Source organism: Vibrio sp. 1641, from assembly GCF_033339995.1.
Classification (GTDB): Bacteria; Pseudomonadota; Gammaproteobacteria; order Enterobacterales; family Vibrionaceae; genus Vibrio; species Vibrio alginolyticus.
On sequence record NZ_JAWOVP010000006.1, the window covers coordinates 57,672 to 173,014 of the forward strand.

General features: G+C 45.5%; 95 protein-coding genes, 1 tRNA gene, 1 other RNA gene and 1 other annotated feature (2 of these 98 cut by a window edge). Of the genes, 61 read left to right on the top strand and 36 right to left on the bottom strand.

Annotation, left to right across the window (positions count from 1 at the left end; all coding sequences use genetic code 11):
- Positions 1 to 482, top strand: the 3' portion of a protein-coding gene (locus tag R7Z47_RS14215) for an SIMPL domain-containing protein (RefSeq protein ID WP_130544775.1). 238 nt of this gene lie to the left of the window's left edge; the window shows 482 of its 720 coding nt (coding positions 239-720); the start codon falls outside the window, past its left edge; its stop codon occupies positions 480 to 482.
- A 43-nt stretch (positions 483 to 525) separates the two neighbouring features.
- Here R7Z47_RS14215 and R7Z47_RS14220 read toward each other — a convergent pair whose 3' ends face one another.
- Positions 526 to 1,575: a DUF4382 domain-containing protein gene (locus tag R7Z47_RS14220; protein WP_262606802.1), complete on the bottom strand. Its 1,050-nt coding sequence runs from the start codon at positions 1,573 to 1,575 to the stop codon at positions 526 to 528.
- Between the two features lie 229 nt (positions 1,576 to 1,804).
- Here R7Z47_RS14220 and R7Z47_RS14225 point away from each other — a divergent pair, with 229 nt between their 5' ends.
- The gene (locus R7Z47_RS14225) at positions 1,805 to 2,080 is read left to right on the top strand and encodes a hypothetical protein (RefSeq protein ID WP_005383040.1); all 276 of its coding nucleotides are present in this window, start codon (positions 1,805 to 1,807) and stop codon (positions 2,078 to 2,080) included.
- Between the two features lie 94 nt (positions 2,081 to 2,174).
- Here R7Z47_RS14225 and R7Z47_RS14230 read toward each other — a convergent pair whose 3' ends face one another.
- The 6 genes from R7Z47_RS14230 to rpsU all read right to left on the bottom strand — a co-directional run bounded on the left by R7Z47_RS14230 (position 2,175) and on the right by rpsU (position 8,030).
- Positions 2,175 to 2,978 (bottom strand): MetQ/NlpA family ABC transporter substrate-binding protein, encoded by an 804-nt coding sequence (locus tag R7Z47_RS14230; RefSeq protein WP_017633488.1) that lies wholly within the window; start codon positions 2,976 to 2,978, stop codon positions 2,175 to 2,177.
- A 256-nt stretch (positions 2,979 to 3,234) separates the two neighbouring features.
- Positions 3,235 to 3,310 (bottom strand) — tRNA-Ile (locus R7Z47_RS14235).
- A 155-nt stretch (positions 3,311 to 3,465) separates the two neighbouring features.
- Positions 3,466 to 5,328 carry an RNA polymerase sigma factor RpoD gene (gene rpoD, locus R7Z47_RS14240; RefSeq protein ID WP_005395986.1) on the bottom strand — a complete coding sequence of 621 codons (1,863 nt, stop codon included), beginning with the start codon at positions 5,326 to 5,328 and terminating at the stop codon, positions 3,466 to 3,468.
- Between the two features lie 99 nt (positions 5,329 to 5,427).
- The gene (dnaG, locus tag R7Z47_RS14245; RefSeq protein ID WP_005379719.1) at positions 5,428 to 7,194 is read right to left on the bottom strand and encodes a DNA primase; all 1,767 of its coding nucleotides are present in this window, start codon (positions 7,192 to 7,194) and stop codon (positions 5,428 to 5,430) included.
- A gap of 149 nt (positions 7,195 to 7,343) precedes the next feature.
- On the bottom strand, positions 7,344 to 7,787 hold the full coding sequence (locus R7Z47_RS14250; RefSeq protein WP_005379720.1) for a GatB/YqeY domain-containing protein: 444 nt from the start codon (positions 7,785 to 7,787) through the stop codon (positions 7,344 to 7,346).
- A gap of 27 nt (positions 7,788 to 7,814) precedes the next feature.
- Positions 7,815 to 8,030: a 30S ribosomal protein S21 gene (gene rpsU, locus R7Z47_RS14255; protein WP_001145625.1), complete on the bottom strand. Its 216-nt coding sequence runs from the start codon at positions 8,028 to 8,030 to the stop codon at positions 7,815 to 7,817.
- A gap of 230 nt (positions 8,031 to 8,260) precedes the next feature.
- On the opposite strand from rpsU, the gene tsaD reads away from it, so the two are divergent.
- Positions 8,261 to 9,277: a tRNA (adenosine(37)-N6)-threonylcarbamoyltransferase complex transferase subunit TsaD gene (gene tsaD, locus R7Z47_RS14260; RefSeq protein WP_005379854.1), complete on the top strand. Its 1,017-nt coding sequence runs from the start codon at positions 8,261 to 8,263 to the stop codon at positions 9,275 to 9,277.
- A 176-nt stretch (positions 9,278 to 9,453) separates the two neighbouring features.
- A complete protein-coding gene (locus R7Z47_RS14265) occupies positions 9,454 to 10,269 on the top strand; it encodes an alpha/beta fold hydrolase (RefSeq protein WP_238844402.1) in 816 nt (271 codons plus the stop codon).
- Between the two features lie 34 nt (positions 10,270 to 10,303).
- On the opposite strand, the gene plsY is transcribed toward R7Z47_RS14265, so the two are convergent.
- Positions 10,304 to 10,915 carry a glycerol-3-phosphate 1-O-acyltransferase PlsY gene (plsY, locus tag R7Z47_RS14270; protein WP_005379857.1) on the bottom strand — a complete coding sequence of 204 codons (612 nt, stop codon included), beginning with the start codon at positions 10,913 to 10,915 and terminating at the stop codon, positions 10,304 to 10,306.
- A gap of 250 nt (positions 10,916 to 11,165) precedes the next feature.
- Between plsY and folB the strand changes: the two genes are divergently transcribed.
- From folB to R7Z47_RS14285, 3 genes are read left to right on the top strand one after another with little or no spacing between them, the layout of a single operon-like run.
- Complete coding sequence (folB, locus tag R7Z47_RS14275) at positions 11,166 to 11,525, top strand: bifunctional dihydroneopterin aldolase/7,8-dihydroneopterin epimerase (RefSeq protein WP_005387458.1); 360 nt, start codon at positions 11,166 to 11,168, stop codon at positions 11,523 to 11,525.
- On the top strand, positions 11,522 to 12,004 hold the full coding sequence (folK, locus tag R7Z47_RS14280) for a 2-amino-4-hydroxy-6-hydroxymethyldihydropteridine diphosphokinase (RefSeq protein ID WP_005387457.1): 483 nt from the start codon (positions 11,522 to 11,524) through the stop codon (positions 12,002 to 12,004). Before folB ends, folK begins: the two co-directional genes overlap by 4 nt.
- 14 nt (positions 12,005 to 12,018) lie before the next feature.
- A complete protein-coding gene (locus R7Z47_RS14285) occupies positions 12,019 to 12,822 on the top strand; it encodes an undecaprenyl-diphosphate phosphatase (protein ID WP_017820255.1) in 804 nt (267 codons plus the stop codon).
- 52 nt (positions 12,823 to 12,874) lie between these two features.
- Here the strand turns inward: R7Z47_RS14285 and R7Z47_RS14290 are convergent, their stop codons facing one another.
- Positions 12,875 to 14,095, bottom strand: a complete 1,221-nt coding sequence (locus R7Z47_RS14290) for a multifunctional CCA addition/repair protein (protein WP_262606803.1) — start codon at positions 14,093 to 14,095, stop codon at positions 12,875 to 12,877.
- Positions 14,096 to 14,233: 138 nt separating this feature from the next.
- Here R7Z47_RS14290 and R7Z47_RS14295 point away from each other — a divergent pair, with 138 nt between their 5' ends.
- From R7Z47_RS14295 to ggt, 3 genes are all read left to right on the top strand, one after another.
- Complete coding sequence (locus tag R7Z47_RS14295; RefSeq protein ID WP_262606804.1) at positions 14,234 to 15,850, top strand: ExeA family protein; 1,617 nt, start codon at positions 14,234 to 14,236, stop codon at positions 15,848 to 15,850.
- Complete coding sequence (locus R7Z47_RS14300; protein ID WP_005379904.1) at positions 15,850 to 16,536, top strand: general secretion pathway protein GspB; 687 nt, start codon at positions 15,850 to 15,852, stop codon at positions 16,534 to 16,536. The genes R7Z47_RS14295 and R7Z47_RS14300 overlap by 1 nt, the downstream gene beginning before the upstream one ends.
- 273 nt (positions 16,537 to 16,809) lie before the next feature.
- Positions 16,810 to 18,540: a gamma-glutamyltransferase gene (ggt, locus tag R7Z47_RS14305; RefSeq protein ID WP_025768393.1), complete on the top strand. Its 1,731-nt coding sequence runs from the start codon at positions 16,810 to 16,812 to the stop codon at positions 18,538 to 18,540.
- 88 nt (positions 18,541 to 18,628) lie between these two features.
- Here ggt and R7Z47_RS14310 read toward each other — a convergent pair whose 3' ends face one another.
- The 3 genes from R7Z47_RS14310 to R7Z47_RS14320 all read right to left on the bottom strand — a co-directional run bounded on the left by R7Z47_RS14310 (position 18,629) and on the right by R7Z47_RS14320 (position 21,490).
- Positions 18,629 to 19,240, bottom strand: coding sequence for a TIGR04211 family SH3 domain-containing protein (locus R7Z47_RS14310; protein ID WP_005379900.1), 612 nt, complete (start codon positions 19,238 to 19,240; stop codon positions 18,629 to 18,631).
- Positions 19,241 to 19,418: 178 nt separating this feature from the next.
- The gene (locus R7Z47_RS14315; RefSeq protein WP_005379898.1) at positions 19,419 to 20,678 is read right to left on the bottom strand and encodes an inorganic phosphate transporter; all 1,260 of its coding nucleotides are present in this window, start codon (positions 20,676 to 20,678) and stop codon (positions 19,419 to 19,421) included.
- Positions 20,679 to 20,809: 131 nt separating this feature from the next.
- The gene (locus R7Z47_RS14320; RefSeq protein ID WP_005379896.1) at positions 20,810 to 21,490 is read right to left on the bottom strand and encodes a TIGR00153 family protein; all 681 of its coding nucleotides are present in this window, start codon (positions 21,488 to 21,490) and stop codon (positions 20,810 to 20,812) included.
- A gap of 212 nt (positions 21,491 to 21,702) precedes the next feature.
- On the opposite strand from R7Z47_RS14320, the gene R7Z47_RS14325 reads away from it, so the two are divergent.
- On the top strand, positions 21,703 to 23,235 hold the full coding sequence (locus tag R7Z47_RS14325) for an inorganic triphosphatase (protein ID WP_005379894.1): 1,533 nt from the start codon (positions 21,703 to 21,705) through the stop codon (positions 23,233 to 23,235).
- A 41-nt stretch (positions 23,236 to 23,276) separates the two neighbouring features.
- Here the strand turns inward: R7Z47_RS14325 and R7Z47_RS14330 are convergent, their stop codons facing one another.
- Entirely contained in the window at positions 23,277 to 24,050 is a 774-nt protein-coding gene (locus tag R7Z47_RS14330; protein WP_005387432.1) for a potassium channel family protein, read from the bottom strand.
- 105 nt (positions 24,051 to 24,155) lie between these two features.
- On the opposite strand from R7Z47_RS14330, the gene R7Z47_RS14335 reads away from it, so the two are divergent.
- The 3 genes from R7Z47_RS14335 (at position 24,156) to hldE (ending at position 29,867) form a co-directional block, all read left to right on the top strand.
- Positions 24,156 to 25,412, top strand: a complete 1,257-nt coding sequence (locus R7Z47_RS14335) for a methyl-accepting chemotaxis protein (protein WP_005379890.1) — start codon at positions 24,156 to 24,158, stop codon at positions 25,410 to 25,412.
- 113 nt (positions 25,413 to 25,525) lie between these two features.
- Positions 25,526 to 28,369, top strand: a complete 2,844-nt coding sequence (gene glnE / locus R7Z47_RS14340) for a bifunctional [glutamate--ammonia ligase]-adenylyl-L-tyrosine phosphorylase/[glutamate--ammonia-ligase] adenylyltransferase (RefSeq protein ID WP_318130179.1) — start codon at positions 25,526 to 25,528, stop codon at positions 28,367 to 28,369.
- Between the two features lie 67 nt (positions 28,370 to 28,436).
- A complete protein-coding gene (gene hldE, locus R7Z47_RS14345; protein WP_017633601.1) occupies positions 28,437 to 29,867 on the top strand; it encodes a bifunctional D-glycero-beta-D-manno-heptose-7-phosphate kinase/D-glycero-beta-D-manno-heptose 1-phosphate adenylyltransferase HldE in 1,431 nt (476 codons plus the stop codon).
- Between the two features lie 177 nt (positions 29,868 to 30,044).
- Here the strand turns inward: hldE and tolC are convergent, their stop codons facing one another.
- Positions 30,045 to 31,373, bottom strand: a complete 1,329-nt coding sequence (tolC, locus tag R7Z47_RS14350; protein WP_005379884.1) for an outer membrane channel protein TolC — start codon at positions 31,371 to 31,373, stop codon at positions 30,045 to 30,047.
- A gap of 229 nt (positions 31,374 to 31,602) precedes the next feature.
- Between tolC and nudF the strand changes: the two genes are divergently transcribed.
- The 6 genes from nudF to parC all read left to right on the top strand — a co-directional run bounded on the left by nudF (position 31,603) and on the right by parC (position 38,615).
- Complete coding sequence (gene nudF / locus R7Z47_RS14355) at positions 31,603 to 32,253, top strand: ADP-ribose diphosphatase (RefSeq protein WP_017820247.1); 651 nt, start codon at positions 31,603 to 31,605, stop codon at positions 32,251 to 32,253.
- Positions 32,253 to 32,696: a DUF1249 family protein gene (locus tag R7Z47_RS14360; protein WP_017633603.1), complete on the top strand. Its 444-nt coding sequence runs from the start codon at positions 32,253 to 32,255 to the stop codon at positions 32,694 to 32,696. Before nudF ends, R7Z47_RS14360 begins: the two co-directional genes overlap by 1 nt.
- Before the next feature lie 61 nt (positions 32,697 to 32,757).
- Positions 32,758 to 33,564 carry a 3',5'-cyclic-AMP phosphodiesterase gene (cpdA, locus tag R7Z47_RS14365; protein WP_047101984.1) on the top strand — a complete coding sequence of 269 codons (807 nt, stop codon included), beginning with the start codon at positions 32,758 to 32,760 and terminating at the stop codon, positions 33,562 to 33,564.
- A 47-nt stretch (positions 33,565 to 33,611) separates the two neighbouring features.
- Positions 33,612 to 34,196 (top strand): esterase YqiA, encoded by a 585-nt coding sequence (yqiA, locus tag R7Z47_RS14370; RefSeq protein ID WP_005379875.1) that lies wholly within the window; start codon positions 33,612 to 33,614, stop codon positions 34,194 to 34,196.
- 249 nt (positions 34,197 to 34,445) lie between these two features.
- A complete protein-coding gene (gene parE / locus R7Z47_RS14375) occupies positions 34,446 to 36,326 on the top strand; it encodes a DNA topoisomerase IV subunit B (protein ID WP_005379872.1) in 1,881 nt (626 codons plus the stop codon).
- 3 nt (positions 36,327 to 36,329) lie between these two features.
- The gene (parC, locus tag R7Z47_RS14380) at positions 36,330 to 38,615 is read left to right on the top strand and encodes a DNA topoisomerase IV subunit A (protein ID WP_213874548.1); all 2,286 of its coding nucleotides are present in this window, start codon (positions 36,330 to 36,332) and stop codon (positions 38,613 to 38,615) included.
- Between the two features lie 37 nt (positions 38,616 to 38,652).
- Here parC and degS read toward each other — a convergent pair whose 3' ends face one another.
- From degS to zapG, 3 genes are all read right to left on the bottom strand, one after another.
- Entirely contained in the window at positions 38,653 to 39,717 is a 1,065-nt protein-coding gene (gene degS / locus R7Z47_RS14385) for an outer membrane-stress sensor serine endopeptidase DegS (RefSeq protein WP_017633606.1), read from the bottom strand.
- Positions 39,718 to 39,907: 190 nt separating this feature from the next.
- Entirely contained in the window at positions 39,908 to 41,275 is a 1,368-nt protein-coding gene (locus R7Z47_RS14390; RefSeq protein WP_025768400.1) for a Do family serine endopeptidase, read from the bottom strand.
- Between the two features lie 200 nt (positions 41,276 to 41,475).
- Positions 41,476 to 41,919, bottom strand: a complete 444-nt coding sequence (gene zapG, locus R7Z47_RS14395; protein WP_005379861.1) for a Z-ring associated protein ZapG — start codon at positions 41,917 to 41,919, stop codon at positions 41,476 to 41,478.
- A gap of 195 nt (positions 41,920 to 42,114) precedes the next feature.
- Between zapG and zapE the strand changes: the two genes are divergently transcribed.
- The 8 genes from zapE (at position 42,115) to sspB (ending at position 48,825) form a co-directional block, all read left to right on the top strand.
- Positions 42,115 to 43,218: a cell division protein ZapE gene (gene zapE, locus R7Z47_RS14400; protein WP_262606806.1), complete on the top strand. Its 1,104-nt coding sequence runs from the start codon at positions 42,115 to 42,117 to the stop codon at positions 43,216 to 43,218.
- A 251-nt stretch (positions 43,219 to 43,469) separates the two neighbouring features.
- Positions 43,470 to 43,898: a 50S ribosomal protein L13 gene (rplM, locus tag R7Z47_RS14405; RefSeq protein ID WP_005372872.1), complete on the top strand. Its 429-nt coding sequence runs from the start codon at positions 43,470 to 43,472 to the stop codon at positions 43,896 to 43,898.
- A gap of 15 nt (positions 43,899 to 43,913) precedes the next feature.
- Positions 43,914 to 44,306, top strand: coding sequence for a 30S ribosomal protein S9 (rpsI, locus tag R7Z47_RS14410; protein ID WP_005372876.1), 393 nt, complete (start codon positions 43,914 to 43,916; stop codon positions 44,304 to 44,306).
- Positions 44,307 to 45,000: 694 nt separating this feature from the next.
- On the top strand, positions 45,001 to 45,591 hold the full coding sequence (gene petA, locus R7Z47_RS14415) for a ubiquinol-cytochrome c reductase iron-sulfur subunit (protein ID WP_005372877.1): 591 nt from the start codon (positions 45,001 to 45,003) through the stop codon (positions 45,589 to 45,591).
- The gene (locus R7Z47_RS14420; RefSeq protein WP_005372880.1) at positions 45,591 to 46,856 is read left to right on the top strand and encodes a cytochrome b; all 1,266 of its coding nucleotides are present in this window, start codon (positions 45,591 to 45,593) and stop codon (positions 46,854 to 46,856) included. Before petA ends, R7Z47_RS14420 begins: the two co-directional genes overlap by 1 nt.
- On the top strand, positions 46,853 to 47,590 hold the full coding sequence (locus R7Z47_RS14425; protein WP_005372881.1) for a cytochrome c1: 738 nt from the start codon (positions 46,853 to 46,855) through the stop codon (positions 47,588 to 47,590). Before R7Z47_RS14420 ends, R7Z47_RS14425 begins: the two co-directional genes overlap by 4 nt.
- A 96-nt stretch (positions 47,591 to 47,686) precedes the next feature.
- Positions 47,687 to 48,322: a stringent starvation protein SspA gene (sspA, locus tag R7Z47_RS14430; RefSeq protein ID WP_005372897.1), complete on the top strand. Its 636-nt coding sequence runs from the start codon at positions 47,687 to 47,689 to the stop codon at positions 48,320 to 48,322.
- 17 nt (positions 48,323 to 48,339) lie between these two features.
- A complete protein-coding gene (gene sspB / locus R7Z47_RS14435; protein WP_005387408.1) occupies positions 48,340 to 48,825 on the top strand; it encodes a ClpXP protease specificity-enhancing factor in 486 nt (161 codons plus the stop codon).
- A 71-nt stretch (positions 48,826 to 48,896) separates the two neighbouring features.
- On the opposite strand, the gene R7Z47_RS14440 is transcribed toward sspB, so the two are convergent.
- The 4 genes from R7Z47_RS14440 to R7Z47_RS14455 are packed head-to-tail and all read right to left on the bottom strand — an operon-like array spanning position 48,897 to position 52,347.
- Entirely contained in the window at positions 48,897 to 49,565 is a 669-nt protein-coding gene (locus R7Z47_RS14440; RefSeq protein ID WP_017633609.1) for a BON domain-containing protein, read from the bottom strand.
- Positions 49,566 to 49,586: 21 nt separating this feature from the next.
- A complete protein-coding gene (locus R7Z47_RS14445) occupies positions 49,587 to 50,177 on the bottom strand; it encodes a phosphoheptose isomerase (protein WP_005372901.1) in 591 nt (196 codons plus the stop codon).
- A 3-nt stretch (positions 50,178 to 50,180) separates the two neighbouring features.
- The gene (locus R7Z47_RS14450) at positions 50,181 to 50,549 is read right to left on the bottom strand and encodes a YraN family protein (RefSeq protein ID WP_005372903.1); all 369 of its coding nucleotides are present in this window, start codon (positions 50,547 to 50,549) and stop codon (positions 50,181 to 50,183) included.
- On the bottom strand, positions 50,536 to 52,347 hold the full coding sequence (locus R7Z47_RS14455; protein ID WP_262606807.1) for a penicillin-binding protein activator: 1,812 nt from the start codon (positions 52,345 to 52,347) through the stop codon (positions 50,536 to 50,538). The genes R7Z47_RS14450 and R7Z47_RS14455 overlap by 14 nt, the downstream gene beginning before the upstream one ends.
- A gap of 68 nt (positions 52,348 to 52,415) precedes the next feature.
- Here R7Z47_RS14455 and rsmI point away from each other — a divergent pair, with 68 nt between their 5' ends.
- The 16 genes from rsmI to lpxC all read left to right on the top strand — a co-directional run bounded on the left by rsmI (position 52,416) and on the right by lpxC (position 70,724).
- A complete protein-coding gene (rsmI, locus tag R7Z47_RS14460; protein WP_005372907.1) occupies positions 52,416 to 53,279 on the top strand; it encodes a 16S rRNA (cytidine(1402)-2'-O)-methyltransferase in 864 nt (287 codons plus the stop codon).
- Positions 53,280 to 53,446: 167 nt separating this feature from the next.
- Positions 53,447 to 53,877, top strand: an RNA gene (rnpB, locus tag R7Z47_RS14465) — RNase P RNA component class A.
- Positions 53,878 to 54,052: 175 nt separating this feature from the next.
- The gene (gene rsmH / locus R7Z47_RS14470) at positions 54,053 to 55,003 is read left to right on the top strand and encodes a 16S rRNA (cytosine(1402)-N(4))-methyltransferase RsmH (protein ID WP_005372918.1); all 951 of its coding nucleotides are present in this window, start codon (positions 54,053 to 54,055) and stop codon (positions 55,001 to 55,003) included.
- Between the two features lie 5 nt (positions 55,004 to 55,008).
- Complete coding sequence (ftsL, locus tag R7Z47_RS14475; RefSeq protein WP_005387405.1) at positions 55,009 to 55,326, top strand: cell division protein FtsL; 318 nt, start codon at positions 55,009 to 55,011, stop codon at positions 55,324 to 55,326.
- Positions 55,323 to 57,116: a penicillin-binding transpeptidase domain-containing protein gene (locus R7Z47_RS14480; RefSeq protein ID WP_086046525.1), complete on the top strand. Its 1,794-nt coding sequence runs from the start codon at positions 55,323 to 55,325 to the stop codon at positions 57,114 to 57,116. Before ftsL ends, R7Z47_RS14480 begins: the two co-directional genes overlap by 4 nt.
- A 62-nt stretch (positions 57,117 to 57,178) precedes the next feature.
- Complete coding sequence (gene murE, locus R7Z47_RS14485; protein WP_262601998.1) at positions 57,179 to 58,660, top strand: UDP-N-acetylmuramoyl-L-alanyl-D-glutamate--2,6-diaminopimelate ligase; 1,482 nt, start codon at positions 57,179 to 57,181, stop codon at positions 58,658 to 58,660.
- A complete protein-coding gene (locus tag R7Z47_RS14490; protein ID WP_005372928.1) occupies positions 58,657 to 60,021 on the top strand; it encodes a UDP-N-acetylmuramoyl-tripeptide--D-alanyl-D-alanine ligase in 1,365 nt (454 codons plus the stop codon). The genes murE and R7Z47_RS14490 overlap by 4 nt, the downstream gene beginning before the upstream one ends.
- A complete protein-coding gene (gene mraY / locus R7Z47_RS14495; protein ID WP_005372931.1) occupies positions 60,021 to 61,103 on the top strand; it encodes a phospho-N-acetylmuramoyl-pentapeptide-transferase in 1,083 nt (360 codons plus the stop codon). Before R7Z47_RS14490 ends, mraY begins: the two co-directional genes overlap by 1 nt.
- Before the next feature lie 39 nt (positions 61,104 to 61,142).
- Positions 61,143 to 62,456, top strand: coding sequence for a UDP-N-acetylmuramoyl-L-alanine--D-glutamate ligase (murD, locus tag R7Z47_RS14500; protein ID WP_053306876.1), 1,314 nt, complete (start codon positions 61,143 to 61,145; stop codon positions 62,454 to 62,456).
- A gap of 18 nt (positions 62,457 to 62,474) precedes the next feature.
- Complete coding sequence (ftsW, locus tag R7Z47_RS14505; RefSeq protein WP_005372933.1) at positions 62,475 to 63,671, top strand: cell division protein FtsW; 1,197 nt, start codon at positions 62,475 to 62,477, stop codon at positions 63,669 to 63,671.
- Positions 63,658 to 64,725 carry an undecaprenyldiphospho-muramoylpentapeptide beta-N-acetylglucosaminyltransferase gene (gene murG, locus R7Z47_RS14510; protein WP_054576662.1) on the top strand — a complete coding sequence of 356 codons (1,068 nt, stop codon included), beginning with the start codon at positions 63,658 to 63,660 and terminating at the stop codon, positions 64,723 to 64,725. Before ftsW ends, murG begins: the two co-directional genes overlap by 14 nt.
- A 23-nt stretch (positions 64,726 to 64,748) precedes the next feature.
- The gene (murC, locus tag R7Z47_RS14515) at positions 64,749 to 66,206 is read left to right on the top strand and encodes a UDP-N-acetylmuramate--L-alanine ligase (RefSeq protein ID WP_005387395.1); all 1,458 of its coding nucleotides are present in this window, start codon (positions 64,749 to 64,751) and stop codon (positions 66,204 to 66,206) included.
- A 192-nt stretch (positions 66,207 to 66,398) separates the two neighbouring features.
- The gene (locus tag R7Z47_RS14520; RefSeq protein WP_005387393.1) at positions 66,399 to 67,181 is read left to right on the top strand and encodes a cell division protein FtsQ/DivIB; all 783 of its coding nucleotides are present in this window, start codon (positions 66,399 to 66,401) and stop codon (positions 67,179 to 67,181) included.
- The gene (gene ftsA, locus R7Z47_RS14525; RefSeq protein WP_005372946.1) at positions 67,174 to 68,436 is read left to right on the top strand and encodes a cell division protein FtsA; all 1,263 of its coding nucleotides are present in this window, start codon (positions 67,174 to 67,176) and stop codon (positions 68,434 to 68,436) included. The genes R7Z47_RS14520 and ftsA overlap by 8 nt, the downstream gene beginning before the upstream one ends.
- A 30-nt stretch (positions 68,437 to 68,466) precedes the next feature.
- Positions 68,467 to 69,705, top strand: coding sequence for a cell division protein FtsZ (gene ftsZ / locus R7Z47_RS14530; protein WP_017633617.1), 1,239 nt, complete (start codon positions 68,467 to 68,469; stop codon positions 69,703 to 69,705).
- A gap of 101 nt (positions 69,706 to 69,806) precedes the next feature.
- The gene (lpxC, locus tag R7Z47_RS14535) at positions 69,807 to 70,724 is read left to right on the top strand and encodes a UDP-3-O-acyl-N-acetylglucosamine deacetylase (RefSeq protein ID WP_005381871.1); all 918 of its coding nucleotides are present in this window, start codon (positions 69,807 to 69,809) and stop codon (positions 70,722 to 70,724) included.
- Between the two features lie 113 nt (positions 70,725 to 70,837).
- On the opposite strand, the gene R7Z47_RS14540 is transcribed toward lpxC, so the two are convergent.
- The gene (locus R7Z47_RS14540) at positions 70,838 to 71,296 is read right to left on the bottom strand and encodes a DUF721 domain-containing protein (protein WP_005381869.1); all 459 of its coding nucleotides are present in this window, start codon (positions 71,294 to 71,296) and stop codon (positions 70,838 to 70,840) included.
- 407 nt (positions 71,297 to 71,703) lie between these two features.
- Between R7Z47_RS14540 and secA the strand changes: the two genes are divergently transcribed.
- The 5 genes from secA to carB all read left to right on the top strand — a co-directional run bounded on the left by secA (position 71,704) and on the right by carB (position 80,778).
- Complete coding sequence (gene secA, locus R7Z47_RS14545; protein WP_005381868.1) at positions 71,704 to 74,433, top strand: preprotein translocase subunit SecA; 2,730 nt, start codon at positions 71,704 to 71,706, stop codon at positions 74,431 to 74,433.
- A gap of 155 nt (positions 74,434 to 74,588) precedes the next feature.
- Entirely contained in the window at positions 74,589 to 74,987 is a 399-nt protein-coding gene (gene mutT / locus R7Z47_RS14550) for an 8-oxo-dGTP diphosphatase MutT (RefSeq protein WP_005387387.1), read from the top strand.
- A 110-nt stretch (positions 74,988 to 75,097) separates the two neighbouring features.
- Entirely contained in the window at positions 75,098 to 75,907 is an 810-nt protein-coding gene (gene dapB / locus R7Z47_RS14555; protein ID WP_005381860.1) for a 4-hydroxy-tetrahydrodipicolinate reductase, read from the top strand.
- A 481-nt stretch (positions 75,908 to 76,388) separates the two neighbouring features.
- Positions 76,389 to 77,528, top strand: a complete 1,140-nt coding sequence (gene carA / locus R7Z47_RS14560) for a glutamine-hydrolyzing carbamoyl-phosphate synthase small subunit (RefSeq protein ID WP_017821483.1) — start codon at positions 76,389 to 76,391, stop codon at positions 77,526 to 77,528.
- Between the two features lie 16 nt (positions 77,529 to 77,544).
- Positions 77,545 to 80,778 carry a carbamoyl-phosphate synthase large subunit gene (gene carB / locus R7Z47_RS14565; protein ID WP_005381854.1) on the top strand — a complete coding sequence of 1,078 codons (3,234 nt, stop codon included), beginning with the start codon at positions 77,545 to 77,547 and terminating at the stop codon, positions 80,776 to 80,778.
- Between the two features lie 323 nt (positions 80,779 to 81,101).
- Here the strand turns inward: carB and R7Z47_RS14570 are convergent, their stop codons facing one another.
- Both R7Z47_RS14570 and R7Z47_RS14575 read right to left on the bottom strand, forming a co-directional pair.
- A complete protein-coding gene (locus R7Z47_RS14570) occupies positions 81,102 to 81,527 on the bottom strand; it encodes a hypothetical protein (protein ID WP_017633621.1) in 426 nt (141 codons plus the stop codon).
- Positions 81,524 to 82,393: a hypothetical protein gene (locus R7Z47_RS14575; protein ID WP_017633622.1), complete on the bottom strand. Its 870-nt coding sequence runs from the start codon at positions 82,391 to 82,393 to the stop codon at positions 81,524 to 81,526. The genes R7Z47_RS14570 and R7Z47_RS14575 overlap by 4 nt, the downstream gene beginning before the upstream one ends.
- Before the next feature lie 304 nt (positions 82,394 to 82,697).
- Here R7Z47_RS14575 and R7Z47_RS14580 point away from each other — a divergent pair, with 304 nt between their 5' ends.
- Positions 82,698 to 83,477, top strand: coding sequence for a TSUP family transporter (locus tag R7Z47_RS14580; protein WP_017821480.1), 780 nt, complete (start codon positions 82,698 to 82,700; stop codon positions 83,475 to 83,477).
- Here the strand turns inward: R7Z47_RS14580 and R7Z47_RS14585 are convergent.
- The 10 genes from R7Z47_RS14585 to gltB (R7Z47_RS14630) all read right to left on the bottom strand — a co-directional run bounded on the left by R7Z47_RS14585 (position 83,419) and on the right by gltB (R7Z47_RS14630) (position 100,521).
- Positions 83,419 to 84,273, bottom strand: a complete 855-nt coding sequence (locus R7Z47_RS14585; protein ID WP_262606808.1) for a LysR family transcriptional regulator — start codon at positions 84,271 to 84,273, stop codon at positions 83,419 to 83,421. The genes R7Z47_RS14580 and R7Z47_RS14585 overlap by 59 nt on opposite strands.
- 128 nt (positions 84,274 to 84,401) lie before the next feature.
- Positions 84,402 to 85,022: a TRIC cation channel family protein gene (locus tag R7Z47_RS14590; protein WP_005387377.1), complete on the bottom strand. Its 621-nt coding sequence runs from the start codon at positions 85,020 to 85,022 to the stop codon at positions 84,402 to 84,404.
- A 69-nt stretch (positions 85,023 to 85,091) separates the two neighbouring features.
- Positions 85,092 to 85,913, bottom strand: coding sequence for a vitamin B12 ABC transporter substrate-binding protein BtuF (gene btuF, locus R7Z47_RS14595; RefSeq protein WP_065274181.1), 822 nt, complete (start codon positions 85,911 to 85,913; stop codon positions 85,092 to 85,094).
- The gene (locus tag R7Z47_RS14600) at positions 85,913 to 86,866 is read right to left on the bottom strand and encodes a cobalamin biosynthesis family protein (RefSeq protein WP_262606809.1); all 954 of its coding nucleotides are present in this window, start codon (positions 86,864 to 86,866) and stop codon (positions 85,913 to 85,915) included. The genes btuF and R7Z47_RS14600 overlap by 1 nt, the downstream gene beginning before the upstream one ends.
- Positions 86,867 to 86,877: 11 nt before the next feature.
- A complete protein-coding gene (mtnN, locus tag R7Z47_RS14605; RefSeq protein WP_005381837.1) occupies positions 86,878 to 87,573 on the bottom strand; it encodes a 5'-methylthioadenosine/S-adenosylhomocysteine nucleosidase in 696 nt (231 codons plus the stop codon).
- A 63-nt stretch (positions 87,574 to 87,636) separates the two neighbouring features.
- Positions 87,637 to 88,065: a DUF1499 domain-containing protein gene (locus R7Z47_RS14610; RefSeq protein WP_005387371.1), complete on the bottom strand. Its 429-nt coding sequence runs from the start codon at positions 88,063 to 88,065 to the stop codon at positions 87,637 to 87,639.
- A 91-nt stretch (positions 88,066 to 88,156) separates the two neighbouring features.
- A complete protein-coding gene (locus R7Z47_RS14615; RefSeq protein ID WP_005381833.1) occupies positions 88,157 to 89,569 on the bottom strand; it encodes an FAD-dependent oxidoreductase in 1,413 nt (470 codons plus the stop codon).
- Between the two features lie 20 nt (positions 89,570 to 89,589).
- Positions 89,590 to 94,053, bottom strand: a complete 4,464-nt coding sequence (gene gltB / locus R7Z47_RS14620; protein ID WP_262606810.1) for a glutamate synthase large subunit — start codon at positions 94,051 to 94,053, stop codon at positions 89,590 to 89,592.
- A gap of 448 nt (positions 94,054 to 94,501) precedes the next feature.
- The gene (locus tag R7Z47_RS14625; RefSeq protein ID WP_025768420.1) at positions 94,502 to 95,971 is read right to left on the bottom strand and encodes a glutamate synthase subunit beta; all 1,470 of its coding nucleotides are present in this window, start codon (positions 95,969 to 95,971) and stop codon (positions 94,502 to 94,504) included.
- Positions 95,971 to 100,521, bottom strand: coding sequence for a glutamate synthase large subunit (gene gltB / locus R7Z47_RS14630; RefSeq protein ID WP_033906099.1), 4,551 nt, complete (start codon positions 100,519 to 100,521; stop codon positions 95,971 to 95,973). Before gltB (R7Z47_RS14630) ends, R7Z47_RS14625 begins: the two co-directional genes overlap by 1 nt.
- 551 nt (positions 100,522 to 101,072) lie before the next feature.
- On the opposite strand from gltB (R7Z47_RS14630), the gene R7Z47_RS14635 reads away from it, so the two are divergent.
- The 4 genes from R7Z47_RS14635 (at position 101,073) to R7Z47_RS14650 (ending at position 106,856) form a co-directional block, all read left to right on the top strand.
- Entirely contained in the window at positions 101,073 to 102,032 is a 960-nt protein-coding gene (locus tag R7Z47_RS14635; RefSeq protein WP_137281717.1) for a TIGR01212 family radical SAM protein, read from the top strand.
- 35 nt (positions 102,033 to 102,067) lie between these two features.
- Entirely contained in the window at positions 102,068 to 103,813 is a 1,746-nt protein-coding gene (locus R7Z47_RS14640) for a GGDEF domain-containing protein (RefSeq protein WP_053306884.1), read from the top strand.
- Positions 103,814 to 104,050: 237 nt separating this feature from the next.
- Positions 104,051 to 106,405, top strand: a complete 2,355-nt coding sequence (gene arcB / locus R7Z47_RS14645) for an aerobic respiration two-component sensor histidine kinase ArcB (RefSeq protein ID WP_053306885.1) — start codon at positions 104,051 to 104,053, stop codon at positions 106,403 to 106,405.
- Between the two features lies 1 nt (position 106,406).
- The gene (locus R7Z47_RS14650) at positions 106,407 to 106,856 is read left to right on the top strand and encodes a hypothetical protein (protein ID WP_005381825.1); all 450 of its coding nucleotides are present in this window, start codon (positions 106,407 to 106,409) and stop codon (positions 106,854 to 106,856) included.
- A gap of 85 nt (positions 106,857 to 106,941) precedes the next feature.
- Here the strand turns inward: R7Z47_RS14650 and arcA are convergent, their stop codons facing one another.
- On the bottom strand, positions 106,942 to 107,658 hold the full coding sequence (arcA, locus tag R7Z47_RS14655) for a two-component system response regulator ArcA (protein WP_005381824.1): 717 nt from the start codon (positions 107,656 to 107,658) through the stop codon (positions 106,942 to 106,944).
- 361 nt (positions 107,659 to 108,019) lie between these two features.
- On the opposite strand from arcA, the gene R7Z47_RS14660 reads away from it, so the two are divergent.
- Together R7Z47_RS14660 and R7Z47_RS14665 are read left to right on the top strand one after the other, a co-directional pair.
- Entirely contained in the window at positions 108,020 to 108,427 is a 408-nt protein-coding gene (locus R7Z47_RS14660; protein ID WP_053306886.1) for a DUF3293 domain-containing protein, read from the top strand.
- A 64-nt stretch (positions 108,428 to 108,491) separates the two neighbouring features.
- Positions 108,492 to 108,974, top strand: a complete 483-nt coding sequence (locus tag R7Z47_RS14665) for a putative 4-hydroxy-4-methyl-2-oxoglutarate aldolase (protein ID WP_005381822.1) — start codon at positions 108,492 to 108,494, stop codon at positions 108,972 to 108,974.
- Here R7Z47_RS14665 and R7Z47_RS14670 read toward each other — a convergent pair.
- Complete coding sequence (locus R7Z47_RS14670) at positions 108,971 to 109,441, bottom strand: hypothetical protein (RefSeq protein WP_047102035.1); 471 nt, start codon at positions 109,439 to 109,441, stop codon at positions 108,971 to 108,973. The genes R7Z47_RS14665 and R7Z47_RS14670 overlap by 4 nt on opposite strands.
- A gap of 423 nt (positions 109,442 to 109,864) precedes the next feature.
- Here R7Z47_RS14670 and thrL point away from each other — a divergent pair, with 423 nt between their 5' ends.
- The 5 genes from thrL to R7Z47_RS14695 form a co-directional block, all read left to right on the top strand.
- Positions 109,865 to 109,942: a thr operon leader peptide gene (thrL, locus tag R7Z47_RS14675; RefSeq protein ID WP_074192076.1), complete on the top strand. Its 78-nt coding sequence runs from the start codon at positions 109,865 to 109,867 to the stop codon at positions 109,940 to 109,942.
- Positions 109,878 to 109,997 (top strand) — a sequence feature (Thr leader region). Its footprint overlaps the gene before it by 65 nt.
- Before the next feature lie 53 nt (positions 109,998 to 110,050).
- On the top strand, positions 110,051 to 112,510 hold the full coding sequence (gene thrA, locus R7Z47_RS14680) for a bifunctional aspartate kinase/homoserine dehydrogenase I (protein WP_053304351.1): 2,460 nt from the start codon (positions 110,051 to 110,053) through the stop codon (positions 112,508 to 112,510).
- A gap of 20 nt (positions 112,511 to 112,530) precedes the next feature.
- A complete protein-coding gene (thrB, locus tag R7Z47_RS14685) occupies positions 112,531 to 113,487 on the top strand; it encodes a homoserine kinase (protein ID WP_041852994.1) in 957 nt (318 codons plus the stop codon).
- A complete protein-coding gene (gene thrC / locus R7Z47_RS14690; RefSeq protein ID WP_061007749.1) occupies positions 113,484 to 114,764 on the top strand; it encodes a threonine synthase in 1,281 nt (426 codons plus the stop codon). The genes thrB and thrC overlap by 4 nt, the downstream gene beginning before the upstream one ends.
- A gap of 140 nt (positions 114,765 to 114,904) precedes the next feature.
- On the top strand, positions 114,905 to 115,343 hold the 5' portion of the coding sequence (locus R7Z47_RS14695) for an NADPH-dependent FMN reductase (RefSeq protein WP_054822993.1). The gene runs 221 nt beyond the window's last position; only the first 439 of its 660 coding nucleotides appear in the window; the start codon lies at positions 114,905 to 114,907; its stop codon lies off the right edge, out of view.

A 115,343-nucleotide genomic window follows, 5' to 3' on the forward strand; every position in this document is an offset into this window, starting at 1 on the left:
CCCGTTTGATTTTGGACTTTCTAAGTGCCAAAGGGCTTCCTGAAACCAGCGTTTCCCTCTCTTCCCCAGCGGTCATTGACAGAAAAGCACAGCAATATGGGAGCGAGCAAGACATTGAATATCGTTATTTGGCCTCGCGAACCGTTACGGTTTACAGCCAGAGTGTTGATGTTGTTCGAGCGGCAATCAATGAAATAGGTGAGTTAGGAAAACAAGGCGTTTTGCTTAACCAAGATCCTTATGCAAATCGTGTTGAGTACAGCTTTACTAAGCTGAATGATGTGAAGCCAGACATGATCGAAGAAGCGACTAAGAATGCGCGTGAAGTGGCGCAAAAGTTTGCGAAAGACTCACAGAGTTCACTGGGTAAGATCAAACGTGCCACGCAAGGGCAGTTCTCGATTTATGACCGAGATAGCAACACGCCTTACATTAAGAAAGTACGAGTGGTATCGACGGTTCAATATTACCTTTCTGACTAAGTAAAAAGCCGCTCAGTACGAGCGGCTTTTTTAATATGGTGACTTAAAGAATTGGATTAATGTCCTGAGTTGTCAGTTCTGCCTCGACAACATCAACTGGCGTGTAGTGCTGGTAAATCAAGAAACCGTCTTCTGAAGTTTCATGAGCGTCTGGCGTATCAATATACGCAGTACATGTGTAGCCAATGCTGTAAGTACCCGGGCCGATGTAACCAAACTCGTAGCTGTAGGTTGTATTACCTTCTTCGTCTTGCGATTCATTCACGTTAGCTACCGCAACTGGCGCGTTGAGTGGATCTGCCGCACCCATATCGCCCATGGTTGAGCGATCCATTGAACCTGCATATAGGTAAACAGAGTGAACGGCAGGAACGTCATTTATTGCATTTGATGCGGCACTGTCTGCTTCACACGCTTGATACTGAATTTCACTGACTTCACCACCGATATGACCTGATTCTGATGCGTTTACTAAGCTTACCGCATTAGAGTTCATGTTCATGTAATCTTTGCCTGTTGGATCCGCCAGACCTTTGCGTAAGTCAAACTCGACAACATAGCTATTATGACCAGTATGAACTTTTACATACTGACCTTTTTGCGAAAACTTTAAGCGACCTTGATCGCTCGTATCTGGTTTAAAACCAAAACAGCTGCCTCGGCTAGGTACAACTAAGCCTTTGATGTTGCCGTCTGTCTTCTCTACGTATGACAGTGTTGTATCGTTTAATTGTTTGCCGTCTTTAGCGTACACACACATAGCATAATCACCAGGAGCGATGTCCTGTTCGTGAATGATCGTTTTAGCGTTGCTTCCCTGATATTCCATTAGATCAACTTGGTGTAGTGCTCCATTGTCACTAGCATCTAACAGAATGTGTTCTCCAGTTTGCTCGCCAGTTTCAGGGTCAAATGGTACAAGGACAACATCTTGAAACGCTAAAACGACTTTGTTGGCATCGTCGACAGGAGCATCGGAAACGCTGAGAGAAAAAGTGGCTGCTTCTGTATCGGATGAAGAGTCGTCGCTACCGCAGCCCGTCAATAAAAGACCACCTGAGATAACAAGTAAAGGATAGGTATATTTTTTCATTATGACCTCTTGTTTACACTGCTGATAAATGTAAAAGGCTAGTCTCAAAGTCGAGAAATGATGTCATTGTATTGTGATAGAGAGGTCAATCTTCAATGGTGCTATATACAAGTCCTTTTTTATAAAACTAAGTTCTTAACTGTGATGAGGGGAGTTTGATGATAGTCAAGCTGGCCTCTTTCTTATGAGCGTAAGTTAGTATGACTTATTGCTAGAAGGAATTAGTATCATGGCATACAAGCACTTTATTAGAGAACTACTGGGTTTAGCGATCGTTGTCTCTGTCGTCTTTGGCGTATTAGGCGTGATGTTAGAGCTCTTCGCACTGACAGCACTTTGGGAGCATCAGCAAACGATAGCCGATGTTTTCTTCCATGAATCTCTCTACTTCATCGTATTTTTAATCCCACCATACTTCCTCTGGAAGTTGATTAACCGTCCTGAATTGGTTTCTGCTGACCAAGCTTATTTGGCAATGAAGTTAGAGGCTGAAAGTCGACAATGAGTCGATTTAGTGAGTAATGAAAAGAAGAGGCTATGAGAAAACATTAGCCTCTTTCCTATCTGATTAGTGAGCAAAGTATTCGTTGCTTTATTGATTAAAAAGCTGCTTCTATTGTGCCTTTGAACGTACGATCGAGGTAATCACGAATTGCTTGAGATTGGTAAATAGAAACGAACTTTTTATACGCTTCATTATTTTTGTCTGCGTCACGAGTGGCGATGACCATGACTGCTAATGGGGCGTCTTTTGCTTCAAGATAGATACTTTGTTTCTTCGGATCTAAACCAGAAGACATTACGTAGTTCATTGTAATCGCAGCCGCGTCCACATCATCTAATGTTCTTGGTAGCTGAGCGGCATCTACCTCGACAAATTCAAATGATTTTGCGTTTTTTGTGATATCAGTTAGGGCGGCTTTATGGCCAACACCCTGTTTCAGCTCAATTAAACCTGCATCGGCGAGTAGCAACAGACCACGACCACCGTTGGTAGGGTCATTTGGAAGCGCTATACGTGCATTGTTTGGAAGCTCTTGCAGTGAGCGATACTTATTGGAATAAAGCCCCATACGCATAAGAATGGACTGACCAATTGATACTAATTGGGCGTTATGGCTACTGTTGAAGTTGTCTAAAAATGGCTGGTGCTGATAGCTATTAATATCGATGCTACCATCGCTAAGAGCGGCATTAGGTGTCACGTAGTCAGAAAACTCAATGACTTCGACATTCAAACCTTGCTTTGCTGCCTCCTTCGCTACCGCCTCGACTACTTGTGCATGTGGTCCAACTGTCGCGCCCACTTTAATGACAGAGTCATCTTTTTCTCCACAAGCGCTTAAGCCGACTACTGCCGTGAGAATCAAAGCTAGTTTCTTTAAGTGACCAATACTTTTCATTGTAGCTCCATTTTTTGTTTTAGACGTCCATACGTTTGTATGTCCATCCTATCAGAAGTTGTCTGAGGGTCAATGGTTTAAATCACGAGCAGACATTTTGTTTCTATTGCTCGTATAGAGAGCCAGATAATAGTTAAAGAAGAGGGGAAGAGGAAAAGCTATTACGAGGTTAGTGACGAGTTACCGCAACTGTACCCAAAGATATAAGATACAAAAAAAGCGTAGTAGGTATTAACCTGCTACGCCTTTCGGAATATGGTGGCCCCTCGCAGACTTGAACTGCGGACCAATCGATTATGAGTCGACTGCTCTAACCACTGAGCTAAGGGGCCTTAATAGGACAACGATTATAGGGGAAGCGTTGCAAGGTGTCTAGATACCAACTAGGGCAATTGCGCTTAGTTTTTATCCACTTAGAACAGTAGATAATAAAAAAGGTGACCTAAAGTCACCTTTTTTGATTTCTAAAAGCTTGTATGCGCTGCGATTATTCGTCTAGGAAGCTGCGCAGAGTCTCTGAGCGGCTTGGGTGGCGAAGTTTACGTAGTGCTTTTGCTTCGATCTGACGGATACGCTCACGAGTAACGTCGAACTGCTTACCAACTTCTTCTAGAGTATGGTCAGTGTTCATGTCAATACCAAAACGCATACGAAGTACTTTCGCTTCACGTGGTGTTAGACCTGCAAGCACGTCTTTTGTTGCCACTTTAAGGCTAGTTGCTGTTGCAGAATCTAGCGGAAGTTCTAGCGTTGTATCTTCGATAAAATCACCTAGATGCGAATCTTCGTCGTCACCGATTGGTGTCTCCATTGAGATAGGCTCTTTAGCGATTTTTAGAACTTTACGAATCTTGTCTTCTGGCATTTGCATGCGCTCTGCCAGTTCTTCCGGTAGTGGCTCGCGACCCATCTCTTGCAACATTTGACGAGAGATACGGTTTAGCTTGTTGATCGTTTCGATCATGTGTACCGGGATACGAATCGTACGTGCTTGGTCCGCGATTGAACGAGTGATTGCCTGACGGATCCACCACGTTGCGTAAGTCGAGAACTTGTAACCACGACGATATTCGAATTTATCTACCGCTTTCATCAGACCGATGTTACCTTCCTGGATGAGATCCAAGAACTGTAGACCACGGTTGGTGTATTTCTTCGCGATAGAAATTACAAGACGCAAGTTCGCTTCAACCATCTCTTTCTTCGCACGGCGAGCTTTTGCTTCACCGATAGACATACGACGGCTGATGTCTTTAATGTTCTGTACGTTTAGAGAAGTCTCTTCTTCAATCATTTTTAGCTTAGCGATTGAACGACGGATTTCTTCTTCGTTACGTTTGATCTTTTCAGCGTATGGCTTGTCTGAAGCAAGAACTTCATCCAACCAAGCTTCACTTGATTCATTACCAGTGAACAGCGCGATGAATGATTTCTTCGGCATTTTGCCGTATTCAACGACAGACTTCATGATCAGGCGCTCTTGAGTACGAACGCGATCCATAGCAGTACGCAGTTCATTCACTAGGTGATCAAACTGTTTAGGCGTTAGACGAAACTCGCGGAATACGTCTAGCATCATTTCATTAGCAACGGTTGCTTTCGGGCTGTTATAGCCGTACTCGTTGATTGCTAATTGAAGATTTTGATAGGTGCTGCGTAGTTGGTTGAATTTCTCTAGCGCTAATTCTGGATCGATACCTACATCTTCTTCAGAATCATCTGAATCGTCATCGCTATCTTCGTCGTCATCAACGTCTTCATCGTCTTCTTCTTCTAACTGAGATTCAGTCAGTTCAGAACCGATGTGTGTTGCCGTTGGTGCAGCGGTGTCGTCAGCATCTGGATCTACAAAACCTGAAATTAGGTCTGTAAGGCGTAGTTCTTCAGCTTGAACTTTGTCAAATTGCTCAAGAATGTACGGAATTGTGCCTGGGTATTCAGCAACAGACGATTGAACTTGGTTAATACCTTCTTCAATACGTTTTGCGATGTCGATTTCGCCTTCGCGAGTTAGAAGTTCGACAGTACCCATCTCACGCATGTACATACGTACTGGGTCTGTTGTACGACCAATCTCACTCTCTACGCTAGAAAGTGCAGCGGCTGCAGCTTCGGCTGCATCTTCATCGGTAATATTTGTGTCATCGTTCAGTGCTAAATCATCAGCATCAGGAGCAGTTTCTACTACCTTAATGCCCATGTCGTTGATCATCTGAATGATGTCTTCTACCTGTTCTGAATCTACGATTTCAGCAGGTAGGTGGTCATTTACTTCGGCGTAGGTCAGATAGCCTTGTTCCTTGCCTTTAATAACAAGTGACTTTAGCTGTGACTGCGGATTGTGATCCATAGACGGTATCCAACTTCGTAATCTGGTGAAGGAATCAGTATGCGAAATGCAAACCACTTACTATAACAAATTAAATCGTTGCTGACTAATTAAACAGGGTTACGCTTTTAAATCTAGCATAAGTGCTAGCAGCTCCCTTTTCTCTTCGGCTGATAAACCGACACTTCTTGCTTTGGCCTGCAGGTTTTCAATTTGTTTTTCTACGCACTGGGCAATAATTTTATCCAGTGAGTCTAAAAAGATTTCTTCTTGGTTGTCCTCATCGAGTGGAATGTCCCAACTCGCGAGACGAGACAGAAGGGTCTCATTTTGGCTGTTTCGCCAATGCTCTAATAATTGGCCTGTGTTGATATGGGGATGCGCTTGGCATTTATCAAGTACATCAACAAATAAACTTAGACCAGGAATGGGCAAATCTCTAACGCTAGTTAGATCTGGCACCATACTTACGTATTGTGGGTTTTGAATCAGTAACGCGATCACTTCTCGCATCGGCGTTCGCTTGATTTCTTTATGAGGTTGAGGCCTTTTATCCTCTTTACCTTGTTTTGAAATTAGCTGCTGTAGTTGGCGTTCATCAACCAAACCCAAACGGCGGCCAAGCAATTCTCTCAAGTATAGTCTTAAAGTGCCGCCAGGGACTTTATCAATGAGAGGAACCGCAAGAGTACTCAGTTTTGCCATGCCTTCTTTCGTGCTCATATCGACCTGCTGAGTCAATGAGCTGAACATGAATTCAGACAAGGGCATCGCATTAGACACTTGCTGCTCAAATGCTTGTTTTCCGTTTTGTCGGATATAAGAGTCGGGATCTTCTCCATCCGGCAAAAACATGAATTTTAACTGGCGACCATCCGTTAGGTAAGGCAATGCATTTTCCATGGCACGCCACGCGGCTTCACGGCCTGCGCGGTCACCGTCATAACAACACACGACGGTGCTTGTTTGCCTGAATAACACCTGCAAGTGATCGCCCGTTGTCGAGGTTCCTAATGAGGCAACGGAATAATCTACGCCATATTGAGCAAGCGCGACAACATCCATATAGCCTTCAACCACTAAAATTTGTGGTGGCTCACGATACGCTTGTAGTACTTCATAAAGGCCATACAACTCTTTACCTTTATGAAATATCGGGGTTTCGGGTGAGTTGAGATATTTTGGTGTCCCATCACCTAATACTCGACCACCAAAGCCTATTACTCGGCCGCGTCTATCTCGAATAGGAAACATCACTCGACCACGGAATCGGTCGTAGCGGTTGCCTTTATCGTTTTCAATCAACATGCCGCCTGTGACGAGCATGTCTTGGTTTTCTTTATTCTGGCCAAAGTTCTTACGAACTAAATCCCATTCATCAGCCACATAGCCGATGCCAAACTTCTGGACGATTTCACCAGACAGGCCGCGATCTTTTAGATACTCAATCGCCACCTTACTTGCTGGCTGTTTGAGTTGGTTACGATAAAATTGAGCAATGCTGCCCATTAAGTCGTATAGGTTACGTTTTTCACTGCTGCTTGCTTGTGGGCCTGATTGAAACGAACCATTACCGCCGCTACGTTGTTCGCGAGGAACATCTAAACCCAAGTATGAAGCGAGTTCTTCAATGGCTTCGACGAATTCTAGTCGGTCGAATTCCATCAAAAAATCGATGGCATTTCCATGCGCGCCACAACCAAAACAATGGTAGAACTGCTTTTCTTGACTGACACTGAATGAGGGTGTCTTTTCGTTGTGGAAAGGGCAGCATGCGCCGTAGTTTTTGCCTTTTTTCTTAAGTTTCACACGTGCGTCGATGATATCGACAATATCAAGTCGAGCTAGAAGGTCATCGATAAAACTGCGAGGGATGTGTCCAGCCATAAAACCTAACAAAAAAAGAAGATGATGAGTGGAGTGAATGCCTTAAAAGAATGAGCGTATTGCCCATTGATTTCATTCCATCCATCCAGATACAAACAAGCCGTGCGCTCCAAAGGATAGCACGGCTTGCTGCAATTGGGTGGGGTACCTTAAGCCAATTTAGCGCGAACTAAACCGCTTACTTTACCCATATCTGCACGCCCTTGAATTTGCGGTTTCAGAACGCCCATTACTTTGCCCATGTCTTGCATGCCAGCTGCGCCAGATTCAGCAATCGCGTTCTCGATGAGAGCCGCTACTTCTTCGTCTGTCAGTGGTTGAGGCATAAAGTCCTCAAGAACGGTAATTTCTGCTTGTTCCGCATCAGCAAGATCTTGACGACCCGCTGCTTCAAACTGCGCTACAGAATCGCGACGTTGTTTAACCATCTTGGTCAATACTGCAAGAATGTCGTCATCGTTCAGAGTAATCTGTTCGTCAACTTCACGTTGCTTGATTGCTGATAGGGCTAAACGAATAGTACCAAGGCGCAATTTGTCCTTGGCTTTCATCGCTAATTTTTGCTCTTCTTTGAGTTGATCAATCAGAGCCATAACTAAATTCCTTTTGGAGCTCAGTTATTAGTACAGGCGAACGCGACGAGCGTTTTCGCGAGCTAGCTTCTTAGCGTGACGCTTTTGAGCTGCTGCTTTAGCGCGTTTGCGAACTGTAGTTGGTTTTTCGTAGTGCTCACGACGACGCACTTCAGAAAGGATACCTGCTTTTTCGCAAGAGCGCTTAAAACGACGTAGAGCAACGTCGAACGGTTCGTTTTCACGTACTTTAACTACTGGCATATGCCTTTCACCTCAGGGGTTATTCGTTAACGCTGGTATTCAACAGACCAAATCACAATTGTTAGGTCTCTTACCAGCTTGATCAAAAATGGTGCGGAATTTTAATCCGATCACAACTACTTTGTAAAGCCTTTTGTCGATTATTGCCTGTACAAAATTTGTTTGCAGCACCAAGGCGAGGTAATATGACGCCCAAATTTCCTCTATACAGAAAGCATACTGAGAAAACCATGCGCATTATTGGTATTGAAACCTCTTGTGACGAGACTGGCATCGCAATTTATGACGATGAAAACGGTCTCTTGTCACACAAGCTATACAGCCAAGTAAAACTGCACGCAGATTACGGCGGTGTGGTGCCTGAGTTGGCTTCACGTGACCACGTAAAGAAAACCATTCCTCTTATTAAAGAGGCACTAAAAGAAGCGAACTTAACTTCAAAAGACATCGATGGTGTCGCGTATACCGCGGGGCCTGGTCTTGTTGGGGCGCTATTAGTGGGTGCGACTATCGGTCGCAGTATTGCTTATGCTTGGGGAGTGCCAGCGGTACCTGTTCATCATATGGAAGGTCACCTATTGGCCCCAATGTTGGAAGATAACCCTCCACCGTTCCCGTTTGTGGCGGTATTAGTATCGGGCGGTCACTCTATGATGGTGGAGGTGAGAGGCATCGGTGAGTACAAAATTCTAGGTGAGTCGATTGATGATGCGGCGGGCGAAGCGTTTGATAAAACAGCGAAGCTAATGGGTTTGGATTACCCAGGCGGTCCACTATTATCTAAACTGGCGGAAAAAGGTACACCGGGCCGCTTTAAGTTCCCGCGCCCAATGACGAATGTGCCAGGTTTGGACATGAGTTTCTCTGGTCTAAAAACCTTTACGGCTAACACGATTGCTGCAAACGGTGATGACGAGCAAACTCGCGCGGACATCGCATTGGCATTTGAAGAGGCTGTGTGTGCTACGTTGGCTATTAAATGTAAGCGCGCGCTTGAGCAAACAGGCATGAAACGCATTGTTATTGCTGGTGGTGTGAGTGCTAACCGTCGTTTGCGAGCCGAGTTAGAGAAGTTAGCGAAGAAAGTTGGCGGCGAAGTTTACTACCCACGTACTGAGTTCTGTACAGATAACGGTGCGATGATCGCTTACGCAGGCATGCAGCGCTTGAAGAATGGCGAAGTGGCTGACATGTCAGTAGAGGCTCGTCCACGTTGGCCAATTGATCAACTAACACCTGTCGCTTAGTCAAATTTATGCGGTAGGTTTGAAACCGGTTCTGTGTAATAAAGGTCTCTGCTCCTCAGAGGCCTTTATTTTTAATTATTCAATGAACCGCCTCGTTTTACATTCTGACTGATGCGAGCAGTTCGCTATTGTTTCAGTGCTAGGATGACGTGGAAGAATAAGAAATGGATATAACAATGAATAAGTTTGAAATTGAAGGTCAGCAACTTGCTTATCTAGATAAAGGTGAGGGCCCTGTGCTTCTATTTGGTCATAGTTACCTTTGGGATAGCCAAATGTGGGCGCCGCAAGTTGAGGTTTTAAGCCAGTCATTCCGTTGTATTGTGCCAGATCTTTGGGCACATGGTGAATCGGATGCTGCACCTGCATCGACACAGTCATTGGCCGACTATGCACAACATATGTTGGCATTGATGGATCATTTAGATATCGAAGAGTTCTCGATAGTGGGCTTATCTGTTGGCGGCATGTGGGGAGCAGAGCTAACGGCTCAAGCGCCGCAACGTGTTAAGTCACTGGTATTGATGGATACCTTCATTGGCTGGGAGCCAGAAGTTACGTATAAGAAGTATTTTGCAATGCTTGATACCATCAGCCAAGTCCAAGCAGTGCCTGCGTCAATTATTGAAGTCGTTGTGCCGCTGTTCTTTGCCAACAACGTCAATCAGGATAATCCTAAACTTGTCGCTTCATTCAAACGCAGTTTAGAAAACCTGAATGGTGAGCGTGCGGTGGAAGTCGCTCGCATAGGGCGCATGGTGTTTGGTCGCCGTGATGTGATTGAGGATTCGGAAAAATTTGCTCTGCCGACGTTAATTGCAGTGGGCTGTGAAGATAAACCACGTCCAGTTTTTGAATCTTATTTAATGAAAGACTGTATCACAGGCAGTGAGTTGGTGGAGATTCCCCAAGCTGGACACATCAGTTGTTTAGAGCAACCTGAGTTCGTCAACCAGATGTTGTTGAACTTCCTGAATCGAGTTCATGCATAACCAATACATCCTTCTTTAAACGAAAAACTCGGCATTAAGCCGAGTTTTTTTGTGTCAGTTTTTTCTCGCCGATTTTTGGCTCGTCGCCAGACAAAAGCCGACGAATATTTTGATGATGCTTAAATACGATTAAGCAGCACAGCATAGCAACAGGTAACGTGTATTGCGGTTTAAACATCCAAGTATAAAACGGAGTGACCAAAACCGTGACGAGAGCCGCTAAGGATGAATAGCGGAATAGCGCGGCTACTGACAGCCAAGTTAACATTACCAATCCTGTTAAGTCCAAACCAATCGGAGCGATAGCGCCAAGCGCGGTTGCGACACCTTTTCCGCCTTTAAAGTGGAAAAAGATAGGGTACATGTGGCCAAGACAGGCAGCAATGGCGATGACGCCAAGAATGATAGGGTCGATACCAAGAAAGTATCCGCCCCACACGGGGATAGTGCCTTTGAGCATATCGCACAACAAGACTGAAACAGCGGCTCCTCGTCCGCCAATACGCAATACGTTCGTTGCTCCAGGATTGTTAGATCCCACACTGCGTGGGTCTGGCAGTTTTAAGAGTCGACAGATCAAAACCGCACTGGAAACCGAACCTAATAAATAGGCGGCCATTGTCATTATCAGTGCCAGTGCGTCCATAGAAGTCCTTGATGGATTGGAATTTAATGCTCGGTTCCCGCGTAGTTGCTATCATACCCCGAATTTACATAATGCAGAAATCCTCACTGTGATAGAGCTTGCATTATGTGATTTCTTGTATATAAAGATGCTTTCGCAGTTTATACCTAAGTAACATTGTGATGACCAAAGTAAATGTTACTTAGGTATAGAATACTACGATCAAATTACCCCTCACGGGTATCCGACCTCTGTAATAGAAGGACATAAGATGGCTCTGGATAAAGTTTTTATTGAACAGTTAGAAGTAATCACCACCATTGGCGTGTACGACTGGGAACAACAAATCAAACAAAAGTTGGTTCTAGATATTGAAATGGCACACGATAATAAACCTGCGGGCAAAAGTGATGATGTGCAAGATGCACTGGATTATTCGCAGGTGAGTGAGGCGGTACTTAACCACATTGAAAATGGTCGTTTCTTACTGGTCGAGCGCGTGGCTGAAGAAGTAGCAGAGCTTATCATGCAGCGTTTCTCTGTGCCTTGGGTGAAAATCCGCCTAGCGAAGCCTGGCGCCGTGCCACAAGCACGTGCTGTTGGTGTGGTGATTGAGCGAGGCCGAGCATGATCACCACCTATATCGGTGTTGGGACGAACGTAGAAAGAGAGCAACATGTGCTTGCTGCGTATCAGGAGCTGCAACGGCTTGGAGAAAATCTCCTCGTATCACCGATATATGAATGCGAACCTATTGGTTTTAGCAGCAAGAATTTCTACAACTTTGTCGTTGCAATGCGTACCGAGTTGTCATTAGAAGAGTTGAGCCATCAACTACGCGAGATTGAATTTAAGTGGGGACGCGAAGAAAACGCGCAAAAGTATCAGGATCGAACACTGGATCTCGATATAGTGTTGTTCGGTGAGCGCGTCTCCAAGAAAAAACCTGAGCTACCTCGCAGTGATATCTACAAATATCCTTTTGTCACAAAGCCGCTGTATGATCTCGAACCGCAATTAGTGATCCCAGGCGATGGACGCACAGTCGCAGACATTTGGCATGCTATGCAGCCAGTCGATTCGCTCAAACCCGTTTCCTTTCATTTTTAATTTGAGTTGTTTACATGAGTTATTTTGAAGCCTTTATTTTGGCTCTGATTCAGGGGCTGACAGAGTTTTTGCCTATCTCAAGCTCTGCCCATTTGATCCTGCCTTCCGCTATTTTAGGATGGGAAGACCAAGGTCTAGCCTTTGATGTTGCTGTTCACGTCGGTACATTAATGGCTGTCGTGATCTATTTTCGTCATGAAGTAATCACTTTGTTTCAAGCGTTATTTGCTTCGATCTTTAAAGGAGATCGCAGTAAAGAAGCTAAATTGGCTTGGATGATCGTGATTGCGACGATTCCAGCTTGTGTGTTCGGCTTATTGATGAAAGACATCATTGAAGTGTATCTACGTAGCGCTTACGTTATCGCGACTACTACGATCGTATTTGGCCTGTTGCTATGGTGGGTAGACAAAAACGCTAAACTCGTTGCCGATGAATACCAAACGGGTTGGAAGAAAGCTGTATTTATCGGTATTGCTCAAGCCTTAGCGATGATTCCTGGAACTTCACGTTCAGGGGCGACCATCACAGCTGCGCTTTACCTTGGCTTTACTCGAGAAGCGGCTGCGCGCTTTTCATTTTTAATGTCGATCCCAATCATTACATTAGCTGGTAGCTACTTAGGCATGAAGTTAGTGACCAGTGGTGAACCTGTCCATGTTGGTTTCTTAATGACTGGCATTATCACATCGTTTATCAGTGCGTACATCTGTATCCACTTCTTCTTGAAGATGATTTCACGCATGGGCATGACACCGTTTGTGATTTACCGTCTCATTTTGGGCGTCGGTTTGTTCGCTTTTCTATTAAGTGCATAATTGATGTTAACGAAAAACGCCCGCGAAATCCGCGGGCGTTTTTGTTTGTTCGTTACTTCTTAAGTGCTGCTTTCACTGCTTCAATACGTCGTTTTTCTTGCTCGTCACGAATCGCAGGGCCTTTAAAGCCCTCTTTGATAATGGCTTGAACGTCAACTGCCGCTGCTGCTTGGTAGGCTTGCCTAAAAATATCCGCCTGTGGATATGGTTGCGTTTCCAGTCCTTTACGACCAGCGTGATCCGCTTGGCAGCAAAGCAAGATATCCTGTAGACGTTCGGACTTACGCCACACATCAAGTTTATTGAGTACTTTAATTATGGTTTGTGGTTTAAGTTCAGCCGCGCGATGAATATTGGAGTGCTGTTCGCACACCATCAAGGCTAAATCACGAAACTCATTTGGTACCCGGACACGTTCGCACAGCTTTTTGATCAGTTTTAATCCTGTATGGCAATGCATTTTGTGGCTTGGCCATTCGCTCTCTGGCGTCACGCCTTTACCCAAGTCATGCACTTGGGCGGCAAACCTGACGGGGAGTGAGTTACTCAATTTTGCGGCTTGCTCTGCCACCATCAAAGTATGGATGCCAGTATCGATTTCTGGATGCCACTTCTCAGGTTGAGGTACGCCAAATAGTGCATCAATTTCAGGTAACACCACGGTTAATGCACCACAGTCTCGTAGAACCGATAAGAAAATATCAGGGCGAGGAGTAGAGAGAGATTTATGCCATTCTTGCCAAACACGCTCGGGAGTCAGTGTACTTAGCTCTCCAGATTCTGCCATGTGACGCATTAACCGCATAGTTTCGTCGGCAACCGTAAAGTTTAGATCAGCAAGCTTTGCAGCGAAGCGAGCGACACGTAAAACGCGTAGAGGGTCTTCAATAAAGGCGTCTGATACATGGCGTAGCAGTTTATCGTTGAGATCTTGCTGGCCACCATATGGGTCATGGATCGTGCCATCACTCTCCATTGCCATCGCGTTAATGGTTAAATCACGACGTATCAAATCTTCTTCTAAGGTGACGTTTTGATCGAAGAAACATTCAAAACCAGTGTAACCAGAACCTGACTTTCTCTCTGTTCGTGCAAGGGCATGTTCTTCTTTACTTTTGGGATGCAGAAATACAGGAAAGTCTTTACCAACGGCGGTGTACCCTTGGGACAACATCATCTCAGGCGTCGCGCCTACGACCACCCAATCATTGTCATAATTATCAATTCCGAGCAATTTATCTCGAACTGCGCCACCTACTAAATAAACTTGCACGAATTACCTCTTAATTTATGGATATGCCGTTGGACATTGTAGCAAGCAATGGTACTTTTCTTTACTCCCGAGAGTAGATGCGGCTATGTTTATATTATATCTGACTATTCTCAGGTGGTTTTTTAGCTGGAGAGCCTAATGTATAAGGACTTTTTTGGGTTTGTCGAACAACCATTTTCGATTGTTCCAAACTCACGTTATTTGTATTTAAGCCAACGTCACAAAGAGGCAATCACACATCTCCAAGCTGGGCTAGGCGATGGCGGTGGCTTTGCTATGCTTACTGGCGAAGTAGGTACAGGCAAAACGACCGTCGCAAAAGCGATGCTGGCGAATTTGGGTGATAACACCAAAGCGGGTCTTATTCTCAATCCCACGTTTTCGAGTAGAGACTTGCTCGAAGCCATTTGTGATGAGTTCAAAATCACCTATCCGCCAGACGCAAACCTCAAACAGCTAAACCAGGTTATCCATCAATATTTGCTGCGTAATTATCGTTCAGGCTGGCAGACATTGCTGGTCATTGATGAGGCTCAACACCTTGCTGCCGACGTTTTAGAGCAGTTGCGCTTGTTGACTAACTTGGAAACCGATACCAGAAAACTGCTCAAAGTGTTGTTGGTCGGGCAGCCTGAATTGCAGCGGTTATTACAAACAACACAACTACGCCAACTTGCCCAGCGTATTACCGGGCGTTATCACCTGTTGCCGTTGGATGAAAAAGAGACAGAAGATTACATCGCATTTCGACTACATACAGCTGGTGGCGACCAGCAACTGTTTAATCGTGCTTCTTGTAAACTTATAGCCAAATACAGTCACGGTATACCGCGGCTCATCAACCTTATCTGTGACAAATCCCTCAACATCAGTTATCACCAGGGTAATGTGGTTGTGGATAAGCAAACCGTTCAGCAGGCCTGTGAAGAGGTGATGCAGTTTCAGGCAGATATTTATCAGCAAGATAAAAAAGAGCGCCGGACTTTCCGTTGGCCTGCTTGGGGCTCTGTCACGGTAGGCCTTATTGCTGCATTAAGTACGGGGTGGGCGATCGTGAATTATATGCCAGCTCAAGCGACGTCAGTGTTGACACAAGTGACGGAGCCAAGAGTAGAGCCAACACCAACCGTTGTCAGCCAACAGTTAACGGATGAGCAGCGTGATTTATTGTTAACACAAAAACAGTCGAACCTCGCTGTAAATGATTTGTATCGTTTGTGGGGATATCAAGCATCGGTTCGCGATAATCTTTGTTTGTCAGAACCGCAGTCGACTATGCGTTGTGAGCGTAAAATGGCGACTTGGCCGCTGTTGATGCAACAAAATCGCCCTGTGATCTTGGAGTTGAATTATCAAGGTGATGTTGGGTATGTCATTCTATATGCCGTCGGTAATGACCAAGCTGAAGTGCTCAATGGTAAGCAGCGTCTCCGTCTGCCAATTTCATGGCTAAAACCGTTGTGGCAGGGCAATATTATCGAACTGTGGCATGCTCCGCTGAATGAAACATTACGTTTAGACATGGAAGGCCCTGCGATTGAAGTATTAGACCGATTATTAGCAGAAGCGGTGAGTGAGCCACTGCTTGAAACGTCTATTTTTGATGGTGCGATGAAAGAGCGAGTCGAGTTATTTCAACGTTGGCAAGGAATTGGTGTCGATGGTATTGCAGGTAAGCGAACGCTAGACCGACTTCAGCAAAATGTTCAGCCAGATGCGCCTCAACTGGCGAGAATAGAGAAGGAGGACGTATAATGTCAGCTGTGAAACATATAGGTCTGTTCTTGCTGCCAATCACTGCTTCTGCTATCGGAGTCGCTTGGTACTTAGATCTCTTTGCACCGAGTGTTGAAGTAGATACAACGTCCCCGATAGAAAAGGTCGAAGTGGTATCACCTTTCAAAGTATTAGACTATCCAGAGAACACCCAGTTGGCCCAATTGCCAAGAGAGTGGCCAAGTGCAGAGCTATCGCGTGATTTTGGTACATTTACCACCCCCGATGAATACACGAGCCATACACCAAGCAGAGATGAAACACGCGACTCAGCATCAACCCAAACGACTTCTGCTGCTGAAGAGGACCTCGGGTTGTCTTTGGATGATCTGGATTTATCCTCATTATCTCCTGATTTAGCTAGGAAGGTCGAAAATGCCTTATCCCGAGATGATGACAATTCGTCATCACAAACGGCACGCGTGAACGATTTAGAGCGCAACGCTCACCAGTGGCAAGGGCGTCTACCTGCGCTTAATTTGCAAACCCATATGTACGCTAGTGATGAAAATCGCCGTTGGGTGAAAATTAACAATGTTGAGTATCATCAGGGGGATGTCGTTGATGATCAGGTCACTCTAAGAGAAATACAACCGCAAGCTGTGATTGTTGAGTTCCAAGGTGAGCAAATTCGTATACCAGCGTTGTATGAGTGGAAAGGGTAACTCTTGTAGAAACACATCAAGCCAGCGAAATCATATCGCTGGCTTTTTATTTTTCAGAGCATCTTTTGCATCTATTCTGGTGATGATTTCTAGATACTCAAACAAGCAAAATATAGCTTTCCTCAGTCGTTTAAATAGCACCAATATCATTCATCTATTGATAGCGCGATTCCAGTCAGCGTTGTGTAAAAAGACACCATCTTCACGAACTTCGGAGTAATGACTTGGTCCACGTTAGACCCCATCACATAATAGGAGTCTAAACAGAGACACATGCGTATTCTGATTTTTTCTTTAAGCATTGTTGCATCGACAAGCTATGCAGCAAAGCCAGACCCATTCCCAGTTACACCAGATAGTCGCGGGCAAGATTTCATGGTCAGTGCGACGAATCCTTACGTGAGCAGTACCGGTTACTCAATATTGAAAGAAGGCGGTAACGCTGTTGATGCTATGGTCGCGATGCAGATGGTGATGTCTGTCGTTGAGCCAGATATGACCGGAATTGGCGGCGGGACTTTCGCGCTGTTTTATCAACATGACGAGAAAAAATTTCTGGCCCTTGATGGTCGAGATGAAGCGCCCTCTAGCGCGAACCCTGAAATGTTTGTTGAGAATGGGGAAGTACTCAGTCGCAACGAAATATTAGGCCCTCGTTCTGTTGCGGTTCCGGGCACATTGCGGTTGCTTTACACCACTCATGAACAATACGGCAAGTTGCCATGGGCAGAGCTGATTAAGCCGGCGATTACATTGGCGAGCAATGGGTACGCGATGAACAGCTACACCTACGACATCGTAGTAAGAGAGCAAAGCCGACTTGAGCAAGATCCGGAAGTGAAAGCCTTGTATTGGCAAGGGGACGATATTAAGCCGACGGGAACCTTGATGAAGAACCCTAAGATGGCTGAGACGCTGAGGAAGATCGCGCAACAAGGCGATCGTTACCTTTATGGTGGTGAGCTTGGTCAGCACATCGTAGAGACGGTTAATAGTCGTATTGATGACCAACACGAGAAGTTGTCTTTAGAAGATTTTAAACATTACCAAGTGAAGCAGCGTGACATCATTGAGAGCGACTACCGTGGGAATAAAATCGTCTCTTTTGGTTACCCAGCTTCGGGCGGTGTGATGGTCGCTCAGAGTCTTGAACTGCTCGCACCCTATGACATTGCCCATATGGCGAAAACGGATGTGGAACCTTGGCGTCTCATGACTGAAGCGATGCGAATTGCAAAAGCCGATCGTATTGCGTATGCCGGAGATCCGGATTATGTGGAAACGCCAGTTGAACAGTTGTTGTCTAAAGCCTATCTAGATCAGAGACGTGATTTAATCCCTGATAATGGCACTTTAAAAGAGGATCCAAAAGCAGGACAGATAACGCAAACTCAGTATGCGCAATATCAAGGCTTCGAGAGCAAAGATACAGGGCATATTTCTATCGTCGATAGAGATGGAAATGCAATTGCGATGACCAGCACGGTAGGAACGGGTATGGGCTCGGGTGTGATGGTCGATGGCGTTATCTTGAATGCGCAGATGGCTAACTTCTCACCTCAGCCAACGGTTAACGGCAAGCCTACGCAAAACTCAATTGAAGCGGGCAAGCGTCCACGTTCGGCTATTACGCCATTAATGGTGATGGACAGTGATGATAACTTGCGTTTGGTGGTTGGGTCACCAGGTAGTTCACAAATCCCGGGGTATGTACTCAAAACCGTGGTTGGGGTGCTGGATTGGAATTTATCAGCGCAAGAGGCTATTGACTTACCAAACATCCAGTATGGCACTAAGATAGACCGCACCAAGTCTTATGACCCGACTGGTTTGCTGGTGGAAAAGAAAACGTTCGCAGAAATGTTGGTGCCTGAGTTTATGGAGCTTGGCTACCCAGTGCACGTTATTCCAGTGGTAAGCGGTTTGAATGCAATTGAGCTAAAAGATGGCAAGCTTTATGGCGCAACGGATCGTCGTCGAGCCTCTAGTTCAATGGGGGAGTAGTACTCACTTCTATCAAACGAAGCAAACTAAAAAGCCAGTCAATATCGACTGGCTTTTGCGTTCTTTTTAAAGATAAAAGCGTAAGGGTTTATGCCCAACCCGCAGGAGAGCGCTTTCTACGAGGCATGACATGCGGAAGAATCAAACCAAATAGTAAACCTAAACCTGCAACACCGCCGCCATAAGTGAAGTACTTAAGCAGCATGTCATCTTTTTGTGTATCCAGCTTTGCGCGTAGCTCGCGGTTTTCTGTTTCAACAGAAGTAAGCTGATCACTGATCTCAGAGTATTTATTTTCTAGATCTGAAATTTGTTGGTTACGTGTTTCGAGAGAGGTAACAAGACCTGCTTTCTCTGCATCAGAAGTTTGACGAGCATTAGCAAGCTGCTCTTTTACTTCGGCTAGCTCTTTCTCAATGCGAGGAAGGCGAATTGCCATGCTCTCTTGGTTTGTCACAAACTTGCTTTGTACCCAACCAGTGCGACCACGGTCATCACGAACTTGCGTGTAGCCAGTATCTCGGTTGGTTTTAATCAGTTGTACTTTAGAACCGGCGTTAACACTACCAATAATACGGTAGGTGTTATTTGGACCTGAGTGCATAAAAGTGAAGAGGTCATCAGAAATATAACGGTCTGCTGCTAGGGCCGCTGGCGCTGCTAGCAAAGTAAACAAAACCGTGATGATTAGTTTTTTCACAGTAAATCCCTTAACGATTTTTCTTGGAGACAGCGTTGGCACCGAATGATTGGAGCCGGAAATAGACGAATAGTATGCAGTTTCAAACTTCGGTGCAACAAAGAAGGGAGGCAAAGCCTCCCTTTCTGTGCGTTTGAGTCAATAATGACAAAGCGCTTACATTCTATTGACGAGTGTCTTAAGCGAACATCGCTTGAAGTCCGTAGAAGAATACTACGGCCAATAACGCACCCGCTGGTAGTGTAACGATCCATGATGCCACGATGTTACGAACTACGCCTAGGTTCAGTGCTGCGATACCACGAGCAAAGCCAACACCGAGAACCGCACCAACCAATGTTTGAGTGGTTGAAATTGGCAGGCCTGTACCAGACGCTAGAACTACCGTACATGCTGTTGCTAGCTGTGCTGCAAAACCGCGGCTAGGCGTTAGCTCAGTGATGCCTGTACCAACGGTTGCCATTACTTTGTGACCTAGTGTTGCAAGACCGACCACGATACCAATACCACCAAGAGGTAGAATCCACCAAGCGATGGTGCTTTTCGTGCTGATTTCGCCCATGTGTTCAACAGTCGATACGACAGCAGACAGTGGACCAATGGCGTTTGCAACGTCGTTTGAACCGTGTGCAAATGCCATCGCACAAGCGGTGATAACCATCAGAACGCTGAAGATACCTTCCACGCCAGAAAAGCTGCGGTCTTCTTCGCGATTAGCGAATTTTTTCTGGATGTATACGTAGCCGCCAATCATCACAAGTGCTGAAACTGCTGCTGCCCACATCCAGGCTTCACCATTGGTCAGGTGAAGACCAACGTGTTTTAGACCTTTTTTGATGGTTACAAGTGCAATCACCATTGTTGTGATGAACATGTAAACAGGTACAAAACGTTTTGCGTTAAACAGAGGGTTCTCAGTATCAAAAATCAGGCGCTGTGCGCTGACAAAGATAACGTAAGCAAAGAAACCTGAAATCACTGGCGTAATAATCCAGCTACCAACAATGCCTTGAACGCTGCCCCAGTCAACCGCTTCAGTACCTACTGATACGCATGCAAAACCAATGATTGCACCGATGATTGAGTGAGTCGTTGATACTGGCCAGCCCATGTAAGAAGCAAGAAGCAGCCATGTACCTGCTGCTAAAAGCGCAGACATCATGCCGTAGACAAGAACATCTGGTTGACTAGCAAATAAAGAAGTTTCGATTACACCTTTACGGATAGTGTCGGTTACTTCACCGCCTGCAAGGTAAGCACCTGCAAATTCGAAGATCATCGCAATGATGATAGCTTGTTTTACAGTTAGCGCTTTTGAACCTACAGATGTACCCATCGCATTAGCAACGTCGTTCGCGCCAATACCAATCGCCATCATGAAACCAAAAATCGCTGCAACAATAATCAGGACAGTGCCGTAGTTCGCAAGGATATCCATCGTAATACCTAGTTGTTTTATAACAAGCGGAACAAAATTTTACGCGCGCCAAACCATAAGACGATGAAAATAGTCATCGTCCCTATGACACGTGTTAATTATGCTCTTCGTTATGTCGTTAACTTTATGTTTTAAGATCGAGATAGCATGACTTCCAAACGAGCACCTACGCGCTGCGCTTGGTCGGCAATACCACCTACCCATTCAAGAATCTTGTATAGGAACATGACATCGATAGGGTTCATGTCAGCTTCAATCACCATCAACTGTTGGCGAAGTTCAATCTGCATGGCATCGGTATCATCTTCGATAACGTCTAATTGATGAATCATTTCAGCGACGAGCGTCACTTCACGGCCTTTGAAGCCGGTTTCTAGCAATTCATCAAGTTCATTGATTACCTTTTGCGCCTGATCGGCAGCATCAAGACAACGTTGAACGTAAGCGAGGAAGTTTGGTTGGAGAGCCTCAGGGATGACAAGTTGACGACCATATACACGGCCAGCAATGTCTTTTGCCAGGTTTGCAAGTTTGTCCTGTTGAGTCAAAAGCTCAAGCATGTCAGTACGGTCGACTGGCATGAACAAACCGCGAGGCAGTTTTAGACGGATTTCACGTTTCAGCACATCCGCTTCTTTCTCTAGGTGAGAAATTTGTGCACGGATTTCTGCTGCTTTTTCCCAATCACCCTTTGAAGATACTTCAAAGAATTTCACCAAGTGTGAACAACATTCGTTGACACACACAACGTGGCGTTGCAAAGGCTTAATTGGGGACTTTGCAAATAACCCCATAATTGTATTTACTGGCATGGTCATTCAACCTAATAACTATAACCTTAAAAAAACATACACCATTTCTGAGTGCTTGGCGAAATGTTGAACGATGGCTATAAAGGCGCGCATGGTAACGCATTAAATCGCTCATTAAAACTGTTTTAGATCATCAATCCGGCGATATTTCTCTCTTGCCGTGTGAGAAATTACGCAATATCCTGTTTCTATCTGCTTTGAAAGGTATAGCTATGGAAACCGAAATAGAACTGAAGTTTTTTGTTTCTCCTGAATTTTCAGAAACTTTAAAAGAAAAAATTTCTGAGACAAAAGTACTTCAGCATAGTTGTCGTGACTTGGGTAACACCTATTTTGATACTGCCGATAAATGGCTTCGAAAGCACGACATTGGTTTAAGAATTCGCCGTTTTGATGATGTATTCGTCCAAACCGTAAAGACAGCAGGACGCGTCGTCGCAGGCTTACATCAAAGACCAGAATACAATGCTGAGCACACTAGCGACGAGCCTAATCTGTCGCTTCATCCTCTAGATATTTGGCCTCCAGGTAAAGATGCAGAAACGCTGCAATCCGAGCTTATGCCATTATTCTCGACCAACTTCACACGTGAACAATGGCTGATTGGCATGCCCGATGGCAGTCAGATTGAAGTTGCTTTTGACCAAGGCTTAGTTGTAGCCAAAGGTGAAGACGAAGAAGAGAAGCAAGAGCCAATTTGCGAAGTTGAACTGGAACTTAAGTCTGGCCAAACCGAAGCTTTATTCACACTGGCACGCAGCTTTTGCGAGCAAGGTGGTATGCGCTTGGGTAACTTGAGCAAAGCGGCGAAAGGTTATCGACTTGCAAGCGGTTATGCGGGTGATGAAGTAAAATCATTGGCACTTGTGGACAGTAGTCCGACGGATACCGTTGAATTTTGCTTGATCAACTCTTTAGAGCACGCTTTGTCTCATTGGCATTATCACGAGCAAATTTATGCTGAGCGTGACAGCGTGGAAGCACTGCGTGAAATCAGTAATGCCATTCGTTTCATTCGTCAAACATTGACCATTTTTGGCGGGATTGTCCCTCGTCGCGCGAGCGCGATTCTGCGCCAAGAGCTTAAATGGTTGGAAGAAGAACTGAGTTGGTTAGATGAGCATGCACACCTTGAAGAGCTCTTAGATGACAAAGGCAATGTGCTGCGTAAGTTGGATGCGCGTAAGTTCTTAGTATCTGAGCTGACTCAGCAGTTACAAGAGTTGCCAAGCCGTGAAGAAGTGCTAGGGTTGCTCAATTCCGCGCGTTACACAGGGTTACTGCTGGATCTAAGCCGCTGGATCTTAGCACGCGGTTGGCAGCCATTTCTTGATGAAAAAGCACGTGAAAAAATGGCAAGTAACATCATGCCGTTTTCAGTTACTCAGCTCGATCGCACTTGGGCTGAGCTAATGGAAGCTTTCCCAGCAGAGCGCGATTTGACGGCGCAAGAGTACGTTGATCAGCGTTATCGCTTATTGCGTAACCTCTATACTGGTATTGGTTTCGCGAGTTTGTATAACTCGGATGAGCGTAACAGCTTCCGTTTACCATGGGCGGATCTAGTGCATGGTATCGATGATCTGCTAATGCTGAACCACTTACTCCCGTTGGTTGATATGCTGGAAGACGCAGAAAAAGAGCAGTTAGAACGCTGGTTGCACCGTCAAGAGCGCTCAATTTTGCATGCAATGGATCAAACCCGAGCGATCAGTGTGGAAGTTCAGCCTTATTGGCGTGAATGATCGTTCTGGTGATAAGAACAAAAAAATAGGACCGCATGGTCCTATTTTTTTGTCTCTGTTTTACGTTGTTGTAGCTCTTTTTCCATGAAATCGAGTCGTTCTAGTATTTGCGCTTGTTGGCTTAGGAGCTGCTCGAGCATACGTTCTTTATTGATTGAACTGTGCGTCTGTTGTTTCGTTGGGGCAGTAAGGATAGAGGTGATAAGACCCGAGATCATACCAAAGATACCCACCCCGCAAACAATGATGATGACAGCCAAAAACTTTCCTATGGAGGTCACTGGATAATGATCGCCGTAACCAACCGTTGAGATTGTTACAAATACCCACCACAAAGCATCGGCGCCAGTACGAATATTCGCTTCTGGGTTTTTCGCTTCGATAAACAGCATTGCACTAGAACCGAGTGTTATGAGGATAACCATCAATAGCAGTATAGAGGCGACCGTGGTTTCGCGGCGGTTTTCTTTGAGCTGATGCAAAATGAACTTTGACGAACGCAGTACTAATACCACTCGCATAATATGAAAAATACGAGCAAAGCGCAGGGGCTCTATCAATGGGATGCTCGCCACGAAATCTATCCAATGACGTTTAAGGAATAACCAGCGATCTGTGGACCGGATCAAATCAATGGTGAGCTGTAGTAGAAAAATACTACAGATTATGAAATCCAGACCGATAAGAACTTGACGGGTTTCGTGATCGATCGGGAAAAACAACAAGCCAGAGATCACAAATAGTGCCATAAAAGACAATATTAGTGACAACAGGCCCATCGGTCGTGTGCTGTCTTTGATATCATTGTTTTTCATACGAAGCTCAAAATAAATCGCGTAACCACGCAAAGCGCGAACATAATTATAAGTAATATAAAGATTATAGATAAAGACTATATAAGACTCGGTGGAGAACTGACAATGGAAAAGCTGGCATTTAAGCCATGGGAAAGGGTCATATCCGACATTCGACTGGTGCCTAAAATGGTCATGTTGATGGTCTTCAGTACTGTCCTGATCGTGGCAAAACAACTGTGGGACGCAAACACTTTTTACGACTCACTTTTAGCGGCGACACAAAACGCGCAAGTTGCCCAACAGCATTATGAAGCATACTTAACGCAAGTTGCTTGGCAAACCGCCTTATTGATAGTGGTTTTTGTCGTGCTCTTATTAGCGGCGGCTAGAGTGATGTTGCGTCAAACACAGTATCTGAGCGACGCGATCAAACTGATGGCGAGCAAGAACCTCTCTGTTCCATTTGGTATGGATTGTAAAGATGAATACGGAGACGTGGCACGTGAATTAGAAAAGACACGTCGACAATTGCACGATGTGATTCAAATGCAAATTAATGCGTCTGATGAATTATCAACGCTCACCGAAGTCATGACTCTGAGCATGTCGGAAACGAAGGAATCGGCGCAAGAAGAGTTTAACGAAATTGATCAACTTGCTACGGCGATGAGTGAGATGTCGTCGACGGTCCAAACGGTTGCGGAACATGCCCAGACGGCATCTTCTCTAACAGAGCAAGCTTCCGCACAAGCAATTTCTGGTCAGCAGTTCTTGCAAAGTACAATGGCGAAAATGAGTGAACTTTCGTCGGATATCGCTTCATCGGCACAAGCGGTTAACCAAGTTGAAGAACGTGTTGAAGCCATTGGTAGCGTTGTGGGGACGATTCAAGGCATTTCTGAACAAACCAACCTGCTTGCACTGAATGCGGCGATTGAAGCGGCGCGAGCTGGCGAGGCTGGGCGGGGTTTTGCTGTGGTTGCAGATGAAGTTCGTAACCTTGCCCAACGCACACAACAAGCGACGGTAGAAATTCAAGAGATGATCGCACAGCTGCAAACCAGTGCTGAATCTGCGGTAGAACTCATGGAAAAAAGCGTTGTAGAAGCGGCAGATGGAAACGAGCTGGTTTCTAATGCTGGATCTGAGCTCGATGGTATTGTTGGGCAAGTGACGCAAATCAATGACATGAACTTCCAGATCGCGACGGCGTCTGGTCAACAAAGCAGTGTTGCAGAAGAGATGAGCCAAAACCTCACCAATGTACGTGAGTTGGTGGAAGCCTCAGTTGTTGTTGTTACCGAGCTGCTAGAAACCTCTGAAATGATGCAAAATAATGCAGGTGAGCTAGACAAGAAGATTAAATCTTTCCAAGTTTAATATTCGATCCCGAACTTTTGATAAAACGCCCACAAACCTTTTGTGGGCGTTTTTATTTGCTTTCAGTCTGGTATAAAGAATGAGTTACCGTGCTTTTCAAACAAGGAAGAAAAATGCAGCTGCCTTCGCCACTGATTTCTATCGCTGAATCTGCCGTACAAAACGCCCAAGACGCAGGTTATTTTCCCCTTTGGCCCGATGAGGTTGCGCAGCAATTTCGTTATGTGGCGGGCTTAAGCCAATTTATAACCGAAGCCATTCATCGCGATGAAGTCCTAGCCCGTGAGTTGCCAAGTATGTTAGCGCAGCCAAGTCGTCAGGAGTCTTACCGCTCACGCCTTGCTGAACTGTTGGAACAATGTCCTGATGAGATGTCTGGCCATCGCGTGTTGCGTCAGTTTCGCAACCGAGAAATGGTGTACATTGCGTGGAAGGATTTCACGCATGCATGGTCGCTAGAGACGTCTTTAAGCCACTTATCTGAGTTGGCAGAAGCGATGATTTTTGAAACCTATCAATGGCAATATCAAGTGTGTTGTCAGGAGTGGGGCACGCCAACAAGTGAGGACGGTGAAGTGCAGCCGATGTTAATTATCGGTATGGGGAAACTGGGTGGTGGCGAGCTAAACTTTTCTTCCGATATTGATTTAATTTTCACGTACCCAGAGAATGGCGAAACCCAAGGCGCACGCCGAAGCATTGCTAATGCCCAGTTCTTTACTCGTCTTGGTCAACGCATCATCAAAGCGCTCGACCAACAAACCTTCGATGGTTTTTGCTACCGCGTCGACATGCGACTTCGCCCATTTGGAGAAAGTGGCCCCTTGGTAATGAGCTATGCCGCACTTGAAGATTATTACCAAGAGCAGGGGCGAGATTGGGAACGTTACGCGATGATCAAAGCTCGGGTGATGGGATGTGAGATGTACCCGCAGTATCAAGAGCTACGCCAAATGCTGCGCCCTTTTGTTTTTCGTCGTTATATTGATTTCAGTGCGATTCAATCTTTGCGACGAATGAAGTCGATGATCAGTAGCGAGGTTCGCCGCCGAGGGTTGAATAACAACATTAAGCTAGGTGCGGGTGGCATCCGAGAAATTGAATTTATCGCTCAAGTTTTTCAATTGATTCGAGGTGGTCGAGAGCCTTCTTTGCGTAATCGAGGGCTGTTGGAAACGCTGCAAGGCATTGAAGAACTGGCATTGCTTACTCCAAAAGAAGTCAGCGATCTAGAAGCTGCATACAAGTACTTGCGTCAATTAGAAAACTTGTTGCAAGCAATGGCGGATAAGCAAACCCAGACGCTGCCTGATTGCGAAACCGAACGCTTAAAGCTCGCCACTGCGATGAAAATGAGCTGTTGGGAGCAATTAATTGAGCAAACCCAGCAGCATATGGCAAATGTTCACCAAGTTTTTGAATCACTAATTGGTGATGATGAAGAAGACGAGGGGACTACTGTTGCTCGTCATTTTCATGAGCTATGGGATATGGCCGACAAACAAGACGTTCTTGAGCATATCTTGCAGCAGGATATTCAGATTGAAGACTTTGCTTCATGCGCGAAAACCATCATCAACTTTAAAACCGATCTGGCCAAAAAAACGTTAGGCCCACGTGGACGCGAAGTGCTCAATCGTTTGATGCCGAAAGTGTTTGATGCGGTCTTTGCCCATCCTGATGCACAGTTTGGTTTATCTCGTGTACTTCACTTGCTACACAACATCTGCACTCGCACAACTTACTTGGAATTATTGGATGAGCATCCAGCGGCTCTGGTGCAGCTCGTACGTTTGTGTACCGCAAGCCCAATGATTTCAGAGCAGCTGTCTCGTTATCCTATCTTGCTTGATGAGTTAATCGACCCTGCGCAGCTGTACAATCCCATTCCATTAGACAGTTACCGTACAGAGCTACGTGATTATTTGGCACGTATTCCTGAAGATGATATGGAACAGCAAATGGAAGCGTTGCGTCAGTTTAAGCAAATTTGTATTTTGCGTATTGCAGCGGCAGATATTGCTGGCGCATTGCCAGTGATGAAAGTGAGTGACCATTTAACTTATTTAGCGGAAGCTATCGTGGATGCGGTGATCAGTCAGGCTTGGTTTCAAGTGTCTGAAAAGTATGGCGAGCCAACGCATGTGAAAGATCGTGAAGGCAAAGGCTTTGCTGTAATTGGTTATGGTAAAGTCGGAGGGTGGGAGCTCGGCTATAACTCCGACTTGGATATTGTCTTCATGCATGACTGCCCAGTCAATGTCTACACTGACGGCAAAAAAGAGATTGATGGTCGTCAGTTCTACCTTCGTTTAGCACAGCGTATCATTCATATTTTCTCCACTCGCACCGCTTCCGGTATTTTATACGAGGTCGATACCCGATTGCGTCCGTCCGGTGCATCGGGTTTGTTGGTTAGCCCAACGGACGCGTTCGACGACTATCAACATCAAGACGCGTGGACATGGGAGCATCAAGCACTTGTCCGCGCGCGCATGATTTATGGTGATGAATCACTGGCGATCGCATTTCACAATACGCGGCATGATGTGTTGTGCAAAGCACGCGATCAAGCTGAACTGAAAAAAGACGTTGTCGAAATGAGAGAAAAAATGCGCGGTCATCTTGGGGGGAAAAAGCCAGGCCGCTTTATGCTCAAGCAAGATGTAGGTGGGATTACCGATATCGAATTTCTCGCTCAGTACCTAGTGCTCAACTATAGTCACGATAAGCCGAAATTGACGCGTTGGTGTGATAATGTGCGCATCTTTGAAACGCTCATTGCGCAAAATGTCATGGACGAAGACCAAGCAATGCAGTTGATACGTGCTTACACGACAATGCGCAACGAAATACACCGCCGAAATCTACTCAATTTAGACGCTGATGTGGTGGAAGATAAGTTTGTTGCCGAAAGGGAGTGGGTAAAACAGGCTTGGAATCAGTGGTTCAGTTAAGACCATATATTTAGCCTCGATAAGGGCTGTGATAAACTCACTTCGATTTAATTTTTGGAGACCAACAATGAAACCAATTCTACCTGATTACAACAGCGCTGGTGTGCTCATCATCGGTGATGTCATGCTAGATCGTTACTGGTATGGCCCAACCGGGCGCATTTCTCCTGAAGCGCCGGTTCCTGTTGTAAAAGTAGAAAACAATGAAGAGCGTCCTGGTGGTGCTGCGAACGTTGCGATGAACATCGCATCACTAGGTGGCCATGCTCACATTGTTGGTCTAACTGGGGAAGATGAGCCTGCAAAAGTGCTGACGGAGACGCTGAGCTCACTCAATGTGAAGTGCGATTTCGTTGCACTGCCTGATTACCCAACGATTACGAAGCTTCGTGTAATGAGCCGTGGACAACAGCTTATTCGTCTCGACTTCGAAGACAAGTTTGAAAACACAGATTCTGCGCCAGTGTTATCTCGAATGGATGCCGCACTGCCAAACGTTAAAGCCGTGATTATGTCTGACTATGCAAAAGGCTCGTTAGAGCATGTTCAGGCATACATTCAAAAAGCGCGCGCAGCAAATATTCCGGTTTTCATTGACCCGAAAGGTGCGGATTTTGAACGCTACCGTGGCGCAACACTTCTTACGCCAAACATGAAAGAGTTCGAAGACGTTGTAGGTAAAGTGAAATCTGACCAAGAGCTAGTAGAGAAAGCACTGGCTTTGGTTGAAGAGTTTGAATTTGAAGCGCTTTTAGTGACACGCAGCGAAAACGGAATGACCTTGATTCGTCGTGGTCAGGAACCGTTCCACCTTCCAACTCAAGCGAAAGAAGTGTACGACGTGACAGGTGCGGGCGACACGGTTATCTCTGTATTGGCAGCGTCTGTTGCCGCAGGCAAATCATTTGAAGAAGCGTGTGCACTAGCAAACGCAGCGGCAGGTGTTGTAGTTGGTAAACTAGGCACGTCAACGCTTTCTGAGATTGAATTAGCAGAAGCGGTACATGGCAGCCAAGACACGGATTACGGTGTGATTTCAGAAAAAGCACTGATCGAAGCGGTGAAAAAAGCACGAGCTCGTGGCGAGAAAGTCGTTATGACAAATGGCTGCTTTGATATTCTACACGCAGGGCATGTGTCTTACTTAAACCATGCTGCTGAACTGGGCGATCGCCTAATCGTTGCGGTAAATACCGATGAGTCAGTAAAACGCCTTAAAGGCCCTGGTCGTCCGGTAAACCCAACCGATCGCCGCATGGCGGTGTTGGCAGGTTTGGGCGCTGTGGATTGGGTTGTACCATTTAGTGAAGATACGCCGCAGCGTTTGATCTCAGAAGTTCTACCAAGCCTGCTAGTAAAAGGCGGTGACTACAAACCAGAAGAGATTGCTGGTGGTAAAGAAGTCATTGCGGCGGGTGGTGAAGTTCGTGTATTGAACTTTGAAGATGGCTGCTCGACCAGTGAAATCATTAATGCAATCAAAGGCGGTAAGGGCTAAGCCTGCTGTTTGTTAGCATTGAAATGCTATTTGCTCATAAAGGTCGCTAAGTGCGGCCTTTTTGATACTTTTAGTTCAGAGGCACTTTTAGGCTCTGAACTACAAGTAATAAAAAACGCCAGCTGATAACTCAACTGGCGTTTTTATTTATTAAGACCTGAAGTATTCAATTCGCGGTTATTTTGCCGCTTTCAAACCTGCATCAACGTCTAAGATGTCTTGTTCGCTTAGCGTACCAACTGCTTGGCGTAGCTGAAGAACACTTAAAATGTAGTCGTAACGAGCGTTCGATAGGTTTTTGTTCGCATCGTATAGACGACGAGTCGCGTCCAGTACATCAACGATAGTACGAGTACCTACATCAAAGCCAGCTTCTGTTGCTTCTAGTGCAGAGCGTGCAGAAATAACCGCTTGCTCATACGCACGTAATGCGCCGATAGAGGCGTTAATGTTGTTGTTTTGTGCGCGAACATCTTTTACTACGCTACGGTACTGTGCTTCAAGATCTTCGCTTGCTGCCACGTACGCGTATTCAGCTTGTTTGGTTTGAGAGGTTACGTTACCACCTGTGTATAGCGGTACTGCAAGGTTCACACCAATATTGAAGTTGTCTGTCGTGTTATCACGAGAGCTATGAGAAGTATCACCGTAGTTGTAACCACCGTCTAGAGAGAGCGTTGGTAGGTGGCCAGAGCTTGCTAGTGAAATATTGTCACGCGCAATGTCTTGAAGAATACGTGAAGATAGCAAGGTCAGGTTTTTGGTTTTTGCTTCATCAATGAGCGATTCAGCTGGTACGGTCGATGGGCTAGCAGTGAAGCGGCCAGTGTCCAAAATGTTGAGATCTTTGTGCTCTTGGCCTGTAATTTCACGCAGTGACTCGTAGCTATTAGTTAGCGCGTTTTCTGCCAACACTTCGTCCGCTAGCACTTGGTCGTACTGAGCTTGTGCGTCATGCACGTCAGTGATTGCAGACAAACCTACTTCAAAACGTTGTTTAGTTTGCTCAAGTTGACGGCCAACCGCGGCTTTTTCTGCACGTACGAAAACAAGATTATCTTGTGCGCGTAGAACTTCAAAATACGCTTGTGACACGCGAAGAATCAGTGCCTGTTGCGTCGCTGCGTAAGTTGCGTCTGCTTGGCGAGCACTTTTCTCAGCAGTATCTAGAGAGATCCAAGATGCGCGGTTGTAAAGTGCTTGTGAAAAGCTAACGCCAGCGGTTAGTGCGTTGCCATCGTTTGATACGTCGCTAATTAGATTTGAATCGTATTCAGTATCACCACGAGTTAAATTGTAACCCGCAGTAAGGTTAATTTGTGGTAATAGAGCACTACGGCTTGAGGTGATTGCTTCGAAAGCTTGGTCACGTTGTGCTGCTACACTGAGCAATTGTGGATCATTTTGTTTTGCCAAGTCGTAGATTTCAGCCAAAGAGTCTGCGAACGCAGACGTACTCATGCTACCTAGCGCTGCACTGATAAATAGTGGAAGCAATTTTTTCATTTTCTATTCCCGCGGTCCATAGATTGGTTAATTCTCAGTAGTTTAACTCAATTTGCACGATATTTACTCTAAAGTTTGCACTTTTTTACACGTAATTATCCACTTGTGCAATAAATTTTTAGCAAAGACTTAAATTAATTTGTAACTATTATACAAAAAGTTGAGCCAAGTCCTTTGAGCAAGCGAATAACAATGAGTAAACTACAGGATTCACTCAGAGAGGTGTTGAATGCAACAGCGTGACAAACAACAACAAGATTTTACTTCGCGAGATGTAAAAGTCATCTCGAAAGAAACCTTATTTGAAGGTTTTTTCAAAATGGTGAAATACCGCTTTCAGCATAGGCTATTTGCTGGTGGTTGGAGTGGAGTTGTCGAACGAGAAATGTTCGAGCGTGGTCACGCAGCAGCGATGCTTCCTTATGATCCAAAGACGGACCAGGTCGTAATCATTGAACAGATTCGTATTGGCGCGTTGGAACATGAACACCCTTGGCAGCTAGAAATTGTCGCCGGTATGATTGACCGCGATGAATCTGCTGAAGCCGTAATTCGTCGAGAGGCTGTCGAAGAAGCGGGGATTCAGGTGGGGCGCGTTGTACCTGTTACGTCCTATTATCCTTCGGCTGGTGGTTGCTCGGAAAAGCTAGACGTCTTTGTTGGTGAAGTGGATGCGTCTAAAGCGCACGGCATTCATGGTTTAGACTATGAGAATGAAGATATCCGGGTTCATGTCATGAGTCGTGAAACGGCGTATCAATGGGTGAAGGACGGAAAATTTGAAAATGGTGCGTCGATTATTGCGTTGCAATGGCTGCAATTACACCATCAAGAGTTAAAGTCAGAATGGGGACAATCCCAAACGGTGGAGAGTGAGTAATGGCACAATTGGCTGAAAAACAACAATATCATGTTGATTTAGCTGGTCTTATGAGAACGTATGAGACCAACTACGCTAAGTTGAACGCCTTATTGCCTGCTTCTGCCGAAGTTGGGGATGTACGTTGCTACCAAGCGGCGAACATGGTTTACCAATTGACCGTGAATGAAATCACAAAATACACCACAGTTGTTGAGATATGTCAGAGTGATGAAACGCCAGTGTTTCCTTTACCGACGATGTCTGTCAGGCTTTATCATGATGCGAGAGTAGCCGAAGTATGCTCAAGCGGAGAGTTCTCTCGCATAAAAGCTAAGTATGATTATCCCAATGACCAACTGATGCAGAAAGATGAAAAGCATCAATTAAACACATTCCTCGGTGAATGGCTGACGTTTTGTTTACGAAGTGGTATCAGTAGAACACCACTTGCCTTCAATTGATCGTCACGTCACTAAAGGAAAATAACAAATATCGATATAGTGGACGAATCAGGTTTTCATTTTGCAATCATCTAGTGACAGCATCAAACTTTTACAAATTACGGATACTCATCTGTTTGCTGCCGATGAGGGAAGTTTGCTAAGCGTAAAAACAGTCGATAGCTTTAATGCTGTTGTTGCTGATGTTTTACGCCGCAACGTGGCGTTTGATTACATTTTGGCGACGGGCGATATTTCCCAAGACCATAGTGCAGAATCTTATCAGCGCTTTGCCAACGGCATTGAACCGCTAGAGAAAGACTGTTTTTGGCTACCTGGTAATCATGATTACAAGCCTAATATGGGCAGTGTTTTGCCTTCGCCACAAATCAAAGCCGCAGAGCATGTATTGCTTGGCGAGTATTGGCAGTTAATTCTTTTAGACTCGCAAGTGGTTGGCGTTCCTCATGGGCGCTTGAGTGATCAGCAATTAACGCTACTCGAAGAAAAGCTAGCCGAACACCCAGAAAGACACACACTTGTTTTGTTGCATCATCACCCGTTACTGGTGGGAAGCGCGTGGCTTGATCAACATACTTTAAAAGATGCCGAAGCGTTTTGGCAGGTTGTCGAGCGTTTTGATAACGTGAAAGGCATTCTCTGTGGCCATGTTCATCAAGATATGAATGTGCTTCACAAGGGTATTCGAGTGATGGCAACACCCTCAACTTGTGTTCAGTTTAAGCCTAACTCGGATGATTTTGCCCTTGATACCACTTCGCCTGGTTGGCGGGAGCTGCAACTACACGCTTGTGGCGATATTACGACCCAAGTAGGTCGGCTTCCTGATGGCCAGTTCCAACCAGACTTCTCTTCTAACGGCTACTAACGCGCCCGAGCTCTCTGTTCGGGCTCGCTTTTTTGTGCGAGATATCTATGAGTAAACCTTCACTTCTTCTCTATATCCATGGCTTTAATAGCTCTCCACTCTCCATGAAAGCGAATGTGATGAGAGCCTACTGCGAGCAACATAGGTCTGATATCAAGGTGATTGTTCCCCAGTTACCTTGTTATCCTCAGCAAGCGGCGAAAATGTTGTTGGATATTATCGAGCAATATAAAGACGACTATAAAATTGGTCTAGTGGGCAGTTCATTAGGCGGTTTTATGTCAACGTGGCTAAATGACAAGTTTGGGTTTAAAGCGGTAGTGGTCAACCCCGCAGTCAAGCCTTATGAGTTGCTAGTAGATTATTTGGGTAAGCAAACTAACCCATATACGCATGAAACCTATACACTTGAAGCTTGTCATATTGACGAGTTAAAAGCTCTTGATGTACAAAGCATCGCGTCGCCACATTCTTTTTGGTTATTGCAACAAACAGAAGATGAGGTTTTAGACTATCGACAAGCGGTAGATAAGTTTGCAGACGCTAAGCAAACAGTAGAACAAGGCGGTGATCACAGTTTTGTAGGCTTTGAGCGTTATCCTGCACAGATTATCGAATTTCTAGAACTGTAATTCGAAAGCGATTGGAAAAGGCTCATAGTTTTTATTGATATATCCAACCGTTTCTTGACATGGGCGGTATGCTTTCCGACTATGTTTTGCCAAAAGATCTTAAGGGTCGAGGACCCTGGCTACTTTGTTATGCATCATGTTTACAAACTCTTAGTGATGTGAACAGGGTGGCTTTTTCGTTTCCTGAGTATGGGTACGCCCATTGGTGATACTCAGGCAACAAGTAAACTTTGAGAATAATTCCGTATTATGACTGAACAATATAATGCTGGTGCCATTGAAGTACTGAATGGCTTAGAGCCAGTACGTCGCCGACCAGGGATGTATACGGATACAGCGCGCCCAAACCATTTGGGCCAAGAAGTTATCGACAACAGTGTCGATGAAGCGCTAGCCGGACATGCCTCAAAAGTACAAGTCATCCTACATGCTGACCAATCACTCGAAGTGATCGATGATGGTCGAGGCATGCCTGTTGATATCCACCCAGAAGAGAAAGTATCAGGCGTAGAGCTAATTCTATGTAAGCTACATGCGGGTGGTAAGTTCTCTAACAAAAACTACCAATTCTCTGGTGGTTTGCACGGGGTAGGTATATCTGTAGTAAACGCGTTGTCAAAACGCGTTGAAGTAACAGTTCGTCGTGATGGTCAAGTGTATGAAATTGCATTTGAACACGGCGAGAAAGTGTCTGATCTGACCGTAACTGGCACATGTGGTCGTCGCAATCGCGGTACCAGCGTACATTTCTGGCCTGATGCGAAGTACTTCGATTCGGCTAACTTCTCTGTGACGCGCTTAGTCAACAACCTGCGTGCAAAAGCGGTTTTGTGTCCGGGCTTAGAAATCACATTAACCGACAAAGTTAATGACAAAGACTATAAGTGGTACTACGAAGATGGTTTGAAAGACTATCTTGCGGAAGGTGTAAAAGGCTATCCAGTTATTCCTGAAGAACCATTTACTGGTGAGTTCTTGGCGGATACCGAAGCGGCAAACTGGGCGGTAATTTGGCAGCCAGAAGGCGGTGAGATGATCACCGAAAGCTACGTTAACCTAATCCCAACCGCTCAAGGTGGTACGCACGTTAATGGTTTACGCCAAGGCTTGTTGGAAGCGATGCGCGAATTCTGTGAGTTCCGTAATCTATTACCTCGTGGTGTGAAGCTAACGGGTGATGACGTTTTCGACCGCTGTTCTTACGTGCTGTCGGTTAAGATTCAAGACCCGCAATTTGCAGGCCAGACCAAAGAACGTCTGTCTTCTCGTCAAACCGCGGCATTTGTCTCTGGCGTTGTAAAAGATGCGTTCAGTCTTTGGTTGAACGAAAAGCCTCAGCTCGCAGAGCAATTGGCAGAAGTCTGTATCGCTAACGCACACCGTCGTATGCGTGCAGCGAAAAAAGTCGTACGTAAGAAAGTGGCGTCCGGCCCAGCACTGCCAGGTAAGTTGACCGACTGTTCAGCACAGGACTTAAGTCGCACTGAAATCTTCTTTGTGGAGGGTGACTCTGCGGGTGGCTCGGCAAAACAGGCACGTGACCGTGAATTCCAAGCCGTGATGCCACTGCGTGGTAAGATCTTGAACACGTGGGAAGTCTCTGCCGATCAAGTTCTTGCGTCTCAAGAAGTACACGATATTTCTGTTGCTTTGGGTATTGACCCAGATAGCGACAACCTCGAGAGTCTTCGTTACGGTAAGATCTGTATCCTTGCCGATGCGGACTCGGATGGTCTTCACATCGCAACGCTGCTTTGTGCTCTATTTACTCGTCACTTCCGCGCACTAGTGGAAGCGGGTCATATCTATGTGGCGATGCCGCCTCTGTATCGAATCGACTGCGGGAAAGAAGTGTTCTACGCCCTCGATGATGATGAAAAAGATGGCATTTTAGAGCGCTTGTCGAAGAAGAAAGCCAAAATCAACGTGCAACGATTCAAAGGTCTGGGTGAGATGAACCCACTTCAGTTGCGTGAAACCACCATGGATCCGAACACGCGTCGCTTAGTGCAGTTAACCATTGACGACTCTACGGCGACCATGGAAATGATGGACATGCTGCTAGGTAAAAAGCGTGCAGATGACCGTCGTTCTTGGCTACAAAACAACGGCGACTTGGCAGAGGTGTAACGGATGTCTACAGAAATTACCTACGATGGCGTCGAACAATTGCCAATGCGCAAGTTCACTGAAGACGCTTATCTGAACTACTCGATGTACGTAATCATGGACCGTGCCTTGCCATACATTGGTGATGGCTTAAAGCCGGTTCAACGACGCATCATTTATGCGATGTCAGAGCTTGGCCTCTCTGCATCAGCAAAATACAAAAAATCTGCACGTACCGTTGGTGACGTGCTAGGTAAATACCATCCGCACGGTGATTCAGCGTGTTACGAAGCGATGGTATTGATGGCTCAGCCATTCTCTTACCGCTATCCATTAGTGGATGGTCAAGGTAACTGGGGTGCGCCAGATGATCCGAAATCATTTGCGGCAATGCGTTATACCGAAGCAAAACTGTCTAAGTTTGCTGAAGTATTGCTTGGCGAACTTGGTCAGGGCACGGTTGAATGGCAACCTAACTTTGATGGCACAATGAAAGAGCCACAAATGTTGCCAGCACGTCTGCCTCATATCCTGCTTAACGGTGTAACCGGCATTGCCGTTGGTATGGCAACAGACATCCCACCGCACAACGTTCGTGAAATCGCAGATGCGACTATTCATTTGATCGACAACCCGAAAGCAGAACTGCCGGACGTGATGCAGTATGTCAAAGGTCCGGATTACCCAACAGAAGCAGAAATTATCTCGCCGCAAGCGGATATCGAGAAGATTTACCGCAACGGTCGTGGCAGCATCAAAATGCGCGCGGTTTGGCATAAAGAAGGTTCTGATATTGTTATCACTTCTTTGCCTCACCAAGTATCGGGTGCCAAACTGCTTGAGCAAATCGCTAACCAGATGCGTGCGAAGAAGCTGCCAATGGTTGACGATCTTCGTGACGAATCGGATCACGAGAACCCAACGCGTATCGTTGTGGTGCCTAAGTCAAACCGCGTCGATTGTGATTTGTTGATGAACCACTTGTTCGCATCAACGGATCTTGAGCGCAGTTACCGCGTTAACTTGAACATGATTGGTTTGGATAACCGTCCTCAAGTTAAAGGTCTGGTGCAAATTCTGTCTGAGTGGATCGAGTTCCGTCGTACGACTGTGCGTCGTCGTCTACAACATCGCCTAGACAAAGTAATGGCTCGTCTACACATCTTGGAAGGTTTGTTGGTTGCTTACCTCAACCTAGATGAAGTGATTGAGATCATCCGTACTGAAGACGATCCAAAAGCGGTGCTGATGGAACGCTTTGGTATTACCGATATCCAAGCGGATGCAATTTTAGATACCAAACTTCGTCATCTAGCAAAACTAGAAGAGATGAAGATCCGTGGTGAGCAAGACGAGCTAGAGAAAGAGCGTGAGAAGCTAGAACAGCTACTCGGTTCTGAGCGTCGTCTGAACACACTACTGAAAAAAGAAATCAAAGCAGACGCAGAGAAATACGGTGATGATCGTCGCTCTCCAATGGTTGAGCGTGCAGAAGCAAAAGCGCTGACTGAACGTGACCTCGTACCAAGTGAGCCAATCACGGTTGTGCTTTCTGAGAAAGGTTGGATTCGTCACGCGAAAGGCCATGACGTGGATGCCGAAGGCTTAAACTATAAGTCGGGTGATAAGTATTTAGCGCATGCTCGAGGTAAGAGTAATCAGCCTGCGGTATTCCTAGGTAGTGACGGTCGAAGTTACTCTCTGGAATCGCACTCACTGCCTTCTGCTCGTAGTCAAGGTGAGCCGATTACCGGTCGCTTGAATATTACGGCTGGTAGCAGTATTCGCCAAGTCATCATGAGTGAAGAAGAGCAGCTGTGGCTGGTGGGCTCAGATGCAGGTTACGGCTTTGTATGTAAAGGCGCGGACTTACTGTCTAAAAACCGCAGTGGTAAAGCGCTCGTCACTTTACCGGCTAACTCTGAGATCATGACGCCAAAAGAGATTGAAGATTTAGACTCTGATGAAATCTTAGCAATCACTAACCAAGGTCGCATGCTGCTGTTCCCAATCAAAGACTTGCCACAACTGGCGAAAGGTAAGGGGAATAAGATCATCAACATTCCTGCTGCTAAAGCAAAAGAGCGAGAAGAAGTACTATCTCACTTAATGTCTTTACCAAAAGGTGCATCGTTAACGCTGTACGCGGGTAAGCGAAAGTTGGGTCTTAAACCGTCTGACCTTGATAACTTCCGTAGCGAACGTGGTCGCCGAGGCGGGCTACTACCGAGAGGTTTGCAGCGAGTCACTCGCATTGAAGTTGAGCTAGATGATTCCGATACGACGGAAACACCGAGCGATAGCGAGTAACGCACAAATAAAAATCCCAGCCAATGGCTGGGATTTTTTATGCTTCTTGCTTGTCTTCGGCAATGGTGACTTTCAAGGTCATCTCTTTTCCTTTGCGAATGATACCGACGTCCACGGTGGTGCCAGGACGTAAATCGGTGACGATATCCATAACACTCTGACGCCCTTGCACTTTATTGCCATCAATACTGATAATGATGTCCTGCTTTTGGAAGCCTGCCGCATTGGCTGGACCATTTGGATCAATACCAAGTACGACAATACCACCTATGTGTTCATTTCCAAGTAGGCGAGCAGTGACCGCATTAATGTCTTGGCCGTCGATTCCAATATAACCACGAATCACGCGGCCATCAGCGATGATTTTCTGCATGATCTTACTCGCTAGCGGCGCAGGGATCGCAAAAGAAATACCGTAAGTTTCTAAGTCTGTCGCTTGCTGAAAAGAGGCGGTGTTAATGCCGACGAGCTCGCCTTGTGTGTTCACTAGGGCTCCACCAGAATTACCTTCATTGATGGCGGCATCGGTTTGAATGAATGCTTGACGACCATCGCTAATAGATGAACGACCTGTGGCAGAAATAATGCCGAACGTTGTGGTTTGTCCAAGGTTGTATGGGTTACCGATGGCTAGTACTACATCGCCCACTTGTGGTTTGTAATTAGAGTTTAGAGGGATTACGGGCAAATTCGAACCTTCGACACGCAGCACGGCTATATCAGTACGTTTATCTGTCCCTACGAGCTGAGCCGCTGCGGCTCTGCCGTCTTGTAATGCCACAACAATTTGATCAGCTTGAGCAACCACATGATAGTTAGTAATGATGTAGCCTTTCTCACTAACAATGACACCTGACCCCAGACCTTGAGTCGAGAGTTTACTGCGATCATTCTCAACATACTTACGGCTGTAGATGTTTACCACTGCAGGCGCTGCTCTTCGGACCGCTTGATTAAACGTCAACTCGACTGATGCGATATTAACAGGTTGAGGATCAAGCGCGGCAGGAATTACGTTGTTGCGCAAAGATGGAACCGCCAGTAATACCACTGCGGCAGTAGCCAAGCCTAAAAAGACAGAACGTAATAAAAAGCTGAGCATATCCTCTCCATGCGTGAGCGCCAAAATGGCATCGAAGATGAAGAATAGCATTACATTGAAAAATAACAAAAGGGCAGCACGTCATCGCGCTGCCCTTTTCATTAGTTATTGAGCGATAAGGAAAAGTGATCGAGCCTTATCACTCAGTACTATGCATCGAAAACCTTATTTTCTATCACTTTGAAAGTGGTTAACGAATGACAAGGTAAATAGTACGTTCACCACGTTGAATATTAAGAGCCAGTACACCTTTGTGTTTCTCTACGATTGTACGAAGCTCGGCAAGGTTTTTCACTCGTTGACGGTTCACACCGATAATAATGTCACCTTGTTGTAATTGATATTGAGCAGCCGGAGAGTTATCTGCAACGCTCGATACTTTAACACCTTGGATTACATCACTTGGTGTTGTATTGCTTAATTCCGCACCTTTGAGTCCCTCATGTAATGTCTCCGCTTTAGCTTTCATATTCGTAGATTCGCCAAGCGTTACATCAAAGGTTTTATTCTTACCATCTCGAACCACACCTAATGTGATTTCTTTACCTGCGCCCAGTGTTGCCACTTTTGCGCGGAGCTCTGAGAAAGTATTAATCGCTTTGCCGTTCACCGATACAATTACGTCACCGGCTTTTAACCCTGCTTTATCGGCTGCGCTGTCCGGTACGACTTGACCAATAAAGGCCCCTTTACTTGACTCGTAACCCAATGCATCAGCTAGCTCAGAGGTTACTTCGCCACCTTGCACACCCAACATGCCGCGTTTGACTTCACCAAACTCTAGAATTTGATCAGTGAGGTTTTTCATCATGTTTGATGGAATCGCAAAACCAATACCCACGTTACCGCCGTTAGGGCCTAAAATTGCAGTATTAATACCGATCAGCTCACCATTAAGGTTGACCAATGCACCACCAGAGTTACCGCTGTTAATTGCGGCATCGGTTTGGATGAAGTTTTCGAAGTTTTCAACGTTTAAGCCACTACGACCAAGGGCTGAAACAATACCCGAAGTTACGGTTTGACCGAGCCCAAATGGGTTACCAATCGCAACCGTAAAGTCACCGACACGCAGTTTGTCGGAATCCGCGACTTTAATCTGCGTTAAGTTTTTCGCTTTCTCTAATTTAAGTAACGCAACATCGGCCATTTCATCACCGCCAACGAGCGTAGCGTCATACTCGCGCCCGTCAAAGAGGCGAACTCGAATCTCATCTGCGCCCTTGATCACATGGTAGTTAGTGACAATATGGCCTTTCTTCGCATCAATAATGACACCAGACCCTAAACCTCTGAACGGGCGCTCTCGCCTTTGTTCCATAGGAAAGTCTGGGCCAAAGAAAAATTGAAATTGCTCGGGAATGCGGCTGGTTTGTACTTGTTTACCTTCTACAGCAATACTCACAACAGCTGGGGTCACCTTCTCAAGCATTGGTGCCAAGCTAGGTAACTGTTGGCCATCCACATTCAAAGGTAATGCGGCAGTGGCTTGAACTGGGGCAATAATCGAACCCAAACTCAGAGATAGAACGGTGAGCGCAAGCAGTGGTTTTTTCATCCAATAACTCCTCTTGAAACATGTCTGCCAAAAAGAAATATCCGAACGGTTAGTTCACTTTGTTAATAACTAATATAGGGTCTAGTTCGGACAATCAAAAGGGGAGGCAGTGCACACCCAAGTTAGAGCGAAGGTGAGGTGAAAAAGTTCAAAAAAGGGCCGATACAAATGTATCGGCCCTAGATAGAAGTAAGAGAGGATTATGATGCTTTTGCGGTTACCGCTTCGGGAGCATTAATGATTTCTTTCTCTTGATCCTTCAAAAGACCGGTGGCGCCATTAGCGTAGTCTTTTGGTTGTTCGTTAAACTCTGGTTGATCTTCTGCAATGGTTTCAGACGACATTGCCGTTTTCTTATCAAACGGGTTGTCTTGTTCTGGTAAGTTTGGCAAAAGCTCAGAAGAGGTCTTGGCCATATGTTGGTATAGCTTGGTGTAATCTTTACCTAGGGTGTCCAACATTTCTGCGGTTTGTGCAAAATGATCGACGAGCTCTTGACGTTGTTGCTCTAATTCAAACTTGGCCGCTTCAAGTTCTTTCTGCACAGACTTTTGTTTCTTGTATTCAGGGGTGGTTAGTCTACTAATGACTACGCCTACGATTGTACCGACCAGCAAACCCACAATGGCATAAATCCAAGGCATAACTGCTCCTTATAGTTGTTTTAACAAGTCTTTTACTACTTAGTTACACGCGGTGCTCGTCCATGTTACTATGGCTTGAACAGCCGATAAAGAAAAATAGCAGTATGTCTTCGGGGACTGATAACTACTTCTCTCTATTCTCAAAGTTGACCCCGAGGTAACCCTTTTCTCTATACCTCTATACGACTTAATACGATGACACCACTACAACAATATCAAAAAGACATAGCAGAACACGGGTTTCAGCGTGATGAAGCTCAGTATCAAGCGGTCGTTGCATTAGACAAGCTTTACCATGCTATCGTTGAATTTCAGTCAGCGCCTGTGCCTCAGCTTTCCAAATGGCAAAAGCTAATGGGGAAAAAAATCGACAAGCCTGAACCACCAAAAGGCCTTTACTTTTGGGGTGGGGTAGGTCGCGGTAAAACCTACCTTATGGACGCATTTTTTGATGCTTTACCGACCCAAAGAAAAATGCGCGTCCACTTCCATCGATTTATGTATCGAGTACATGATGAGTTGAAGCTGTTAGGTGATGTCGAAAATCCTCTATCAAAAGTGGCGGATAAATTTAAAGAAGAAGCAGATGTGGTTTGCTTTGATGAATTTTTTGTTTCCGACATTACTGATGCGATGATCCTTGCAACGTTACTTCAAGAAATGTTCAAGCGGCAGATGATCCTAGTCGCGACTTCAAACATCGAGCCGCAGAACTTATATCGTAACGGTTTGCAAAGAGCGCGCTTTTTGCCCGCGATCGATATGATTTTGGCACGTTGTGAAGTGTTGAATGTCGATAGTGGCGTTGATTATCGCTTAAGAACGTTAGAACAGGCTGAAATATACCATTACCCGCTTGATGAGCAGGCTAGCATAAACCTTAACAAATATTATCAGCAGCTGACTGGAGAGCGTCAGTTTGTTGCTCATCAAATCGAAGTTAACCACCGTCAACTAGCGGTGATTGAAGCAAGCGACGGGGTGCTGCATGCGTCGTTTCCTCAGTTGTGTCAAACTGCTCGCAGTCAAAATGACTACATTGAATTGTCTCGTATTTACCACACGGTATTACTGGCAGATGTTCAACAAATGAACCGAAAAATCGATGATGCGGCGAGACGCTTTATCGCGCTGGTCGATGAGTTTTACGAGCGCAATGTTAAGTTGATTATTTCTGCTGAAGTGCCAATGGCCGACTTATATACTGATGGGCAGTTAGAGTTCGAATTTAAGCGCTGTTTGTCTCGGCTTACTGAGATGCAAAGTCATGAGTATCTCGCGCGTGAACATTTGGCCTAGATCCAATGGGTTCTTAAAAAAGTGAAGAAAAAATTAGTGATTTGGCGCAAAAAAAGGTGATTTTTTCTTCGCTCTTCTCTATAATCCTGCGACCCACCGTTACTGCAGACCTGATTATCGAAGTTATTTCGAAATTGAAGGTCGAGAGTACCAACGACTCGAAGGGGTGATGACTGGGCTCTTAGACAGTGTGGGAGCACTATTGGGTGTTCCTTTAAAGTTTAAAATTTAATTAACGGGTTATTGTTAGCATGAAAACTTTCGTTGCTAAACCAGAAACTGTAAAACGCGACTGGTACGTTGTAGACGCTGAAGGTAAAACTCTTGGCCGTCTAGCAAGTGAAATTGCATCTCGCCTACGTGGCAAACATAAAGCTGAATACACTCCTCACGTTGACACTGGTGATTACATCATCGTTATCAACGCTGAGAAAGTTGCTGTAACTGGTAACAAAGCTAAGAACAAAGTGTACTACCGTCACTCTGAATTCCCAGGTGGTCTAAAATCTATCACTTTTGAAAAGTTGATCGATCGTAAACCTGAGATGGCTCTTGAGCTTGCAGTTAAAGGCATGCTTCCACGTGGTCCTCTAGGCCGTGCTATGTACCGTAAGCTAAAAGTTTACGCGGGCGCTGAGCACAACCATGTTGCTCAACAACCACAAGTACTAGACATCTAATTGGGGATTTCGAAAATGGCAGAGAATCAATACTACGGCACTGGCCGTCGCAAAAGCTCAGCTGCACGTGTTTTCATTAAACCAGGCAGCGGTAACATTGTAGTAAACAAGCGTAACCTTGACGAATACTTCGGTCGTCCAACAGCACGTATGGTTGTACAACAACCTCTAGAGCTAGTTGAACTAACTGAAAAGCTAGACCTTTACGTAACAGTTAAAGGCGGCGGTATTTCTGGTCAAGCTGGTGCTATCCGTCACGGTATCACTCGCGCGCTTATGGAATACGATGAGTCTCTACGTCCTGCTCTACGCGCAGCTGGCTACGTTACTCGTGACGCTCGTTGCGTTGAACGTAAGAAAGTTGGTCTACGTAAAGCACGTCGTCGTCCACAGTTCTCTAAGCGTTAATTTCCTCTTATCGGGAATTATGCTTTTCAGAGTTACTCTGGAAACTGTGTACCAAAAGCTCGGCTCTATGCCGGGCTTTTTTGTATTTAAAGACATCATACTTGTCTTCAAGCAACGAACAGTCTTCATTTATCATCACATTCCGAGTAGGCCTTCTTATTCGTCCTCTTCGTCGAAAGGTTGCCAGTGCCGTTTTATATGTGTGCCTTATTTAATCGCGACTCACCACGCTTTCTCTTGCGATGCAGCATAGATGTATTCATCAGCAAGAATGTCTTTGTATCTTATTCTCCCTGTAACATGTTTTAAAATGACTTACGCTCCTTTTTGAGCATTCTGCGTGCTACAAAATTGAAAATATAAACACAGCAAGCTGAACGCGTAATACGAAATATTTCTCTGTGTAATTAACTGAAAACTACCAAGATAAAAGGTTTTATCCGCTTTCAGCGGGGCTTCTATGTGGTGCTTTCTTGTTACAAATCACATCAATTTTTTATAATTCTGCCGCTTTTGTGACGACGCGAGCGATTTGCCTCACAAATGTTACAAAAAGGTAGCTTTATCTTGTCAAAAAGTAGGGTTTTCTTTATCATTTCCCTCCAATAAATAGAACTAAATTCATTATTTGTTAGCCATGCTCTTATAAGCGGAATAATAACGATCCAAAGGGAGCAAATGGGAGAATGTTTGGATGAGCAACGCGCCTTTAAATAACGGTCGCAGGCGTTTTCTAACCGCTACAACGGCAGTTGTTGGTGGGTTAGGGGCAGTCGCCGTCGCCGTGCCTTTTATCAAATCATGGAATCCGAGTGCTAAAGCCAAAGCGGCGGGCGCACCGGTGGAAGTGGATATAAGTAAAATTGAACCAGGTCAGCTGGTTCGTGTTGAGTGGCAGGGAAAACCTGTATGGATTGTTCGCCGCACTCAAAGCGTTCTGGATAACTTAAAATCGATCGGTGATAAGCTTCGCGATCCACAATCTGAAATGGAGCAGCAGCCTGAGTACGCTCAGAATGAGTTTCGTTCGATTAAGGAAGAGTTTTTCGTCGCAGTTGGTTTCTGTACCCACTTAGGTTGTTCACCAACCTATCTACCTGACTCTTTCTCAGAGCAGGTGCAGGGCGTAAGATCTGGCTTCTTCTGTCCTTGTCATGGTTCTAAGTTCGACATGGCTGGTCGAGTGTTCCAAGGAGTACCTGCTCCGTTGAACCTTGTCGTTCCTAAGCACATGTATTTGAGCGATACCAAGCTCATTGTGGGTGTTGATGAGGGAGATGCATAATGCAAGCAATGTTAGATTGGGTTGAAAAGCGTATTCCTGCAATGAATGCTTATAAAAAGCATTTGTCTGAATACCCAATGCCTAAGAACTTCAACTTTTGGTACCTTTTCGGTTCTCTGGCGATGCTGGTTCTTGTTAACCAAATCCTAACGGGTATTTGGCTAACGATGAACTATGTTCCTTCAGGCGACGGTGCATTTGCGTCCATCGAATACATTATGCGTGATGTAGAGTACGGTTGGCTTCTGCGTTACATGCATTCCACTGGCGCGTCAGCGTTTTTCGTTGTTGTGTATCTTCACATGTTCCGTGGTTTGATCTACGGTTCATACCAAAAACCTCGTGAACTGTTGTGGATCTTCGGTATGTTGATCTTCTTAGTTCTCATGGCTGAAGCGTTCATGGGTTACCTACTTCCATGGGGTCAGATGTCATACTGGGGTGCGCAGGTAATCATTTCCCTGTTTGGTGCTATTCCTGTTATTGGTGATGACCTAACGCTTTGGATTCGTGGTGACTACATCATCTCTGGTGCAACGCTAAACCGTTTCTTTGCACTACACGTTATTGCACTGCCTATCGTTTTGCTTCTTCTTGTTGTTCTGCACGTATTGGCGCTGCACGAAGTAGGCTCAAACAACCCGGATGGTATCGAAACTAAGCTGCCAAAGGGCTCAATGGGCGACGATTACAAAACGCAATTCAAGTTCCACGATTACTACACGAAGAAATATGACATCATTGATTCGATTCCTTTCCATCCGTACGGCACGGTTAAGGACTTGGTCGGTGTTGCTGGTTTCTTGTTCTTCTTCTGTTACGTGCTGTTCTTTAACCCAGAAATGGGTGGGTACTTCCTTGAGCCGCCTAACTTTGAAGCTGCAAACCCACTGAAGACACCAGAGCATATTGCTCCGGTATGGTACTTCACGCCGTTCTACGCAATCTTACGTGCGGTTCCAGACAAACTATTAGGTGTTATCCTAATGGGCGCGTCAATTGCAGTGCTGTTTGTTCTACCTTGGTTGGATCGTTGTAAAGTTCGTTCATACCGTTACCGTAGCAAACTTCATCTATTGAATATTGTACAGTTCACCATCGCCTTTATCGCTCTGGGTATTTTAGGTGCGTTACCTGCGACACCAACGTACACACTACTATCTCAGATCTTTAGCTTGTGTTACTTCATGTTCTTTGTGTTGCTGTTCTTCTACAGCAAAAATGAAGCAACCAAACCATTACCAGAGAGGGTGACATTCAAATGAAGAAGTGGATTGTAATTCTATTTGCTATGTTGCCATCACTAGCGATGGCAGCTGGGGCCAATGTTCCGCTGGATAAAGCGAATGTTGACCTTACGGATAAAGCTTCGCTACAAAACGGCGCGAAGTTATTCATGAACTACTGTTTTGCTTGTCACTCTACGCAATACCAGCGTTACGAGCGTGTAGCAACAGACTTGGAAATTCCAACAGACTTAATGAAAGAAAACCTGATTTTCAATCCTGAAGCGAAAATCGGTGATCTAATGGTCAATGCTATGCCACCGAAGCAAGCGGCAAACTGGTTTGGTGCTCCACCACCAGATCTTACGTTGGTTGCACGAGTTCGTGGTGCTGATTGGTTATACACTTACTTACGCTCTTTCTATGTTGATCCATCTCGTCCATTCGGCGTGAACAACATCGTCTTCCCGAGTGTTGGTATGCCGCATGTGCTTGAAGAGCTACAGGGCATCCCAACGCCTATTTACGATACGAAAATCGTAGATGGCGAAGAAGTACAAGTTGTTGTTGGTACTGAAACCGATGGCACGGGTGAGCTGAGTGAAGGCGAATATGACAAAGCGGTTGGCGATCTCGTTAACTTCTTAGTTTATTCAGGTGACCCAGTGCAGCTTGAGCGTCACGCTCTAGGCTGGTGGGTAATGGGCTTCTTAGTGCTTCTAACCATCGTTGTCGTGATGCTCAAGAAAGAGTATTGGCGCGATGTGCATTAATTGTGCTAAAATACCGTGCTAATTCCCAATTTTAATTGATGTACAATGGAGGCTTAGCCTCCATTGTTTTTATTTGTAAGTGTACTGGAGGGCTCCATGGCTGTAGCTGCCAATAAACGTTCTGTGATGACTCTTTTCTCAAGTGCATCAGATTTGTATAGCCATCAGGTTCGCATTGTACTAGCTGAAAAAGGTGTAAGTGTTGAAGTTGAGCTTGTTGACGAAGCAAACCTTCCTGCTGAGCTTGTTGAGCTAAACCCATATAAATCAGTGCCAACTCTTGTTGACCGTGAGCTAGCTCTTTACGATTCAAAAATCATCATGGAGTACTTGGACGAGCGTTTCCCTCATCCACCTCTAATGCCGGTTTACCCTGTTGCTCGTGGCAACAGCCGCTTGATGATGTACCGTATCGAACGCAACTGGTATTCACTCGCTGAAAAAGTGATGAAAGGTAATGCGGAAGAATCAGAAAAAGCACGCACAAAGCTGCGTAATGATCTTCTGACGTTAGCGCCAATTTTTGCTGAATATGAGTACTTCATGAGCGAAGAATTCAGCTTGATCGATTGTTACCTAGCTCCACTATTGTGGCGTTTGCCTCAACTTGGTATCGATCTTGTTGGCCCTGGTTCAAAAGAAATCAAGGTATACATGAATCGCGTATTTGAACGTGATTCGTTCCTTGCTTCTTTGACTGAAGCTGAACGTGAAATGCGCCTAGTTCGCTAAGCGATTTAAAACACGTTATGGATATTGCAAAAATGACTGCTCGCCGCCCGTATATGCTTCGCGCATTTTACGACTGGTTAGTAGACAATGACTTGACTCCTCACTTGGTTGTGGATGCAACAATGCCAGGGGTGCGTGTCCCGGTTGAATTTATTCAAGATGGTCAAATTATTTTGAATATTGCGCCACGTGCAGTGGGTAATCTTGAGTTAGGTAATGATGCGATTACCTTCCATGCTCGCTTTAGCGGTCGTCCGCACTCAGTGATCGTGCCTGTGTATGCTGTTCAAGCTATTTATGCACGTGAGAATGGTGCTGGTACTATGTTTGAACCAGAAGAAGCGTACACTCACATCGAAGAAGAAGCGATGACCGAGGAAGAATCATCCCCATCGTTCACAACGGTTAGCGATGAGCCTTCTGAGTTAGTTTCTGATTCAGATGCCGAAGAGGACGATGCTCCTCGACCAAAAGGCAAACCAAGCTTAAGAGTGATTAAATAATAAAAAAGCAGCGTAACGCTGCTTTTTTCTTTTTAACTTGTTGAAGATGATTTCAAGCCAGACTTTGGAAATTACTCACTAATCGTAAAGACTTCGACGTTCTCTTCACTTTCTGTACTTGCCTCACTTTCTATTGTTTGTACACCGTCACTCGGTAAGTCTACTTCAACAGGCTCCATTTCGCCGTATTGGAACCCTTTAATGACTTGTTTTACGCCTGAGATATTACGCGCGATTTCTGTCGCTCGATCGCCTTGCTCTGGCGTGACATAACCAAACAGAAAAACGTCGCCATCTTCGGTGATCACTTTAACCTTAACACCATTAAGCTCAGAATCAGTAAGCAAAGCTGACTTTACTTTGGTTGTGATCCAGCTGTCATTGCTAATCTGGGTAACAGTGAGTGGCTCTTTTTGTTTGATTTGATTGTGTATGACTTTTACACCACTAACTTCTCGAGCCCTTCGCTCTAAAGCAAGGATAAGGTCTTGTGTCGGAGCTTGTCCCATAAGGACTACAGTCCCATTATATGAACTGGCAACGACACGAACTTCACCTTTAAACGGTGCTTTATTGCCGATCGCCGCAACTTCGAATTCGATGTTATTGTCCTGCCAGATTTGTTTTGTCGTGCGTGTGTCCGTGACAATATTCGCTGTGGTTGCTGCACCTGCGATAAACAAACCTGCGCAACCACTTAAACTCAATGCTGTTAATAAGATAACGAGGCTACGTATCATAATTCTGACTCTCAGTCTTGGTTACTCTTCGTGAGCAGGGAAAAGCACCTGGTCAATAAGATCACAAAGACAATGGAGTGTTACCATATGTACTTCGTGAATACGTGCAGTGCGGTGTGATGGAATACGAATTTCGACGTCGTTCTCACCGAGCAGTCCTGCCATCTCTCCGCCATCTTTTCCTGTGAGCGCGATAATCGTCATATCTCGAGTTACGGCTGCTTCCATCGCTTTGATAATATTTTTACTGTTACCGCTAGTCGACATGGCAAGCAAAATGTCGCCTGGTTGACCAAACGCTCGTACCTGTTTTGAGAAGATTTCCTGGTAGTGGTAATCGTTGGCCACTGCGGTTAGGGTAGTATTATCGGCGGTTAAGGCCATTGCTGGTAGGCTAGGGCGCTCAGTTTCAAAACGGTTTAAAAGACAAGAAACAAATTGTTGAGCGTTTGAAGCACTGCCGCCATTACCACAACATAAAATTTTATTGCCATTAAGCAGGCTCGACACCATCGCTTGAGCTGCATGAGTAATGGCATCAGGCAGCGCCTCTGCTGCTGCGATTTGAATTTGAATACTTTCTGTAAAGCTGTCTTTAATGCTGTCTAGCATCGCTTATCCTTCAGAGATTGCGTTTTCTATCCAGTTGATATCTCGCCCATTATCATGAATGGCGATGACATCAAATCGATAATCGATATTGTGTTTTAAGCGCTTTTGTTGGCTAAGCCAAACTTGTGCTGTTTTGACTAGCTTGCGCATTTTAGCGTGCGTCACCATTTCTGCTGCCGAGCCAAAGTGATTGTTCTTACGGTATTTGACTTCAACAAACACAATAGTTTCACCTTGTTGGAAGATTAAATCAATCTCACCGACCTTAGTCAGAAAATTTTGTTCAATAAAGTTTAAGCCCTGGCGTTGTAAATATTGCTTCGCCAGAGCTTCATATTGATTTCCGATTTGGCGCTTGCTAAAGAGCCCCACGCTCAGCCCAGCTTAGCTCACGCTGTACAACACAATTATTGTCGATACTTAAAATACCGGTTTGGCCGCCAACTGAGTAGCCCGGAACGACCTTCATTTGTGGCAGCTCCCCAATCAATTTATACGCATCCATACCCAGTGCTTTCAAACGTTTTTCCATGTTAGATTGCTCTGACCACAGCTCGTTCATTTCAGCGGTCACGCTAGGGTCTGGGTCAATCAGTAATGGAATATCGCTGTAGATGATGCCTGTTAGATCTTCGTAAGTCGCGCCGCCACTGTTGCTACGCGAGCTAGAGAAAATTTGTGGGGCTTTGGCGTCTGGGTTAATCGCTACCTCAATAAACGGCTTGATCAAAGTCAGTTCCGTGCTTCTAGCAACAATATAAACCGCATCGACATCACGACGGCTACGTGGCTGTGTTTCAAGCTTGATACGCATTAGTGATTGCATCTGAGCAATACGTTGTTTGCTTTCTTGCAGACCAAATACTTCATTGATGTCTTTTTGAAGTTGGCGCTTGTCGCCAAAATAACTTGCTGCGACTTTATTAGAGCTGTACTTGCGCCACTCTTTGTTGAACGCTTCAGTTACACGTTCACCAAAGCTGCCCTTTGGTGCCAGAATCAGAGGGAAGTTATAGCCTTCGCTGAACAAGTGTTTCGCTGCTTGTGCGGCTTCTTGTTCCGGTGATAATGCCAAGTAGCAAATATTGCTATCTGGTTGGACATCTTCGGGAATATTTAGCGCAAGGGCTGGAATCGTAGGACCATTTTCTGAGCCATCCATGGTTGTGTGCAATAGCTCAACGTTCTCTTTTTCTAGGGGACCAACAACAAAGTCGATGTTTTCATTGATCAAACGTTGTTTAATTTGGTCGGCGTTATACGCATTAGTGTCGATTACCGTGAGGGTAGCGCTTGGATCACGGTTACGATCATTCATCATCGCAAACACAAAACCATCACGAATTAATTGCGCTTGTGGCGAGAACTTACCAGTAAGCGGCAGTAACAAAGCGGTGTTGTTTGGTTTAACAATGTCTAGAGAGAGAATGTTTTGAATCTCTTCTGGTGTGTAGATAGCGGCTGGGTGCGATGGGTTCTCGTTTAACCAGCGTTCTAGGGTATTTTTTAGTTGGGATAAGTTGCCCGACAGCGTTTTCGCATAAATAGCGAGTTGTAGCCAACCATCCAAAACATCTTCATTTGGCTCTGTTTCTAATGAGGTCAGTTCGTACTCGGAGTAGCTGCCAAAGTTCATCCAAATACGGCTAGAAATCTCTCTCTGCTCCGCGGACGATGCATATTGGCCAAATGCAACCAGTTGGCGGTTTGCCTCAAACGATTGGTTAAGACCTTGATAAGCGTCGGCACGCATCAAGTAATAGTCTTTCCATTGCTCATTTGGCAACTTCCACCAAGGTTTAAAATTCAACAATTGCAGCAACTGAGAGTAATTACCCTGTTTTTGCTGTATGGTCGCACGCGCTAGTTGCCACTCTGCTTGCTGAACTTCGGTTAACTGTTGACGAGCCAGGCGCTTGATCAACATTTCTGCTTGATCAAACTGGTTTGCTTGAATCGCGGCTTTGGTTGCCATGATCAACCAGTCATTTTGTAAACTGCCTTCCGTGCTATCAGCTTGGATCATATAGTTCTGAACAGACTGAGTAGGCTCAAGTGTTACATCAACGCCATCAGGCTGTCTTGGACCTGAAGAACAGGCGGCGAGCGTAATTGCTAGTGCAACAGGAGTAAGTATGCGTGGTACACTGAGTCTCTTATGGTTAATCATTGCCGTGAGTTCTCTATAATTTTGTACAAAATTGTCTCTATATTAATCGTTGAAGTGATGGTAAACAAATGACAGATAAAAATAAGTTGCCGAATGAGGGGCCAACTCTCTATATCGTACCGACTCCAATCGGAAATTTAGCGGATATCACCCAACGTGCTATCGAAATTCTGTCGACTGTGGACATCATTGCCGCTGAGGATACTCGACATACGGGCAAATTACTGTCTCACTTCAATATTCAAACCAAAACTTTTGCTCTACATGACCACAATGAGCAGCAAAAAGCACAAGTTTTGGTAGAAAAGCTGCTTTCCGGTCAGTCTATCGCATTAGTTTCTGACGCTGGTACGCCACTTATCAGCGACCCAGGATACCATTTGGTGACAAAATGTCGTCAAGCGGGCGTTAGAGTTGTGCCTCTTCCAGGTGCTTGTGCGGTCATTACGGCGTTAAGTGCCTCTGGCTTGCCATCGGATCGCTTTAGCTTCGAAGGTTTTTTACCACCGAAAAGCAAAGGTCGTAAGGATAAATTCCTAGAGATTGCTTCGGTAGAGCGTACGTGTATTTTTTACGAGTCACCGCACCGTATTTTAGACTCTCTACAAGACATGTTAGACGTTCTTGGCCCAGATAGAGAAGTTGTGTTGGCAAGAGAGCTAACAAAAACCTTTGAAACCATTCAAGGCATGCCGTTAGGTGAGCTGATTGAATGGGTGAAAAGTGACGATAACCAACAGCGTGGTGAAATGGTATTGTTGGTACATGGCCATCGTGAAACAACAGACGACTCACTACCTGAAGATGCTTTACGCACGTTAGGCATTTTGACCAAAGAGCTGCCTTTGAAAAAAGCAGCTGCTTTGGTGGCAGAAATACATAACTTGAAGAAGAATGCGTTATATAAATGGGGCTTAGAAAACTTAGACTAAGTGCCGCTAGCGAGATAAATGGTCAATGAGGGCTGATGTTTAGGCATCGGCCTTTTTACTATCTATTTTTGGCACGTTGACTAAAAAGTCATCACTTAGTGCATTCATTTCATCATATCTGTGATCTAACTAGACTCTGAAGTGAGAACTCTATACAATCCGCCCTCGGAGCTGACTGGGTAGTCGCTGCTTTGTTGATGTCCTTCGGGAGACTGACGTCGAAGTCCCTTTGGGAGACTGACGTTGACGTCCTTCGGGAGACTGACAAAGGGGAGGAAAGTCCGGGCTTCATAGAGCAAGGTGCCAGGTAACGCCTGGGGGGCGCAAGCCTACGACAAGTGCAGCAGAGAGAAGACCGCCGATGGCCCGTAAGGGTACAGGTAAGGGTGAAAGGGTGCGGTAAGAGCGCACCGGACGACTAGCAATAGTTCGTAGCAGGGTAAACTCCACCTGAAGCAAGACCAAATAGGCCTCCACATTGCGTTGCTCGCGTAAGGAGGCGGGTAGGTTGCTCGAGCCAGTGAGTGATTGCTGGCCTAGACGAATGGCTACCGCCGCGCAAGCGGAACAGAACCCGGCTTATGTGTCGGCTCCACCTATTCGAGACCCATCTCTACTTCGGTAGTGATGGGTTTTTTGCATTTAATTGACGCAAACTATGTCATTACCAATAAACTTGGCGTAAATCACGTCTAACTTTAGACTTGTGGTGGCGATGATGTAGGAAATCAGTACACTAAAGAATCGCTTCAAGATCATTCAACGAGAAAGCTATGACCGAAACCTTCCAACATATTTCCGTGTTATTAAATGAATCCATTGATGGCTTAGCTATCAAACCAGACGGCGTCTATATTGATGGAACATTTGGCCGTGGCGGTCACAGCCGGACAATTCTATCTAAACTCGGTGAAAATGGCCGACTGTACAGTATCGACCGTGACCCTCAAGCGATCGCTGAGGCAGGCAAAATCAATGACCCTCGCTTCACCATTATTCATGGTCCATTTTCTGGTATTGCTGAGTATGCTGAAGAGTATGGGCTAGTTGGAAAAGTGGATGGTGTTCTGCTGGATTTAGGCGTTTCTTCTCCTCAGTTAGACGACGCAGAGCGTGGCTTTAGCTTTATGAAAGACGGTCCGCTAGATATGCGTATGGACCCGACATCAGGTGTTCCAGTATCTCAATGGTTGATGGAAGCAGACCTCGATGATATCACTTGGGTCATTCGCGAGTTTGGGGAAGATAAACATGCGCGCCGTATTGCAAAAGCGATTGTTGCCTACCGTGAAGACGAAGAAAATGAGCCAATGGTTCGCACTGGTCAGCTGGCAAAATTGATTTCAGATGCCGCACCGAAAAGTTTTAAAGAGAAAAAACACCCTGCGACTCGTGCTTTCCAGGCTTTTCGTATTTACATCAACAGTGAGTTAGAAGAAATTGATACGGCACTTAAAGGCGCGGCGAGCATTCTGGCTCCTGAAGGCCGTTTATCTGTGATTAGCTTTCACTCTCTGGAAGACCGTATGGTCAAACGTTTTATCCGTAAAGAGAGCAAAGGGCCTGAAGTGCCACACGGTATTCCAATGACGGAAGAGCAAATTCGTGCTCTTGGTAGTGCGAATATGAAAGCGGTGAGCAAAGCGATTAAGCCAAGCAAACAAGAAATTGAAATGAACCCTCGCTCGCGCAGCTCTGTGTTAAGAATTGCGGAAAAGCTTTAATTATTATGACGAAACCCACTCCTAATCTTGCTAAGTTGATTGCAACAGATCTCCTCACTGTTGGTCGCTGGCCATTACTGTTGTTGCTATTGATCGTGGCATCGGCAATGGGAGTGGTATTTGCTACCCACCATGCGCGTCAAGCGATCACCGAGAAAGACCATACGTTGGTTGAACGAGAACGATTAGATAGCGAATGGCGTAACTTAATGTTGGAAGAAACTGCCCTCGCGGAACACAGTCGTGTTCAAGACCTTGCCAAAAAAGAACTTGAAATGAAACGACCTGATGGCGATAAAGAAGTGGTTGTCACGCTCAAATGATTAGAAAAAAATCCAACACGAAACAAGCCAATAAGCGTAAACCTGTAGCAAAAGAGAAAGCGGCTACGGGGGATAAGAAAACCGATAACAAAGCAGTGAAAGTGGCGGTCGAAGAATCTTTCTTGATTCGTTGGCGCTTCCATCTATTACTGTTTTTTGTTTTTTGTGCATTTGCCCTTTTGGTGGCACGCGTAGCCTACATCCAAATCATTGAGCCAGATAACCTGATTAAACAAGGTGACCTACGTTCGGTTCGTGTTAAATCCATTCCTTCTGCTCGCGGTATTATTTCGGATCGAAATGGTGAGCCGCTTGCTGTCAGTGTACCGGTTGAGGCGGTTTGGGCAGATCCTGCCACGATATTTAAAGAAAACGCGTTAAGCCAGACCAAAAGTTGGCATGCATTAGCGGATGTTCTTGGTATTGACCGACAAGGGTTAATAGACAAAATCAAGCGCAATGAAAAACGCCGCTTTATCTACTTGCAGCGCCAGGTCAGTCCGGCCATGGCGAACTATATTCGTGAGCTAAAGCTGCCAGGTGTTGGCCTTAAGTCGGAATCTCGTCGTTATTATCCTGCAGGTGAGGTTAGTGCTCACTTAGTCGGTGTAACAGGCATTGACGGGCATGGCCTAGAAGGTGTGGAGCGTAGCTACGATGAGTGGCTCACTGGCGCGGCGGGTAAGAAAACTATTCGTAAAGACCGTTATGGTCGTGTTGTGGAAAACATTGCTTGGCAAGACAAGCAAGAAGGTAAATCACTTCAGTTAACCATCGATCAGCGCCTACAGGCGATTGCGTATCGTGCGATTAAGCAAGCCGTTGCGGACCACCGCGCCACTTCAGGTTCCGTTGTCATGTTGGATGTAAAAACGGGCGCCGTATTGGCCATGGTTAATGCTCCTTCTTACAACCCTAACAATCGTAGCGATTGGCAAAGCTATCAAATGCGTAACCGAGTGATCACGGACTCAATGGAGCCCGGTTCGACCATTAAGCCTTTCGTTATTTTAGCCGCCTTAGAAAATGGGATAGCCGATAAAGATACCATCGTAGATACCGGTAATGGTGTCCTACGTTTAGGTGGTAGTCGAGTCAGAGATGTCTCTCGCGTAGGTAAAGCGAGCTTGACCACGATCCTTAAAAAGTCGAGTAATATCGGTGTGACGAAGCTAGCAATGCAAATGCCGGTAGAGGCTCTTCTTGGGCTGTACAGTTCAGTGGGTTTTGGTGAGCTTTCTGGCCTAAACCTAGTTGGGGAAGTGACGGGTATTTTTCCTACACGAACTCGTTGGTCGCCAATTGAGCGCGCCACGATTGCGTTTGGTTATGGTCTATCAATTACACCAATCCAGCTAGCCCATGCTTATGCGACGCTTGGAAACCTTGGCAAATACGAGCCTATTCATATTATCGAAAGCAATGATCATGACATGTCACGTCAAGTGGTGAGTGCGAAGTATGCGCGTCAAGTATTAGACATGTTGGAAACCGTAACTCAAAAAGGGGGCTCGGCTCGCAGAGCGGCAGTTCCTGGTTATCGAGTGGGAGCGAAAACGGGTACATCACGTAAAGCTTCTGCCGGTGGGTACAGCGACGAGTACATCACCTACACGGCTGGGCTTGCTCCGGTTAGCGATCCGCGAATTGCTTTAGTAGTGATCGTAAACGAGCCTCAAGGTGATGACTACTATGGTGGTTCGGTAGCGTCTCCTGTTTTCTCTGAAATCATGAAAGGCGCGCTACAAATACTCAATGTTGCACCTGACGAAAACAAATTCCAACAGTAAGCCCTGTGGTTTACTGAGCAAACAAAATTAAGAAAACCTGAGCCAAAGCTCGGAGAACAAATATGACTAAAGCCATCAGTATGGACGTGCTGCTTTCCCCTTGGGTGGATTGCCCTAGCTTATCGTCCGTTCTTGTTTCTGAATTGGAGCTCGACAGCCGAAGAGTTCAACCTGGAACCACGTTTGTAGCAGTGATTGGCCATGTTGTGGATGGGCGTAAATTCATTGCCTCTGCAATTGAGCAAGGTGCAAATGCAGCCCTGGCGCAAGCCTGCGATGTCAAAACACATGGTACGGTGGAAATCATTGATGATGTTCCCGTCATTTACATCGATAGGTTGGACCAACGTTTATCCGCAATTGCTGGAAAGCTCTATGCTTACCCTAATATGGATTTGATTGGTGTCACCGGCACCAACGGCAAAACCACCATTACCCAGTTAATAGCGCAATGGCTAGAACTGCTTGACCATAAAGCGGCGGTAATGGGAACAACAGGAAATGGCTTCCTCAATAACTTGCAACAAGCTGCGAATACAACGGGGAATGCCGTTGAAATTCAGAAAACGCTCTCCTCTCTCGCAAATCAACAAGCCACATACACCGCGCTAGAAGTATCTTCCCATGGCCTGACGCAAGGTCGTGTCAAAGCACTATCATTTGCGGCGGGCGTGTTTACTAACTTAAGTCGTGACCACTTAGATTATCATGGCACGATGGAAGAGTATGCCAATGCAAAGCTTGGGTTGTTCACGCAACACCAATGTGAACGTGCCATTATCAATGTTGATGATGAAGTAGGTCATCAATGGGCGTCGCAGTTAAGTAATGCGATCGCTGTTTCGCTCAAGCCGAACACTGAATTTGAAAGCGCAATTTGGGCGACGGAAGTCAGTTACGCGGAGTCAGGGATTACTATTAAGTTCGATGGTAAATTTGGCTCAGGTGAATTGCACGCGCCATTGATTGGTGAGTTTAATGCAACCAACTTAATGCTCGCTTTTGCGACCTTATTAAGCTTAGGTAAAGAGAAACAAGCGTTACTCGAAACTGCAGGTCAACTGCAACCCGTACTCGGCCGAATGGAGTTATTCCAAACTGAGGATCGTGCCAAAGTCGTGGTCGATTATGCCCATACTCCTGATGCTTTAGAAAAAGCGCTGCAAGCTTTACGAGTTCATTGTGAAGGCCAGCTGTGGGCTATTTTTGGCTGCGGTGGTGATCGCGATGCAGGTAAGCGCCCGATGATGGCGGAAATTGCAGAGCGACTAGGTGATAGAGTGGTGTTGACTGACGACAATCCACGCAGCGAAGATCCGGTTCAGATTGTGAAAGATATGTTAGCTGGGCTGTCAAAACCTGCTGAAGCGATTGTTCAGCATGACCGCTTCAAAGCGCTGTCTTATGCCATTGAGAATGCTTCGCCAAACGACATTATCTTGTTAGCTGGAAAGGGCCATGAAGATTATCAGATTCGTGATGGCGAAACGATTCATTACTCCGACCGCGAGTCCGCAATGCAACTTTTAGGATTGACCTCATGATCAAAGTAACGTTATCTCAAATTGCAGACATCACTCGTGGTGAGCGATTCGGCGACGAGCTACTTATCGACGCGGTTTCTACTGATACACGAACGATTGAGCGTGGGGCTTTATTCGTCGCGTTAGTTGGGGAGCGCTTTGATGCGCACAACTTTTGCCAACAAGCGGTAGATGCAGGTGCCGGTGCTTTACTCGTAGAAAAACGCTTAGATGTGAATGTGCCGCAAATTGTGGTGTCGGATACCAAACTTGCATTGGGTGAGTTTGCTTCTTGGGTGCATCAAGCATGCAAAACACCTACCGTTGCCATCACCGGAAGTTGCGGTAAAACGACCGTAAAAGAAATGGTTGCGAGTATCCTGCAATTGAAAGGCAAAGTGTTATTCACGGCGGGTAACTTCAATAATGATATTGGTGTTCCGTTGACATTATTGCGCTCACAGCAGGATGATGATTATGCCGTGATTGAGCTTGGTGCTAATCATATAGGTGAAATTGCTTACACTACTCAGTTAGTAAAACCAGATATCGCGTTAGTGAACAATGTAGCAGCCGCTCACCTTGAAGGCTTTGGTTCTATCGATGGCGTGAAACAAGCCAAAGGTGAAATTTACCAAGGCCTTTCAGCTGGTGGTATTGCGATTGTTAACCTAGACAGCAATGGTGAAGCCAAGTGGGATGAAGTGTTAGCAGATAAGAAAGTCATTACTTTTTCACAAAGTAATACTGATGCAGACTTCTTCGCTTCTAACATCGTATTGAACGCCGCAGGTGAAGCAAGCTTTGACTTACATATCGCAGCAAGCTCACAAGAAATTGAACTGTCTCTGGGTATTATAGGTCAACACAACGTTGCGAATGCCATCGCTGCTTCTATTATTGCGTTACAAATGGGCGCCACATTAGAAGAGGTTCGCGCTGGCCTTAAACATTTGAACAAAGTGAAAGGTCGCGTCGAGGTTGAAGCGCTGAGCGAAAAGATAAAATTGATTGACGACAGCTACAACGCGAGCGTGCCAGCCATGAAAGCGGCAGTTGATTTATTGGCCGCTTTCCCAGGTCAACGCTGGCTGATTTTAGGTAATATGGCGGAATTGGGCGAGGAAAGTCTTGCACTTCATCGTCAAGTCGGGGAACATGCTGCCCCACAAAAATTTGAACATGTTCTCACATATGGTGCAGACGCCAAGGTGATCAGTGATCTTTGCCAAGGCATTCATTTTGAGACGCACCAAGAGATGATTGAATACATCAAGCAGCATCTAGACCAAGCCGTTCCTGAAAACCATACGATATTGGTGAAAGGAGCGAACGGTGCACGTATGTTTGAAGTCGCTGCTGCTTTGAAGGAGTATTATTAATGATTATTTGGCTTGCCGAGCTGCTACAGCCATACCTGTCTTTTTTCCGATTGTTTGAATACTTGTCTTTTCGAGCAATCCTAAGCGTATTAACCGCTCTAGGTCTGTCATTATGGATGGGACCAATCATGATCAAGCGTTTGCAAATGCTGCAAATTGGTCAGGTAGTGCGTAACGAAGGTCCTGAATCTCACTTTAGTAAGCGTGGTACCCCAACAATGGGCGGTATCATGATCTTAGCGGCCATCTCAATCACGATTTTGCTATGGACAGACTTATCCAACCCTTACGTATGGGCGGTACTGACAGTCTTACTTGGCTACGGTGCGGTCGGATTTGTTGATGATTATCGTAAAGTGGTGCGAAAAAATACCGATGGCTTGATCGCGCGTTGGAAGTACTTCTGGCAGTCGTTGATCGCGTTTGTCGTCGCTTTCGCATTGTATGCTTACGGTAAAGACACAGCAGCAACTCAGCTAGTGGTGCCATTCTTTAAAGACATCATGCCGCAGCTTGGTTTGATGTATATCATTCTGACTTACTTTGTCATTGTAGGTACAAGTAACGCGGTCAACCTGACTGATGGTCTAGACGGTTTGGCAATCATGCCAACGGTTCTTGTTGCAGCAGGCTTCGCGGTTATTGCATGGGCGACCGGTAACGTTAACTTCTCTGAATACCTTCATATACCATACTTACCGCATGCTTCTGAGTTAGTTGTCGTATGTACAGCAATCGTAGGTGCAGGCCTTGGTTTCTTGTGGTTTAACACTTACCCAGCACAAGTGTTCATGGGCGATGTAGGTTCACTAGCGCTTGGCGGTGCATTGGGCACCATTGCTGTTCTAGTTCGTCAAGAGTTGGTGTTAGTGATCATGGGTGGCGTATTTGTAATGGAAACGCTATCAGTCATCCTGCAGGTAGGTTCTTACAAATTACGTGGTCAGCGCATTTTCCGTATGGCACCAATTCACCACCACTACGAATTGAAAGGTTGGCCAGAACCTCGCGTAATCGTGCGCTTCTGGATTATTTCTATGGTTCTTGTTCTGATTGGTCTTGCGACATTGAAAGTGCGTTAATCGCACTTTCCAAGAATAAGATTTACAGTGTGATCAAATATGGAACGTTGGCAAAACATACATAGTGTTGTCGTCGTAGGGCTCGGTATTACCGGGCTCTCTGTCGTTAAACACCTAAGAAAAAATCAGCCACAACTTGTGGTCAAAGTCATTGATACTCGTGTAAACCCTCCAGGTGCAGAGCGCTTGCCGGAAAGTGTTCAACTGCATAGTGGTGGTTGGAATACAGACTGGCTTTCTGACGCGGATCTTATCGTGACCAACCCTGGTATTGCGCTAGCGACACCAGAGATCCAAGCCGTATTAGCAAAAGGTACGGCAGTAGTAGGTGATATCGAGTTATTCGCTTGGGCGGTGCAGAAACCGGTGATTGCGATTACGGGCTCAAACGGTAAGAGCACAGTAACCGACCTCACAGGTGTGATGGCTGAGGCTGCAGGTTTGGATGTTGGCGTTGGTGGTAACATCGGTGTGCCTGCACTGGATTTGTTAGAACAAGACGCAGACCTATATGTACTCGAACTCTCGAGCTTCCAGTTAGAAACGACGTCAAGCTTAAAGCTCAAAGCCGCTGCGTTTCTGAATCTTTCTGAAGATCATATGGATCGTTATCAAGGCATGTCTGACTATCGACAAGCTAAGTTGCGTATTTTTAACCATGCTGCTCTTGCAGTCGTGAACCGTGATGATCAAGAAACCTTCCCAGACGCAGAGATGCCATTGGTGACATTTGGCAGCGACAATCAGGACTTTGGTCTCGAGGTGGATGGCAACCGTACTTGGCTGCTCGATCACGGTCAACGAGTTGTCGCAAGTGATGAGCTTAAGTTGGTTGGTAAGCACAACTTATCTAACGCTCTGGTTGCTTTAGCGCTATTAAAAGCTGCGGACGTAAACTATCACAAAGCATTGAATGCACTTAAAAATTACACGGGACTGACACACCGATGCCAGGTGGTTGCGGATAATCAAGGCGTCAAATGGGTGAATGACTCTAAAGCAACTAATATTGCCAGCACTATGGCTGCGCTATCTGGTTTGGAATCGACAGGCAAGCTCTACTTACTCGTTGGTGGTGTTGGCAAAGGTGCTGACTTCTCGCCATTAAAACCGATCTTCGCGACGCTTAACTTGCAACTGTGTTGCTTTGGCGCTGATGGCGATGAATTTATGCCACTGCATGAATCTGCAATACGTTTCGACACTATGGAAGATGTGATTCAACAAGTATCTTCGCAGTTAAAACCAGGTGATATGGTGATGCTGTCTCCTGCATGTGCTAGCTTTGATCAATTCGACAACTTTATGGCAAGAGGTGATGCTTTCGCTGCTCTTGCTCAGAAATATGCATAATTAAAGGTTACACACTTCGTGGGTTTAGGTAACGTTAAACGCAGTATTGGCAATTGGCTCAAGCATCCAGCTCCAGAGGCGATGTTTGATCGTCAGTTAGTGTGGATTGCACTGGGTTTGATGTTGACTGGTTTGGTCATGGTAACCTCTGCATCATTTCCAATCAGCTCTCGATTAACGGAACAGCCGTTCCACTTTATGTTTCGTCATGCGACGTTTCTCGTGCTGGCGTTAGGGACCTCCGCTGTTATTTTGCAAGTGCCTTTGCAAGAGTGGTTTAAGAAGAGCCATTACTTACTTTGGGCTTCTTTCGCACTGTTGATCATCGTGCTCTTGGCGGGTAAGTCGGTTAATGGTGCGTCTCGTTGGATTCCCCTTGGGCTGTTTAACCTTCAGCCAGCGGAAGTCGCGAAGCTATCGCTGTTTATCTTCATGTCTGGTTACTTAGTTCGAAAGCAAGACGAAGTACGACAAACGTTCTTTGGTGGCTTTATGAAGCCAATCATGGTGTTTGCCTTCTTCGCAGTATTACTACTTGGTCAGCCAGACTTGGGGACGGTGGTCGTGATGCTGGTCACGCTGTTTGGCATGCTTTTTATCGCAGGTGCAAAACTAACCCAGTTTCTCGCCTTAATGGTGGCAGGTATCGGCGCTGTGGTAGGTTTGATTCTCGTCGAGCCATACCGTATGCGACGTGTAACCTCCTTCCTTGACCCGTGGGAAGATCCATTTGGCAGTGGCTATCAGTTGACTCAGTCTTTGATGGCGTTTGGTCGTGGTGAATGGTTCGGTCAAGGTCTCGGTAACTCAATTCAAAAACTGGAATATCTACCGGAAGCGCATACCGACTTTGTGTTTGCCGTACTTGCTGAAGAGCTTGGTTTCGTAGGCGTAGTGCTGGTCTTAATGCTGATTTTTAGCTTGGTGCTAAAAGCGGTTTACATCGGCAAGCGTGCATTTGAAGAAGGCGAAATGTTCGGAGGTTATCTGGCTTTCGGAATTGGTATTTGGTTTGCGTTTCAAACCTTGGTTAATGTTGGAGCCGCCGCCGGTATTGTTCCAACTAAAGGTTTAACACTTCCACTCATCAGTTATGGTGGTTCTAGTCTAATAATTATGTCCGTCGCAGTGTCCATATTACTGCGTATCGATTACGAATGCCGCTTGAAACGCGAGCAACAACAATCAGAACAACAAGCTAATGAAACAAAATAAACGTTTGATGGTGATGGCTGGTGGTACTGGCGGTCACGTATTCCCAGGTTTGGCGGTAGCAAAACAGCTTCAAGAGCAAGGTTGGGAGATCCGTTGGTTAGGTACGGCGGATCGAATGGAAGCGGATTTGGTGCCAAAACATGGCATTGAAATCGACTTTATCAAAGTGAAAGGGTTACGAGGTCAAGGCGTTAAACGTCTTCTTGCAGCACCATTTCAAATTATCAATGCCATTATGCAGGCTCGTGGTCACATGAAACGCTGGCAGCCAGACGCAGTGCTTGGTATGGGCGGTTATGTTAGCGGCCCGGGTGGTATTGCCGCTTGGATGAGTGGTATTCCTGTTGTTCTGCATGAACAAAATGCAGTAGCAGGTTTAACGAACCAATGGTTATCGAAAATCGCTAAGAAGGTTTTTCAGGCTTTCCCAGGCGCTTTTCCAAATGCCGAAGTGGTTGGGAACCCAGTTCGTGAAGACGTGACTCAATTAGCAGCGCCAACTGAGCGCATGCAAGAGCGCCAAGGTCCAATTCGCATTTTGGTGATGGGTGGCAGCCAAGGCGCACGTATTCTTAACCAAACTCTGCCAGAAGTGATGTCGAAATTGGGCGAAGATTACTGTATTCGTCATCAAGCGGGTAAAGGTTCTGCCGAAGAAGTGAACGCAGCATACCTAGCTAATGGTGTGGTAAAGGCAGAAGTAATGGAATTCATTGATGACGTTGCAGAAGCTTACGCATGGACTGACCTTTTAGTTTGTCGCTCTGGAGCGTTAACTGTTTCTGAAGTCTCGGCGGCAGGTGTAGGCGCTATTTTTGTTCCATTCATGCACAAAGACCGCCAGCAAGCACTTAATGCAGACCACTTGGTGGATTGCGGCGCGGCGAAAATGATTGAACAACCAGATTTAACCGTTGAGTCTCTGACTCAGCAGATCCAACAATTGGATCGCCAAGCTTTACTTACAATGGCTGAGCAAGCGCGTGGCGCTGCAAAATTGAATGCTGACCGAGTTGTCGCACAAGCCATTGTCGCTTTGACCGAAAAGCGTTAACCGAATTATTGAGAATAGAATTGATGACAATCCAACATACACAAGACTTAGCTCAGATTCGCGCAATGGTGCCAGAGATGCGCCGCGTGAAATCCATCCACTTCATCGGTATTGGTGGTGCGGGCATGAGCGGCATTGCAGAAGTGCTGTTGAACGAAGGCTACCAAATCACAGGTTCTGATCTATCAGAGAACGCTGTGACAGAGCGTTTGGTATCAAAAGGTGCGACGGTATTTATCGGTCATCAAGCCAGTAATGTAGAAAAAGCCAGTGTGGTTGTTGTGTCAACGGCGATCAACGAAGAAAACCCAGAAGTGATGGCGGCACGTGAATTACGCATCCCTATTGTACGCCGCGCAGAGATGTTGGCTGAATTGATGCGATTCCGTCACGGTATTGCCGTTGCGGGTACACACGGTAAAACCACGACGACCGCTCTTGTTACTCAAATCTATTCTGAAGCCGGTCTTGATCCAACGTTTGTGAATGGCGGTTTGGTGAAAAGCGCAGGTACAAATGCGCGTCTAGGCTCGAGTCGTATTCTAATTGCAGAGGCAGATGAAAGTGACGCGTCATTCCTGCACTTGCAACCAATGGTGAGCATTGTTACCAATATCGAAGCCGATCATATGGATACCTATGGTGGTGACTTTGAAACCTTAAAGCAAACCTTCATCGACTTCCTTCATAATCTACCGTTTTACGGCCAAGCAATTGTTTGCATTGACGATCCTGTGGTTCGAGAGTTAATCCCACGTATTAGTCGTCAAGTGATAACTTACGGTTTTTCTGAAGATGCCGACGTACGTATTGAAGATTATCGTCAAGAGGGGCAGCAAGGCAAATTTACGGTAGTACGTAAAGGGCGAGCTAACTTAGATATCACGCTGAATATTCCAGGTCGTCACAATGCATTGAATGCGTCTGCTGCGATTGCGGTTGCTACTGAAGATGACATTGAAGACGATGCGATCCTAAAGGCAATGGCTGGTACGCAAGGTACGGGAAGACGTTTTGATCACCTTGGCGAGTTTGATACTGGCAACGGCCATGCAATGCTTGTTGATGATTACGGCCATCATCCCACAGAAGTGGATGTAACCATTAATGCAGCACGCAGTGGTTGGCAAGACAAGCGTTTGGTGATGATTTTCCAACCGCACCGTTATAGCCGTACTCGTGATTTATACGATGATTTCGCGAATGTGCTTGAACAGGTAGATGTATTGATCATGCTGGATGTTTACGCAGCGGGTGAAAAGCCGATTGCAGGGGCTGATGGGCGCGCTTTATGTCGCACAATTCGCAGCCGAGGCAAGGTAGATCCGATTTTTGTTCCAGAAATCGAGCAATTACCTTCAGTTTTAGCTAACGTTATACAAGACGGCGACCTAATCTTAACGCAAGGTGCGGGTGATATTGGTAAAGTGGCGAAACAGCTGGCAGGTCTTAAATTGAATATAAACAAGATGCTTGGCTGACACATATTGTTGACGCGAAGGACAGATAAAGACTCAGATCTCGATTTTGCGTCAATATCATTGTGATTTATTGCTATCAGTGTTTGATAGTTTACAAGAGCTCAGTATAATCCCAAGGTTAAAGTCAAGACTTTTACCTCTGCGTAATTATATGGGTAAAAAGTACACGACAAAAGTCAGGAAACGAAGACGTTGTTGAATATTGCACTGAATGACGAGCGACCAAACACGGGTAACAACCGTGGTCGCCAAGAAAAAATCTTGGGTGCGTTATTTTTCGTTGTGGTTGTGACTTTAATTAGTTCTGTTTTGTACGCGGCGATCAGTTGGATGTGGGATGACCAAAGGTTACCTCTCTCCAAAATAGTACTTCAGGGGAAACTGGAGTATGTCCAAGCTGACGATGTGCAGGCTGCATTTAGTCGAATTGATCACATCGGTACATTTATGTCTCAGGATATTGATGTATTACAGCAAAGTGTCGAAGCTCTGCCATGGGTAGCGCATGCCGCAATCCGAAAGCAGTGGCCGGATACAGTAAAAGTTTTTTTGACGGAGCATCAACCAGAAGCCATTTGGAATGGCAACGAACTGTTAGATAAAAACGGGTTCGTTTTTGATGGAGATGTTGCTCTGTTGCAAGAAGAAAAAGTGAAGCTGTACGGACCCAAAGATAGCGGGCCGGAAGTCTTACAGACTTACCGTGATTTGAGTCCTAAGTTTCAGCAATTGGGTTTAGCGATATCGTCTCTGGTATTAAACGAGCGACGAGCTTGGCAAATCATCCTTGATAACGGTATTCGATTAGAGCTCGGTAAAGAGTCTCTTCTTGAGCGTATAGAGCGCTTTTTTAAGCTCTATAACAAGCTTGGCAGTGACACGCAAAGAATCAGTTATATCGATCTTAGGTACGATACAGGAGCCGCAGTTGGTTGGTTCCCTGAACAAGAGTTAGAAGAGAGTACAGATGACTAAGGCCGCTGATGACAACATTATTGTTGGTCTTGATATAGGCACTGCAACCGTATCGGCTCTAGTGGGTGAGGTTTTACCAGACGGTCAAATTAATATTATTGGCGCAGGTAGTAGCCCCTCACGCGGCATGGATAAAGGTGGCGTGAATGATTTGGAGTCGGTTGTAAAATCAGTACAACGTGCAATTGATCAAGCTGAATTAATGGCAGAGTGCCAGATCAGCCGAGTCTTCATTTCGTTGTCTGGTAAGCATATCGCAAGCCGAATTGAAAAAGGTATGGGCACGATTTCTGATGAAGAGGTGTCTCAAGAAGACATGGATCGCGCTATCCATACCGCAAAATCGATTAAAATCGGTGATGAACAGCGAATTCTTCATGTGATCCCGCAAGAGTTCACCATTGATTACCAAGAAGGAATCAAAAATCCGCTTGGTTTATCTGGGGTAAGAATGGAAGTGAGTGTCCACCTTATCTCATGCCATAATGACATGGCACGCAACATTATTAAGGCGGTAGAACGCTGCGGCCTTAAAGTAGAACAACTCGTATTTTCTGGGCTTGCTGCTAGTAATGCAGTAATCACCGAGGATGAAAGAGAGCTTGGAGTTTGTGTGGTTGATATTGGCGCCGGCACGATGGATGTGGCCATCTGGACTGGCGGTGCGTTACGTCACACAGAAGTATTTTCGTACGCAGGAAATGCTGTAACCAGTGATATTGCTTTTGCTTTTGGCACGCCAGTGAGCGATGCTGAAGAAATAAAAGTCAAATATGGCTGTGCTTTGAGTGAACTGGTCAGTAAGGATGACACGGTTAATGTACCAAGCGTAGGTGGACGACCATCACGTAGCCTGCAACGTCAAACGTTGTCAGAAGTGATTGAGCCACGCTACTCTGAGCTTATGGGACTGGTTAACCAAACTATCGACTCTGTACAAGCAAAATTGCGCGAAGAGGGTATCAAGCACCATCTGGCTGCGGGAGTTGTACTCACCGGCGGTGCTGCGCAAATGGACGGAGTGGTAGAATGTGCGGAACGCGTATTCCGCAATCAAGTAAGGGTCGGCAAACCGCTCGAAGTCAGCGGATTAACTGACTATGTAAAAGAGCCGTACCATTCTACGGCAGTTGGATTACTTCATTACGCAAGAGACATGCAGTCTAGCGACGATAGCGATTATAATGAACCTAAACGCTCATCTGTAACTGGCTTTTTCGATAAATTGCGTAACTGGATACAAAAAGAGTTTTAACCTGAGTTGCAGGATAAACGGAGACAACACATGTTTGAACCGATGATGGAAATGTCTGACGATGCAGTAATCAAGGTCGTTGGGGTTGGTGGCGGCGGTGGTAACGCCGTTGAACACATGGTGCGTGAATCCATCGAAGGTGTGGAATTCATCAGCGTCAACACTGATGCGCAAGCACTTCGTAAGACAAGCGTTGGCAATGTTATTCAGATCGGTGGTGATATCACTAAAGGTCTGGGTGCAGGTGCTAATCCACAGGTTGGCCGTGACGCAGCTCTCGAAGACAGAGATCGAATTAAAGATTCCCTGACTGGCGCCGATATGGTGTTTATCGCAGCTGGTATGGGTGGCGGTACCGGTACTGGTGCAGCGCCTGTTATTGCTGAAGTGGCTAAAGAGCTTGGCATTCTAACAGTAGCGGTAGTAACTAAACCGTTTAGTTTTGAAGGTAAAAAGCGTTTGGCATTTGCTGAGCAAGGTATCGATGAGCTGTCTAAGCATGTTGACTCTTTGATCACGATTCCAAACGAAAAGCTACTTAAAGTACTTGGTCGTGGTGTAACACTACTAGAAGCTTTTGCAAGCGCTAACGATGTTCTTAAGAATGCCGTTCAAGGTATTGCTGAGCTAATTACTCGCCCTGGCATGATCAACGTCGACTTTGCGGACGTAAGAACTGTAATGTCTGAAATGGGTCACGCAATGATGGGTAGCGGCATCGCCAAAGGTGAAGACCGTGCTGAAGAAGCGGCTGAAATGGCAATTTCTAGCCCACTTCTGGAAGACATCGATCTAGCGGGCGCTCGTGGTGTTCTTGTCAATATTACTGCTGGTCTGGATATGCGTCTTGACGAGTTTGAGACGGTTGGTAATACAGTGAAGGCATTCGCTTCTGACAATGCGACTGTTGTTATCGGTACTTCTCTAGACCCTGATATGACTGACGAAATCCGCGTAACAGTTGTAGCGACAGGTATTGGTAATGAGAAAAAGCCAGATATCACGCTAGTTGCGGGTGGTAAAGCTAAAGTGGCACCGACGCCGCAAGCTCAACCACAGCAACAAGCAGCGGCAACGCAAGCTGAAGAAAAACCGGCACAGACCTTGCAAAATAATCAAGTGCAAGAGAAGCCACAGGTAACTCCTCAGCCGACAAACACTGCTCCTTCTTCTCCAGCTTCGTCGAGCCAAAGTTCTGCGGCTCCAAAGCAAGAAAAGGAAAGTGGTTATTTAGATATACCGGCATTTTTGCGTCGTCAGGCTGATTAATCTTTAACCCATAAATTTGACATGGCTCAAAATTATGGTAGCATTCATGGTCGACGTTACAGACGGCCGTGTTTTGTAGCAAATTTTTGAGAGGCAAGCAGATGATCAGACAACGTACTCTGAAAGAAATAGTGAAAACAACTGGTGTGGGTCTCCACTCTGGTCGTAAAGTCACACTTACTCTGCGCCCGGCTGCTGCAAATACAGGTATCATTTACCGTCGTACAGATGTAAATCCACCTGTAGATTTTCCAGCTGATCCAGCTTCGGTTCGTGACACCATGCTTTGTACTGCATTGGTAAACGATGAAGGTGTGCGTATTTCAACTGTTGAGCACTTGAATGCGGCACTTGCTGGTATGGGCATCGATAACATTGTTGTCGAAGTAGACGCACCTGAAATTCCGATCATGGATGGTAGTGCAAGCCCATTTGTATACTTGCTACAACAAGCAGGTATCGAAACGCAAAATGCGCCAAAACGCTTCATCCGCATCAAAAAGCCAGTTCGTTTTGAAGATGGTGATAAATGGGCAGAATTTGTACCATTTAACGGCTTCCGTATGGACTTCGAAATTGAGTTTAATCACCCAGCGATTGAATCAGACGAGCAACGTTTGCTGTTTGATTTCTCGTCAAAAGGTTTTGTTCGTGAGATTTCTCGAGCACGTACTTTTGGCTTTATGCGTGATATCGAATATCTACAATCTCAAAACCTAGTTTTGGGTGGTAGTTTTGATAATGCTATCGTTTTGGATGATTACCGTATTCTTAATGAGGAAGGTCTACGCTTTGAAAATGAGTTTGTGACTCACAAAGTGTTGGATGCGATTGGTGACCTTTACATGTGTGGCCATCCAATCATTGGTGAATTCCGTGCCTTTAAATCTGGCCACGGTTTAAATAACCAACTGTTACGTGCTGTTCTTGCAGATCAGGAAGCGTGGGAGTGGACTACATTCGAAGAAGAAGTCGGCTCACCAGTAGCATTCGCAGAACCAAATATGGTGCTTGCGTAAATACTTGGCATTAGAATTAATAAAAAACCAGGTTTATGCCTGGTTTTTTGCTATTTGGCTTTAATCTTCGACTTATCAATAACATTCAAGCTTTCAGCATATTGAAATAACGTTCACTTACGATCTTCCTTTTCTGCCATATCGGCTAATCGTTTTAAACGCTCTTGAATTTTAGGTGGCGCCATGTCGGCAATCGTCATTAATGACTTTGCTGCAGATTCTGTTAGTGGTGGACGCTTAGGTCTGTCGTCTTGTTGAAAGCGGTTTCTATATAGTGAAGGATTGATCCTCACTTCAACGCTCATCAGCTTGGCAAAGCCTTGAGTACGAAGTTTATTTAGGATCATGAGGCGATCGTAATCGATCTTCATTTTGATCGCGGCACTGGAGACATCGATCAATAGATGGCCGTTACGAACATTCGCTACTCGGCAATGATCGGCCGTCCCCATGGGTAAGACCTCTTGCAAAGCTTGGTTAAGCTGTAAGATTTCTCCAGCATGTTCTTGAATCTGCTTGAACTGTGACTCAGCAATAACATCTTCAGTCGAGGTTGGACGGTGATCACGCATAGGTAAAATCTAATTTTGTTGAGATATAGCTATTCTAGAGCAGCTTTCTATCAAGGTATAGTTTACATTAACGTCTTTAGCTTCAGTTTTACAATGTAGCAAGGTAAAAAGCAAAGTTTGCTCTGGATGGATTACACATATTGCGGTATGCAATATCGGCTAATCAGTCACCACTTTAAGTAAAAACTTCAGAGTGCTTCAAACAAATACGTCTATTTATGGTTGTATCGATTAAAAATCCTTACACTAAGCCACATTGTTTCAAAACTTAGCCTTGAAATATGGATGTTTGAACTCAATATCTTTGATAAATGATTTATCTCAGTATTCTTAGTTCCAAACTGGCAGAGACTGAAGGCATTATGAGTAGATCGGGAACGGTCTGAATAAAGAGAGATTCACGAAAAATGATAACTAAGCTACTGACAAAAGTGATTGGCAGTCGCAACGACCGAACACTGCGCCGCCTTAGAAAAATTGTAAAAGAAATTAATAACTTTGAGCCAACATTCGAAGCTCTAAGTGACGAAGAGTTAAAAGCAAAGACGGTTGAATTCCGTGAGCGTCTAGAGAAGGGTGAAACTCTTGATAAACTACTTCCAGAAGCTTTTGCTACGGTTCGTGAAGCATCTAAGCGTGTCTACGGTATGCGCCACTTCGACGTCCAGCTTATCGGTGGTATGGTTCTAAATGCGGGTCAAATCGCTGAAATGCGTACGGGTGAAGGTAAAACGCTGACGGCAACGCTCCCTGCTTACCTAAATGCCCTAGCTGGTAAAGGCGTTCATATTGTAACAGTGAACGATTATCTAGCTAAACGTGATGCAGAGACAAACCGCCCTCTATTTGAATTTTTAGGTATGACTGTTGGCGTAAACGTGCCAAACATGCCTCCTCAAGAGAAAAAAGAAGCGTACCAAGCTGACATCTTGTACGGAACGAACAATGAATTTGGTTTTGACTACCTTCGTGACAATATGGCTTTCCGTAGCGAAGATCGCGTACAACGTGAACGCTTCTTTGCAGTTGTCGATGAGGTGGACTCAATCCTAATTGATGAAGCTCGTACCCCTTTAATCATTTCTGGTCCTGCTGAAGATAGCTCTGAGCTATACACCCGAATCAACCTTTTGATCCCGCATCTTAAAAAGCAAGACAAAGAAGACTCTGAAGAATATCGTGGTGATGGTCACTACACTGTTGATGAGAAATCAAAGCAAGTATACCTCACAGAAACGGGCCAAGAGTACGTTGAAGAACTGTTGGTGAAAAATGGTCTTATGGAAGAGGGTGACACACTTTACTCTCCGACTAACATCAGCATGTTACATCACGTGAATGCCGCTTTGCGTGCTCATGTGTTGTTTGAGCGCAACGTTGATTACATCGTTACTGACGAAGGTGAAGTAGTAATTGTTGATGAACATACTGGTCGTACAATGCCAGGTCGTCGTTGGTCTGAAGGTCTTCACCAAGCAGTAGAAGCGAAAGAAGGCGTTAAGATTCAAAACGAAAACCAAACTTTGGCTTCGATTACCTTCCAGAACTACTTCCGCTTATACGAAAAACTGTCTGGTATGACAGGTACTGCGGATACTGAAGCGTTTGAGTTCCAATCTATTTATGGCTTGGAAACGGTGGTTATCCCAACCAACAAACCAATGATTCGTAACGATATGCCGGATGTGGTGTACCGTACCGAAGCTGAGAAGTTTGCTGCAATCATTGAAGATATCAAAGAGCGCGTTGCGAAAGGTCAGCCAACATTGGTTGGTACCGTATCGATTGAAAAATCAGAACTTCTTTCTAACGCATTGAAGAAAGCGAAGATCAAACACAACGTATTGAATGCGAAATTCCATGAGAAGGAAGCGGAAATTGTTGCTGAAGCGGGTATGCCTGGTGCGGTAACTATCGCGACCAACATGGCCGGTCGTGGTACGGATATTGTGCTTGGCGGTAGTTGGCAATCAAAAGTGGAAGCTTTGGAGAACCCAACTCAAGAACAAATCGATGCGATTAAAGCAGAGTGGAAAGTGGTACATGATCAAGTACTAGATGCTGGTGGTCTACACATCATTGGTACTGAGCGCCACGAATCTCGCCGTATTGATAACCAGCTACGTGGTCGTTCTGGTCGTCAAGGTGATGCGGGTTCATCGCGCTTCTACCTATCTATGGAAGACTCTTTGTTACGTATTTTCACTTCTGATCGTATGGCGAGCCTTATTCAAAGTGGTATGGAAGAAGGTGAAGCTATTGAATCGAAAATGCTTTCTCGCTCAATTGAAAAAGCACAGCGCAAAGTGGAAGGTCGTAACTTTGATATCCGTAAGCAGCTACTAGAATACGATGATGTGGCGAACGATCAGCGTAAGGTTGTCTACGAGCTGCGCGACGAATTGATGAACGTTGAAGACATCAGCGGTATGATCGAGCAAAACCGTGAAGATGTGCTAACCGCGGTTATTGATGAGTACATCCCGCCACAATCACTAGAAGATATGTGGGACGTTGAAGGTCTGCAAGAGCGCTTGAAAGCAGACTTCGATCTTGATGCGCCAGTGAAGCAATGGCTTGAAGAAGACGATAAGCTTTACGAAGAGGCGCTACGCGAGAAGATCATCAATCTAGCCGTTGAAGTGTACAAAGAGAAAGAGGAAGTGGTGGGTGCCCAAGTGCTTCGTAACTTCGAGAAATCGGTTATGCTTCAAACTCTGGATACGCTTTGGAAAGAGCACTTGGCAGCAATGGATCACTTGCGTCAGGGTATTCACTTACGCGGCTATGCGCAGAAGAACCCGAAACAGGAATACAAGCGTGAATCGTTTGAACTGTTTGAAGGTCTACTAGAAGCGCTGAAAACTGATGTGATTACTGTTCTATCTCGCGTTCGAGTTCAGCAACAAGAAGAAGTTGAACGTATGGAAGAGCAACGTCGTGCGCAAGCTGAAGAGGCCGCTCGTCGTGCTCAAGCGCAACACGCAGCAGCACAAAACCCTCTTTCTGAAGGTGAAGAATCTGAAGAAGGTTCAAGTCAGCCAATGGTACGTGATGAACGTAAAGTAGGTCGCAATGAGCCTTGCCCTTGTGGTAGTGGTAAGAAGTATAAACAGTGCCACGGCAAAATCGACTAACGTATTAGTCAGATAATTTTTTAAAGAGTCGCCTAGGCGGCTCTTTTTTTAAGCAAATTCTGTGGCTGTCGAATTTCATAAGTTTTGATAGCATCGGATAGTTTTAGAGATGCAAAGACCGTTGAAGTGTAACGGCTTGAGAGTTAGGAACCCCTATGAAAAGAATTCACATAGTCGCGGCTATTATTTTTAACCAAGACAAATCAAAAATTTTTATTACAAAGCGTCCAGACGACAAGCATAAAGGCGGGTTTTGGGAGTTTCCCGGTGGGAAAGTCGAGTCAGGAGAAAGTATTGAACATGCTCTAGCAAGAGAACTTGAAGAAGAAGTAGGAATTGAAGTTACTGAGCAAGCCCTTTTCGAGCATTTGGAATATGACTATCCAGACAAATCACTTAAGTTTGATTTTATTACGGTATCTAAGTTCAGTAATGAGCCTTACGGCCGAGAAGGTCAAGAAGGTCGCTGGGTTGAGATAAGAGAATTGGGTAACTATGCCTTTCCTGAAGCGAACGTGCCTATCTTGGAGCGTGTCGTAAAAGAGTTCGCTTAAGCCTGATGAACTTGCTTGTGGTAACCACGGTATGTTGTTAGTTTAAACAGATTAAGCGAAACGAGAGAACGAGAGCAAACCTCGTTATCCAGAGAAGGAGAGAAAGCGCAATGGTTCGTATTGCAATCGCAGGAGCAGCAGGCCGAATGGGCCGTAATTTGGTTAAAGCTTCACACCTTAACCCAGAGGCGACAGTGAGCGCGGGATCAGAACGACCTGAGTCCTCACTTGTCGGTGTCGATATCGGTGAACTTTGTGGTGAAGGCAAATTCGATGTGTTCTTAACGGATGATCTTGCTAAAGACGTCGATAATTTTGATGTAATCATCGATTTTACTGCCCCAGTAAGTACGTTGGCGAATCTTGAACTGTGTAAGAAGCATGGAAAGAGTATTGTGATTGGGACGACTGGTTTCAGTGATGCAGAGCGTGAACTGATTGACGAAGCCGCTAAGCAAGTGCCTGTTGTCATGGCTCCTAACTACTCTGTTGGTGTGAACCTAGTATTTAAACTTCTTGAGAAAGCAGCCAAAGTGATGGGCGACTACTGTGATGTTGAGATTGTCGAAGCACATCATCGTCATAAAGTTGATGCTCCTTCTGGTACCGCTATCGGGATGGGCGAAGCCATTGCTGGTGCGATGGGCAACAAGCTGAATGATGTAGCTGTCTATGCGCGAGAAGGTATCACAGGTGAACGTACTAAAGATGAGATCGGCTTTGCTACAATTCGCGCTGGCGATATCGTCGGTGAGCACACAGCCATGTTTGCTGATATCGGGGAACGAGTGGAGATAACGCACAAAGCGACCGATCGTATGACGTTTGCTAATGGCGCCGTCAAGGCCGCTGTTTGGTTGAGTGCCAAACCAGCGGGCTTTTATACCATGACAGATGTTTTGGGATTGAATGAACTCTAAATACATAATTATTCGCCGGCGGTAGCCGGCTTTTTTATATCTATAGAATTATTTGTAAATGAAATGATTCTAACAGAAAGTATTTTGGTGCTTACTTTTGTTGTTGTTTTGGTTGTTTTGTGGGTATTTTTGGTTTTGATGTCTAAAAAATAATGTCTTTTTTGTCGAGTGAACGTTTGCGTGAAAAACTCATACTTTTTTGTGATCTCTAAAAAGTTCAAATTTGTAAAATTCATTAAACCTCTATGCCTCTCTATGTAATAGCATGTAAAAGTTATCTTTTTGGGCCTTACTGATTCAAAATGACCTTACTCGCTAGAAATTAATCATTTATTTTTGATTGTAGGTTGACAGGTTTCGAGTCCAACTTTAGAATACCGCCAATTTGTCTGAAATACCTATTTATGTAGATTTTATAGGTAAAGGAAGGCATGTTTGCAGTTTGATTTATTTTTTTTGCATTTTTATTCTGGAGGTTGTCTTGGGTAAATTAGCACTGTTGGTCCTAGAAGATGGGACAGTGTTCCGCGGAGTGTCCATAGGGGCAGATGGTCTTTCCGTTGGTGAAGTCGTTTTTAATACCTCGATGACGGGGTATCAAGAAATCCTCACTGATCCTTCCTATTCTCAGCAAATCGTCACTCTCACTTATCCTCACATTGGCAATACCGGAACCACTTCCGAAGATGAAGAATCCTCTTCCATTCATGCACAAGGCCTTGTGATTCGCGATCTTCCTCTAATCGCTTCTAACTTCCGTAACGAACAATCCCTCTCTGATTATCTTAAGTCGCAAAATATCGTTGGCATCGCTGATATCGATACTCGTAAGCTCACTCGTATCCTGCGTGAAAAAGGTGCTCAAAACGGCTGTATTGTTGCGGGCAACAACCTAGACGAAGCTTTGGCACTAGCGAAAGCAAAAGAATTCCCAGGCTTAAAAGGAATGGACCTTGCGAAAGAAGTTACAACAAAAGAAGCGTATCAATGGAAGCAAGGTTCGTGGACGCTTGAAGGTGGACTTCCAGAGGCGAAAGATGATAGCGAGCTGCCATACCACGTTGTCGCTTACGACTTCGGCGCAAAACGCAACATCTTACGAATGTTGGTTGACCGCGGCTGCCGCTTAACGGTTGTACCTGCAGAAACGTCAGCGGAAGAAGTTCTGGCACTAAATCCAGATGGCGTATTCTTATCGAACGGCCCTGGTGACCCAGAACCATGTACTTACGCGATTGAAGCAACCAAAGTGTTCCTAGAAAAAGGCCTGCCAATTTTTGGTATTTGTCTAGGTCACCAAATTCTGGCGCTAGCATCAGGTGCGCAAACGGTGAAAATGAAGTTTGGTCACCACGGTGCAAACCACCCAGTAAAAGATTTAGAGCGTAACGTTGTGATGATCACTTCGCAAAACCACGGCTTTGCGGCAGATGAAGCAACATTACCGGAAAACTTACGTGCTACTCACGTATCGCTATTTGATGGCTCTTTGCAAGGTATCCACCGCACAGACAAGCCAGCATTTAGCTTCCAAGGTCACCCAGAAGCGAGCCCTGGTCCACATGACGCGGCACCGCTATTTGACCACTTTATCGAACTAATCAAAAAACACAGCGCTTAATTCGGAGTAGTAGATAATGCCAAAACGTACTGACATTCAAAGTATTCTAATTCTTGGTGCTGGTCCGATTGTTATCGGTCAGGCATGTGAGTTTGACTACTCTGGCGCACAAGCGTGTAAAGCTCTTCGCGAAGAAGGCTACCGAGTTATCCTGGTTAACTCTAACCCAGCAACCATCATGACTGACCCAGAGATGGCAGATGCGACTTACATCGAGCCGATTCAGTGGGAAGTTGTACGCAAGATCATCGAGAAAGAACGTCCTGATGCAGTTCTGCCAACTATGGGTGGTCAGACAGCACTTAACTGTGCGTTAGATTTAGAGAAGCACGGCGTTCTCGCAGAGTTTGGCGTAGAGATGATTGGTGCAACGGCTGATGCAATCGACAAAGCGGAAGACCGTTCTCGTTTTGATAAAGCGATGAAGTCTATCGGCCTTGAGTGTCCTCGCGCAGATACAGCGAAGAGCATGGAAGAAGCTTACAAAGTTTTAGATATGGTTGGCTTCCCTTGTATCATTCGTCCATCGTTCACCATGGGTGGCACTGGTGGTGGTATCGCGTACAACAAAGAAGAGTTCGAAGAAATCTGTCGTCGCGGTCTGGACTTATCTCCGACCAACGAACTTCTTATCGATGAGTCACTAATCGGTTGGAAAGAGTACGAAATGGAAGTCGTTCGTGACAAAGCGGACAACTGTATCATCGTATGTTCAATCGAGAACTTTGACCCAATGGGCATCCATACGGGCGACTCAATCACGGTTGCTCCAGCACAAACACTGACTGACAAAGAATACCAGCTTATGCGTAATGCATCGCTAGCTGTTCTGCGTGAAATCGGTGTTGAAACAGGTGGTTCAAACGTACAGTTTGGTATCAACCCGAAAGATGGTCGTATGGTCATCATCGAGATGAACCCGCGTGTATCTCGCTCTTCTGCGCTAGCATCAAAAGCAACAGGCTTCCCAATTGCGAAAATTGCCGCGAAACTGGCTGTTGGCTTTACGCTAGACGAACTACAAAACGACATCACAGGTGGTGCAACACCCGCGTCATTTGAACCAACTATCGACTACGTCGTAACTAAGATCCCTCGCTTTAACTTCGAGAAATTTGCTGGTGCAAACGATCGTCTGACAACTCAGATGAAATCGGTTGGTGAGGTAATGGCGATTGGTCGTAACCAACAAGAATCTCTTCATAAAGCACTGCGTGGCCTAGAAGTTGGCGCAACTGGTTTTGATGAGATGGTCGATCTGGAAGCGCCAGATGCACTGACTAAGATTCGTCACGAACTTAAAGAAGCAGGTGCAGAGCGTATCTGGTACATCGCCGATGCATTCCGAGCGGGTATGTCAGTCGACGGTGTGTTCAACTTGACTCAAATCGACCGCTGGTTCCTGGTTCAAATCGAAGAAATTGTAAAACTCGAAGAACAAGTCAAGGCGGGCGGCTACGCAGGTTTGACCAAAGAAGTGCTTCGTCAGATGAAACGCAAAGGCTTCTCTGATGCTCGCTTGTCTAAATTGCTTGGTGTCGCTGAAAGTGAAATTCGCCGTGCTCGTGAGCAGTTTGATATTCATCCGGTTTACAAACGTGTGGATACATGTGCAGCAGAGTTTTCTTCTGACACGGCTTACATGTACTCATCTTACGATGAAGAATGTGAAGCAAACCCAACAGACAAAGATAAGATCATGGTTCTTGGTGGCGGTCCAAACCGTATCGGCCAAGGTATCGAATTCGATTACTGTTGTGTCCATGCATCACTTGCGCTGCGTGAAGACGGTTACGAAACCATTATGGTTAACTGTAACCCAGAAACGGTATCTACTGACTACGATACGTCTGATCGTCTGTACTTCGAGCCAGTAACTCTGGAAGATGTACTGTCTATCGCTCGCGTTGAAAAACCAAAAGGTGTGATTGTTCAGTACGGTGGTCAAACGCCACTTAAACTGGCTCGTGCTCTAGAAGCGGCTGGTGTGCCAATCATTGGTACTAGCCCAGATGCTATCGACCGTGCGGAAGACCGTGAACGCTTCCAAGCCGCTGTTGACCGTTTAGGTCTACTTCAGCCAGAAAACGCGACAGTAACAACGATGGAGCAAGCGGTTGAGAAATCGAAAGAAATTGGCTTCCCATTAGTTGTTCGTCCATCTTATGTACTCGGTGGTCGTGCGATGGAAATCGTGTACGACGAGCAAGACCTGCGTCGCTACTTCAACGAAGCAGTAAGCGTATCGAACGAGTCTCCAGTTCTGCTAGACCGTTTCTTGGATGATGCAACCGAAGTTGATATTGATGCTATCTGTGACGGTGAACGCGTCGTTATCGGCGGTATCATGGAGCACATCGAACAAGCGGGTGTTCACTCTGGTGACTCTGCATGTTCACTGCCTGCATACACGCTAAGTCAGGAAATTCAAGACAAGATGCGTGAGCAAGTTGAGAAGTTAGCATTCGAACTCGGTGTGCGCGGTTTGATGAACACGCAGTTTGCTGTGAAAGATAACGACGTTTATCTAATTGAAGTGAACCCTCGTGCTGCTCGTACGGTACCATTCGTATCGAAAGCGACAGGCGCTCCTCTAGCGAAAATCGCTGCACGTGTAATGGCGGGTCAATCTCTAGAGTCACAAGGCTTTACTAAAGAGATTATCCCTCCTTACTACTCAGTGAAAGAAGTGGTTCTGCCGTTCAACAAATTCCCTGGTGTTGACCCTCTATTGGGCCCTGAAATGCGCTCAACAGGTGAAGTAATGGGTGTGGGTGCAACGTTCGCAGAAGCTTACGCGAAAGCAGAGCTAGGTTGTGGTGCGGTTTATCCTGAAGGTGGTCGTGCGCTACTGTCTGTACGTGAAGGTGATAAAGAGCGTGTTGTTGACCTAGCTTCTAAGTTAGTGAAACTGGGTTACCAGTTGGATGCGACACACGGTACAGCTGTAATTCTGGGCGAAGCGGGTATTAACCCACGTTTGGTAAACAAAGTACACGAAGGTCGTCCACACATTCTTGACCGCATCAAGAACAACGAATACACCTACATCGTAAACACGGCTGCTGGTCGTCAAGCGATTGAAGATTCGAAAGTTCTACGCCGTGGTGCACTGGCAGAAAAAGTGAACTACACAACGACACTGAATGCAGCGTTCGCTACATGTATGTCTCATACTGCAGACGCAAAAGCGTCAGTAACTTCGGTTCAAGAGTTACACGCTAAAGTGAAAGCGAGTCTAGACGCGTAACAGATAAAAATCAGTAAGCTCGTTAATCAGGGCTTACATGACAACCTCATTGCCCGCTCATTTGAGCGGGCTTTTTTATATCGAGGTTTTTCTAAAATAAAGAGCATTAAAGTGTGCTAGGAACGATTGGTATGCTTCGCTTTTGAAGATCATTAAGCTAATGATGGCAAGCAATGTGTCCAAAGATGAAGCAATAGAACTACCACTTGCTGCAACAAAATTAATGCTGTAGGACTGAGGTATTAAGCCGACCATAACTCTTTAAGCAGATAGGTAATTAGAAAAAGTTAAAATAAGCAGTGTCGAGCTTAAAGACATACTAACTATGGAGTGCTTCGATATGTTCTTTTTTCTAAGACTAAGTTATAAGTTGATTCTTCAGTATCAAGAGAGTATCCGTTACTTTTTGCAAAAACATCTGCTGCTAGTAGCGAGGGATAAAGAAGAAAAAAACTAGTTACCGATATAGTTAGGAATATCTTACTAGAGCTTTTAAACTCACTTTTAGTTAGGAAATTATTTGATTTTAATGTTTTTACGGACATTCTAGAGCATTCAAATAAGATCAAACTAGAGCCTATAATCAAAATATCAGCCTGATCAAAAGATGAATAACTTTCATTATTATAGATGTTAAGATAAAAGTCTGACAATCCATCAAAACCATATATTAACAGTGATATTGCTGATGCTAATAAAATTATTAAATAAAAAAACACTTGCGTTCGGTCGTAACTCCCTTTTTTCATCGTAACAAACCTCGCTGTATTTCTTGCGAGAAAATCATGCTTTGAGTTTTACGTTGAATCTCATTATATTCTTCTTTTGCTCTTCTCTTTGCTTCTATATCTCTTTGCTTTAAGTAAATATCTATAGAGGCTATTAACTTCTGTGTTAAACCTCGTTTATCATTTTCTCTATTCAATAAAAGACCTACAGCCGAGCTTATCAAAATAGCCCCTAATAATGGGCCAGCACTTAAAGTTACAACACTGCCACCCACTGCTGCGGCAAAGTTTACAAATATAGCTGCTGCAGCTGACGATAACCCGATAGTGATTATATCACTAGCTAAAGTACCAAATAGTTTGGCTAAGGTTTGACGGTCATTGAGGAAAAAGTCAATCACTCTGTATGTGGATATTAAGATAATTGTTATTATGCCCCCACTTCTAATGGATTGTAATGCCCCTTCTGGTCCAACAGCGAACTTTGCCACAGTTGGAGTGGGAAGAAATTTTCCTAATCCAGAAAGCTTTGAGTGCATAGCAGGGGAGCCTGTGAGTATGATATGTGGAGCTCCAGAATAATTTTTAACGATAACAGAGCTATTATTTCCGTACAAATAGTTTGATAAGTTGGTTATAAAAACTAAGTCCTGTCCTGTAGCATAATAGTTTGCTGTATTTTCAAACATTCCCTTTATCTTTTCCCAACGTTCTAATTTCGCTTTATCTTTTACATTGTTCTTGACAACGATATCGAAGCTCTCGATAGATAAGATAATGGTTTCTTGATTTCGATGTTGATGATTTGATTTATAAAGTGGGTAGGTGCTTATACTACCACTATTTTTTGAGGATTGATGTCGTGATAAAGGGTAGTTGCTAGTCATGTATTTTCCTCAGATATCGGGCCTTGAGCGCTGACAATGTAAACTCTACATGCTGAACAGATCTTTCATATTCGTCTAGTTTTATATTTAAAGGTAAGCGTTTGATCTCATTATCAGGAATAGATTTGTGACAGTGATTCAATTCTTTCTGACAACTAAATTTTATATAAAAGTTTGGAGTCAAGTTTAAGCATTAATTCTATGAAAATTAGGAATAGATTGGTGTCTTGACTTTCCATTGGTAGTTTTGTGAATAAATGCTACCGTTTCTTCCTCTTTGATACCTCTTCAAAAAGGAAGTGTAGTGGAAATCACGGTTGAAATTTTGTTGGCCTTATTTTTGGTTGCGACTGCCGCAGGCTTTATTGATGCGATGGCTGGTGGGGGAGGGCTCATTACGCTCCCTGCGCTTTTGGCTGCGGGGTTGAGTCCGACTCAAGCTCTAGCAACCAATAAGTTACAAAGTTCGTTTGGCAGTTTCTCTGCTAGCTGGTATTTCGTGCGTAACGGTATTGTCAGCTTAAAGGAAATGCGTTTTGCGATACTCTGCACTTTTATAGGTGCTGCAATCGGTGCCGAGGCTGTGCAGTTTATTGATGCTAGCGTACTCACCAGTTTGATCCCTGTTCTTTTGATAGCCATTTCCCTCTATTTTTTACTCGCGCCAAGTACGCGAAAAATCGATGGAGAACCAAAGTTATCTGAAGCGATGTTTGCGCTATGCATTGGTGGCGGGATCGGCTTCTATGATGGCTTTTTTGGCCCTGGGACTGGATCTATTTTTACTGTTTGTTTTGTTGCACTAGGTCACTTTTCTTTGGTCGAAGCCACAGCTAGAACCAAAATCCTCAATTTCACGTCAAACATAGCGGCACTACTCTTTTTTATCTTAGCTGGGTTGCCAGTGTGGAAGCTTGGCTTAACTATGGCTGTTGGCGGTTTTCTTGGTGCTCAGTTAGGGGCGAAGGTCGTGGTAAGTAAAGGGCAAAAATGGATTCGTCCTCTAGTTATAGTGATGTCGATGCTTATGGCAACGAAACTTCTTTGGCAACAACATCAGCAATGGATTCTGTCAGTGCTTTAACTCGCTCGCTACGATATGTGCTGTGACGTAAGCAGATATGTATTGGCCGAACTAACTGATCTAGCTCTTCAAAGTCATAGCAGAACTTAGGTGTGATATTAAGTGTCTTTAGGATAGATTTAGGGATTAAAGCTGGAGCCATTCCGCCCAAAGCCAGTTGTGCTGCCGCAGTATACGAATCCATTTCCATCAAAGGTTCGATTCCGTGCTTTGATAAAATAGCTTGTTGATAAGTGTTGGCAGGGTTAGTTAGGTCATTGGTCAAAATAGCTTTAGGTAGTTTGGAAAGTGAATGTCGACTGACAATTGAGAAAGGTTCATCGGCGAGGTGAAGGCTCATTAATCCATGATGAGGTGGTAGATAGCCAGCGCAAAATCCCAATGTTGCTTTGCCTGATTTCACATTCTCAATAATGCGTGGCGTATGATTGGTCGATATTCGTATGTATTGATCATGGGCAAAGTGTTCTGCCATGATCATGCTGAGGTATCCAGCGACTAAGGTTTCAGAGCAGTCTATCTTGATCAAAGAAGTATCTTCTATTTGTTGTTGATCATAGATCTGACCTCTTAACTCATTGAACGTTGGCTCGATCGTGTTGATGAGCGCAAGGCCATCGGAGGTCAGCTTTATGTGCCGACCATTTGGCTCTATTAATTTTTTTCCTAACTTCTTCTCTAGATTTGAAATACGTTTACTCACGGCAGATTGACTAATATAGAGTTGACTGCCCGTGCGGCTCATGGTTTTTTCTTTACTGAGGACAAGTAACGTTTCAATACCTTCAAGCAACATAATGATTAATGAAAGTTAGGAATGGTTGAGATAATTTAGCGAATTGCCCAAGAATTGGCGAATCAAATGAGCATAAATGAGAGGAGCCGACACTTGGTCGACTCCATGATGAGTGATGTTGTTGGTGTTTAACGGTTAATGGCGAAAGTTGGCAGGGATAGATGCCAACGAATCGCACCGAGACGTATAATGAGCGTTGAGATTACACCAGCGAGTAAAGCCGTTGAGTGGTCATAACCCATGTTTACCGCCATCGTATGGAAGATGCCGCCAATAATACATGCCGTAGCATAGACTTCGCTTCTTAATACCATAGGAACTTCGCGAGCCAGCACGTCTCGTATAATGCCACCGCCACAGCCAGTAATAACCCCCATTATCACCGCGACCATCCCAGATGCATTGTAGGCGAGTGCCTTTTCTACTCCTATTCCCACAAACACAGCGAGACCGATGGCATCACAAACGGGTAATACCCACCATGAGAGTCGCTTGGGTCTTCGAATAACAAGCATGGTTAGTAGACACGTAACAAATATCACCCATAAGTAAGTCGTATCTGTTATCCAAAATACGGGAGTGGCACCAAGCGCCATGTCTCGGATTGTTCCGCCACCTATAGCAGTCACACTGCCGAGCACGATAACGCCGAATGGATCCATTTTTAAACGGCCCGCCAGTAATACGCCAGAGATAGCGAAAACAGCGGTACCGAACAAATCGATCATATAAAGCAGCATGGAGTCCATGTTACTTAGTACCTTTAAATAGTGTGAGAAAAAATGGGCGGAAATTGTACGGTATTTGCCACGAAATCGTTAGCGTTTTTGACGAACGCTTTTAAAGTGCTCACACACTTCCTTGATCGCGTTCAATGTGCGTGGTGTCGGACGGTTAATCCAATCAGAGTTTAGGGACCAGATGTGTTTGTTTTTAAGAGCAAGAAGCTCATTACTCCACTCAGCCCACATACTATCGTTACTCATTGCGTGACGAGAAGTAAAAATAACCTCTGGCTGGCGAGTAATGACTTGCTCGATGCTAACTTGAGGATAAGGCGCGCTGGATGCGGCGAAAATGTTCTCACCACCGCAAAAAGTAAAGACTTCACTTGGCCAGTTCTTTCCAGCGACAGTGATGATAGGCTTTTCACTCAACTGATAAAAGTAACTAACTTTCTCGTTCGTGTTGTACTGTTCTTTTAGTGTACTCAGCTGCGTTCTAAAATCTTCAGCGGCCTTTTTTCCTACTTGTGGAGTTTCGCTGTATTGGCTGAGTTGCTCAATATTATTGGCGATATCTTCTAATGAACCTGTAGTGGAGTAATAGATAGGAATACCGAACTGTTTAATTTTCTCCAACTCTTTAGCGGGGTTTCCGGCTGGCCAAGCAATCACTAAGTCCGGCTGAAGAGCAATAATGCGCTCTAATTTAATTCCTTGATAATTTGAGACTCTTTCTAGCTGCTTTGCCTGTTCTGGATAATCGCTCATTTCGCTGACAGCAACAAGCTGCTCTCCTAGCCCTGCTGCAAAGGCAATTTCGGTGGCATGTGGAGCTAAACTTATAATGCGTTGAGCGGGTTGAGCGAAGGTCGCTGTCGAAACAAACAGCGTTAATGCGAAGCATAATTTATTCATCATAATCCTTGATAAATTATTCCTAAAAGCAAACTTTGGATTGCGATCCAAGCCAGGACGCGCCAAACGAGCAGCGTATGTATTTGTGAAAGGTGAATAGCCGATGGCGCAATGCGCCCACCGATTTTTGCGCGCTCTGCACGCACACCTTGATAGATAGCAGGGCCGCATAAAGACAGTTGTAGTTTGTGTCCGATAGTACATAACACCCAGCTAGGTCCTGGTAAGGGCAAAGACTTCGCTTGCTGTTGTATTCCAGAGAGCACATTACTTGTATTCTTTCCGGCAGCTAAAAGTATGGCAAAGAGACGAAGTGGAATAATATCCAGAGTAGCAACCAGTTGAATCACAGGTTTACCAAAGGGCAAATATTGGCGTCGGCTAGGGGACCACACTCGCGCTAATTCTGTTGTGAGTCGATACATTAACGCACCAATACCACCTGTTAGTGCGTACCAAAATAGCACGCCGATCACGTTGCGGCTGTATCCCATAATCAGGGTTTCTGAGCCAGCTTTACCTATGCCAACGATCGAGAGGCTACCAGTATCGCGATTAAGGTATGGTCTCAGTAATGCTCGACACTGAGCTTTGTCTTCCGAAGACATACTAGTTACGAGCTGTTTCGTTAACGTTTCGCTGTTGCGCCAGTCTAGCGCAAGGATCAATAGAACCAGTTCATATAAAGGGATTTGCCAAACAAATGGCTTTACTGCAATCAGTAATATCAAACAAGGAAACAGCATCAAGCCTAGTGCAAGACTGCCTGAGATTACACTCTGTGAGTAATTGTGATTATTGTTCACTTTGTTGGCTAGCTGTTCTGCTAGCTTTCGCCATAAAGTGATGGGGTGCGCTGAATGGGGGATTGGCACTAGAAGGTGCAAGAGCAGTGCGCCCCACATTATAAGGAGCGCACCGTTGGCATAAAATGACTGAAAAACTTCTTCCATGAATGAGTCGTTTACTTAATGAGTTCCAGCATTTTGAATACCATTTCGGAAGAGCTTTTTGCTGCTAGAGGTAGAAACTCATCAAAGCTCATTGGTGATTCTTTATCAGCGACATCAGAGATTGCACGCACAACAACAAACGGTGTGTTGAATTGGTGACAAGTTTGAGCGATAGCAGATGCTTCCATTTCTACAGCGATAACAGACGGAAAGTGTTTACGAATAAACTCTTGACGCTCAGCAGTACAAACAAACGCATCGCCAGTACAAATTAGGCCGCGAACCGCATGAGTGTTTTCCATTTGTGCTAGGGCTTTTTCGGCTAAGTCCATTAGCTTGTCATCCGCTTTGAATGCAGCTGGTTGACCGGCCATTTGGCCAATCTCATAACCAAAAGCGGTTACGTCTGCATCGTGATGACGAACTTCTGTAGAGATAACTACATCGCCAAGGTTTAAGCTTGAATCGAAACCGCCAGCAGAGCCTGTGTTAATCACAACGTCTGGTTGGTATTCATCAAGAAGGATTGTCGTGCCCACTGCCGCTGCAACTTTACCGATGCCCGATTGTAGTACGACGACTTCAACATCGTTAATTTGACCAGAGAAAAACGTACAACCTGCTTTATTTACAGTTTTGCAGTTTGTAATTGCTTGCTTCAGGATGGTCACTTCTTGTTCCATCGCACCGATGATACCAACTTTCATAACACTCTCTTTAAGTAAATATTTTAGTTGGCCGAGAGTATAGCACTCCCCGTTGGCAGTTTTCTATTTGATGAGCTTCGCTTGAGTGAGCTTTTCTCGTAATTGATCGGCGCGCTTTCTGTTTACGCCAAAGTCAGAGTAGCCCACACGAGATTCCGAGCGCACAATCAGTTGGTCTCCTGCTATTTTTAGTTCGAGGTCATCCACGAAGCGCATGATTTTAGATGTGCACTCGATACGAAGGTAGTTGCTTTCTTTCACCGCTGTTTTCGCGCCTGGCAGTTCAAGCGCAACTTGCTCAATCGCGTCGATGTTCGCTGGATCAACTAAGATAAATGGCGTTAGGTTGTATTTTTCTCGCGTGTCTTGGGTGGAGACGCAGTTTGGTTTGTCACCACAAGGTGATTGAGAACGATCCGTCATGGTTGTGACTCCTTGGCTACAAGCGGTTAAGCCGAGCAAAGTAATGGAAAGGAGAGCGGCTTTTTTCATTGTATTTACTCTTATAATTTTGTTTCTAATTATATGGATACAAAAGAAAAAGGATCCAATAATAGGACCCTTTTTGTGAGGTTAGCTGAGATTAAACTTCGAGGTAATCGAGAATGCCTTCTGCCGCTTTTCGTCCTTCATCAATTGCGGTTACGACAAGATCAGAACCTCGTACCGCATCGCCACCCGCGAAGATCTTTTCGTTGCTGGTCTGGAACTGGAACTCTTGCTTCGCTGGGGCTTTGATACGACCCCATTGATCCAAATCGACATCAAACGGTGCTAACCAGTCCATTTTGTGCGGCTGGAAACCAAACGCCATGATAACAACGTCTGCTGGTAGAACGTGCTCGCTGCCTTCAACGGGCTCTGGACGTCGGCGACCCGCTTCATCAGGTTCACCAAGTGCGGTTTTCACCACTTTGACCCCCGAGACTTTGCCTGACGCATCCACTTCCACTCCCAAAGGCTGAAGGTTGAACATGAACTTCACGCCTTCTTCCTTTGCGTTTTTTACCTCGCGACGAGATCCCGGCATGTTGGCCTCATCACGACGATAAGCACAAACTACGTTGGAGGCACCTTGGCGAATTGAGGTACGAACGCAGTCCATTGCTGTATCACCACCACCCAGTACGACGACTTTCTTTCCTGCCATATCGATAAAGGGTTGGTTACTCTCAAGATCCATGACTTTGTAGGTGTTCGAAACTAAAAATGGCAGCGCGTCATACACACCCGGCGCATCTTCATTATCTAGACCTGCACGCATGTATTTATAGGTGCCAACGCCCAAGAAAACAGCATCGTATTCATCAAGTAGCTCTTGCATTTGGACATCTTTGCCTACTTCCATGTTCATGCGGAACTCGACGCCCATTTCAGTGAACACACGGCGGCGGTTTTCCATCACGCCTTTTTCAAGCTTGAAGGAAGGAATACCGAAGGTCAGAAGGCCTCCAATTTCAGGGTAGCGGTCAAACACGACTGGCTTAACGCCATTGCGCACTAGGATATCCGCGGCAGCCAAGCCAGCTGGGCCTGCTCCAATGATTGCGACCTTTTTATCGGTCCACTCCACCTTGGACATATCTGGCTTCCAGCCCATTTCAAACGCTTTGTCGGTAATGTACTTTTCTATGTTACCGATGGTGACGGCACCAAAGTCATCATTAAGCGTGCATGAACCTTCACATAGGCGGTCTTGAGGACAAACGCGCCCACATACTTCCGGTAGGCTGTTGGTTTGATGCGATAGTTCAACCGCTTCAAGAATACGACCTTCATTGGCAAGTTTTAACCATTGAGGGATGTAGTTGTGGACTGGGCATTTCCATTCACAATATGGGTTGCCACAATCTAAGCAGCGATCCGCTTGTGCAGTCGCCTGTTGTTTAGTGAACGGTTCATAGATTTCAACGAACTCGATCTTACGAACTTTGATAGGCTTTTTCGCAGGATCTACACGCTGCACATCGATAAATTGATAAACGTTCTGGCTCATGATTCAAACATCCTCCATGATTACTGTGCTTGAACACGCAGCTCTGCGGCACTGCGGCTCTGGTGACCAAGTAGCGTGCGAAGATCTGCCGCTTGTGGTTTCACCAAATAGAACTTTGGAATCCATTCATCAAAGTTCGCCAAAATATTTTCAGCATGACTCGACCCTGTTTCTTCAAGGTGTTCCGCAATTAGGCCACGCAAATGTTCTTGGTGGATGTAAAGATCGGACAATGAGATGGCTTCGACAGACTCAGTATTAACTCGACCTTCAAAGCTTTGGTTCTCATCCAGAACATAGGCAAAGCCTCCAGTCATACCCGCGCCAAAGTTCACACCTGTCGCACCAAGAATGGCAACAATACCGCCAGTCATGTACTCACAAGCGTTATCGCCAGCACCTTCAATGACGGCTATCGTACCTGAGTTTCGTACGCCGAAACGCTCACCTGCTTTACCGGCTGCAAATAGTTTACCGCCGGTCGCGCCGTACAGACAGGTGTTACCAATGATGGTTGCTTCATTACACTTAAATGCAGTGCCAAGGTGAGGTTTGATAACCACTTTACCACCCGCCATGCCTTTTCCCACGTAGTCGTTCGCATCGCCCGTGAGGTAAAGCTCTACACCACCTGCGTTCCAAACACCAAAGGACTGGCCTGCGGTGCCGTCAAGATAGATTTTGATAGGGGAAGCCGCCAACCCTTGGTTGCCATAGCGTTTTGCTATTTCGCCAGATAAGCGTGCACCAACAGAACGATCAGTGTTGATGACATTGTAGAAGAAACTTGCCGATTGACTGTTTTCGACCGCATGCATGGCATCATCAACGATCTTTTGGTTGAGCTCAGCTTTATCAAACGGTTTGTTTGGCTCTGTCCAAAATAGCGGATGGCCCTCAGGTGATACTGGAGCTTCTAGAATATTGGATAGATCCAGCTTGGTCTGTTTCGCTGTAAATCCCTCTACTGCCTCAAGTAAATCGGTACGACCAATCAAGTCAGTCATTTTTTCAACGCCAAGTTCAGCAAGTAATCCACGTACTTCGTCTGCCAGGCCGATGAAGTAATTCATCACCATTTCTGGTAGACCTTTGAAGTATTCTTTACGCAGTGTCTCGTCTTGAGTCGCAACCCCAGTTGCACAGTTGTTGAGGTGACAAATTCGTAGGAACTTACAACCCATAGCGACCATTGGCGCAGTACCAAAACCGAAGCTTTCTGCACCTAAAATTGCGGCTTTAACTACGTCTAAACCAGTCTTTAGACCACCGTCTACCTGTAGGCGGATCTTATGACGCAGACCATTAGCAACCAGAGCTTGTTGTGTCTCTGCCAACCCCAACTCCCAAGGGCTACCAGCGTATTTTACCGAAGTTAATGGGCTTGCTGCGGTACCACCGTCGTAACCCGAAATGGTAATAAGATCAGCGTAAGCCTTGGCTACACCCGTTGCGATGGTGCCGACACCTGGCTCGGAGACGAGTTTTACCGAAACCAGCGCATTCGGGTTGACTTGTTTAAGGTCGAAGATCAGCTGGGCCAAATCTTCAATCGAATAGATATCGTGATGCGGAGGAGGGGAGATCAGAGTCACGCCTTGTACCGAATAACGCAGTTTTGCGATTTCTGCGGTGACTTTGTGTCCTGGTAGCTGTCCACCTTCACCCGGTTTCGCACCTTGTGCCACCTTGATTTGCAGTACATCCGCATTAGTCAGGTAATGCGGCGTTACACCAAATCGGCCAGAAGCAATCTGTTTGATACGTGAGTTACGCTCAGTACCGAAACGGCGAGGATCTTCACCGCCTTCACCCGAGTTAGAGTAACCACCAAGACGGTTCATCGCCGTTGCAAGTGCTTCATGCGCTTCTGGGCTAAGTGCGCCAATGGACATTGCCGCTGAGTCAAAGCGTTTGAACAGTTCAGTGCGTGGTTCTATTTGCTCAAGTGGCAGCGGTGAGTCTGATTTTTTCAGCGACATTAAGTCACGCAGCATGGCAACAGGGCGTTGGTTTACCTGCTTAGCAAAGCTCTGATAGTCGTTACTTTCGCCAGATTTAACGGCCTGTTGCAGCGTGCCGACGACATCCGGGTTGTAAGCATGATATTCACCTCCATGGACGTACTTTAACAAGCCGCCATGATCAATCGATTTGCGTTTCGCCCATGCTTTACGAGATAAGTTTGTAAGATCTTGCTGGAAGTCGTCAAAATTCGCGCCTTCAATTCGAGTTGTGACGCCTTTAAAACACAGATCGACCACATCTTGGCTCAAGCCAACTGCTTCAAACAGTTGTGAGCAGCGGTAAGAGGCGATGGTTGAGATCCCCATTTTCGACATGATCTTGTACAGGCCTTTGTTGATGCCGTATTGGTAGTTTTGCATCACATCGCGGTAGTCTTTCTCTAGTGCTTTATCATCAATCAGTTTACCTAAAGCTTCATAAGCAAGGTATGGGTAAACCGCAGTAGCACCAAAGCCAAGCAAGACAGCAAATTGGTGTGGGTCACGAGCTGTTGCGGTCTCAACAACAATGTTGGCATCGCAACGTAAGTTCGCGTCAATCAGACGAGTTTGAACGGCGCCGACTGCCATTGCTGCCGGAATTGGTAACTTACCTTTGACCAAGGCTCTGTCCGAAAGAACCACTAAAACCGTGCCTTCACGAACGACTTGCTCTGCTTGCTCACACAGATCATTAATGGCTTGTTTAAGATCTTTTTGTTGTGGGTCGTAGTTGATATCGAGAATGGTATTACGGTAATGATCGTCACTCAGCTCTAGTAGTTGCTGCATGTCTGAATAGAGCAGTACTGGAGAATCAAAGGTTACACGATGCGCGTGGCCATCGGTTTCACAGAAGACGTTCATCTCCTGGCCGATGCTGGTCGCTAGCGACATGACGTGTTTCTCACGCAGCGGATCGATTGGTGGGTTGGTGACCTGCGCGAACTTCTGACGGAAGTAATCAGTCACCAAGCGCTCTTTCGAAGAAAGAACCGCCATCGGGGTGTCATCACCCATCGAACCGACGGCTTCTTGCCCCATATCACCGAGGACACGCAATACTTGATCGACTTCTTCATTGCTCATGGCAAACTGCTTTTGATAAGTCTTAAGCAAGTCTTCATCAAAGCTGCGCTCACCTACTTGATCTTCAGGCAGCTGAGAGAACGGTGTTAGTTTGCGAACGTTGTTCTCCATCCATTCGCGATAAGGGTGACGAGATTTCAGGTCATTATCGATCTCGCTAGACTGCCAAAGCTTACCTTTACGAGTGTCGATGACGAGCAATTCCCCCGGACCTACACGACCTTTTTTGGCAACTTCATCTGGGGCGTAATTCCAAATCCCTACCTCAGATGCCAGAGTGATCAGCTTGTCTTTGGTAATTACATAACGCGCAGGACGTAGACCGTTTCGGTCTAGGTTACAAGCAGCATAACGACCATCGGACAGTACGATACCTGCTGGGCCATCCCATGGTTCCATGTGTTTGGAGTTGAAATCGTAAAACGCACGCAAATCCGGATCCATATCCGGGTGGTTTTGCCATGCTGGCGGTACGAGCATACGCATGGCACGGAAGATATCCATGCCGCCAGCTAAAAAGAGATCTAGCATATTATCTAAGCTAGACGAGTCTGAGCCTGTCTCGTTCACAAACGGTGCTGCAGTTTGTAGGTCAGGCAGCAGTGGTGACGAGAACTTATAAGCACGAGCGCGTGCCCATTGTCGGTTACCTTCAATGGTATTGATCTCACCATTATGAGCAAGGTAGCGGAACGGTTGAGCTAATGGCCAACGCGGTTGAGTGTTGGTAGAAAAACGCTGGTGGAACAGACAGATAGCAGATTCCATACGTAGATCGGCAAGATCAAGATAAAAGCGCGGTAAGTCCGCAGGCATGCATAGGCCTTTGTACACCAAAACTTGAGTCGACAAGCTACAGATGTAGAAATCCGGATCTTCGGTGATTTGTTTCTCGATGCGACGGCGTGCGATGTAGAGGCGACGTTCAATGTCACGCTCGCGCCAACCTGCCGGTGCAGAGATAAAGACTTGCTGAATATTTGGAAGCGAGTTGGCCGCAATTGGACCGAGTACTTCTGAATTAGTTGGTACTTCACGCCAACCAGCCACAGTTAGCGTCTCTTGCGCCAGTTCTTTGTTGACGATGTCTTTAGCGAGTTGAGCTTTGACTGGATCTTGGTTGAAGAAAATCATCCCTACGGCGTATTGCTTGCCAAGGTTGAAACCATTTTCTTCGGCAATAAGACGTAAATAGGAATCGGGCTTTTGTAATAGAAGACCACAACCATCACCAGTTTTACCATCGGCGGCGATACCACCACGGTGAGTCATGCGGTCAAGTGCAGAAATTGCTGTACGTACCAGCTTGTGGCTTTGTTCGCCTTCCATATGCGCGATCAAGCCAAATCCACAGTTGTCTTTCTCAAGACTTGGATCATAAAGAGCCATTGCAATTCTCCCTTTGCTTATCCGTCATCCCGACAGATATATCAACACTGCTTACGTTGATATCGATGACTAACTATGCGTCATCTTTATAGCTTTATGTATAATTATTCAGTAAAAGTTGTGAAATATTTAACATTTTTTGAGTGTTTTATTTTCATCAACTTCACAAGCTATAGCTTATTGTAAAAAAGGTCAAGTTATTAGTGGATCATCACGTGAATATACGATTTACCATTTAATAAGCTAAAATAGTTTAATAATTTCAAATAGATAGAAAATTGATTGTTACAAAAAAGTAACATTTGATTCTGTGGGAGATAAAAAAGACCAGCATAAAATGCTGGTCAAAATAGAAAGATTGGAAGGAATTGTTTTCTTTCTTCACCGATAGCCATCGATATTGCTGATGGCTATTAGGCAATTGAAAGAGAGAAGCGTGACTGCTTCGTTAAGCAGAAAGCATCAGTGAATCTGCTTTTGCTTCTAGGTTTGTGCCACCCATTAGATAATCATCGATAGCACGGGCACATTCGCGGCCTTCATTGATACAACGAACCACCAAAGATTGGCCTGTTCGCATATCACCAGCAGCAAATACGCCTTCTTGGTTAGTAGCAAAATCTTGAGTTGCTACGTTACCGCGATCGTCTAGTGCGATATCCAGTTGAGCAAGTACGCCTGTTGGTTCAGGGTGTAGGAAGCCCATCGCTAGAAATGCCATATCACATGGAATCACACGCTCGCTGCCTTCTACTTCTTTGAAGCTTGGGCGCTCGCCTGGTTTTGCATCTTGCCAAACGATATCAGCAAGACGAAGGCCTGTGACTTCACCTTTGTCATTTCCGATGAACTCTTTGGTCAGGATGTTCCAGTGACGATCGACACCTTCTTCATGAGAGGTCGAAGTACGTAGGATCATTGGGTATTGAGGCCAAGGCATATTGGCTGGGCGCTTCTCTGGTGGAATCGGCATGATTTCCACTTGAGTTACACTTGCTGCGCCGTGACGGTTTGATGTTCCCACACAGTCTGAACCCGTATCACCACCACCGATAACCACAACATGTTTACCCGCAGCGTGAATTTCTTCCGTTTTCAGGTCCATGTTATTGGCGCGACGGTTGTTTTGACCTAGGAATTCCATCGCGAAGTGAACGCCTTTTAGTTCACGACCCGGAACGGGCAAATCACGTGGAACCGTTGAGCCACCGGTTAGTAGAACCACATCGAACTCTTGACGCAATTGTTGAGCATTTACATCAACACCGACGTGTTGGTTTACTTTAAACTCAATGCCAGCTTCTGCCATTAGATTGATCTTGCGATCAATGACTTCCATGCTCAGTTTAAAGTCTGGGATACCAAAACGTAGCAGACCGCCCACTTTCTCGTCTCGCTCGAATACCGTCACAGTATGACCAGCGCTGTTTAACTGCTCAGCAGCCGCAAGGCCAGCAGGGCCCGAACCGATGATCGCAACGGTTTTGCCAGTTCGAGAGCGTGGTGTTTTTGGTTTGGCGTACCCTTCACGATACGCCGTTTCCACGATGGTTTTCTCGATATTACAGATAGTGATTGGATCTTGGTTGATACCAAGTACACAAGCACTTTCACATGGAGCAGGGCAAACACGACCAGTGAACTCTGGGAAGTTATTGGTTGAGCTTAGAATGTTCCATGCTTCTTCCCAGCTATCACGATAAACTGCATCGTTAAACTCTGGGATGATGTTACCGATAGGGCAGCCGTTATGACAAAACGGCACACCACAATCCATACAACGAGAAGCTTGAGTATTGATTTTGTCACCAAACTCCTCGTTCAGGACGAACTCTTTGTTGTTCTTGATGCGTTCAGCTGGGTCGATCTTCTGTGGTAGTTCACGACCATGCTCTAAAAATCCAGTAGGCTTACCCATTATACGGCCTCCACTTGAGTTTCGTTTCCTTGAGACTGTGCTTCAGCTTTACGCTTTTGAAGAACCGCTTTGTAGTCACGCGGCATTACCTTAACCATAGAGGCTAGGCTTGCTTTAAAGTTGTCTAGGAAAGACTGAGCGACTTCACTTCCTGTGAATTGAACATGCTTAGTTAGCATGTCGAGTAATAGATCTCTGTCTTCTTGCTCGATTGGATCTAGGTCTACTAGCTCTGGGTTCAGTTTTGACTCAAAGTCACCTGATTTATCCCATACGTAAGCCACGCCTCCACTCATACCAGCGGCAAAGTTACGACCTGTTGAACCAAGGATGATGGCTGCACCGCCAGTCATGTATTCACAACCGTGGTCACCGACGCCTTCTACTACTACTTTCGCGCCTGAGTTACGAACACAGAAACGTTCACCAGCCATACCGCGAATGAAAGACTCACCCGAAGTTGCACCGTAGAAACACACGTTACCAACCACGATGTTGTCTTCCGCGACAATACTTGATTTTGCATCTGGGTAAAGTACTAAGGTACCGCCAGATAAGCCTTTACCCCAGTAGTCGTTCGCGTCGCCTTCTACTTCGAACTTCACGCCCTTAGCTAGGAATGCGCCGAATGACTGACCCGCAGAACCTTTGAACTTCACGTTCATTGGCTGAGGTAGACCGGCATCTTTGTACACTTTCGAGATTTCGTTCGACAACATGGTACCTGCAGAGCGGTCCGTGTTAACGATAGGGAACTCGGCATTCACCGCTTCGCCTTTCTCGAGTGCAGGAATCGCTGCTTGAATCAGCTTACGGTCTAGCACTTCTTCTAAGTTGTGGTTCTGCTGAGCTTGGTTGAATACACCATCAGCTTCACGTGGTTGCTCAACGTGAAGAACAGGAGACAGATCTAGGTTCTTGTATTTCCAGTGAGAAACGTCTTGGCGAATCTTCAGCTTCTGACCTTGACCGACCATCTCATCGATAGTGCGGAAGCCAAGTTCAGCCATGATTTCACGTAGACCTTGTGCCATGTATTGGAAGAAGGTTACGACGTCTTCTACGCGGCCATCAAAGCGCTCGCGAAGTGTCTTATTTTGAGTCGCGATACCAACAGGACAGGTATTCTTATGACACTTACGCATCATGATACAACCTTCAACCACCAATGCTGCGGTTGCCACGCCCCATTCTTCTGCACCGAGTAGTGTTGCCACTGCAAGGTCGCGAGGTGTCTTCATCTGACCATCCGCTTGAACCACGATACGGTTACGTAGACCGTTCTTCAGTAGCGTTTGGTGCGTTTCTGCCAAGCCAAGTTCCCAAGGAAGACCTGTATGGCGGATTGAAGACATTGGTGATGCACCTGTACCGCCGTCGAAACCTGCGATTAGTACAACGTCCGCTTTCGCTTTCGCTACACCAGAAGCGATCGTACCTACGCCTGCTTCTGATACCAGCTTCACGTTTACACGGCCTGCGCGGTTCGCGTTCTTCAAGTCGTAGATAAGCTGAGCCAAATCTTCGATTGAGTAGATATCGTGGTGTGGCGGTGGCGAGATAAGACCAACGCCCGGAGTAGAGTGACGTGTTGCACCGATCCAATCGTCTACTTTATCGCCTGGTAGCTGACCACCTTCACCTGGCTTCGCACCTTGAGCCATCTTGATTTGTAGCTCATCAGCGTTGGTTAGGTAGTAGGAGGTTACGCCGAAACGACCTGAAGCCACCTGTTTGATTGCTGAGCGTTCCCAATCGCCGTTCTCTTTGCGCTCGAAACGCATTGGGTCTTCACCACCTTCACCAGAGTTCGATTTCGCGCCAAGACGGTTCATCGCAACTGCCAGTGTGGAGTGTGCTTCGTAAGAAATAGAACCGAATGACATTGCACCTGTCGCGAAGCGTTTCACGATGCTTTCAATTGGCTCGACTTCATCGATAGAGATAGAGCCTGCTGGGTTTTTAATGAACTCAAGTTGGCTACGCAGAGTTACCGCGTTGTCACCTTGCTTATCTACTGCAGTCGCGTATTGCTTGAACTGATCGTAGTTCTTGTTGCGCGTAGACTCTTGCAGTAGAGAAATGGTTTCTGGGTTGAATAGGTGCTTCTCACCACGCTGTTTCCATTGGTAAACACCACCAACATCCAGCATTTGAATTGGGATTTCGCGTTGTGGGTAACCGATGCGGTGACGGATCAGCACTTCTTTGGCGATATCATCAAGGGTTAGACCTTGGATACGAGAAACCGTACCTGTGAAGTATTTGTCGACCACTGATTTGTGGATACCCAACGCTTCGAAGATTTGTGCGCCGTGGTAAGACTGTAGCGTCGAGATACCCATCTTCGAGAAGATCTTCAGAAGACCGCCATTAATCGCTTTACGGTAGTTGTTGAACAGATCACGAGGGTTCGCTTCTGGATCCAACTTCTTCGTACGTTGAAGTTCAATGATGGTTTCAATCACTAGGTAAGGGTTAACCGCATTCGCACCGTAACCAAGTAGTGTTGCAAAGTGGTGCGTTTCACGCGCGTCACCAGTTTCAACCACGATGTCACACTTCGCACGTAGACCTTTACGGATCAAGTGGTGGTGCACTGCGCCAACTGCCAGCATTGCTGGGATCGCAGCGTGGTTTGAATTCACTGCGCGGTCAGTGAGTAGGATGATTGAGTAACCATCGATAACCGCGTCTTCTGCGTATTGGCAGATACGTTTTAATGCACGCTCAAGTTTGCCTTGATCTTCACTAGCTTGGAATACGATATCCAACGTTTTCGCTTGTAGGTGCTCGTTATCGATCGCACGCAGTTTTTCAAGCTCTGAGTTCGCCAGAACCGGCGATTCTAATTCGACTTTCTGACAGTGAAGTGGTGTTTCAGTCAGAAGGTTTTGGTCTTTACCCAAGTAAGTGTTCAGCGACATAACCATACGCTCACGGATCGGGTCAATCGGTGGGTTAGTTACCTGTGCGAACAGCTGCTTGAAGTAGTTTGAAAGATGTTGAGACTGATGAGAGAGAACCGCAAGAGGCCAGTCGGCACCCATTGCTGATAATGGCTCTTTCGCGTCATTCGCCATTGGAACGATGATTTCGTTCACTTCTTCAGTGCTTACGCCAAACGCTTGTTGGCGGTGTAGAAGGTGTTCTGGCTTAGGTTGGCTGAACTGGTTGCTCGCATCTGGCAGCTTCTTCAAGCTCAGTAGGTTTTCTTCTACCCACTTCTCGTAAGGCTGTGCCGTTGCGATGGTGTCTTTCACTTCTTCATCGGAGATGATTCGACCTTGTTCTAGGTCTGCAACGAAGATACGACCTGGCTGTAGGCGACCACGGAACTCAACGTTTTCTGGTTCTATATCCACAACACCAGATTCAGATGCCATCACTAGGAAGTTATCTTTGGTCACTGTGTAGCGAGAAGGGCGCAAACCGTTACGGTCTAGTGTCGCACCAACTTGAACACCATCAGTAAAACATACGGAAGCCGGGCCATCCCATGGTTCCATGATGTTCGCATGGTACTGATAGAACGCGCGACGTTTAGGATCCATGTTTTTGTTTTCTTGCCATGCTTCAGGAATCATCATCATCAATGCGTGTGGCAGGCTGCGACCAGACAGAACTAGGAGCTCAAGTGCCATGTCAAAGTTAGATGAATCCGAGCTGCCTTCCTGACAGATTGGAAGAAGCATGTCGATTTCAGCCTGAGTGAACAGGTCTGATTCTAGGATTGCTTCACGGGCTTTCATCCAGTTCAAGTTACCGCGAACTGTATTGATTTCGCCGTTGTGGGCAATGTAACGGAAAGGCTGTGCAAGACGCCATTTCGGGAAGGTGTTGGTAGAGAAACGAGAGTGTACCAGTGCCAGTGCAGTCACCATGGTCGGGTTTTGCAGATCGAGGAAGTACTGAGGTACTTGCTCAGTCGTTAACTGACCTTTGTACACTAATGTCTTGTAAGACATGGAGTTAATGTAGAAGTCGTCACCAATGTTCGAAACGCTTTCTAGGCAAACGCGTACGGTGTAATTACGAAGTACGTAAAGTTTGCGTTCTAGCTCTTCAGGCGTGATGCCCGGGCCACCAGAGATAAACACGTGCTCAAATTGAGGCTCTGTGCTTAGTGGGTCTGCACCGATCATTGAGTTATCGGTTGGCAATACGCGGTAGCCGATAACTTCAAGGTCTAGACGTTGTGCGTTACGTTCTAGAATGTCACGGCATTGCTCGCGTTTGTATTCGTCTTTCGGGAAAAGAACGACACCAACACCATACTTTTCAAACGAAGGCAGTTTAATGCCTAGCTTAACGGCTTCTTCTAATAGGAATTCATGAGGTTTTTGTAGCAAGATACCCGCACCGTCACCGCTGCATGGGTCACAACCTTGACCACCACGGTGTTCCATGCGAGCCAGCATATCCAATGCTTGAGTCACTACTTCATGAGATTTACGGTTTTTAAGGTGAGCAACAAAACCGATACCACAAGCGTCATGCTCCAGTTCCGGAGTGTACAGACCCTGTGGATTTTGCTCTCTATCTACCATAGATACATCCTTCCAGTTCAATGTCGACGCAAAAGTACCGGGCAGCAAATACTACCTAGACTATTGATTACGTCTTGTCCTTTATATTTATTATCGCCACCGATCTAGGTTGACCGGTCTTGATTCCTTTCCGTATCTCGCAGGAAAAGTTTTGCGAGAAAAACAATCCTTGGTGGTATCCCTTTATTTATTATCACTATCTAGTGATTTATATAGGTAGGAGTGGGATAACACCGACAAATCCCGCAGTGTGCTTTGTAATAAAAGTCACAAAAATAACGGGGTTGTGTAAGTATCCTACAATTTTGTCACTTCAGAATGCAATGAAAAAGTCGGCGTTGTGACCCAATTTTTTCGTTTAATTATGCATTTTTAGTTTAACATTTACGCAACATGAACGATTTTTGCCTTTAATTATGCAAGTTTATTGATTTTGACCCGCATGATGGGTGTTTGAATTGATTAATATTGTGTGTTTTTTCTTGCAGGGATGTAATTTATTTACACAGATCGTAGTGAGATTGATTACGATTTATTGTTGGTGAGAATTTATGCAGTTACATGAGTTGGTCAATACAATCGGCCAAGATCTTCAGCGTCGATACGGTGAAAAGGTTCATAAGTTAACATTGCACGGTGGATTTAGTTGCCCTAACCGCGATGGCACGATTGGGCGGGGAGGATGTACATTTTGCAATGTGGCTTCGTTTGCAGATGAAGAAGTCCAGATAAAAAGCATTCACGAACAGTTAAAAGATCGCGCAGGTGAAATTCACAGAGCGAAGAAGTATCTCGCTTATTTTCAGGCCTACACCAGTACCTATGCCGAAGTACAAGTTCTCAAAAACATGTATGAGGAAGCACTAAAGGCTGCAGACATAGTTGGTCTTTGTGTGGGGACGCGTCCTGATTGCGTCCCTGATGCGGTATTGGATTTACTGTCGGGCTATGTACAGCAAGGTTATGAAATTTGGCTAGAACTAGGTCTTCAAACCGCCAACAATGACACCCTAAAACGTATCAATCGTGGTCATGACTTTGAGTGTTATGCCGAAATCACTAAGCGTGCGCGAACACTCGGAATCAAGGTTTGTACTCACTTAATTGTGGGTTTACCCAAAGAAACCCGCGCCGAAAATATTGAAACGCTGCAAAAAGTGTTGGCCGTGGGAACGGATGGCATCAAGTTACATGGCTTGCATATTGTCGAAGGTAGCACCATGGCGAAAGCTTGGCGTGCTGGAAAGCTAGAAGCCCCTGAATTAGAAGAATATGTTGCGATCGCCAGTGAAATGATTCGTATGACACCACCAGATGTGATTTATCATCGCGTTTCATCAGCAGCCAGGAGGCCCACGTTATTATCGCCTCTGTGGTGTGAAAACCGTTGGCTAGCGATGACGGAAATTGGTCGAGATCTCAGTGCTCATGGTGCTCAAGGGAGTCTTACGGGGAATACCTTTATCTATACTAAACCGGAATTAATAGCAGATCGCTCAATAAATAACTGATATATTTTAACCAGTGTTCTTTGAAGGTTTAAACGATGGATCAGTTACTCAATTGGCTTTGGGGTGGTCAAGGCGGTTATGGCTATGTCGTCTTGTTATTAATCGCAGGCGTGTGTGCGTTAGCACTGATCTATTTGCACTTTCAGACGTCACTTAAGAAACTAGTAACGGATTCTCCCTATCCAGTCATAGTGGTGGACACTAGCCATGCTCAGCTCTTGCTATCTAACCAGGCTGCGATGCAGTTATTAGGCATTCGCTCTTTGGGAACGAGGTATTTGTATCCTGCTTTATTCGATATTCATGAGCTTGAGCAGTTTCTCGCTCGCTTCTCTAGTCGTCATTTTCGTCAGCAGGCTTTTGACTGGCGACTATCTGATAGTGAATCTATTAAAGTGGAGCTGTCAGGCAGAAAGAGTTTATTGCGCAATCATCGAGTTTGGATTCTTTATGCTCAGCCATATCAAGCCACTCACCAAGAGCAGCAACAAGAACTTGCGCAATTAATCATCGCACGTTCGGCATTAGACTCACTTTCAGAGCTGATTTGTACCCAAGACCGCCAAGGCAATCTGTTAACGACCAATCGAGCATTTGATCAATTCTGGCAAGGGCGAAGGGAAGAAGCTTGCGCACCCAAGACCTTGGGTGAGATGACCAGAAAAAGCGAACGTAAATGGACAACGGATCCACAAGGTCGAAGTTGCTTATTGGAAGTCAATCAAAACTCTCTTGTTTCGCCGAGTGGTGAGCTTATCGGAACGCTGTCTATTAGTCATGACGTGACTGAATGGCACAAGATGCAACAGAATCTGCGAGATGAAATGGAGCGTCGCAAAGATACAGAGGTGGCGCTAGCGCAAAGAGATACTATCTTACAAACGATTCTGGATGCCAGTCCGGACTCTATTGGTATTTTCAATGAGAACATGGTCTATCAAGCGTGTAATCAGCCTTTTGTTAAGGCGTTAGGCATTTCAAAAATTTCTGATTTGATAGGTAAGCGCCTCCAAGACGTGATTCCTAAAGAGATGTACGCGCGCTTAGCAGACAGTGACTTAGAAGCATTACGCCAGTTAGAGCCAGTTCGATACATAGATAAAGTCGTGAGTAGTGATGGTAAAAGTACGTGGTTTGATGTGGTGAAATCGCCTTTTAAAGATAAAGCATCAGGAACGAATGGTGTGCTGATCATGGCGCGTGATATTTCTGAGCGTTATCTTGCAGAACAAAAGTTGGAAAAAGCCAACCTAGAGTTAGAAAAATTGAGCTTTATGGATAGCTTAACTCAAGTATCGAACCGACGCCGTTTCGATGAACAACTGCAGGTATTGTGGTACCACCATGCTAGAGAAAAGCTGCCGCTCACCATCATGTTATGTGACATCGACTTTTTCAAAGATTACAACGACTGTTACGGTCACCAACAAGGTGATGAAGCGTTAGTCAGTGTTGCTACCGTGTTTACACAAGTCATCAATCGTTCTTCGGATTGTGTTGCGCGTTATGGTGGCGAGGAGTTTGGTTTTATATTGCCGAATACCACCACGGAAGGTGCGCGCAACGTAGCGCAGCGTATTCATGAGAAAATTCTACAGCTTGATATGGAACACGACAGTTCAGAAGCATCTGAACGCCTTACCGTCAGTATCGGTCTGGTCTCTTACATTCCTCAGCATGGTGATGAACCCGAAATGGGCATCGCTATGGCTGACAGTGCGTTATATCAAGCTAAAGCTGATGGACGTAATCGCACCTGTATTCACCCCAGTTCTTGCTAACGCTTTGTGACCGCTTGCTCTAAGTTGATAGCTGATTGTTTAAATCACCGTATTAAACACGTTAAAATTACAGAAGCCTGTGTGCTCGTTGGTTTATCTTTCTATCTCGTGTCACAAGCGCAGATCGCACCGTGTGTTTTTCACTAATCAAACAGACCTAAATTGCGTTAGGTCGAGTGCATTTACCTGTTTTTCATCATCGAATGGCGCTATCTAGCCACCACCATGGAGTAGTTAATGAAACCCATGAAAAATCTCGCCCAGTATTATGTCGACTTGCTAGTCAAACTGGGGATTGTTCGCTTCTCTATTTTGCTAGCCCTTGCGCTGGTGGCATTAGCTGTTGTGGTGCAGGTAGGGATTACTTTAGCTCTCAAAGGGCGAGTAGATGATATCGACATTGTCCGTTCGGTGTTTTTTGGTCTATTGATCACCCCTTGGGCGGTTTACTTCCTCTCTGTGGTTGTCGATCAACTAGAAGAGTCTCGCCAGCGTTTAACTAAGCTGGTGTCCAAACTGAAGGACATGCGTTCGCGAGATCAAGAGCTGAATTACCAACTTCAACAAAACATTGAAAAGCTTAACCAAGAAATTGAAGAGCGTATTAAAGCGGAAGAAGCACGTGAAGAGGCGATGCAAGACCTCGAAAACGAGGTGTTCCAACGCGAACGTACTCAATTAGAGCTGGCAGAACGTACCGCATTACTACGTTCATTTATTGATGCCTCACCAGACTTAATTTACTACCGCAATGCGGATGGTGTTTTCTCTGGCTGTAACCGCGCGATGGAAGAGCTAACGGGCAAGAAAGAGCACCAGTTAGTCGGATTAAGCCCTTGGGATGTGTATAGCAAAGAAATCGCCGAGCATATCGTTGATACTGACCAAAAGGTTTTTGCCGATAATCAAGCGATTACTTACGAGCAATGGCTCGAATACCCAGATGGTCGCAAGCATTACTTTGAGCTGCGTAAAGTGCCATTTTACAGCAAAGATGGCCGCCACCTTGGTCTCGTTGGGTTCGGTCGTGATATCACTGAACGTAAGCGCCATGAAGAGTCGTTAGAGAAAGCAAGCCGCGACAAAACTACCTTCATCTCAACCATCAGTCATGAGCTGCGAACGCCGCTGAATGGCATTGTAGGCTTAAGTCGTATGCTTCTAGATAGTCCGTTGACAGAAGAGCAGCGTAAACACATGCAGACCATCAATGTGAGTGCGATTACGCTAGGTAACATCTTCAACGATATTATCGATATGGATAAATTTGATCGCCGTAAGTTAGAACTATTACCTGCGCCACTTAACTTCGAAGACTTCGTCGCAGAGATTGAGAGTATCTCAGCTCTGATGGCGGAACAAAAAGGGTTACGCTTTGACTTAGAACGTTTAAGCGACTTGCCAAAAGCAATTGAAGTGGATGCAACCCGTCTACGTCAGGTGATTTGGAACTTGGTCAGCAACGCAATGAAGTTCACCAAAGAAGGTGGCGTTGTGATGACAGTGAGCGCGGATGTCGAAGACGATTTTGCGACCATTATTATGGAAGTGGAAGACACAGGTATTGGTATTCCAGACGAAGAGCTAGATAAGATCTTTGCGATGTACTACCAAGTGAAATCAGGCAAGGACAACCTGCATGCGGTCGGTACAGGTATTGGTTTGGCGGTATCTAAGCAACTGATCAATATGATGGATGGTGACATTACGGTTACCAGTGAGGAAGGCTTTGGTAGCACTTTTACTGTATCGATCCACGTTCCGATTGTTGAACTAGCTGAGCCAGTCATTGATGCGAAACGCGACAATGTGCGCCTCAACATATTTATGGTCGAAGACATCGAGCTTAACGTAACTGTGGCTAAATCGTTACTTGAGAGCCTAGGGCACTCTGTCACCGTGGCAATGACGGGCCAAGAAGCGTTAGTGAACTTTGTGCCAGAAAAATACGACTTAGCGTTGTTGGATATCCAACTGCCTGATATGACGGGCTTTGATGTCGCCAATTATTACCGCGAGCATTATAACAATCTTCCTCCATTGGTCGCCTTAACTGCTAATGTAATGAAAGATCGTCGTGAATACTTAGATAACGGCATGGATGATGCGATCAGTAAGCCGCTGGCAGTGAATGCCATTCAGTCAGTGATTGATAAATTCTTCGCTCACCAGTTAGAACAACCTAAGGAAGTAGTGAGCGGTCCCGAAACAGTGGAAGAGCCAGTGCCTTCTCCTGTGATTGAGACACATTTGCTCGATATGGATATGTTAGAGTCTTACGTCGACATTGTTGGTGCAACACCTGTCTACGACAGCATAAAAATGTTTGAAGATATGATGCCAGACTATATCGATGTCTTAGATTCGAACATGACAGCGAAAGATCAAGATGGGATTGTTTCTGAAGCGCATAAAATCAAAGGTGCTGCAGGTTCAATTGGCCTGAAACGTATCCAAAGTGTGGCGCAAAAAGCGCAATCGCCTGATATGCCAGCATGGTGGGAAAACATTTCAGACTGGGTTGAAGAGATCAAAAATGAATACCAAAACGATATTCAAGTCCTCAAAAGTTGGTTGGAACAAAGGAAATAACATGAAAAGAATCGCACCATTGGCATTAGCCATGGCATTGATGGCAGGCTGTAGTTCCGTTCCAAATGTGAATTGGCAACAAAACAGTCAGATTACGATTAATGAGGTTAATGTTGAGCTCAAAAGTAATTTATGGGTTAACCTCATGCCGAATATTGGGGACGTGGAAGAGCAAAGTATTCAAGGTGCACTTTACCTCGAAGGAGATCAGTTACTTCCTGCAAATCTAACGGCAGAAGCTCTTATTATTAAACAGGGGCAAAAAGAGTGGTTGGTGGACAGTGCGTCTTTAGATACTCGAACGCACAGTGAAAGCCGATGGGAGGTGGCGTTCTCGTCTCACATTGATGTGAACACAGAAAAATCGGTTGATATCGCAGTGCTTCTAGACGATGCGGGTAAACAGCGTTGGTTAGTCGAAAAGTACGTGAAGATTAACAAGGTTTATTAACCGCAATGATGTTGCATTAGTCGTTAGACCTAAAACAAAAAGGGCTTGCTCAATGAGCAAGCCCTTCGGATATTAGCGGTTAAATCTAGTCTTCTAGATCGCCACAGAAGCGGTAACCTTCGCCGTGGATAGTGGCGATGATTTCTGGCGTACCTGAAACAGACTCAAAGTGCTTACGGATACGACGAATCGTTACGTCTACAGTACGGTCGTGTGGCTTAAGTTCACGACCAGTCATCTTCTTAAGAAGATCGGCACGAGTTTGAATCTTACCCGGGTTCTCACAGAAGTGCAGTAGTGCGCGGAACTCAGAGCGAGGTAGCTTGTAGCTATCACCAGCAGGGCTTACTAGAGAGCGGCTGTTGATGTCTAGTACCCAACCGTTGAATTCATACTTTTCTACCGAGCGCTTCTCTTCTTGCACCGCGTTAGAGCTCATTGAGCGACTAAGTAGGTTACGTGCACGAATAGTTAGCTCACGTGGATTGAATGGTTTAGTGATGTAGTCATCTGCACCAATCTCAAGACCTAGGATCTTGTCTACTTCATTGTCACGGCCTGTCAGGAACATTAAAGCAATGTTCGCTTGCTCGCGTAGTTCACGCGCTAGTAGAAGGCCATTCTTGCCTGGAAGATTAATGTCCATAATAACCAAGTTGACTGAGTTATCAGACAACACTTGGTGCATCTCTTCACCGTCACTGGCTTCAAAAACAGCGTATCCCTCTGCTTCAAAAATACTCTTAAGAGTGTTACGAGTTACTTGCTCATCTTCAACGATAAGAATCTGCGGGGTTTGCATTGGCGGTACCTAAATTTGTGACAAAATTGTGCTAATAGAATAAATTCTAGGCAAAAATATAACATACAGGTAATGTGATTTTGATAATAAATCAAGTTGATCAAAAAAACACTTCTTTCAGTTATCCGCCCTCCATGGAATTTTGCCAACTCACCAGTATCCAATGGCGACGTTTATTCTAAAGGGCTTGTTTACCTTTCATTTCCTGCTTTCAGTGGGGCCTGAAACGTAAACACCCTAAGATATTGAGCGGATTTTATATTGTTAACAGCATGCTAACAATGCTCAAATGTTAATTCCATTCAGTTTGTTGATTTATATCAATTGATGAAATGTAACTGTTATTAATCGTTTAAGACTTATGATAGAAAAAAGTAATACGAACATAGACGCATCGTTATGGAATGCTTATTCAGAATCTTTTTTCAGATTCGAAGCCGAGTGGCGTGTTTCAAACTATGCTGTGATAACCGCTTGGAACCCATACAGTAACTTGAGGTCCAAAGAAGAGAACAGCATAAACAATCACGCGTTAGAAAAACAGCTACAGCACGTTAATTACGCGCCTGTCACGGTAGGTGATAGCGCTTTTACATGGTATGAGGAAAGCTTTGCCGTCGAGTTGTCGCCAGAGGTAGCTGTTGAATTGGCGAATGACTTTCAACAAAACGCGATTTATTACGTCATTAATGACCAACTTTATCTTATTGCGTGCTCGCAGCCGAAAGTTTTTCATACGTTAGGCTCCATTAAACCTCGGCTCGTATAGAAGGTATAGAAAAGGATACTGCTCACTGAAGCATCGCTTGGGTGAGAAAATTCACGGAGGAAATATGAGAGACATTACACCCGATATTTGTGACCAATTTGAAGACCAAGTGAGCTTGCTTACTTTACCATTGCAGAACTTTGGTCAACGTAGCGCTTTTTACGGTGAAATCGTTACGGTGCGCTGCTATCACGATAACTCGAAAGTGCGTGAAGTACTGGGCGAAGATGGAACGGGTAAAGTATTGATTGTTGACGGGCATGGATCGTGTCAGAGAGCATTACTCGGCGATCAATTAGCGATACTCGGAATAGAAAATGGGTGGGAAGGCATCATTGTCTATGGTGCAATACGCGACGTAGCACAAATATCTCAAATGGACATTGGCGTTCAAGCTCTTGGAACTAACCCGTTTAAAACAGAGAAACGCGGGATAGGAGAGGTAAACGTAACCTTAACGATGCAAAACCAAATCGTTCAACCTAAGCACTACGTTTACGCGGACTGGAACGGTGTATTGATTTCTAAGCAAAAGCTGGACTTCTAAAAACGAAAGCCTAAACCAACCTCAAAGCCTTGTTGCCAATCTTGGTAATCAAGAGTCGCGTGAAGATCCAGTTTATCGGTAATTTTTACGCGACTTGATACTTCAGCCGCGAGGCTGCTGTCGTCTTGGCGAATACCTTCCGCTGTTTCGTTCTTGTAAGAGCGAACTGTACTTTTCAGCGTGACACGATCATTAAAGTGATAGCTGATCCCACTCAAAAAACCACTTTGATTTTGGGTAGGAGAGTTATTGACTCGCGCACCGACATAAACGTCTACCGAATCAAAAAGTTCGTAGGCGTAACCCGTATCGATATTCCAAACATCAAAACTGTCAGACTGATAACTGTCGCTGGAAATGAATAGTTTATGAGGAGAAGGGGATGTTTTACCTGGAAGCGGCGGAAGCTCGTTGGCTAGACAAACACCAGGCACAAAAAACAGCAACAGAAAAAGCCATCTTTTCATGTTCACCACTCCTTGTGTCAACTTTTTTATTAGTATGCGCCCAAAGCTTCTCACTATTAAAGCATAGAATATGAAAGCTAGCTCACCTATTTTCTAAATAATTCGATCCTATGAACATAAGTCACAGTTAAGTTGTTGTTATGTGTCACAACCCTCTCGAATTATTTGATCGTACGTTTTATGGCACAGATTAGACTAGTTATTAGATAAAAAACCGAACTGGTGATGATAGTTAAGTCCTTTACAAAAACTAACTGTAGATTTCCAAATGATCAATAATGTGTAATTAACTATAAATATCAATGACATTGCTTAGCAGAAATCTCTGAAAGATGGAAAAACAAACAATTTTTTGTTGACTATGTATCAGAAACTCGGTAAACGTAGAGTTAAGCAAACACAATTAACGTTGAATATTTATTTATGCCATCTAACAGCCTAGTAGTAATGACCACGACCATTATTATTACCGACACGACACATGTTGGGGCAGGCTGCTGAGCGAAAGAAATTCACAAAAAAGGCCTGTATCCAACAAGATACAGGCCTTTTTTTATGCTTTTTTATCCAGAATTTAGACAAATTTAAGAAGATATACCGGAGGAAGGGATGCGAGTATTGAAGTTTGGCGGATCATCACTAGCTGATGCAGATCGCTTTTTGAGAGCGGCAGACATTATTGCCAATAACGCTCAACAAGAAGAAGTAGCGGTTGTTCTTTCCGCTCCTGGTAAAACAACAAACAAATTGGTTGCGGTCATTGAAGGCGCATTGCGCAATGGTGAAGCAGAACTACAAATCAAAGAGTTGGAGGAGTCGTTTAAAACGCTCTTCACTCAAATCCAAGCAGTACTACCCAATATCGATGGTTCAGCTTTCGATAACCAAGTGAAAACTTCTCTCTCTCAATTACGCCAGTTCGTTCATGGCATCAACCTTCTTGGCATGTGCCCAAATAACGTCAATGCACGCATCATCAGCAAAGGCGAACGCGTTTCAATTCAATTGATGAAGGCAGTGCTTGAAGCGAAAGGCCAACCTGCGCATCTTATCGACCCAGTCGAGTATCTATACGCAAAAGGCGATCACCTAGAAGCCATGGTCGATGTTGAAGTTTCGACTCAGAACTTCCGCCAGAATCCTCTTCCTCAAGGTCATGTGAACATCATGCCTGGTTTTACTGCCGGTAACGAGAAAGGTGAACTAGTTACACTAGGTCGTAATGGTTCAGACTACTCAGCGGCGGTTCTTGCGGCGTGTCTGCGCGCAGATTGTTGTGAGATCTGGACTGACGTAGACGGTGTATACAACTGCGACCCTCGTTTAGTGGAAGATGCTCGCTTACTTAAATCTCTTAGCTACCAAGAAGCAATGGAGCTTTCTTACTTCGGTGCTTCCGTTTTGCATCCGAAGACCATTGCTCCTATCGCGCAGTTCCACATCCCATGTCTGATCAAAAACAGCTTTAACCCACAAGGTGCAGGAACTCTGATTGGGCAAGACACTGGTGAAGACAATCTGGCGATCAAAGGTATCACGACGCTAAACGACCTAACCATGGTTAACGTCTCCGGCCCAGGTATGAAGGGTATGGTTGGCATGGCAAGCCGCGTATTTGGCGCAATGTCTTCCGCTGGTGTGTCTATTGTTCTTATTACTCAGTCTTCTTCTGAGTACAGCATTAGCTTCTGTATTGAGGCAGAAGATAAAGCAAAAGCGCAACAAGTACTGGCCGATGCGTTTGAGTTGGAACTGAAAGATAGCTTATTAGAGCCGGTCGAGTTTATTGATAATGTTTCAATCATAACGTTGGTTGGTGACGGCATGCGTACATCGCGCGGTGTTGCATCTCGCTTCTTCTCATCTCTTGCTGAAGTGAACGTAAACATTGTAGCCATCGCACAGGGCTCATCTGAGCGTGCAATCTCAGCCGTGATTCCTGAAGATAAAATCTCTGAAGCGATCAAAGCGTGTCACGAGAACCTATTCAACTCTAAGCACTTCTTAGACGTATTCGTGGTTGGTATTGGCGGCGTTGGTGGTGAGCTGGTGGATCAGATCGAGCGTCAACAGGCGAAGCTTGCGGAAAAAGGCATCGTTATTCGCGTGTGTGGCTTGGCAAACAGCAAAGGTCTTCTGCTTGATAGTGAAGGTCTGCCACTCGATCATTGGCGTGATCGTATGTCGGCTGCGACAGAAGAGTTCAGCCTAGCGCGTTTGATTTCTTTGGTTCAACGTAACCACATCATCAACCCAGTATTGGTTGACTGTACATCAAGTGAAGATATCGCGAACCAATACGCTGATTTCCTAGCTGCTGGTTTCCATGTCGTTACACCAAATAAAAAAGCAAATACAGCAAGCATGGCTTACTACCATCAGCTTCGCGATGTTGCGCGCAGCTCTCGTCGCAAGCTGATGTACGAAACAACTGTGGGGGCGGGTCTACCGGTAATCGAAAACCTGCAAAACCTAATCTCAGCGGGTGATGAGCTAGAGCGCTTCAGCGGTATTCTTTCTGGCTCTCTGTCATACATCTTCGGTAAGTTAGATGAAGGTATGAGCCTAAGTGAAGCAACTAATATCGCAAAAGAAAATGGTTTTACTGAACCGGATCCTCGTGATGACCTTTCTGGTATGGATGTCGCGCGTAAGCTTCTGATCCTAGCTCGTGAAGCTGGCATGTCTCTAGAACTAGAAGACGTTGTGGTTGATCAAGCACTGCCACCAGGTTTTGATGATTCTGGTAGCGTTGATGAATTTATGGCGCGTTTACCTGAAGCAGACGCCTACTTTAAAGAATTATCTGCAAAGGCAGCGGAAGAAGGCAAAGTACTGCGCTACGTTGGTGAGATTAATGAGGGCAAGTGCACAGTAAGCATCGCAGCGGTGGATGAAAACGATCCAATGTATAAAATCAAGGACGGTGAAAACGCACTGGCATTTTACAGCCGTTACTATCAGCCAATCCCACTAGTGTTACGTGGCTATGGTGCAGGCACCGAAGTAACGGCTGCGGGTGTATTTTCTGACGTGATGCGTACTTTAGGTTGGAAACTAGGGGTATAACAATAATGAGTTCAAGTGATATGGATGTAGTGGTTTATGCCCCAGCATCAATTGGTAATGTAAGCGTTGGCTTTGATGTGCTGGGGGCGGCGGTGTCCCCAGTGGATGGGACCTTGCTAGGTGACAGAGTGCAAGTTAAGGCAGGGACTGAGCCGTTCAGTCTGAAAACTGCGGGTAATTTTGTCTCTAAGTTGCCTACAGAGCCAAAAGAAAACATCGTTTACGATTGTTGGCTGGTGTTTTCTCGCGAGCTAGATAAAAAAGGTGTTGAGCTAAAACCACTTGAAATGACGCTAGAAAAGAACATGCCAATAGGCTCAGGTTTAGGCTCAAGTGCATGTTCTATCGTGGCGGCGCTGGATGCTTTAAACCGATTCCATGGTCAACCGCTGAATGAGACTGAGCTGCTAGCACTGATGGGGGAAATGGAAGGCAAGATCTCTGGTGGTATTCACTACGATAACGTCGCGCCGTGTTACCTTGGTGGTGTCCAGTTGATGCTTGAAGAGTTGGGTATCATCAGTCAAGAAGTGCCTTGTTTTGATGATTGGTACTGGGTGATGGCGTATCCGGGAATCAAAGTATCAACAGCAGAAGCGCGTGAGATCCTACCATCTCAATATCGCCGACAAGATATCATCGCTCATGGTCGTCACCTTGCGGGCTTTATTCATGCGTGTCATTCTGGTCAGCCAGAACTTGCTGCAAAAATGATCAAAGACGTGATCGCAGAACCGTATCGTGAGAAACTGCTTCCAGGTTTTGCGAATGCACGTCAATACGCAGCGTCTGCGGGTGCATTGGCAACCGGTATTTCTGGCAGTGGTCCGACACTGTTCAGTATTTGCAAAGAGAAAGATGTCGCTGAGCGAGTTGCTCGCTGGTTAGAACAAAACTACGTACAAAACGAAGAAGGATTCGTCCACGTTTGTCGTCTAGATAAGCAGGGTTCGAAAGTAACAGGAAGTGAGCTATGAAGCTTTACAATATAAAAGAAAATGATGAACAAGTTTCCTTTGGCCAAGCCGTTCGCCAAGGGTTAGGCCGTAACCAAGGTCTATTTTTCCCATCGGAATTACCAAAATTTGAAGATATCGATGCGCTGCTTGCAGAAGACTTTGTCTCTCGTAGCACTAAGATTCTATCAGCGTTAATTGGCGATGAACTTGCAGAAGAGCAAGTGAATGCTCTTGTTGATGCTGCATTCCAATTCCCTGCGCCTATCAACCAAGTAAAAGACGGTGTTTACGCACTGGAACTGTTCCATGGTCCAACGCTTGCGTTTAAAGACTTTGGTGGTCGCTTTATGGCGCAATCTCTGGCTGCGGTTTCGGATGGCGGCAAGATTACTATTCTGACTGCAACTTCTGGCGATACTGGCGCAGCCGTTGCGCATGCTTTCTACGGTATGGAAGACATCAACGTTGTGATTCTTTATCCGAAAGGCAAAATCAGCCCGCTGCAAGAGAAGCTATTCTGTACGCTTGGTAAAAACATTCACACTGTTGCGATCGATGGTGACTTCGATGCGTGTCAGGCTCTGGTTAAGCAAGCTTTTGATGACTCTGCACTGCGTGAAGAGATCGGTCTGAACTCTGCAAACTCGATCAACATCAGCCGTTTGATGGCGCAAATCTGTTACTACTTTGAAGCAGCTGCGCAAATGAGCAAACAAGAGCGTGAAAACCTAGTCGTGTCTGTACCAAGTGGTAACTTTGGTAACCTAACTGCTGGTCTACTGGCAAAAGCGCTGGGCTTGCCTATCAAACGCTTTATCGCTGCAACGAATGCCAATGACACGGTTCCTCGCTACCTAGAAACAGGTAAGTGGGAGCCAAAACCAACAGTCGCAACAACATCGAACGCGATGGACGTGAGCCAACCAAACAACTGGCCTCGTATTGAAGAGCTGTGTCGCGTGAAAGAGTGGGGCTTGGAGACGCTAGGTAAAGGTGCAGTATCTGATGAGCAAAGCGCACAGTCAGTAAAAGATCTATACAGCATGGGTTACCTGTGTGAACCGCACGGTGCGATTGCTTACCGCGTTCTTGAAGAACAATTGCAAGACGGTGAAACCGGTCTGTTCCTATGTACTGCTCACCCTGCGAAGTTCAAAGAAGTGGTGGATGATATTCTAGAATCAGATATCGACCTTCCTGCGCCACTAGCGAAGCACGCTGCGATGGAGCTGCTATCGGAAGATCTCGACGCAGACTTTGACGCACTGAAGCAAGTACTGCGCCGCGTGCAGTAAGCTTCAAAAATACAGTCAGTATCAAAAACACAAATAACGAGAGGTGAATGAGCAATCATTCACCTTTTTTATTGTCGGTAAGTTTTAACTCTCTTTATGATTGAGAAACGAACTTAACTAAATGAGATGGAAAGAGAAGCATGCATTTTTTGATTTTTCTAGGTTCGGTGAGAGACAGCACGCCACCAAGACCAGCCCGTTTAGGAATGCGAGTCAGTAGAGCGTGTGAAAAACTCATCGTGAGTCAGCATTCGCAACATACTGTCGAAATCATTGACCCATTGGACTATGACTTTGGCGATGTGTTTAAGCCCGAGTTTGCTTATCACCGCTCTAAAGTGCCAGAGCACCTAAGCGAGTTGGCAAACAAAATCAAACATGCCGATGGGTATGTGATGGTTAGCCCGGAATACAACCATTCGATGAGTCCAGCCTTGGCAAACATGCTTAACCATTTTGGCAGTTCGCTGTTTTCCTATAAGCCAAGTGCGATCGTGACCTACTCTGCTGGGCAATGGGGTGGTGCTCGTGCTGCAGTGTCGATGCGTACTTTCTTATCTGAGCTGGGGTGCTTGCCTG

Excerpts from the sequence above, each read along its gene's own strand:
- ftsZ (WP_017633617.1), top strand. The coding sequence starts at position 68,467 with ATGTTTGAACCGATGATGGAAATGTCTGACGATGCAGTAATCAAGGTC.
- R7Z47_RS14640 (WP_053306884.1), top strand. The coding sequence starts at position 102,068 with ATGGATCAGTTACTCAATTGGCTTTGGGGTGGTCAAGGCGGTTATGGC.
- lpxC (WP_005381871.1), top strand. The coding sequence starts at position 69,807 with ATGATCAGACAACGTACTCTGAAAGAAATAGTGAAAACAACTGGTGTG.
- tsaD (WP_005379854.1), top strand. The coding sequence starts at position 8,261 with ATGCGCATTATTGGTATTGAAACCTCTTGTGACGAGACTGGCATCGCA.
- ftsA (WP_005372946.1), top strand. The coding sequence starts at position 67,174 with ATGACTAAGGCCGCTGATGACAACATTATTGTTGGTCTTGATATAGGC.
- murE (WP_262601998.1), top strand. The coding sequence starts at position 57,179 with ATGACTAAAGCCATCAGTATGGACGTGCTGCTTTCCCCTTGGGTGGAT.
- R7Z47_RS14610 (WP_005387371.1), bottom strand. The coding sequence starts at position 88,065 with ATGAAAAAAGCCGCTCTCCTTTCCATTACTTTGCTCGGCTTAACCGCT.
- R7Z47_RS14625 (WP_025768420.1), bottom strand. The coding sequence starts at position 95,971 with ATGGGTAAGCCTACTGGATTTTTAGAGCATGGTCGTGAACTACCACAG.
- rpsU (WP_001145625.1), bottom strand. The coding sequence starts at position 8,030 with ATGCCAGTAGTTAAAGTACGTGAAAACGAACCGTTCGACGTTGCTCTA.
- R7Z47_RS14665 (WP_005381822.1), top strand. The coding sequence starts at position 108,492 with ATGAGAGACATTACACCCGATATTTGTGACCAATTTGAAGACCAAGTG.
- sspA (WP_005372897.1), top strand. The coding sequence starts at position 47,687 with ATGGCTGTAGCTGCCAATAAACGTTCTGTGATGACTCTTTTCTCAAGT.
- R7Z47_RS14600 (WP_262606809.1), bottom strand. The coding sequence starts at position 86,866 with ATGGAAGAAGTTTTTCAGTCATTTTATGCCAACGGTGCGCTCCTTATA.
- R7Z47_RS14455 (WP_262606807.1), bottom strand. The coding sequence starts at position 52,347 with ATGATTAACCATAAGAGACTCAGTGTACCACGCATACTTACTCCTGTT.
- thrA (WP_053304351.1), top strand. The coding sequence starts at position 110,051 with ATGCGAGTATTGAAGTTTGGCGGATCATCACTAGCTGATGCAGATCGC.
- R7Z47_RS14330 (WP_005387432.1), bottom strand. The coding sequence starts at position 24,050 with ATGAAAAACAATGATATCAAAGACAGCACACGACCGATGGGCCTGTTG.
- mutT (WP_005387387.1), top strand. The coding sequence starts at position 74,589 with ATGAAAAGAATTCACATAGTCGCGGCTATTATTTTTAACCAAGACAAA.
- R7Z47_RS14635 (WP_137281717.1), top strand. The coding sequence starts at position 101,073 with ATGCAGTTACATGAGTTGGTCAATACAATCGGCCAAGATCTTCAGCGT.
- rsmH (WP_005372918.1), top strand. The coding sequence starts at position 54,053 with ATGACCGAAACCTTCCAACATATTTCCGTGTTATTAAATGAATCCATT.
- R7Z47_RS14320 (WP_005379896.1), bottom strand. The coding sequence starts at position 21,490 with ATGCCAGTAAATACAATTATGGGGTTATTTGCAAAGTCCCCAATTAAG.
- arcA (WP_005381824.1), bottom strand. The coding sequence starts at position 107,658 with ATGCAAACCCCGCAGATTCTTATCGTTGAAGATGAGCAAGTAACTCGT.
- parC (WP_213874548.1), top strand. The coding sequence starts at position 36,330 with ATGTCTACAGAAATTACCTACGATGGCGTCGAACAATTGCCAATGCGC.
- plsY (WP_005379857.1), bottom strand. The coding sequence starts at position 10,915 with ATGGACGCACTGGCACTGATAATGACAATGGCCGCCTATTTATTAGGT.
- mtnN (WP_005381837.1), bottom strand. The coding sequence starts at position 87,573 with ATGAAAGTTGGTATCATCGGTGCGATGGAACAAGAAGTGACCATCCTG.
- murC (WP_005387395.1), top strand. The coding sequence starts at position 64,749 with ATGACAATCCAACATACACAAGACTTAGCTCAGATTCGCGCAATGGTG.
- murD (WP_053306876.1), top strand. The coding sequence starts at position 61,143 with ATGGAACGTTGGCAAAACATACATAGTGTTGTCGTCGTAGGGCTCGGT.
- R7Z47_RS14315 (WP_005379898.1), bottom strand. The coding sequence starts at position 20,678 with ATGGATATCCTTGCGAACTACGGCACTGTCCTGATTATTGTTGCAGCG.
- R7Z47_RS14360 (WP_017633603.1), top strand. The coding sequence starts at position 32,253 with ATGGCACAATTGGCTGAAAAACAACAATATCATGTTGATTTAGCTGGT.
- R7Z47_RS14300 (WP_005379904.1), top strand. The coding sequence starts at position 15,850 with ATGTCAGCTGTGAAACATATAGGTCTGTTCTTGCTGCCAATCACTGCT.
- R7Z47_RS14335 (WP_005379890.1), top strand. The coding sequence starts at position 24,156 with ATGGAAAAGCTGGCATTTAAGCCATGGGAAAGGGTCATATCCGACATT.
- R7Z47_RS14575 (WP_017633622.1), bottom strand. The coding sequence starts at position 82,393 with ATGACTAGCAACTACCCTTTATCACGACATCAATCCTCAAAAAATAGT.
- R7Z47_RS14480 (WP_086046525.1), top strand. The coding sequence starts at position 55,323 with ATGATTAGAAAAAAATCCAACACGAAACAAGCCAATAAGCGTAAACCT.
- rpoD (WP_005395986.1), bottom strand. The coding sequence starts at position 5,328 with ATGGATCACAATCCGCAGTCACAGCTAAAGTCACTTGTTATTAAAGGC.
- ggt (WP_025768393.1), top strand. The coding sequence starts at position 16,810 with ATGCGTATTCTGATTTTTTCTTTAAGCATTGTTGCATCGACAAGCTAT.
- R7Z47_RS14295 (WP_262606804.1), top strand. The coding sequence starts at position 14,234 with ATGTATAAGGACTTTTTTGGGTTTGTCGAACAACCATTTTCGATTGTT.
- thrL (WP_074192076.1), top strand. The coding sequence starts at position 109,865 with ATGCCATCTAACAGCCTAGTAGTAATGACCACGACCATTATTATTACC.
- mraY (WP_005372931.1), top strand. The coding sequence starts at position 60,021 with ATGATTATTTGGCTTGCCGAGCTGCTACAGCCATACCTGTCTTTTTTC.
- arcB (WP_053306885.1), top strand. The coding sequence starts at position 104,051 with ATGAAACCCATGAAAAATCTCGCCCAGTATTATGTCGACTTGCTAGTC.
- nudF (WP_017820247.1), top strand. The coding sequence starts at position 31,603 with ATGCAACAGCGTGACAAACAACAACAAGATTTTACTTCGCGAGATGTA.
- dnaG (WP_005379719.1), bottom strand. The coding sequence starts at position 7,194 with ATGGCTGGACACATCCCTCGCAGTTTTATCGATGACCTTCTAGCTCGA.
- R7Z47_RS14650 (WP_005381825.1), top strand. The coding sequence starts at position 106,407 with ATGAAAAGAATCGCACCATTGGCATTAGCCATGGCATTGATGGCAGGC.
- R7Z47_RS14490 (WP_005372928.1), top strand. The coding sequence starts at position 58,657 with ATGATCAAAGTAACGTTATCTCAAATTGCAGACATCACTCGTGGTGAG.
- R7Z47_RS14445 (WP_005372901.1), bottom strand. The coding sequence starts at position 50,177 with ATGCTAGACAGCATTAAAGACAGCTTTACAGAAAGTATTCAAATTCAA.
- R7Z47_RS14425 (WP_005372881.1), top strand. The coding sequence starts at position 46,853 with ATGAAGAAGTGGATTGTAATTCTATTTGCTATGTTGCCATCACTAGCG.
- carB (WP_005381854.1), top strand. The coding sequence starts at position 77,545 with ATGCCAAAACGTACTGACATTCAAAGTATTCTAATTCTTGGTGCTGGT.
- zapG (WP_005379861.1), bottom strand. The coding sequence starts at position 41,919 with ATGCCTTGGATTTATGCCATTGTGGGTTTGCTGGTCGGTACAATCGTA.
- R7Z47_RS14440 (WP_017633609.1), bottom strand. The coding sequence starts at position 49,565 with ATGATACGTAGCCTCGTTATCTTATTAACAGCATTGAGTTTAAGTGGT.
- rplM (WP_005372872.1), top strand. The coding sequence starts at position 43,470 with ATGAAAACTTTCGTTGCTAAACCAGAAACTGTAAAACGCGACTGGTAC.
- ftsL (WP_005387405.1), top strand. The coding sequence starts at position 55,009 with ATGACGAAACCCACTCCTAATCTTGCTAAGTTGATTGCAACAGATCTC.
- parE (WP_005379872.1), top strand. The coding sequence starts at position 34,446 with ATGACTGAACAATATAATGCTGGTGCCATTGAAGTACTGAATGGCTTA.
- zapE (WP_262606806.1), top strand. The coding sequence starts at position 42,115 with ATGACACCACTACAACAATATCAAAAAGACATAGCAGAACACGGGTTT.
- R7Z47_RS14325 (WP_005379894.1), top strand. The coding sequence starts at position 21,703 with ATGGAAACCGAAATAGAACTGAAGTTTTTTGTTTCTCCTGAATTTTCA.
- R7Z47_RS14225 (WP_005383040.1), top strand. The coding sequence starts at position 1,805 with ATGGCATACAAGCACTTTATTAGAGAACTACTGGGTTTAGCGATCGTT.
- R7Z47_RS14230 (WP_017633488.1), bottom strand. The coding sequence starts at position 2,978 with ATGAAAAGTATTGGTCACTTAAAGAAACTAGCTTTGATTCTCACGGCA.
- rsmI (WP_005372907.1), top strand. The coding sequence starts at position 52,416 with ATGACAGATAAAAATAAGTTGCCGAATGAGGGGCCAACTCTCTATATC.
- hldE (WP_017633601.1), top strand. The coding sequence starts at position 28,437 with ATGAAACCAATTCTACCTGATTACAACAGCGCTGGTGTGCTCATCATC.
- R7Z47_RS14250 (WP_005379720.1), bottom strand. The coding sequence starts at position 7,787 with ATGGCTCTGATTGATCAACTCAAAGAAGAGCAAAAATTAGCGATGAAA.
- R7Z47_RS14420 (WP_005372880.1), top strand. The coding sequence starts at position 45,591 with ATGCAAGCAATGTTAGATTGGGTTGAAAAGCGTATTCCTGCAATGAAT.
- R7Z47_RS14570 (WP_017633621.1), bottom strand. The coding sequence starts at position 81,527 with ATGAAAAAAGGGAGTTACGACCGAACGCAAGTGTTTTTTTATTTAATA.
- R7Z47_RS14615 (WP_005381833.1), bottom strand. The coding sequence starts at position 89,569 with ATGAGCCAGAACGTTTATCAATTTATCGATGTGCAGCGTGTAGATCCT.
- R7Z47_RS14540 (WP_005381869.1), bottom strand. The coding sequence starts at position 71,296 with ATGCGTGATCACCGTCCAACCTCGACTGAAGATGTTATTGCTGAGTCA.
- tolC (WP_005379884.1), bottom strand. The coding sequence starts at position 31,373 with ATGAAAAAATTGCTTCCACTATTTATCAGTGCAGCGCTAGGTAGCATG.
- folK (WP_005387457.1), top strand. The coding sequence starts at position 11,522 with ATGATCACCACCTATATCGGTGTTGGGACGAACGTAGAAAGAGAGCAA.
- R7Z47_RS14660 (WP_053306886.1), top strand. The coding sequence starts at position 108,020 with ATGATAGAAAAAAGTAATACGAACATAGACGCATCGTTATGGAATGCT.
- degS (WP_017633606.1), bottom strand. The coding sequence starts at position 39,717 with ATGCTCAGCTTTTTATTACGTTCTGTCTTTTTAGGCTTGGCTACTGCC.
- secA (WP_005381868.1), top strand. The coding sequence starts at position 71,704 with ATGATAACTAAGCTACTGACAAAAGTGATTGGCAGTCGCAACGACCGA.
- thrC (WP_061007749.1), top strand. The coding sequence starts at position 113,484 with ATGAAGCTTTACAATATAAAAGAAAATGATGAACAAGTTTCCTTTGGC.
- gltB (WP_262606810.1), bottom strand. The coding sequence starts at position 94,053 with ATGGCTCTTTATGATCCAAGTCTTGAGAAAGACAACTGTGGATTTGGC.
- petA (WP_005372877.1), top strand. The coding sequence starts at position 45,001 with ATGAGCAACGCGCCTTTAAATAACGGTCGCAGGCGTTTTCTAACCGCT.
- folB (WP_005387458.1), top strand. The coding sequence starts at position 11,166 with ATGGCTCTGGATAAAGTTTTTATTGAACAGTTAGAAGTAATCACCACC.
- btuF (WP_065274181.1), bottom strand. The coding sequence starts at position 85,913 with ATGAATAAATTATGCTTCGCATTAACGCTGTTTGTTTCGACAGCGACC.
- R7Z47_RS14390 (WP_025768400.1), bottom strand. The coding sequence starts at position 41,275 with ATGAAAAAACCACTGCTTGCGCTCACCGTTCTATCTCTGAGTTTGGGT.
- dapB (WP_005381860.1), top strand. The coding sequence starts at position 75,098 with ATGGTTCGTATTGCAATCGCAGGAGCAGCAGGCCGAATGGGCCGTAAT.
- thrB (WP_041852994.1), top strand. The coding sequence starts at position 112,531 with ATGGATGTAGTGGTTTATGCCCCAGCATCAATTGGTAATGTAAGCGTT.
- R7Z47_RS14285 (WP_017820255.1), top strand. The coding sequence starts at position 12,019 with ATGAGTTATTTTGAAGCCTTTATTTTGGCTCTGATTCAGGGGCTGACA.
- R7Z47_RS14265 (WP_238844402.1), top strand. The coding sequence starts at position 9,454 with ATGAATAAGTTTGAAATTGAAGGTCAGCAACTTGCTTATCTAGATAAA.
- R7Z47_RS14590 (WP_005387377.1), bottom strand. The coding sequence starts at position 85,022 with ATGGACTCCATGCTGCTTTATATGATCGATTTGTTCGGTACCGCTGTT.
- R7Z47_RS14585 (WP_262606808.1), bottom strand. The coding sequence starts at position 84,273 with ATGTTGCTTGAAGGTATTGAAACGTTACTTGTCCTCAGTAAAGAAAAA.
- sspB (WP_005387408.1), top strand. The coding sequence starts at position 48,340 with ATGGATATTGCAAAAATGACTGCTCGCCGCCCGTATATGCTTCGCGCA.
- rpsI (WP_005372876.1), top strand. The coding sequence starts at position 43,914 with ATGGCAGAGAATCAATACTACGGCACTGGCCGTCGCAAAAGCTCAGCT.
- glnE (WP_318130179.1), top strand. The coding sequence starts at position 25,526 with ATGCAGCTGCCTTCGCCACTGATTTCTATCGCTGAATCTGCCGTACAA.
- yqiA (WP_005379875.1), top strand. The coding sequence starts at position 33,612 with ATGAGTAAACCTTCACTTCTTCTCTATATCCATGGCTTTAATAGCTCT.
- R7Z47_RS14670 (WP_047102035.1), bottom strand. The coding sequence starts at position 109,441 with ATGAAAAGATGGCTTTTTCTGTTGCTGTTTTTTGTGCCTGGTGTTTGT.
- R7Z47_RS14220 (WP_262606802.1), bottom strand. The coding sequence starts at position 1,575 with ATGAAAAAATATACCTATCCTTTACTTGTTATCTCAGGTGGTCTTTTA.
- gltB (WP_033906099.1), bottom strand. The coding sequence starts at position 100,521 with ATGGTAGATAGAGAGCAAAATCCACAGGGTCTGTACACTCCGGAACTG.
- murG (WP_054576662.1), top strand. The coding sequence starts at position 63,658 with ATGAAACAAAATAAACGTTTGATGGTGATGGCTGGTGGTACTGGCGGT.